Source organism: Burkholderia arboris, from assembly GCF_902499125.1.
In the GTDB taxonomy this organism is placed as follows: domain Bacteria; phylum Pseudomonadota; class Gammaproteobacteria; order Burkholderiales; family Burkholderiaceae; genus Burkholderia; species Burkholderia arboris.
On record NZ_CABVPX010000010.1, the window covers coordinates 113,785 to 229,127 of the forward strand.

Here is a 115,343-nt window from a genome sequence, read left to right on the forward strand (position 1 = left end):
CACTAATCCGCGATTTTAGCGCCTTTTTATATCGCGCTGCAGCGAAAGTCTGCTCTGGATAGTTGCGCGAACAAGAACAAAGGCGGCCCGAAACGTGCTTCGCGAGCGTGGGAATCGCGAAACACTCGGCTTGAGCCGAAACAACGTCAACTCAAGTCATTCTGATAGTAGTACCCGGTTGTGACATACCAGCCGCGACGCACTTCCACCGGCCGGTCTCCGTATGTATAGGACACGCGCTCGACCGACAGCAACGGAAAACCCGCAGGCACATGCAGCAGGTCGGCCACCGACGGCTCGGCCGCGACCGCGCGGATCTTCTCCGTCGCGCGGATCATCCGCGTGCCGAACTCCGTCTCGAACATGGCGTAGAGCGGCCCCTTGTACTCGCTCAGCCGCTCGAACGTGAGCCCGCGGAACATCGCGCCCGGCAGCCAGATCTCGTCCAGCACCGTCACCTCGTTCTCGAACTCCAGCAGGCGGCGCACCTGGACGACCGGATCGGCCGGCTTCAGGTCGAGCTGCCGCGCGATCTCGGCCGGCGCACGCAGGCGGCGGCATTCGAGCAGGCGGCTCACGTGCGGATGCTCGGCACCGTCGTCGGCCAGCAGGCGCAGGAAGCGGAACTGCGCGCGATCCTCGTTGTGCGTTGCAACAAAAGTGCCCTTGCCCTGCCGCCGGACCACGAGGTTTTCGGCGGCCAGTTCGTCGATCGCCTTGCGAACGGTGCCCTGGCTGACCTTGTAGCGGGCCGCGAGCTCCACTTCGCTGGGGATGATCTCGCCCGGCTTCCATTCACCGGTTTCGAGACTTTGCGTGATCAATGACTTAATCTGCTGGTATAACGGGCTGAACGTCGGCGACGGCGGCGCCGCAGGCGAAGGTGCGGGATCGCCCGCGCCCGGCTGCCCTGGGCTGCCTGCGCCGGTCTGATTCGCGGTATTCGCCTGGTTCGATGTCATGGCGCGCATTTCATCACAAACCGCACTTTTTCGTCCACTCAATTTCCGCAAAACATCTGTCTTATATAAGACATATGATACCGTTTGACTTTGCGCGTGACGGCTCCTACACTCCGGGTCGAGCAAGGGTTCGCGGGTGCAACAGCGCGTCCCCGGCTACGTGCCACGGCCGTCTCCAGGTTCACCGCGTCTGCCATCGCGAGTCCTCCGCCCTGCTTCAATGCAACGCTACGCACAACGCGCATAGAATGGCGTTTTCGCTAGCGTCCAACGCTTCACCCGTCCTGGAGATTTTCAATGGCTAAGCCCGCAAAGCGCGTTGCCGTCACCGGCGCCGCAGGTCAAATCGCTTACTCCCTGCTGTTCCGCATCGCGAACGGCGACCTGCTCGGCAAGGACCAGCCGGTCATCCTGCAACTGCTCGACCTCCCGCAAGCCCAAGGTGCCGTCAAAGGCGTCGTGATGGAACTCGACGATTGCGCGTTCCCGCTGCTCGCGGGCGTCGTGATCACTGACGATCCCAAGGTCGCATTCAAGGATGCAGACGTCGCGCTGCTGGTCGGTGCACGTCCGCGCTCGAAGGGCATGGAGCGCAAGGACCTGCTGTCGGCAAACGCTGAAATCTTCACGGTTCAGGGCGCTGCGCTGAACGAAGTCGCCAGCCGCGACGTGAAGGTGCTGGTCGTCGGCAACCCGGCGAACACCAACGCCTACATCGCAATGAAGTCGGCACCGGATCTGCCGAAGAAGAACTTCACGGCCATGCTGCGCCTCGACCACAACCGCGCGCTGTCGCAGCTCGCCGCCAAGTCGGGCAAGCCGGTCGCATCGATCGAAAAGCTCGCCGTGTGGGGCAACCACTCGCCGACGATGTACCCGGACTTCCGCTTCGCGACCGCCGAAGGCGAATCGCTGCTGAAGCTGATCAACGACGACGTGTGGAACCGCGACACGTTCATCCCGACCGTCGGCAAGCGCGGCGCGGCGATCATCGAAGCGCGCGGCCTGTCGTCGGCAGCGTCGGCAGCGAACGCGGCGATCGACCACGTCCGTGACTGGGTGCTCGGCACGAACGGCAAGTGGGTCACGATGGGCATCCCGTCGGACGGCTCGTACGGCATCCCCGAAGACATCATCTACGGTGTGCCGGTCGTGTGCGAAAACGGCGAATACAAGCGCATCGAAGGCCTGGAAATCGACGCGTTCTCGCGCGAGAAGATGGACGGCACGCTGGCCGAGCTGCTCGAAGAGCGCGATGGCGTCGCCCACCTGCTGAAGAACTAAGCATCACCCGCATGACCGGGCGGCCCTCGGGCCACCCGGTTCCGGTCCGGGCCGGCCTGTCGCCGGCCTTGCCGAACGATCCGATTCGCGCACGTTTTGCCGCCCCGCGCCCGCCGCGTACCGGCCCAGAACCTGCCCGAATCCGATTTTCTCCACGCTGACACGCTCCCCTGACGTCGAAGAGATGGCCGCGCTCACTCCTGCACAAGTGCTGTACGACGGGGCGTCCCCGCCCGCGATCCTGCCCTGCTGCGATCATTACGCGGGCAGCGAAAAGCTGATGCGCAAATCGCTCGCGCTACAGGCCGAGCTGGGTCCCGTATTCGACATCACGTTCGACTGCGAGGACGGCGCCGCCGTCGGCCAGGAAGCCGCGCACGCGGCGCTCGTCGCCGACCTGCTCGGCAGCGACGAGAACCGCTTCGGCCGCGTCGGCGTCCGGATCCACGACTTTTCCCACCCGCACTGGCGCGACGATGTCCGCATCGTGCTGCGCGCCGCACGCGCACCGGCCTACATCACGCTCCCGAAGATCGCGAACGCCGCCGATGCCGCGGAAATGACCGCGTTCATCGAAGGTGCGCGCCGCGAGCTCGGTATCGCGCAGCCGATTCCGGTCGACGTGCTGGTCGAGACGCATGGCGCGCTGGCGCAAGCCGCGGCCCTCGCCGCGCTGCCGACGGTCGGCACGCTGAGCTTCGGGCTGATGGATTTCGTCTCCGCGCACCATGGCGCGATTCCCGATTCCGCGATGCGCTCGCCCGGCCAGTTCGAACACCCGCTCGTGCGCCGCGCGAAGCTGGAAATCGCCGCGGCCTGCCACGCGCACGGCAAGACGCCGTCGCACAACGTGACGACCGAAGTGCGCGACATGCGCGTCGTGGCCGGCGATGCACGCCGCGCGCGCGACGAATTCGCGTTCACGCGGATGTGGAGCATCCATCCCGCGCAGATCCGCCCGATCGTCGACGCATTCGCGCCGCGCACCGACGAAGTCGCGCTGGCCGCCGAGATCCTGCTGGCCGCGCAGGCCGCCGACTGGGGCCCGACGCGCCACGGTGATACGCTGCACGATCGCGCGAGTTATCGCTATTACTGGTCGGTGCTGCGCCGTGCGCGGGCCACCGGCCAGCCCGTACCGGCCGAGGCCGCGCCGCTGTTCGGCCCGGCCGCCGCAGGCCCCGCGCCGTAAGTGCGCGCCGCCCGCCGATACACGAGTTTCATGCATTCGCCGGGGCGCAAACCGGTCAGAGGTTTGCGAAACGACAAAAAACGTAACGGAGCCCGAAAACCTGAAATATGCGCGGCCAAATAGGTGAAAATAGCGGCCGCTGCGCGCTTTCGGGGCGCGTGCAGTTTCAAACCGGCCGGCAGCTTCGATTGCCGGCCCTTGTCAACTGATTATCGAAAGGTTCTGACTCCATGAAGAAACTCCTGATCGCTACCGCCATCGGCGCCTTGTCCGCCACGATGCTGGTGTCGGCTCCGAGCGCGTTTGCCCAGGGTACGGCCACGACGACCGCAAAGAAGGCAACGGCCAAGCGCCCGGCGCCGGCCAAGCGCATCATCCCGCGCAGCAAGAAGGCGCAGGCGCGCGCAGCCGCCAAGGTCGATCCGGTACCGGACGGCGCGGTCAAGTGGGCCTGTAAGGAAGGCCTGTCGTTCGACCTCGCCGGCGACATGAAGCGCGACCAGGTCGTCACGGTTCACTGGGCGAAGAAGAACTACAAGCTGCCGCGTCAGGCCACGACGACGGGCGCCGACACGTTCTACGATCCGGCAGCAGGCTTCAAGCTGGTCGTGATCCCGACCAAGGCGATGCTGTTCTCGGACGCAAACGGCGGCGAGCGCCTCGCGGACGAATGCGTGACGCCGGAAATGGCACAAGGCACGGCAGCGCCGACGCAATCGAACGAGCTGAAGCCGGCAACGAACTAAGCGCGTTCCCCTCGGCCCCTCGATGTCCGCCCCGGTCTCCAACGTCCGCCCTGCTCCGGATACGGTACTCGTCGATATCGTCGACTACGTGCTGAACACCGGCATCGACAGCGCGCTCGCGCTGGAGACGGCGCGTCATTGCCTGATCGACACGCTCGGATGTGGACTCGAGGCGCTGTCCTACCCTGCCTGCACCAAGCTGCTCGGCCCCGTCGTGCCCGGCACGATCGTGCCGAACGGCGCGAAGGTGCCCGGCACGTCCTTCCAGCTCGATCCCGTCCAGGCCGCGTTCGGCATCGGCGCGATGATCCGCTGGCTGGACTTCAACGACACCTGGCTCGCTGCCGAATGGGGTCATCCGTCCGACAACCTCGGCGGAATCCTGGCGACGGCCGACTGGCTCTCCCGCACGGCCGTCGCGGCCGGCAGGAAGCCGCTCCTGATGCGCGACGTCCTGGTCGCGATGATCCAGGCCCACGAGATCCAGGGCTGCCTCGCACTCGAGAATTCATTCAACGCGGTCGGGCTCGACCACGTGCTGCTCGTGAAGGTCGCGTCGACCGCCGTCGTCGGCCGGCTGCTCGGGCTCACGCGCGACGAGCTGCTCAACGCGTTGTCCAACGCGTTCGTCGACGGCCACGCGCTGCGCACCTATCGCCACGCACCGAACACCGGTTCGCGCAAGTCGTGGGCGGCCGGCGACGCCACGTCCCGCGCGGTGCGCCTCGCGCTGATCGCGAAAACGGGCGAAATGGGCTACCCGTCGGCACTCACCGCGAAAACCTGGGGCTTCTACGACGTGCTGTTCGACGGCAAGCCGTTCCGCTTCCAGCGCCCGTACGGCACGTACGTGATGGAAAACGTGCTGTTCAAGATCGCATTCCCCGCCGAGTTCCACGCGCAGACGGCCGCCGAATCCGCGCTGCAGCTGCACGCGCAGCTCGCCGCGGCCGGCCGCACGACCGACGACATCGGCAAGATCACGATCCGCACACATGCGGCCGCGATCCGCATCATCGACAAGCAGGGCCCGCTCGCCAATCCGGCCGACCGCGACCACTGCATCCAGTACATGGTCGCCGTGCCGCTGCTGTTCGGCCGGCTGACCGCGGCCGACTACGAAGATTCGGCCGCCGCCGATCCCCGCATCGACGCGCTGCGCGCGAAGACCGTATGCGTCGAGGATCCGCAGTTCACGAAGGATTATCACGATCCGGACAAGCGCTCGATCGCGAATGCGCTGACGATCGAGTTCACGGACGGATCGAAGCTTGCCGAAGTGGCGGTCGAATACCCGCTCGGCCATCGGCGGCGCCGCACCGACGGCATCCCGCTCCTGGTCGACAAGTTCAGGACCAACCTCGCCCGCCGCTTCCCGGCAAAGCAGCAACAAGCGATTCTCGACGTGTCGCTGGACCAGGCAAAGCTCGAAGCGATGCCGGTCAATGAGTACGTCGACTTGTATGTGATATAGCCGTCAGATACAGGACACGTAGTTTCCTAGCCTTAAACCCAGGAAAATCACCATGGCCCACAATCTCCACAAGACCCTCAAGGAATTCGACAGCGGTTCCGGCAAAGGCAAGTTCTACTCGCTGCCGCAGCTCGGCAAGGAGCTGAAGACGAAGATCGAACGCCTGCCGGTGTCGATCCGTATCGTGCTCGAGTCCGTGCTGCGCAACTACGACGGCAAGAAAATCACCGAAGAGCACATCGAGCAGCTCGCGAACTGGAAGCCGACCGCAAAGCGCGTCGACGAGATTCCGTTCGTCGTGTCGCGCGTCGTGCTGCAGGACTTCACGGGCGTGCCGCTGCTCGCCGACATCGCGGCCATGCGCGGCGTCGCCGAGCGTACGGGCAAGAACCCGAAGAAGATCGAGCCGCTGGTCCCGGTCGATCTCGTCGTCGACCACTCGGTCCAGATCGACTACTTCCGCCAGAAGGACGCGCTCGACCTGAACATGAAACTGGAATTCCAGCGCAACAACGAGCGCTACCAGTTCATGAAGTGGGGCATGCAGGCATTCGACACGTTCAAGGTCGTGCCGCCGGGCGTCGGCATCGTCCACCAGGTGAACCTCGAATACCTCGCGCGCGGCGTCCACAAGAAGGCCGAAGGCAGCGACACCGTGTACTACCCGGACACCCTCGTCGGCACGGACAGCCACACGACGATGATCAACGGCATCGGCGTGGTCGGCTGGGGCGTGGGCGGCATCGAGGCGGAAGCCGGCATGCTCGGCCAGCCGGTGTACTTCCTGACGCCGGACGTCGTCGGCGTCGAGCTGAAGGGCAAGCTGCGCGAAGGCGTGACGGCCACCGACCTGGTGCTGACGATCACCGAAATGCTGCGCAAGGAGAAGGTCGTCGGCAAGTTCGTCGAATTCTTCGGCGAAGGCACGAAGTCGCTGTCGCTGCCGGACCGCGCGACGATCGGCAACATGGCGCCGGAATACGGCGCAACGATGGGCTTCTTCCCGGTCGACGAAAAGACGATCGACTACTTCGAAGGCACGGGCCGCACGAAGGCCGAAATCGCTGCGTTCGAAAACTACTTCAAGGCGCAGAAGCTGTTCGGCATCCCGAAGGCCGGCGACATCGACTACACGAAGGTCGTGACGCTGGATCTGACGACGGTCGCCCCGTCGCTGGCCGGCCCGAAGCGCCCGCAGGACCGCATCGAGATCGGTCACGTCAAGTCGACGTTCACCGACCTGTTCTCGAAGCCGGTCGCGGAAAACGGCTTCGCGAAGAAGGCGGACGACCTGGGCGCGCAGTACACGACGAGCAACGGCGTCGACGTGAAGAACGGCGACATCCTGATCGCCGCGATCACGTCGTGCACGAACACGTCGAACCCGAGCGTGCTGCTGGCCGCCGGCCTGCTCGCGAAGAAGGCCGTCGAAGCCGGCCTCACGGTCGATCCGAAGATCAAGACCTCGCTCGCGCCGGGATCGCGCATCGTCACCGAGTACCTGACGAAGACGGGCCTGCTGCCCTACCTGTCGAAGCTCGGCTTCGAAGTCGCGGCCTACGGCTGCACGACCTGTATCGGCAACGCGGGCGACCTCACGCCGGAACTGAACGAAGCGATCACGAAGAACGACATCGTCGCGGCAGCCGTGCTGTCGGGCAACCGCAACTTCGAAGCGCGTATCCACCCGAACATCCGCGCGAACTTCCTCGCGTCGCCGCCGCTGGTCGTCGCGTACGCGATCGCCGGCAACATCACGCGCGACCTGATGACGGAACCGGTCGGCAAGGGCAAGGGCGGCCGCGACATCTACCTCGGCGACATCTGGCCGACGAGCGAGGAAATCCACGCGCTGCTCAAGTTCGCGCTCGATCCGAAGAAGTTCGAGGACAACTACTCGAAGCTGACCAAGAAGGGCGACCTCTGGAGCAAGATCGAGGGCGAATCGGGCCAGGTGTACGACTGGCCGAAGTCGACGTACATCGCCGAGCCGCCGTTCTTCGGCAGCGACTTCTCGATGGAACCGGCTGCGTCGATCCCGACGGTCAAGGGCGCGCGCGCGCTGGGCATCTTCGGCGACTCGGTCACGACCGACCACATCAGCCCGGCAGGCTCGATCAAGGAAGACTCGCCGGCAGGCAAGTGGCTGAAGGAAAACGGCGTGCAGAAGGCCGACTTCAACAGCTACGGCTCGCGCCGCGGCAACCATGACGTGATGATGCGCGGCACGTTCGCGAACGTCCGGATCAAGAACCTGATGATCCCGGCGAAGGCGGACGGCACGCGCGTCGAAGGCGGCCTGACGATCCACCAGCCGAGCGGCGAACAACAGTCGATCTACGACGCGGCGATGCAGTACGTCGGCGCCGACACGCCGACCGTCGTGTTCGCGGGCGAAGAGTACGGCACGGGCTCGTCGCGCGACTGGGCCGCGAAGGGTACGCAGCTGCTCGGCGTGAAGGCCGTGATCGCACGCAGCTTCGAGCGGATCCACCGCTCGAACCTGGTCGGCATGGGCGTGCTGCCGCTGCAGTTCAAGGGCGCGGACAGCATCCAGTCGCTCCGCATCACCGGTGAAGAGACGTACGACATCGAAGGCCTCGGCGACGACTTCAAGCCGCAGCAGGACGTCACGCTCGTGATCAACCGCAAGAACGGCGAAACGCAGCGCGTGCCGGTACTGCTGCGCATCGATACGCCGATCGAAGTCGACTACTACAAGCACGGCGGTATCCTGCCGTTCGTGCTGCGCTCGCTGCTCGCAGCGTAAGCGCCCTGCTTTTGCAGGTGTCGCAACCGCCTCGCGGCGGTTGCGGCCGATTTGGATGCCCGACTTCGGTCGGGCTTTTTTTTGGTCCATCGCGGATGCATCGACGCCCTGCCGACTGGCCGCGCCACGCACACGGACAGCCGCGCTGCAACGCAGGGCACCGTGTCACAATGGCACCACCCTCGACCCCGACCGCGCCCCATGCTCCGTCCCGCCCTGCAACTTGCCGCAGTGCTTCTGTCCTTGATGACCGCCACGACGGCGCTGGCCGACGGTCAGTACTTCCACAAGCGCTTTGCAGGCCGGATCGACGGCCGCCATGCGTTCACGATGGATCTCAAGAATGTCGACGGAAGACTGACGGGAAGCTATCGCTACGCAGGCAAGCGCATCGATCTGTCGCTGAGCGGAAACATCGATGCGGCGGGCGCCTTTACGATGGACGAGACCGGAAGCGACGGCCAGCGCACCGGCACCTTCACGGGCAAGGTGGTCGACGACACGCTCGACGGTACCTGGGCATCGGCCCGTGGCGACCGGCATTTGCCCGTCGACGCGCACCAGACGTCGGAAATCGTCATCGGCTCGAAACGCGAGATTCTCACGCAGGCGATCGGCACGTATGTGCTCGACAGCATCTCCGGCTTCGGCGGAGCCAACGGCATGTGGGATTCATGGCGCGACAAAGGCCGATGGAAATCGAACATTTCGGCCATCGCAATGGCGCGCCGCGAGTTCTCGGACGTGAACCTGACACGCGAGGACCTGCATCGGCTCGACAGCATGACCGTCACCGTGGACCGGGCGCTCGCGACGCACCTGAGCGTCGACGGCAAGGTGCTGCTGTCGATCCCGTACCGCGACGCAGGCATGCAGTACGAGCTTGGCCGGCCCCACGACGACACCGCGGCCCTGTCGCCCGCCACGACGGTGCATGACGAGCATCTCTACCTGCTCGCGCGCGACGAGATCGATTTCGTCCCGGCGATGTCGGGTCGCTTTTTGCCCAACGATCACCTGGACGTCGCGACCATCAGCTATGCCGTCGTCGACAAGACCTTCGACGTCTCCTTGCAGGACAGCAACTGCTGTAGCGGCACCGTGTTCACGTTCCGGCGCAAGGATCGGTAACGGCGCCGCGCCGCGTCACGCCGCATCGCTGCGTCGCGCCTTCGCGCCGGCACCCGCCCGCGCGTTCTTCTTCAGATGCGTGCGGTTGTATTCGATCGCCGCGCGCACCAGCGTCTTCAGCGCCTGCTTGTCGATCCGGTCGCCTTCGAACAGATCGATCGCGCGCCGCGCATTGCCTTCCAGGCCGTCGTTGAACAGCTTCTCGGGATCGGGCAGCTGCGCGCCGTGCATGAAGGTCACTTTCACCTTGCCCTTGTGCGCGTTCGCCACCGCGATCATCCCGTCGCACGACCAGACGGGGCTGCCCATCCATTTCCATTCCTCGACGATGCCCGCTTGCGCGGCGAGAATCGTCTGGCGCAGGTCGGCGAACGTCTTGCCGCGCCAGTCGGCGATGCCTGCAATCAGCGCGTCGATGCGCTCCGACGGCGTGAGGTCGGTTGAGCTCATGCGCGCGCCTCCGTGCCTTCGTCCGGGCGCGCCAGCACCTGTTCGAGCGACTCGAAGAACCGTACCCAGCCGTGCTGCGCACCACGGTACGCCTGCTCCTGATCCGCGCGGAAGCCGACCTGCTCCATGCGCAGGTGCGTACCGGCCGGCGTCGGCGTGAGCGTCCACGTGACGACGCTGTCGAGGCCGTACGCAGCCCACGTGTAGGAGAGCGTGCGCGGCGGCTCGATCGTCAGCACCGTGCAGTCGACCGAGCCCCAGTCCGCGCGAAAGCTGAATGCGCGCCCCGCGACGGGCTCGAAGTCGCTCTTCATCAGCCACGCCTCGATCAGGTGCGGTTGCGTGAGCGCGCGCCAGATCTTCTCCGGCGGATGCGGCAGCTCCCGGTCGACGACGACGGAGCGCGTTTCGGTCGTGGCTTGGTTCATTACTGATCCATCCTTTTGAGCAAATCTTCGAGGGCATCGAACCGGCTCTGCCAGAAGCCTGCCATCTGGCTCGTCCAGTCGATCAACGGGGCCAGCGCCTGCGGCTGCGCGCTGTAGTGCGTCTGCCGGCCTTCGTGACGGTCGTTCACGAGTCCGGCCTGCTTCAGTACGCCGAGGTGCTTCGACACGGCCGGCTGCGAGACGCCCGCATGGGCCGTCAGTGCGGCGACCGTCAGCTCGCCCTCCGCGCACAGCCGCTCGAATAGCGCGCGGCGCGTCGGATCGGCAAGCGTCCTGAAAAGCATGTCGTGAGCGTTCTGCATGTCGTCCAAAATCCATAACCATCCGGTTATGGATTGAAGGATATCCGCTGATCGGCGCACGTCAAGGCGGGATTTCGCGAACGATGTCAATCGATCGCGAGCGGGTGGCGCGGACGTCACGCCGGCTCGCGCGCGTCGGCCAATTCGAGCGTTTCCTCTAATCCGCAATCGCGGCACGCGATCCGAAAGGCGCCTGCAAGACTGCCCGCCGCGCTGTTCCACAGTTCGGGAAACGTTTGCGTGTAGCCGGCCCCGTTTTTGTGCATGCGTGCATCCGTTCCTGACGAGGTGCTTTCGCTTGACCACATAGTGCGACTCGGCGAGTGGCAACGGACACGCAAACGCCACGCATGTGCGCGTCGGTCCGCTCCGCGATCGCGCACGTTCCGATGCCGCGACGAATGACTCGTGCGTGCGAACGTCGCGACTCGTCGTGCCCCCGTGCCGCGAACCGGTTCCGCTCGCCGGACCGGCCATCGCTTGCACGCACGACGCGACAGGCGCGTGCGCACGCAACGATGTCAGAACTACCAGCTATGGAAAATGGCAGCTACCCGAACGGCACCGACGCCCTACGCTCGTCACCGCTCGCGGCCCCACAAGGGCCGGGGGTTCCAGTAACGTCGCCTCTCCTAAAAAAGGACTCCCGATGAAAAGGAACGCCTGGTTTGCCCTTCCCCTTCCGTCGCCCCGCCGCCTCGCGTGCGTGGCACCGCTCGTGTTCGCCGCAGCCGCGGCGCATGCGGCGACGGATTGGGTCGATACTCATACGAAGGCCTTTCTGACCGGCCCGCAGTTGATGGCGCGCAGTGCGGCGCCGTCGCTCGAACTGGCAGCCGGTGAAACGACCAACGTCGTCGTCAGCCTGAAGCTGCGCAACGCCGCGCAGCTCAAGCAACTGGCGCGCGACGTGAACCGGCCCGGCAGCGCGCATTACCGCAAGTACCTGACGCACGAGCAGTTCCTCGCCAACTATGCGCCGACGGATGCGCAGGTGAAGTCGGTCGTCGACTATCTGCACAAGAGCGGCTTCGTGAACGTCGAAGTCGCGCCGAACCGGCTGCTGGTGTCCGCCAGCGGCACGGCCGGCACGGTGAAGACGGCCTTCAATACGTCGCTCGTGCACTTCCAGTACGCGGGCCGTTCGGGCTTCGCCAATGCGTCGACCGCGCAGGTGCCGCGCGCCCTCGCCGACGTCGTCGGCTCGGTGCTCGGGCTGCAGAGCGTCGCGCACGCACGGCCGATGCTGCGCATCGGCAACGTGGCCAAGCCGCAGGCACTCGCGGCAGGCACGGCGACGGGCCACTATCCGAAGGAATTCCCGGGCCTCTACAACGCGACCGGCGTGCCGACCGCGGCCGGCGTGACCGTCGGCATCATCACGATCGGCGGCGTGTCGCAGACGCTGCAGGACCTGAAGCAGTTCACGTCGAGCAACGGCTATGGCGCGGTCGCAACGCAGACCGTCAAGACCAACGGCTCGGGCGGCAGCTACACCGACGACCAGGACGGCCAGGGCGAATGGGATCTCGACAGCCAGTCGATCGTCGGCTCGGCCGGCGGCCAGGTCGGCAAGCTCGTGTTCTACATGGCGGACCTCAACGCCGCCGGCAACACGGGCCTCACGCAGGCGTTCAACCGCGCGGTGTCGGACAACACCGCGAAGGTGATCAACGTGTCGCTCGGCTGGTGCGAAACCGACGCGAACGCGGACGGCACGATCGACGCCGAGGAGCAGATCTTCACGACGGCAGCGGCGCAAGGCCAGACGTTCTCGGTGTCGTCGGGCGACGAAGGCGTGTACGAGTGCAACAACCGCGGCTACCCGGACGGCTCGAACTACACGGTGTCGTGGCCGGCCTCGTCGCCGCACGTCCTCGCGATCGGCGGCACGACGCTCTACACGACGTCGGCAGGCGCGTTCTCGAACGAGACGGTGTGGAACGAAGGGCTCGACGGCAACGGCAAGCTGTGGGCGACGGGCGGCGGCGTCAGCACGATCCTGCCCGCTCCGTCGTGGCAGTCGGGCAGCAACCGCCAGTTGCCGGACGTTTCATTCGACGCCGCGCAAAGCACGGGGGCGTACATCTACAACTACGGCCAGTTGCAGCAGATCGGCGGCACGAGCCTCGCCGCACCGATCTTCACGGGCTTCTGGGCGCGTCTGCTCGCGGCGAACGGCACGGGCCTCGGTTTCCCGGCCGGCAACTTCTATGCGGACGTGCCGTCGCATCCGTCGCTCGTGCGCTATGACGTCGTGTCGGGCAACAACGGCTATCAGGGGTATGGCTATACCGCCGGCACCGGTTGGGATCTGACGACCGGCTTCGGCAGCCTGAACATCGCGAACCTCAACCAGCTGATCAAGTCGGGCGGGTTCTGAGCGATGCATGAAGGCCGGCGCGCGGCGGCGTTTGCCGCGCGCCGGTTTGTGACCGTCCCGCGCCCTACTCCGTCGCCCGCTCCTTCACGCGTGCCGACGTGGCCGGCGCACCGTTGCGATGCGACGGTGCAAACAGCCGCAGCCCGCTCGCGACGCTCGCCGCGCCGGCGAACCCCGCCCCGAGCATCAACGCAAGAGTCGGCCCGTGACGCCCCGCGATCCCGAACGACAATGCGACGAGCGCCGCTCCCGTTGCCTGCCCGATCAGCCGCGCGGTCGCGATGATCCCGCTCGCGCCGCCGCTGCGCTCGGGCGGCGCGCTCGACATCAGCGCCTTCAGGTTCGGCGACTGGAAGAAGCCGAAGCCCGCCCCGCACAGCATCATCCGCCAGCCGATGTCGACGACGCCCGGCGACACCGGCAGCGCGGCGAGCGACACCATGCCGGCGCTCAGCAACGCGAGCCCGATCGCGCCGAGCAGACCGGGCGGATAACGATCCGACAACCGGCCCGCGATCGGCGCGGCGAACGCGACGATCGCCGACCACGGCGTCATCAGGAAGCCCGTCTCGACCGCGCTGCGATGCAGGACGGTTTCGAAATAGAACGGCAGCGACACGAACGCGAGCCCCTGCGCGGCGAACGCGCACACGGCCGTCAGTGCGGACAGCGTGAACACGGGCCGGCGAAACAGGTCGACCGGCAGCATCGGCGCCGGGTGCCCGGCCTGGCGGCGGATCAGCAGCCAGCCGAACGCGAGCGCAACCGTGGCCGACGCGAACACGATCGAAAGCGGCCCGCGCTGCGCGAATTCGCCGAGCGCGAAGATCAGCGACGCAAACGTGATCACGTTGAACAGCGCGGCAACCGGGTCGAACGCATGTTTGCCGCGTGCCGTCTGCGGCAGCGACGGAATCGCCACGGCAAGCGCGAATACGCCGAGCGGCACGTTCACCGCGAACAGCCACGGCCACGCGGCAACCGACAGGATCAGCGACGCGATCGTCGGCCCCACCGCGAACGACACGCCGACGACGAGCGCGTTGAAGCCGACGCCGCGCCCGAGCCGGTGCGCGGGAAACAGCCCGCGGATCAGCGCGACGTTGACGCTCATGATCGCGCTCGCGCCGAAACCCTGCACGATCCGCGCGGCCGTCAGCATCGGCAGCGTCGACGCGAGCGAACAGCCGAGCGATGCGAGCGTGAACACCGCGAGCCCGGCGATGTACACGCGCTTGTGGCCGACGATGTCGCCGAGCGACGCGAACGGCAGCAGCGTCGCGACCATCGCAAGCTGATACGCGTTGATGATCCATACGGAAGCGGCCGGCGACGCATGCAGGTCGGTGGCGATCGCGGGCAGCGCGGTGTTCGCGATCGCGGTGTCGAGCGTCGCGAGCGCGACGGCCAGCAGCACCGCGGACATCGCGCGCCAGTTGACGGCCGGCTCATGGGCGCCGGCGGGGGAAGCGAATTCGGACAAGATCGGGCTCGGCTGACGAGCGGCGCGTGACGCCGCGTCGCGGATTGAACTCGCGGCGGCGTTCCGGCCGGACCGCCCGGAGCGCACGCCACTGCGCCCCGTATTGTTGCAGAGCCGCATCGAACGTGCAGGCGGCCGCGTCGTCAGTCAGCGAAATGAAAGCAAATGCCGTACTCGAAGTGTCAGCTCACCGCGCGCCGTGCATTGCGCCCGCGCAGCCATTCGAGCGCCAGCAGCAGGCTCGTCGAGAAGACGATCAGGATCGTGGCGAGCGCAGCGATCGTCGGGCTGATGTTCTCGCGGATACCCGTGAACATCTGGCGCGGCAACGTCGTCTGGTCCGCGCCCGCGAGGAACAGCGTGACGACCACTTCGTCGAACGACGTCGCGAACGCGAACAGCGCGCCCGACATCACGCCCGGCGCGATCACCGGCAGCGTCACGCGGAAGAAAGTCGACACCGGGTTCGCGCCGAGCGACAGGCTCGCACGCACGAGGTTCTGGTTGAAGCCCTGCAGCGTCGCGGCGACCGTCGTCACGACGAACGGCACGCCGAGCGCCGCGTGCGCGGCAATCAGCCCCGTATAGGTGTTCGCGAGCCCGAGCGGCGCGAAGAACAGGTACATGCCGACGCCCACCACCACGACCGGCACGATCATCGGCGACAGCAGCACGGCCATCAGCAGCCCCTTGCCGCGGAAGTCGGCCTTCGTGAGGCCGATCGCGGCGAGCGTGCCGAGCACGGTCGCGACGACGGTCGCCGACGGCGCGACGATGAAGCTGTTCTTCGCGGCCATCCGCCACTCGTCCGACGCGATCAGGTTCTCGTACCAGCGCATCGAGAAGCCCGGGATCGGATAGACGAGGAACGTGCTCGACGAGAACGACAGCGGCACGATCGCGAGCACCGGCAGGATCAGGTACAGCAGCGTCAGCACGACGAGCACGCGCAATGCGACGTACCACGCGCGCTCGACGAACGACATGTGCGGCGCGAACAGCGGCCTGGCGAGTTTCATGATCGGAATCCCCTTCCCGTTTCGTTGCGTGTGCCGGTCCGGACGCTCAGCCGAGGCTCACGTTGGTGCGCGTGAAGCGCCCGTACACCGCGTACAGCACGAGCGTCGCCGCAAGCAGCAGCCCGCCGAGCGCGCACGCCATGCCCCAGTTGATCGTCACGTTCGTGAAGTACGCGACGTAGTAGCTGACCATCTGGTCATTCGGCCCGCCCAGCAGCGCGGGCGTGATGTAGTAGCCGATCGCGAGGATGAACACGAGCAGCGCGCCCGCGCCGACGCCCGGATAGGTCTGCGGCACGTACACGCGCCAGAACGCGGCGAACGGATGGCTGCCGAGCGACACGGCCGCACGCTGGTAGGTCGGCGGAATCGACTTCATCACGCTGTACAGCGGCAGGATCATGAACGGCAGCAGGATGTGCGTCATCGAGATGTACACGCCGACGCGATTGAACAGCAGCGTCAGCGGCTGCGAGATCAGCCCGCTGCCGATCAGCGCCGTGTTGATCAACCCTTCGCTCTGCAGCAGCACGATCCACGCGGCGACGCGCACGAGCACCGACGTCCAGAACGGAATCAGCACGAGGATCATCACGAGGTTCGCGCGCCGCTCCGACAGCGTCGAGATCCAGTACGCAAGCGGATAACCGAGGAGCAGCGCAAAGAGCGTGACGGCGATGCCGATCACGAACGTGCGACCGAAGATCGCGAGGTAGATCGACTGGTCGGGATCGGCCGGCACGATGTGGCCGAAGCCGTCCTGCTTGTGGTCGAGCGCGGCGAGCAGGTAGAACGGCGACACCTGGCTGCCGTTCTTCGCGATCGCTTGCCAGTACGCGACATCGCCCCAGCGCGAGTCGAGGTCGATGAATTTCGCGCGCGTCTGCGCGGGCGTCGGCGCCGCGTCGTTGTCGCCCTTCAGCGGCATCGCGCGCGCCGTCTTCGCGACGAGCGAGCGATAGCCGGGAATCTCGGTGTTCAGGCGCCGCGCGAGCGCACCCATCGCCTCGCTGTCGGCCACCTTCGTCATGTCGGCCGCGAGCGCGACATACGCGGCGTCGGCCGGCGGCGCCTTGCGGTCCCAGCCCGACAGCGCGGCGACCGTGTTCGGCAATGCGGTCGCGATCTCGGGGTTCTGCACGGCACGCGTGAGCAGCGTGCCGATCGGCACGACGAAAATCAGCAGCAGGAAAATCGCGAGCGGCGCGACCAGCAGCAGCGCCATCGTGCGCTTGCGGGCCTCGGCAGCCTTCAGCTCGCGCTTGAGCGCGGCGTTCGACGGCGAGGAAGGTGCGATCGTCAACGTATTCAACGGTTCTCTCCGGCCGGGCACGCGCCGGCGGAATGCCGCGCGACGCGTTCGACGCGTCGCGCGGCCGGTTGCATCAGGGCACCTGTCAGGATGCCTGACCGGTTACTTCGTTGCCCATGCGGCGAAGCGCTGCTCGAGCTCGTCGCTGTGGTCGGTCCAGAAACCGATGTCCTCCAGCACCGCGTTCTTGCCGTTGGCCGGCGAGTTCGGCAGGTTCGCGAGCGTCTTCGCGTCGAGCGACTTGATCGCCGCGATGTTCGACGGGCCGTACGCGATGTGCTGCGCATACGCCTGCTGCGGCTTCGGCGTCAGCGAATACGCGATGTACTGCTCGGCCAGCGCCTTGTTCGGCGAGCCCTTCGGAATCGCCCAGTAGTCGAGGTCGTAGATGCTGCCGTTCCACACGACCTTGAGGTTCTTGCCTTCCTTCTGCGCGGCATCGATGCGGCCGTTGTACGCGGTCGACATCACGACGTCGCCGGCGACGAGGAACTGCGGCGGCTGTGCGCCCGCTTCCCACCACTGGATGTACGGCTTCAGCTCGTCGAGCTTCTTGAACGCGCGGTCCTGGCCCGCCTTCGTGCCGAGCACCTTGTAGACGTCCTTCGTCGCGACGCCGTCGGCCATCAGCGCGAACTCGAGGTTATAGCGTGCGCCCTTGCGCATCCCGCGCTTGCCCGGGAATTTCTTCACGTTCCAGAAATCGGCCCAGCCGGTCGGCGCCGACTTCAGCTTGTCTGCGTTGTACGACAGCGCCGTCGACCACACGAAGAAGCCCACGCCGCACACTTGCGGCGATTCCGGAATCAGGTCCGACTTCTTCGCGATCTTCGACCAGTCGAGCTTCTCGTAGAGCCCTTCGTCGCAGCCGCGGTTCAGGTCGCCCGATTCGACTTCGACCACGTCCCAGTTGACGTGCTTCGCCTCGACCATCGCCTTCACCTTCGCCTGCTCGCCGTTGTACTCGACGGCGGTGACCTTGTTGCCGGTCGCCTTCTCGAACGGCTGGTTGAACGCGACCTTCTGCGCGTCGCCGTTCGCGCCGCCGAAGTTGACGACCGTGAGTTCCGCAGCCGATGCCGATGCACCGAACGCGATCAGCGCCAGTGCGAGTGCCGTGCGGCGCGCGTTAAAGCTTGCTCGTTTCATGATGGTTCCTCTCCTCTCGTGGTGGAAGTGGGCTTTGTTGTTGACGACGTGCGGCGGAAAAGCAGGGAAACCGGGGTTACGCGAACACACGCAGGTGTTCGGGTGCGAATGCGAGCGAAACGGGCGCGCCGGGCGAGAAAGCGTCGAGCGCACCGGTGCCGAGCGGCACCTTCACGAAGCATTCGTCCTGGCCTGGCAGCGCGCAGCGCATGCGCACGTGATCGCCGAAATAGATGAGGCTGCGTGCTTCGCCGCTCAGGCGGTTGGCGGCGCCGTTCGCGTGGCCGTTGACAGCGAGGCTCATGCGTTCGGGGCGGATGCACGCGACGGCCGCTGCGCCCTCGGCGGCTTCGCCAATATGGCGGCCGACGAGCTTCGTGCCGTCGTCGAGCCGGAACTCGCAGAAATCGCCGTCGACGCGCGCGATGGTGCCGCGCAGCCGGTTGCTGTCGCCGATAAAGTTCGCGACGAATTCGTTGCACGGCGATTCGTACAGGCGATCGACGGTGTCGAGCTGCTGCACGATGCCCTTGTCGAACACGGCGACGCGGTCCGACATCGTCAGCGCCTCGCCCTGGTCGTGCGTCACGTAGACGAAGGTCACGCCGAGCTTTTCGTGCAGCGCCTTCAGTTCGTACTGCATGTGTTCGCGCAACTGTTTGTCGAGCGCGCCGAGCGGCTCGTCCATCAGCACCAGCTTCGGCTCGAACACGAGTGCGCGCGCCAGGGCAATGCGCTGCTGCTGGCCGCCCGACAACTGCGCCGGATAGCGTTTCGCGAAACGCTCCATCTGCACCATCTTCAGCGCATGCGCGACGCGGTCCGCGCGCTCGCCGGCCGGCAGCTTGCGCACGGTCAGCGGATACGCGACGTTCTGTTCGACCGTCAGGTGCGGGAACAGCGCGTAGTTCTGGAACACCATGCCGATGTTGCGCTTGTGCGGCGGCACGTTGTTCAGCAGCTCGCCGTCGAGGCGGATCTCGCCGCCGGTCGGGAATTCGAAGCCGGCGAGCATCATCAGGCAGGTGGTCTTGCCCGAGCCGGACGGCCCGAGCAGCGTCAGGAATTCCCCTCGGTGGATGTCGAGGTCGAGCGATTTGACGACCAGCGTTTCGCCGTCGTAGGTCTTCCGCACGCCGCGAAAGCTGACGATCACATCATCGGACTTCATCGTGGCTGTCCCCTTGCTTCGCGACAATTGATTTTGAGATGCGAGCCACTATACGGCGCGCACGGTTCTACAATAGGGAACCATTTCAATATTCCAAGTAGGACCACTTTGGATACCGTGATCGTCGCCGACTGGCTCTCCGCCCGCCTCGACCGCAGCTCGCCGGAGCCGATGTACCGGCAGTTGCTGCAACTGATGCAGCAGGCCATCCTGACCGGGGAATTGGGGCCAGGGACGAAACTGCCGAGCTCGCGCACGCTCGCGGGCGACCTGTCGATCGCGCGGAATACCGTGCTGCACGTGTACGACCAGCTGACGGCCGAAGGCTACGTGCTGACGACGACCGGCAGCGGCACCTATGTGGCCGACACGCGGCCGGACGCCGCGGCGATCCACGTGCCGGGCACGGCGGCGGCGCCGTCAGCCGCCGGCGATCTGCCGCTGCCGGACGCGCAAGGCAGCCTGTCGGCGCGCGGCCGGCAACTGATCGAACATGCGGGGGTGTCGCGACGCCAGTGGGGCGCGTTCATGCCGGGCGTGCCGGACGTGTCGGAATTCCCGAGCCGCACGTGGAGCCGCCTGCAGGCGCGGCTGTGGAAGGAAGCAAACCCCGAGTTGCTGACCTATGCGCCGGGCGGCGGCTACCGGCCATTGCGGCGTGCGCTCGCCGATTACCTGCGCGTCGCGCGTTCGGTCAAATGCTCGCCGGACCAGGTGATCATCACGACGGGCATTCATCAGTCAATTGATCTCGCGGTGCGGCTGCTGTCAGACATCGGCGATCGCGCGTGGGTCGAGGAGCCGTGCTACTGGGGCGTGCGCAGCGTCCTGCAGGCGGCCGGCCTCACGCTCGCGCCGGTACCGGTCGACCAGGAAGGGCTCGACCCGCGTACCAACGACATGCAGCATCCGCCGCGGCTCGTGCTCGTCACGCCGTCGCACCAGTACCCGCTCGGGATGGTGATGAGCCTCGCGCGGCGCCGGATGCTGCTCGAATATGCGCGCCAGCACCGCTGCTGGATCATCGAAGACGATTACGACAGCGAGTTCCGCTACGGCAGCCGCCCGCTCGCGTCGCTGCAGGGGCTCGACGACGGCGGCCGCGTGATCTACGTCGGCAGTCTCGGCAAGATGCTGTTCCCGGGGCTCCGGATGGGCTACATGGTCGTGCCCGAGCATCTGGTCGATACGTTCCGCACCGGGTTGTCGGAGCTGTACCGCGAAGGCCAGCTGATGCAGCAGGCGGTGCTCGCCGAGTTCATCATGGACGGCCACCTGACTTCGCACGTCCGGCGGATGCGCACGCTGTACGGCGAGCGCCGGCAGCTGATGATCGACGCGATCCGCGCACGCTTCGGCGATGCGCTGCCCGTGATGGGCGACGAGGCCGGCCTGCATCTCGTGCTCGGCCTGCCCGATGCGTGCGACGATCGCGCGGTCACGCAGAGCGCATTCGACGCGGGCGTGATCGTGCGCCCGCTCACCAGCTACTACAGCAACCTCGACACCGCGCGGCAGGGCCTGCTGCTCGGCTATGCGTGCGTCGCGCACGAAGGCATCGGCCCCGCGTTCGACACGCTCGGCGATACCATCGAGCAGCATCTGCCGCGCGACATCACGCGCGCGGCATAAGGCCGGCCCCGCGCGGCAACGCCCGCGTCATTGCGCGCCACCTGCTCCGCGATCGAGCGAAGCCGCGCGCACGGCTTCGCCGGGCTTCGTGAACACACGCTGCCGCAGCGCGGCGATCTGCGCATCGCGATCCTGCGGCGACAGGCCGGCCGATTCGATCTGCGCACGCTGCGCCGCGTAGTCCGCATAACGGCTCTGCCACGATGCATCGTCCTGCTGCAATTGCGCGACGCGCGCGGCGGCCTCGGGGCCGAGTGTCTGCGTCAGTTGCGCGCGCATCGCATCGGGTGTCGCGCCGCTCTTCTGCAATTGCGCGATCTGGTCGATCGCGGCGCGCTGCCGCTCAACCCGCGCCTGCGCAGCGCGTTCGTCGGCCGGCATCTGCTGCTCCAGCGCCGCGAGCCGCTCGGCCTTCTGCGCATCGGTCAATGAGCGATCCTGAGCGATCTTCAGGCGTGCGAGATCGTAACGCTGCCGCCACTGCTCCGCACCGAAGAACGGCTGGCTCCAGTCGCCGAGCGTGCGATACGCGATCGACGCGCGCTGATCGAGCGCAAGCTGCAATGCACCGAGGTCGGACTTGTCGACCGCGCCGGCATCGCGCAATTTCGCGAGCGCGTCGAGATACGCGCGATACCGGTGCCACACGTCGAGCGCCTCGACCTGCGCGACCGTGCCGTCGAGCTGCGCGGCGATCTCGCGCACAACAAATGCATCGAGCGCGGCCGCGCTCAGGTCGCTCTGCGCGGTCAGGCAATAGTCGAAGAAATCGCGCACCGCGCGCGACTTCGCGAGATGGCCACCTGCGTCGAGCGGCAACCGCGGCGCGCTGGAACCGGCCAGCGACGGCGGCAGGCCCGCACTCGCCGGCACGGCGGCCTGCGGCGGTGCCGCCGTCGCGCCACCGACCGTTGCCGCATCCGGCGAATCGCCCGCCGCACCCGAGCCGCGATGCCACGCCGCTCCGCTCCACATCGCGACGCCGGCGACCGCCGCCAGCCCCACGACACCATAGATTGCTGCGCGCCGCGCCAGCGGCGCGCGCCCTTCACGTGCCGTCATCGATTACACGCCCGCGAGCTGCAGCCGGTTCGCATGCGTGCGGATCACCGCGACCGGATCTTCCGCATACGCGCCGCGCACGCCGAGCAGTTGGTTGATCTCGTCGATATGGTTCCACTTGTAGCTCGTGCTCAGCACCTTGCCGTACAGCGCGCTGCACTTCGACACGAGCCCGTCGTTCTGGCCCGAGCCACGGTTGATCATCACCGTGCCGGTGCCGAACAGCGCGAGCGTCGACGGGTCGAGCGCGTTTGCGGGATCGACGAGCGGAATGGTGCTCGTGTCCTGCGCCCCCGTCACGCCGAACAGCGAAAGCGTCGGCTGGATCGCCGTGCCGGCCCACGAATACAGCAGATGCGTGTTGCCGCCGACCGTTTCCGTCGGCGCGCCGGTCTGGCAACTGCCCGGTGCGCCAAGGCCCGCGCTCGGATAGTTCTGGTTGTAGGTCGCCGCCTGCGAAGTCGTCAGCGTCTTCAGCGATGCGAGCGCATCCTGATTCGTGTTGTGACTGCTGCTCGTCAGGATACCGAACACATTGACGAACGCCGCGATCACTGTCGACGACAGCCCGGTCGGATCGTACGCGAGCACGCTCTGCACGAAATCCGCGAACTCGGAGCCGCGATGCGGCGTGCCGATCGTCGTCACCGACGCGACGAGATCGGGCGCGACGGCCGCGACATAGCGCGACGTCAGCCCGCCCTGGCTGTGACCGACGAGATTGACCTTGGCCGCCCCCGTCGCGGCGAGTACCGTCTTCACGTAGGCGAGCAGCTGTTCGCCGCGCCCGTTCGGGCCGTCGTCGCTCTGGAAGCCCGACAGGTTCGCGACGTAGACGGTCGCGCCATGCTGCTGCAGATCCTCCTGGATACCGTACCAGTACTCGAGCACGCCGGCGTACTTGTCGGTGCCCGTGAGCCCGTGCACGAGGATGATCGGATAGCGCGTCGCCGCGTAGTTGTCGGCGGGCGCGGTCGCCGCCATCGCCGCGTGTGTCGTTGCGAGCGTCATCAGCGCGGTCGTCCCCGCGAACGGCGCGACGCTCATCGCGCATGCTACTGCCCCTGCCACCACCCTGGAACGCATCGATCTGGCCATGCATGTTCTCCTGATTATTGTGCTGCCGGTGAGAATGAAACCGGATCGACACGCACAATGCATCGCAACCGTCGCAAGCACCGTGTGCGTCGAATGCGGGAGTGAAGCACGAGTCGCGAACGTTTGCGCCCTGACTAGATACGGTTCTCTAATCGGTTGACGCGCCCCGCCCGTTCGGGCGGGGCCGCGTTCGCGCGTACGCATGCTGCAATGCACACGCGCTGCGGGCTACAGCTTCGCGCTCACGCGTACCCAGGCGGTCCGGCCCGGCTCCATCACCGGCGCATTCGCCGGATAGCCGAAACCTGCGTTGCCGGCGAGGTTCAGATGCTCGGTGTAGGCCTTGTTCAGCACGTTGTCGACGCCGACCGAGATCTGCACGGTCTTGCTCACGTTGTACTGCGTATGCAGCGACAGCACGCCGAAACCGGCGCTCGGGCCGAAGTCCTTGCCGACCACGTTGCCCTCATTCAGTGCATAGCGATGCTGCGGCGCAACGATTCGCCACAGGCCGCCGGCCGACCATGCGCCGCGCGTGTATTCGAGCCCGATGCGCGCCTCGAGCGGCGGCATCTGCGGCAGCGGATCGCCGCTCGCCACGTTGCGCCCCCACGCGTACGCGAGCGATGTCTCGACGCGCAGCGGCGCAACCGGCCGCCACGACACGCCGGCTTCGCCCCCCATGATCTGCGCGTTGACGTTGGTCGCCTGCGTGGTCGGCCCCATCATGCCGGCCGCGTAGTTGAACAGGATGAAGTCCTGAACATAGCCCGCGTACGCCGACACCCAGGCATCGAACCGGTCGCTCTTGTACTGCGCGCCGATGTCGAGCTGCGTGGTCTTCTCCGGCTGCACCGCCGAGAACGCATTGACCGAACCGGCCGGCCCGCGCGTCGCGGAGAACAGCTCCCAGTAGTCGGGATAGCGCTCCGCGTGGCCGATGCCCGCGTACCACGTGACGGGCAGCGACGCGAGATCGCGCTCGTAGCGCACGAAGCCGCTCGGCAACACGCGCGAACGATCGTCGTCGAAGGTCGGGTTCGGCTTGCTCATCATCATCCCGCTCGTCATCGCGCGCTTATCGCGGGCGCTCGCATAGTCGATGCGCGCGCCGCCGATCACGCGCGACACTTCGCTCGCGTACCACGTCAGCTCGCCGAACACGCCGGCATTCCACATCGTCGCCTGCGCATCCCACGGCTGGTCGCGATAGTTCTGCTGCCCCATCGACGAGCGCGAATCGAGCCGGTTCGATTGCGCGTCGACACCCGTGACAAACTTGAAGTCGTCGCCGAAGCGGAAGGTCGCGGCCGCACGCGCGCCGACCGTGCGGCGGCGCACATCGGCGGCCATTCGCATCGGCATGCTGCTGGTCGGGTCGGGTTGCCGCAACGTGTAGTTGTCCATCACGTGATCGGCTTCGTTGTAGTACACGCGTGCCTCGATCCGGTCGAGCACGTCGCCGAGATGCCGCTTGTCGAACGACAGCCCGAACGTCTCGCGGCGGAAATGCGCGCCGTCCATCCCGCGCCCCGCGTAACGCGCATAGCCGTCGCCGGTGCCGGCGGTCAACTCGACGCGCGTGTGGTCGTCAGGCGTCCAGCCGAGCGCCGCGTCAGCGTTCCACTTGTCCCACTGCGACGGCACCGTGTTGCCGTTGCCGTCCTTGTAGTCCTGCGAATGCGCGTGGTTCGCGGTCACGCGGCCATAGACGTCCGGCGTGCCGGCCGTCAGGTCGATGTTCTGGTCATTGCGGCCGAACGACCCGCCGACCAGGCTGCCGTCGAAACGCATGCCGGGGCGCTCGAAACGCGGCGTCACGCGCTCGAACAGCACGGTGCCGGCCGATGCGCCGGGACCGTACAACACGGACTGCGGCCCCTTCACGACGGTGACCTTGTCATAGCTTTCCGGCGCGATGTACGACGTCGGCGCATCCATCCGGTTCGGACACGCGCCGAGCGTCGGCATCCCGTTCGCCAGGATGTTCAGCCGCGAACCGAACATCCCGCGCAGCACGGGGTCGCCGTTCGTGCCGCCGCTACGGATCGACGTGAAGCCGGGGATCGTCTTCAGGTAATCCGCGCCGTCGCTGGCAGGCAGCGGCTGGCGCGGCGCCTTCGGATCCGTGACGACGACGAGCGGCGTCGACAACGGCGATGCGACGACTTCGACGGGCGGCAGCAGCGTGGCCGACTCGTTCACGGGCGTGGCGTCCACGCGCGCCGTTTCGGCCGCCGCGGCACTCGCTGCCAGCGCGCCGGCAGCCAGCGCAGGAACGGTAAGTTTCAACATGCGCGGCACGCGCCGCGCACAGGCATTGCGTGACGCCCGCGGCGCACGCAACTGGAAATTGGTCATGATCGAAAGCCCGAGTAACGCCCTCCACGCGGCCGCGACGGGCCGCACGGATATCGGCGGTGGTATGAACGGATAACAGCGCGTCAGGCGCGCTCGGGCGGTGCGCGTGGATACGCGCGCGGATAGCGGTCGGCGCGCGCCGCGACGACAGGCGGCGCGGCGGCGGCAACGGATACGACGGGAATGGAGCCGAACGACGCGGCGGCGGGCGCGCCGATCGCGGGGCTATGGGCGAAGAAGCCGCAGTAGCCGCACGCGTCGAGATGCAGCGCGTGATCGTGCATGCTGCCCGCATCGACCGACCGATGTGCACCATGCTCTGTACTGCAGACGGTTGCGTCGGGTGTGGCCGCCTGCGCGATGCGCCACTGCGACACCAGCGGCGCCGCGATCGCGATCCAGATCGCGAGCACGCCAAGCCAGGCAGTCAGGTGACGATGTCGGTGCAGCATGCGCGGCGACGAGTAAGCGGAATGTAAAAACAGCCGAGATGTTACAGAATGTTCAGCGCAATGACCAGCACGGCAGACCGTAAACGGACCGGGGGCGCATGGTTGTCAGCACAACCATGCGCCCCCGCCTGCCGGGCGTTTCCGGATCCCGCGATTACGGCGCCATGCGACGCAGCACGTCGTCGCGCCGGATGAAATGGTGATACAGCGCGGCCAGCGCATGCAGGCCGATCACGAAGTAGAACGCGTTGCCGATCAGCTCGTGCGCTTCCTTGATCGTCGGCCGCAGCGCCTTGTCGGGGCCGAACAGCGTGAACGACACGCCGAGCCAGTCGAGCGACACCGGCTTGCCGCCCATGTTGATCATCATGATGCCGAGCAGCGGCTGCGCGATGATGAACACATAGAGCGCGACATGCGCGAGCTTCGACAGCCAGCGCAGCAGCGCCGCCTGCGGAATGGCTTCGGGCACGCGGCTGACGACCCGCCACAACACGCGCAGCACCGACAGCACGAGCACGAACGTGCCTGCGGTGAGGTGCACGTTCATCCAGAACACCCGGCTGTCGCTGCCTTTCGGCCCGCGGATCTCGATGGCCAGGTAGGCCAGCGCCACCAGCAGGAAAATGGCCCAGTGGAAGAAGATCGTGGGCGAGCTGTAGCGCGTCTGTTTCGCGAGAATGTTTCTCATGCTTCGTCTCGTGTTGTATGCGGGGAGGCGCGCAGATGGCAACCAGGCCCTGCGCCTGGCAAAGCTTTCACGATTGTAGCCGCACGGGCGTCCGGTTTTACGCGGCACGGTCAAATATCCGACGAATCGTTGACACGCACCGTGGACATCCCGCATATGGAAAGTCCGCATCGCGCGCGCAAACGGCTGTGGCACGATGAAGTTTTGGTGCGACGGCGCGCGGGCATCATGAGCAAAGCGTTCTTCGTTGCGGCCTACCGGCTGACCGCCGCGTTGCTCGCGGTATCCACCACGCTGCACAGCGTCGCCGACTACTGGCACCTGCCGGACTTCCGTCTCGGCAACTATCTCAGCTACTTCACGCAACTGAGCAGCCTCTACGCGGCCGCGATGCTGGCTGCGGGGCTCTGGCGCATCGCGCGCCCCGGCTCGGCCCGCTACGAATCGATGCGCGGCGCCGCCGTGCTGTACGTGCTGATCACCGCGATCGTCTACGAACTCCTGCTGGCGCGGCTCGATGCGCTGCGCCATGTCACGCCGGCGTTCAACAACTGGGTGCTGCACCGGATCGTGCCGCTCGTGATGCTGTGCGACTGGCTCTACGTCGAGCCGCGCAGGCCGATCGCGCGAAGCAGCGCGTTCGTGTGGCTCGGTTTTCCGGTCGTCTATCTCGGCTATACGCTCGTGCGCGGCGCGCTGGAGAACTGGTATCCCTACCCGTTCGTCGATCCGCGCCCACACGGCTACCTGCCGGTCGCGATCCAGTGTTCGCTGATCGCGCTCGGCGCGGCGGCGCTCGCATTGGGCATCCGCTGGCTCGGCAATCACGCGAGACAGTCCGGTACCGCGACACTCAAGGAGGGATGAAAACGAGAACGTGTGCGCCGCCCGGCGCACACGGGATACTGCAGGCCGTCAGCCGCCGTTGCGCGGCAGGAAATTCATCGGGTCGACGACCTTGCCGTTCTGGCGGACTTCGAACTCGAACGTCGAACGACCGTTCGCGTCGGTGCCCATTTCGGCGACCGGCTGGCCCTGGCGCACCGCATCGCCTTCGTTGACGAGCAGCTTGCCGTTGTGCCCGTAGGCCGTGATGAGCCCGTTGTCGTGCTTCAGGATCACGAGCGGACCGTAAGCCTTGACGCCGGACCCGGCGTAGACCACCCGCCCGTTTGCAGCGGCCCGCACCGAATGGTCGGGCCCGGAGGCGGCGATCACGACGCCGCGCGTCTTGCCGGCCGAGAACGGTGTCGCGACAACACCCGTGGCCGGCCATGCGAGCGAGCCCGGCTGGGCCGCCGCCAGCGGCTGCCCGGGCGAGGTCGCAGCCTGCGGCGGCGCGACGCGCAGCACCTGGCCGGGCGACACGGCGTCGGTAGGCGCCATGTGGTTCCAGCTGGCGACGTCCTGCACGCGCTGCCCGTAAGCGTTCGCGACGCCTGCCAGCGTATCGCCCGGGTTCACGCGGTAATAGCCGGCAATCACGCCCGGCGTCGCAACCGACGTGGGGGTCGACTGGCGTGCCGGCTGCCAGCTGTCGGTCCACGGCGTCATCGTGCAGCCCGTCAGCGCGATGGCCGCGGCAACGAGCGCTGCCTGCGGCAGCCAGCGCGTCAGCGCATCGTGGATGGGAATAGTTTCTCTCAAGGGTCCTCCCGGATTTGCGTCGTTGCGCCGCCCACCGCCCCCCGGCGCGCGACGCACGATGTCCGGCCGAACGGCCGGATCAACCAGTATCCGACCGCTCTCGCGGCCGTCAGTTTCCACAGCGGAACGTCAGCGCGAATGAGCTCACCGGCCCCTTTTTCGCGTCGTCCCGATCGGCAAAGATACCATTTGTCGCGGTCAAGGCCGCGACAGTTGCCCGATCCGGCAACAATCTTGCGGCGTCGCACCGGGGTGCGGGCAAGCTGCGCAGCCCGCCGCGCGGGCCGCCCGGCGGGCTTCCGCCGGCTTTTTCGCCGGCCCGGCCGCCGTCGCGCGCCGTATCGGCCCCGTCATATTCTCCGCTCCGATCGCCGCCTATACTCGGTGATGCAGCGTACAAGCCAACGACAACGAGGAGCATGACAATGAATAATGCGACGTTTCTCTCCGTGCAGCTCGACGCCGACGATTTCGCCGGTTCCAGCAGCCTGGTCGAATTGCTCAACCGGCACTTGCTGTTCGCGACCGACGTCGCCGAAGCTGCGGACGCGCTCGTCCAGCTGGCGAGCGTCACGCACCTGACCGGCGCCACGCGGCACAGCGTCGAGCTGCCGGTCCTCGCGATCGAACGGCTGCGCGATGCGCTCGACACGCTGAGCGGGTACGACGAAACGTGGCTGCAGGTGCTGGAACCGGCCGAAGCGCTGTTCCGCGATATCGGGCGCGGCAAACGCTCGCTGCACTGAGCGCCGGCGCGTTGCGCGCCACCCATGAAAACAGCCCGTCGTTCCGCTATGCGGAACGACGGGCTGTTTGTACTACGGGGGTCGGATCCGGCCGCCAGAGCGGCCGCATCATTAACGACCCTTGTAGACCGGTGCGCCGTCAGCGATACGCTTGACTTGCCAGCCGGTCTTTGCAGCAGCCGGGGCGCCCGATTCTTGCGCACCGGCCGGTTGCGCGCCGTAGCCGGTCGTGTCGGCGGCGGCGACGTTTTGTTGCGGGTTCAGGCGCGCTTCAGCAGCCTGGATGCCTTCCGGGTAGTTCGTGCGGTCGCTGCCCAGCTTGTAGCCGGCTTGCTGGACGGCGACGAGATCGGCCTTCACCTGTGCGCGGGTGACGGGCGCATTCTGTTGAGCGAACGAGACGGCGGGAACGGCGAGGACAGCAGCTGCAGCGAACGTAGCGATCAGCGATTTCATGATTACCTCCGGGATTTTTTTGCTCCGCCGCACACACCATGTCTGCAGCGATGGAACAGAGTTTAGTCCCGGCAGCACCTAGGGAAAACCATGAAAGAACGAAAACACTGTTTCCCCGGAGCCAACAATGTCGGCATCCGGGATAGAGAAACCCTATTCATAGAATAGATTTTCGCAACAATGCTGTCCCCACGAGCCGGTTACGACCAGTTCGCGTGGAAGCTGCCCGGCTTGTCGGTGCGCTCGAACGTGTGCGCGCCGAAGAAGTCGCGCTGCGCCTGCACCAGGTTCGCCGGCAGGCGTTCGGAACGGTAGCTGTCGAAGTACGCGACTGCCGACGCAAACGCCGGTACCGGCACGCCGGCCTTCACCGCGGCGACCACGACATCCCGCAGCGCCGTCTGGTAGTTCGCGGCGATGTCCTTGAAGTACGGGTCGAGCAGCAGGTTCGCGAGCGCCGGATCCTTGGCATAGGCGTCCGTGATCTTCTGCAGGAAGCGCGCGCGGATGATGCAGCCCGCGCGGAAGATCTTCGCGATCGTCCCGAGATCGAGGTTCCAGCCGTACTCTTCCGACGCCGTGCGCAGTTGCGCGAAGCCCTGCGCGTACGAGATCACCTTGCTCAGGTACAGCGCGCGGCGCACCGCTTCGACGAACGCGGCGCGATCGCCGTCGAACGGCGCAGCGGCCGGGCCCGACAGGATCTTGCTGGCCGCGACGCGCTCGGTCTTCAGCGACGACAGCACGCGCGCGAACACCGACTCGGTGATGAGCGGCAGCGGCACGCCGAGATCCAGCGCGTTCTGGCTCGTCCACTTGCCGGTGCCCTTCTGCGCGGCGCGATCGAGGATCACGTCGACGAGATGCTTGCCGGTCTCTTCATCCTTCTTGCCGAAGATCTTCGACGTGATCTCGATCAGGTAGCTGTCGAGCTCGCCCTGGTTCCATTCGGTGTACACCGCGCCGAGTTCGTCGTTGGTCAGGCCCGCGACGTCCTTCAGCACCGAGTAGCTTTCGGCGATCAACTGCATGTCGCCGTATTCGATGCCGTTGTGGACCATCTTCACGTAGTGGCCCGCACCGTCCGGGCCCATGTATGCGACGCACGGCTCGCCGTCCGACGGCGCCTTCGCGGCGATCTGCTTGAGGATCGGCTCGACGAGGTCGTACGCGTCGCGCTGGCCGCCGGGCATGATCGACGGGCCGCGCAGCGCGCCCTCTTCGCCGCCCGACACGCCGGTGCCGATGAAATGCAGGCCCGATTGCGCGAGCTCCTGGTTGCGGCGGATCGTGTCGGTGAAGTGCGTATTGCCGCCGTCGATCAGTACGTCGCCCTTCTCGAGCAGCGGCTTGAGCGATGCGATCGTCGCATCGGTCGCTTCACCGGCCTTCACCATCATCAGGATCCGGCGCGGCGTTTCGAGCGACGCGACGAACGCCTCGAGCGTGTAGGTCGGCACCAGGTTGCGGCCGGGGAATTCGGCGATCAGTTCGTCGGTTTTCTCGCGGCTGCGGTTGTACACCGACACCGCGTAACCGCGGCTCTCGATATTGAGTGCGAGATTGCGGCCCATCACCGCGAGCCCGATCACACCGATTGCTTGTTTGCCCATTAGTCAATTCTCCGGAAAAAACGGGGCGCGACCCGAGCCGGGCCGCGCGCACAGGCGAAAGGATAGTGGAAACCCGGCGGCGATGCGCGCTTGCGTGTCATTGCTCCGCGTGCGGCAGCCGCCGGAACACGACGCTCAGGTTGTTCGCCGGCATCTCGACGACCTCGATGCAGTCGAGCCCGCGATCGAGGCCGAGCGCGACGACGGTCTCGAGATCGCGCACGCCCCACGACGGGTCGCGGCTGCGCAATTGCAGGTCGAAGGCTTCGTTCGACGGCGCCGTATGCCGGCCGTCGCGACGGTACGGGCCGTACAGGAACAGCACGCCGCCCGGTCGCAGCAGGCGCGATGCGCCCGCGAACAGCGCTTCCGTGCAGGCCCACGGCGAGATGTGAATCATGTTGATGCAGACGATCGCGTCGAGCGCCGCGACCGGCCACGATGCGTCGCGCACGTCGAATGCCAGCGGTCCGGCGACGTTCGCGAGGCCCGCATGCGCGATCCACGCGGCGATCGAGTGCCGCGCCTGTTCGTCGGGGTCGCTCGGCTGCCAGCGCAAATCCGGCAATGCGTGTGCGAAATGGACGACATGCTGGCCGGTGCCGCTCGCGATTTCGAGTACGTTGCCGCTCGCCGGCAGCACGCGGCGCAACACGTCGAGGATCGGCTCGCGGTTGCGTTCGGCCGCGGGCGCCAGCAACCGCGCGGCGGGATCGGGCGAAGGTTTTGCGCCAGTCACGATGCCTGCTCCAGTGTGTTGCCGCGCAGACCCAGCCGCGCCGTGAGCGCGTCGAGCGCGGGTGCGCACGGCGCCTCGACCTTCAGCGTCAGTATCGGATCGGCGCGCGTATGGCCGAGATTGAGCGCGGCGACCGGCTTCTGCTGCGCCTGCGCCCATACGCAGAAGCGGTAGCCGGAATACACCATCAGCGACGAACCGACGACGAGCAACGCATCGGCCGCATCGAGCGCCTGCGACGCCAGCGCGACGCGCTCGCGCGGCACGTTCTCGCCGAAAAACACGACCGCCGGCTTCAACAGTCCGCCGCACTCGGGGCACGCCGGAATGCGAAACGAATCGAGCGCAGCCCATTCGAGGTGCGCGTCGCCGTCCGCGGCCGGCTCGGCCTGCGCGCCCAGCAGTTCGGGATTGTCGGCTTCGAGCACGGCCTGGATCGTCGCCCGCGCGTGATGCGCGCCGCATCCAAGGCAGGTCACGCCGTTGATTCCGCCGTGCAGCTCGATCACGTCGCCGCTGCCCGCGCGCTGATGCAGGCCGTCGACGTTCTGCGTGACGAGGCGCTCGATCCGGCCCGCGCCACCGAGCCGCGCCAGCGCGACATGCGACCCGTTCGGCCGCGCGCGGCCGACGACGGGCCAGCCGATCATGCTGCGCGCCCAGTAGCGCCGCCGCGCGGCATCGGAGCCGAGGAATTCGTGGAGCTGGATCGGCGGCGAGCGCATCCATTGGCCGTTGCGGTCGCGATAGCCGGGAATGCCGGAATCGGTGCTGATGCCCGCGCCGGTCAGCACGAGCAGGCGCGGATGACGCTCGACGAACGTGTGCAGCGCATCGAGCGCGGCCGGATCGACGCCAGCGGTTGAGGGGTCGTGCAGGACTTTATCGTTCATGTTGGCAACGCGTGATCGGGTGCGCCGGCAGGCCGTGCGCCCGCACGGGCGGCCAGGCACGCCAGCACATGATACAGAACGCCGCGCGATCGGGCGGGCGCCCCCGCGGCAAACCGGCGCACAAAAAAAGACGCCCATCGCCACTCGGCGACGGGCGCTTCAACAATTGATCCATCGGGGTAGTGGATCAACTGACAGCACAACGTTGCGGCGCCCGCCATGCCGAGCATGAAGGACGCATTCCCCGGACTACGCGTGTTCCGTGATGCCGCGCGCATCGCTGCGTTACCGGCTTGCCGATCCGCCCCGGCGCCTCGAACGCGTCACGCCGATGCCATACACGGCGCGCGAACGCATTCGCCGCGCGACGACTTGCGTTGCGCCATGGCATGACGATCCGGGATCCAGGCCGGGGCCATCCGCCCGCGTTCGCGGTTCATCCCCGACGGCCGACCGGGACCGGTCGGCCTCGTGCGTCACGCATGCACGTCGTCGTTCAGAACGAACCCGATTGCTCGGATGGAACGGAAAGCCGCCCGCTCACGTCGCCGCAATCAACGGCGAAGCGAACACCCTGGCAGGTCGGCGATTCATGTTTGCAACACGACATGTTGCATTTCGGTCTTTTTTCATTCTCTTGTCCCCGTCTTCGATACGTCCGACCCACTGAAGCGATTGCCGGGCCGACTGCGCCCGCGATCGCGCTCACGGCCCCTACAGATATGCAAGGAGCGCACCATGCTTCACGCCGCAAGGCCGCGCGGGCGGATACGCGGCTGCCGGCGCGAATCGCGCACCAGCAGAAAGCGCGAACGTTTCGAAACTGAAACGCGGGGGGGGGGGGGCGTCCGGTCGAGGACGTCCGGTCGCGCCTGCCTGCGCGCCGCTCACTCACGCCCCGGGCCGCGATCGCGGCGTTGCATCCGCGCGCCATCGCCGGCCGGCTTACAATCGCCCCACAATGGCCGCCCGCACATGAGCGCATGTGCGGGCCGGATCTTGCCTCGCGCGCGCGGCGCTTCGCCGCCTGACCGGAGACCCCACCCGACGCATGACCGACGCAAACGACTGGCTGGATATCGACTACCGGACGCTGTTCCGGCTGCGCCCGGATCGCCGAATCGAACGCGAGAACGATCCCGGCTGCTCGCCCGGGCCGCGCTTCTGGCTGGGCCGATGCGCATGCGGCACGCTGGCGGGCGTCCGCGCCGACGTGCCTGCGGACCTTGCGGACGAACTGACGCGCATGGCCGACAGCGAGCCGCCGTTGTCGGACAGCGTTCAGCCTGCGCATCTCGAACGCTATCTCGCGCAGCTCGCGCCTGTTTCGCACTGGAACATCGGCCTCGTGTACGCGCTGCCGAACGCGCTTGAATTCGACACCGGCGCGCACGTCGCGCTGGTCGACGGCAACAGCGACGCAGGCCGGCAATTGCGGCAATCGCTGTCCACGCACGGAATGCCCGGCGGCCTGCGCTCGATGGGCTTGTGCAGCATCGCCGATTTGTGGGCGCCGTGGTGCGCCGCTGTCGTCGACAGCGAAGTCGTGTCGGTCGCGTTTGCCGCGCGGCTGTCCGATACCGGCGCCGAACTCGGTCTCGCAACGGCCCCGGCGTTCCGCGGGCGCGGCCTCGCGGCAGCCGTTACCGCCGCGTGGTCGCGGTTGCCGTCGCTTCGCACGCGCACGCTGTTCTACAGCACTGACCGCGACAACCGCGCGTCGCAACGCGTGGCGTCACGCCTCGGGCTCGTGCTGCGCGGCACGACGCTGCGGGTCACGTAGCACCGGAGGGGACGGCACGGGCCGCCCCGCTCGCGCGTGACACAAACACGCTAGCATTCCGGCACGGCACCCCACACGTGCGCCCTGCCTCGCCCCAAAGGATCCGACATGACCACCCTCGCTCCCGCCCGCCCCGACGTCGCGCATCGCGTGTTTTGCACCGGGCGGCTGTCGATCGGCCTCACGCTTCCGCTGCTGCGCAGCGGCCAGATCGTCGCCGACTTCGACGAACAGCTCGAACTCGCCGCGCTGGCCGATACGCTCGGCTTTCGTGCGCTGTGGATTCGCGACGTGCCGCTGAACAGCGCCGACTATCCCGATCCGGTCGGCCATCTCGACCCGTGGGTGCTGCTCGGCGCACTGGCGGCGCGCACGCGCCGGATCGCGCTCGCCAGCGGCGCGATCGTGCTGCCGCTGCGTCATCCGCTGCATATCGCGAAAGGCGCGCTGTCGGTCGCGACGCTGTCGGGCGGACGCTTCATCCTCGGGCTCGGCTCCGGCGACCGGCCGCCCGAATACGCGGCGTTCGGCGTCGACGCGGAAACGCGGCGCGACCGCTATCGCGCGCACTGGGACGTCGTCGCGGCCGCGCTCGGCCTGCCGTCGCGCGTATTGCCCGACGAAGCGCCGCCCGATGCGCCCGAATTCACGCTGCTGCCGCGTGGCGACGACGCGGTGCCGATGCTTGCCGTCGGCTCGGGCGGACAAAGCGTCGACTGGATCGCACGGCATTCGATCGGCTGGATGACGTATCACCGCGATCCGGAAACGCAGCGCGCACGCTATTCGATGTGGCGCGCGGCGGTCGACCGGCTCGCTTCGCCGGACTTTCGTGCATTCGGCGTGTCGATGCGGCTCGATCTCGCCGCGGACCCCGATGCGCCGGCCACCGCGCTGCCGCTCGGTTACGCAACCGGGCGCCGCGCGTTGGTCGACATCCTGCGGGACATGCGTGCCGCGGGTACGCATCATGTCACGCTGAACCCAGGATCGGACCGGCCCGTACGGGAAGTCATCGAAGAAATCGCGGAGCACGTGCTGCCGTTCTTTCATGACGAAAATGCCTGATTCATCAGGAATCCGAATCCACTTGATGAGATACACAGGCCGATCGTGACCGGACGAACGCTCACGTAACGACGCGCCGCGCGCCGGTGCCGGCGCCTGCCAACACGCGCTACAGGCGCCTAACGACCGGGCACGCAGGCTGCTCCCGCATTCCGGTCGGTCGGTCGCACGCCTGCGTCCGGCACCTGCCTGCGCGAACGCGCCGCCAACGCCCGCGCCGCCTCGCGCATGCCCGATTCGAATAGTCGTCGACGGAACTATTCGGTCCCGATCGCGATCATGTTAACTTCCGTCCATCGTTCAGCCTGGCGGGCCGCGTGCCGATGCGCGCCCGCATGCCCACTCCATGCGACATTTCCTTCTCGGCTGGCTGCTTGCCGCCTTCGTCTCGGCCGCCCATGCGGCCGCCCCCGCCCCGGCCGCGGCGTCGGCCGCCTCCGGCACCGCGCCCGCCCTGACGCCGCAACAGGCCCAGCAGGCACTCAATGTGCTCGAAAACCCGCGCGATCGCGCGCAGGTCGAAACGACGCTGCGCGCGATCGCAGCCGTCGGCGCCTTGAGTGCGCCTGCGGTCGCGGCCAGCGAAGCGGCCGCCGCCAGCGGCGCATCGGCTGCCGCCGCCCCGACCGCACTCACATCGAACGGACTCGCATCGCTGCTCGTCCGCCAGGGATCGCGCTGGACCATCGAAATCGGCGGCGCACTGAAGGAGTCGCTACGCTCGCTGCTCGATATCGGTTCGGTAGGAAGCTGGTGGCATGACAGGCTCGTGCGCGCCGACGAGCGCGCGAATCTCACGCACGCGATCTGGATCATGCTCGCCGTGCTCGCGCCGGCGCTCTTCGTCGAATGGCTCGCGAAGCGGCTGCTGCGACGCGCGCTGGCCGCGGTGGCCGCACGGCGCGGCGACGCATCGCGCCAAACAGCATCCGATCCCGCCGCACCGGACGCGGACGACGCGGAGCCGGCAGACACCGCCCCCCCGCCCGACGCTGCCGGCGCCGACACGCCGGACGCAGCCCCCTCGGCGTCGCCTGGACGAGGCCACGCGCGGCGGCACACCACACTGCTGCACCGGATGCCGCGCGCGCTCGTCAGCCTCGCGCTGCGCGTGGTGCCGCTGCTCGTGTTCGTCGGTGCAGCGAGCCTGACGATGTCGCTGATCGATGACGCAGGCACGCCGGTCGAATCCGCACTCGAAGCATTGATCGACATCTACGTGATCTGCCGGCTCGTCACGATCGTCAGCCGGCTGTTCTTCCAGCCCGATGCGCGGCAGTTGCGGCTGGTGCACATCAGCGACGCATGGGCCGATTTCGCGCAACGCTCGATCGCGCGGATCGCGATCGTGGTCGGCGCGTGCACGGCGGCCGTCGAGATCGCCGCGAACTTCGGCCTCAGCGAAGCCGGCCATGTCGCGCTGCTGAAGGCCGTCGCGCTCGTCGGGCACCTGATGATCTCGGTGCTGATACTCCAGTGCCGCCAGCCGGTCGCGGCACGGATCCGTGCCGCCGGCGCCGACCGGCCGGCCTTCGCGGTCGTCGGCAACGCGCTCGCGGATGCCTGGGCGCCCGTATCGGTCTTCATCGTGATGGCCCTGTGGTTCGTCTGGGCGCTCGACGTCCACAACGGCTACCGCGTGCTGATCACTCTTGGCGGCCGTTCGATCGCCGTGATGATCGCGATGCGAATGGTGTCGATCGTCGTGTTCGGCGCGCTCGCGCGGCTGTTCCAGGGCCGCGACGAAGACCGCACGCTCGTCCATCTGCACGCGTACCGCTATTACCCGCTGCTGCGCCAGATCGTGTCGGGGGCGATCGGCATCGTGACCGTCGTGCTGCTGCTGCAGATCTGGGGCGTACCGGTCTTCCGCGCGTTCGAGACGGGCACGATCGGCCACCGGCTCGCGTCCGCGCTGGTGACGATCGCGATCGCGGCGATCGTCGCGCTCGTCGTGTGGGAAGCGGCCAACATCGCGATCGAACGCCGCCTGCAGCGCTGGACGCGCGAAGGCAACCTGGTGCGCGCGGCGCGGCTGCGCACGCTGCTGCCGATGCTGCGTTCGCTGCTGTTCGTGATGATCGCGCTCGTCGTCGTGCTGACGGGCCTCAGCGAACTCGGCGTGAACGTCGGCCCGCTGCTGGCCGGCGCCAGCATCTTCGGCGTCGCGCTCGGTTTCGGCTCGCAGAAGCTCGTGCAGGACTTCATCACCGGGATCTTCCTGCTGATGGAGAACGCCATGCAGGTCGGCGACTGGGTCACGCTCGCCGGCGTGTCGGGCACGGTCGAATACCTGTCGATCCGTACCGTACGGCTGCGCGCGGGCGACGGATCGCTGTACACGATCCCGTTCAGCTCGGTGACGACCGTCAACAACACGAATCGCGGGCTCGGCAACGCGGCCGTCAAGGTCAGCATCGCGTACGGCGAGGACATCGATCGCGCGATTGCGACGCTCAAGGAAATCGGCGCCGCATTGCGCGACGATCCGAAGTACCACGACGGCATCCTGTCGGACTTCAGCTACTGGGGCATCGACCAGGTCGACGGCGCGGCGCTCGCGCTGGCCGGACAGATGCAGTGCACGGACGCGACGCGCTGGAGCGTGCAGCGCGAATTCAACCGGCGGATCGCGGAGACGTTCCGCGAACGCGGCATCCGGATCGCCAATCCGCAGCGCAGCCTGGTGGCCTATGCGGACGGATCCCGGCCTGCCGGCAATGGTGAAGGCGAGCACGCCACCGACAACGGCAACGCGCCGGCAACGGCAGGCCGGCCGCCGTCGCCCGGCAACGGGGAGCACAAGCCGGGCTGACCATTCAAGGCGCGTGACGCGCCGTGCTCAACGCGCGGCGGGTTTCTTCACGCGCCCCGCGCTGTTCGCCGCGGGCGTTGCCGCCCCCGGTTTCGCCGTGCGTTTCGGCGCGGCGGAACCCTGCCCGCGCTTCGCCACGGTTTCCGAGCCGGCCACCGGCACATCGCGCTGCGCATGCCATTGTTCGAGCAGCACGCGCGTCTGGTCGGTAATCGTCTCGATCAGCAACGCCGCGCGTTCGCCCTCGAAAGCCTCCCAGTCGAGCAACTGCAGCGCCGAACGCTGCGCGATGTGGAACACCGTGAGCTGCCCGAACAGGCTCAGCGCGCGCAACCGCGTGACAGGATCGTCGCCCGGCCGCCCCGAGATGCGGCCGATCAGCTCGGCGCTCACGTCGTTCAGCGGCTTGCGCATGCGCGTCATCAGGATTTCGCTCGCGCTCGCCGGTTCCTGACCGCCCTGCTCGCGCGCGAAGAACATCCGCTGGTTCATCGTCTTCGGCGCGGTAAACATCCGGTCCGACAGCGCGCGCAGCAGCCCGATGAACGCGTCGACCAGCACGTCGACGTCCGCGTCCGCATCGAGCATCGCCCACGCATGGCCGACCGCCGGCGCGAACACTTCCCAGCCGTTCTCGGCAATCGTCTCGACACACGCGCGGTACACGCCTTCCTTGTTCTCGAAGTAGTACTGGAGCGCCGGCGCGTTCACCCCCGCCATCGCGGCGATCTCGCGCGTCGACGCCCCCGCGAACCCGCGTTCGCCGAACAGTTCGATCGCCGCCTCGATGATCCGCTGGCGCGTTTCGTCGCCGCGCGCGTAGCCGCCCGCCGACGTGCGGCGCAGCTTCTTCGCTTCGTTCATGCCTTCCTCGTCATTCGCTCGATCGACATTCTACTTGACACAATTTTATCAACTGGAATAATTCTTCCACTTGGAATAAATTGGACTCAGCATGTCGACGCCGCAAGACCCGCCACAGAAAGCAGATCGTCAGGAAAACGGAACAACGTCGCGCAACGGGAACGGCGGAACAAAGCGGCGCATCCTGCTCATTGCCGCCGTGCTCGCGGCCATCGGCGGCGCCGTCTGGCTCGGCCGCTGGTGGACGGTCGGCCGCTTCATCGAAAGCACCAATGACGCGTACCTGCAGGCGGACAGCATGACTGCCGCGCCGAAAGTCGCCGGCTACGTGACCGATGTCTACGTGCGCGACAACCAGCCCGTGAAGGCCGGCGATCCGCTCGTGCGGCTCGACGTGCGCCAGTACCAGGTTGCGCTCGCGCAATCGCTCGCGACCGTCGACGCCCGCCGCGCGGATATCGCGCGCGCAGAAGCCGACATCAGCCAGCAGCACGCGAATCTCGAACAGGCCGATGCGCAGGCGAAGGTGTCGCGAATCAACGCGCAGCACGCGAGCGACGAATACACGCGCTATGCGCCGCTCGCGGCGACCGGCGCCGAAACGCACGAACGCGTCGCCGACCTGAAGAGCACGCGCGACCAGGCAGCCGCGACGCTGGCCGCGAACAACGCGTCGATCGCCGCCGCGCGCACGCAGATCGCGTCGTTCACCGCGCAGCGCCAGCAGGCGCGCGCACAGCTCGAGGCCGCGCAGGCCAGCGCCGCGCAGGCGCAGCTCGATCTCGACAACACGACCGTACGCAGCACGCTCGCCGGTCGCGTCGGCGATCGCACGGTACGCGTCGGCCAGTACGTGCAGCCCGGCACGCGGCTGCTGACCGTCGTGCCGGTCGACTCGATCTATCTCGTCGCGAACTTCAAGGAAACGCAGATCGGCAACATGCGCATCGGCCAGCCCGTCGAACTGCATGTCGATGCGCTGCCGGACGGCGCACTGTCCGGCGTCGTCGACAGCTTCGCGCCCGGCACCGGCGCGCAGTTCGCGCTGCTGCCGCCCGAGAACGCGACCGGCAACTTCACGAAGATCGTCCAGCGCGTGCCCGTGCGCATCCGCGTTGCCGCCGATGCGCGCACACAACGCATGCTGCTGCCAGGGCTGTCCGTGACGGTCGACGTCGATACCCGTTCGGTCCGCGACGAGAAGCGCCATGGCTGACACCCCCGCCACGATGCCCGCGCCGCCGCACGAAGGCCGCGCGAGCGTGACCGACTGGATCGCGGTTGCTGCCGGCGCGCTCGGCGCACTGATGGCGACGCTCGACATTTCGATCACGAACTCCGCGCTGCCGCAGATCCAGGGCGAAATTGGCGCGACGGGCACCGAAGGCACGTGGATCTCGACCGGCTACCTGATGTCGGAAATCGTGATGATCCCGCTTGCCGCGTGGCTCACGCGCGTGTTCGGGCTGCGCAATTTCCTGCTGACGAACTCCGCGCTGTTCATCGCATTCTCGATGATGTGCGGCTGGTCGCATTCGCTGCCGATGATGATCGCCGGCCGGATCGGCCAGGGCTTCACGGGCGGCGCGCTGATTCCGACCGCGCAGACCATCATCCGCACGCGGCTGCCGCTGTCGCAACTGCCGGTCGGGATGACGCTGTTCGGCCTGATCGTGCTGCTCGGGCCGCTGTTCGGCCCCGTGCTCGGCGGCTGGCTCGCGGAGAACGTGAACTGGAGCTGGTGCTTCTTCCTGAACCTGCCCGTGTGCCTGCTGCTGATGGCGCTGCTGGTGTTCGGGCTGCCGTCGGACCGACCTCAATGGCACTCGTTCTTCAACGCGGACTGGCTCGGCATCCTCGGCCTCGCGATCGGCCTGAGTTCGCTCACCGTCGTGCTCGAGGAAGGCCAGCGCGAACGCTGGTTCGAATCGCAGATGATCGTCACGCTGAGCATCGTGTCGTTTGCCGGGATGGTCCTGATCGCGCTGTCGCAGCGCTTCGCGAAACGGCCGATCATGCGGCTGTCGCTGATGCGCAACCCGCGCTACGCGAGCGTGATCGTGATCGTGTCCGCGGTCGGCGCCGGGCTGTACGGCGTGTCCTACCTGCTGCCTCAGTTTCTCGCGATCGTCGCCGGCTACAACGCGGAACAGGCCGGCGCGATCATGCTGCTATCGGGGCTGCCTGCCTTTCTCGTGATGCCGATCCTGCCGCGCCTGCTCGGCAAGGTCGATTTCCGCATTCTCGTGATCTCGGGGCTGCTGCTGTTCTGCCTGAGCTGCATGCTCGACATCAGCCTGACCGCGCAGAGCGTCGGCCATGACTTCGTGTGGTCGCAGCTGATCCGCGGCGTCGCGCAGATGCTCGCGATGATGCCGCTCAACCAGGCGTCGATGGCGGCCGTCGCACGCGAAGACTCGGGCGATGCGGCCGGGCTCTACAACATGGCGCGCAATCTCGGCGGCTCGATCGGGCTCGCGATCATCGGCACCGTGATCGACCGGCGCACGACCTTCCATACGGCCGCGCTCCGCGAATCGGTGACCGCGAACTCGCTGATCGGGCAGGATCGATTGTCCGCCTATGCGGCCAACTGGTTCGCACACACCGGCGACCTCGCGTATTCGAACATGCGCGCGCTCGGGCAACTGGCGCAGCAGATCCAGATCCAGGCCGTCGTGATGACCTACTCCGAAACCTTCTATCTGCTGGGCCTCGCGCTGCTCGCCTGCGTGCCGCTCGCGCTGCTGCTGAGAACGCCGCGCGGGCCGCAACCGATGTCGTCCGGCCATTGAACCGTCTTACGCGATGAAATCCTTCTCCCTGCCCCGCCACCCTGTGCTCACGTTGTGCGCGGCCGCGTGCCTGCTCGCCGGCTGCACGGTCGGCCCCGACTACCCCGGCGCGCCCGCCGCACCGGATGCGCCGGCCTTCGTGCGCGCGCCGGCTGCCGGCATCGATGCCACCGCGCCCGCGCCGAGCGCGTGGTGGCATGCGTTGAACGATCGCCAGCTCGACGACCTGATCACTGCCGCGCTCGTGTACAACCCCGATCTGCACGCCGCGCAGGCACGCTTGCGCGCCGCGCGCGCGCAGCTCTCGCAACAGCGCGCGGCGCAGTTGCCAAAATCGTCGGCCACCGTCGCGGCCATCCGCATGCGCGAACCGGACGTCAGCGCGCTCGGTTCACTGCTGCCGTCCAACGGCTCGAACCAGTCGGGCGGCACGTCGCCGTCGCTCGGCGGCTCGGGGCCGTTGCAGCTCTATTCGGCGGGCTTCGACGCAACCTGGGAAATCGACCTGTTCGGCGGCACGCGGCGCGCGGTCGAAGCGGCGTCCGCACAGGCCGAAGCGGTCGATGCGGACCTCGCCGATACGCAGGTGTCGATCGCGGCCGAAGTCGCGAATGCGTATGTCGACCTGCGCGACCAGCAGCAACGGCTCGCGCTGTCGCAGCGTACCGCCGGGTTGCAGCAGAAAATGCTCGAACTCACGCAGCAGCGCCGCGCGCGCGGCGTCGCGGCCGATGCGGACCTCGAACGCCTGACGACGCAGGTCGAAAACACGCGTGCGTCGCTGATCCCGCTCGACGCGCAAGTCACCGAATCGCTCGACCGGCTCGCGATCCTGACGGGCCGCGCGCCGGGCGCGCTCGACGCCGCGCTGTCGACACCGGATGCCCCGCTGCCGACGCTGCCCGGCACCGTCGCGATCGGCGATCCGGCCACGCTGCTGAAACAGCGCCCCGACATTCGCGCGGCCGAACGCCGGCTCGCCTCGAGCAATGCGCAGATCGGCGAGCATGTCGCCGACTATTTCCCGAAGGTGACGCTGCTCGGCGATCTCGGCTTCAGCGCGACGGACCCCGGCCATCTGTTCCGCAAGCAGAATTTCACGTGGGTCGGTGCGCCGTACCTGCAATGGAACATCCTCGATTTCGGGCGCACACGCGGCGCAGTGCGGGCAGCCGAAGCATCGCGCGACGAAGCGGAAGCCAACTATCAGAAAGCCGTGCTCGGTGCATTGCAGGACGCCAACACCGCATTGCAGCGTTACGGGCATCAGCGCGAACACGTCGTCGCGTTGACGAAGGTGCAAACGTCGGCCGTGCGTTCGCGCTCGCTGATGGACCAGCGCTATCGCGCGGGCGTCGCGTCGATGATCGACCTGCTCGATACGCAACGCGAAGCGCTGTCCGCGCAACAGAACGTGATTGCGGGGCAAGCCGAGCTGATCAAGGACTACGTGTCGCTGCAAAAGAGCCTCGGGCTCGGCTGGCAGACGAACGCCGGGTGACGGTACCGGCACGCATGATGCACGATCGATGCATCATGCGTGCGCAATGACTCATTGCGCACGCAACAATACTGGTTCGTTTCGTCCGCAACGAACGGGCTCTCGCCGTGTCGATTCCGCCGCTATCGACGACATATCGAATATCAATTAGCCAATCCCCTGACGATCTCTTCTAATTCAGTCGGCTTCCCCACCACCGATCGGATTCAAGGAGTTCCATCGTCATGTCCTCATCCTCCAATCGCGTGCTGCGGCACGCAGTTGCCGCCATCTGCGTTGCCCTCTCCGCTTCTCCGTATGCCGCCGAACTCACGCGCGACACCGGCGCACCCATCGGCGACAACCAGAATTCGCAGACGGCCGGCCCGGCCGGCCCCGTGCTCCTGCAGGACTCCGCGCTCATCGAAAAACTGCAGCGCTTCGACCGCGAGCGCATTCCGGAACGTGTCGTGCATGCGCGCGGCACCGGCGCATTCGGCGAGTTCGTCCCGAGCGCCGACCTCTCCGAGCTGACGAAAGCGAAGGTCTTCACGCCGGGCACCCGCACACCGGTGTTCGTGCGCTTTTCCACCGTGATGGGCTATCGCGGCTCACCCGAGCAGGCACGCGACCCGCGCGGCTTCGCGGTGAAGTTCTATACGCAGCAGGGCAACTGGGACATGGTCGGCATCAACTTGCCCGTGTTCTTCATTCGCGACGGCATCAAGTTCCCCGACTTCGTTCACGCGAACAAGCCAAGCGCCGTGACCGGCGTGCAGGATCCGAACCTCGCGTTCGACTTCTTCGCGCACACGCCCGAAGCGACCCACATGCTGACGATGCTGTACTCGAACGCGGGCATGCCCGATTCGTATCGACACATGGACGGTTTCGCGGTGCATGCGTTCAAGTTCGTCAACGCGCAAGGCGACGTGCACTACGTGAAGTTCCACTGGAAGAGCCAGCAAGGCGTGCATGGCCTGCGTCCGCAGGACATCGCCGCTTCGATCGGGCGCGACTGGAACATGATGACGAACGACCTGTACGGCACGCTCAAACAAGGCGATTTCCCGAAATGGGATCTGTATGTGCAGGTGCTCGCGCCGCAGGACCTGAACCGCTTCGACTTCGACGCACTCGACGACACGAAGGTCTGGGCTGGCGTACCTGAACGCAAGGTCGGCACGATGACGCTCAATCGCGTGCCCGACAACTACTTCCAGTCGACCGAGGAATCCGCGTTCGCACCGTCGCGGCTCGTGCCGGGCATCGAGCCGTCCGAAGATCGGATGCTGCAGGATCGTCTGTTCGCGTATGCCGACACGCAGATGTACCGGCTCGGCGCGAACTTCATGGACCTGCCGGTCAACCGCCCTGTCGTGCCCGTGGTCAACAACAACCAGGACGGCAAGATGAATGCCGGCGACCGCAAGGGCGAAGTGAACTACGAGCCGTCGACACAGCGCGAGCTTGCGCAGGATCCGCAGTACAAGTCCGTGCGCATGGCGCTCAACGGCACGACGCAACAGGAAGCGATCCACAAGAAGCTGCTGTTCCGTCAGGCCGGCGAGTACTACCGCGGCCTGTCGCAGCAGGACAAGGACGATCTCGTCACTGCGTTGTCCGGCGATCTTGGCCAGGTGAAGAACGCGCAAAACCAGTACGCGATGCTGTCGTACTTCTACAAGGCCGATGCGGACTACGGCACGCGTCTCGCGCAAGCCGTTCACGCAAATGTCCAGCAGGTGCAGTCGCTCGCGGCGAAGCTGAGCGAGAACTGATCCCGCGACGCCGGTCGCTGCCGACGTGCGCGGTTGTGCCGCGCACGTCGGCCTGACTTCTTCATCAGGACACCCCCATGCGCTCAGAACGCTTCACACGCGCGATCCGCGCGGCTGCAATGACTGTGGCGCTGGCCGCGATCGCCGGCTGCGCGCACCTGCCCGACCAGCCGACGTACGGCAAGGCCGATCCCGCCGCACTGCGCCGCTACGACGGCGACTGGTTCGACGCTGCGCGCGTCGGACGCGTCGATATCCTGCGCGCGTTGCGCGACGCCGGCTATCCCGTCGACGCCACCGACAGACACGGCTATACGGCCGTGATACTCGCGTCGTACGACGGCCAGCCTGCCGCGCTCGACTACCTGCTGTCGGCCGGCGCCAACGCGTGCATCGGCGATCACCACGGCAATACGGCGCTGATGGGTGCGCTCTTCAGGAACGCGCCCGGCATCGCCCGGCGCCTGCTCGACACGCGTTGCCCGATCGATCAGACGAACGGCGCCGGCGAAACCGCGCTGGGGTTCGCGACGCTCTTCAATCGCTTCGAACTGATTCCGCTGCTCGTTGCGCATGGCGCAAATCCGAACCATGTCGACCGGCGCGGACAGTCGCTGCTGCAGCTCGCGCTGACGCACGACAACACTTACGCCGCGGATGCGCTGCGGCAAGCTGGTGCCAGGCAGTAGCGCGGCCGGCCGGCAGGCAGATCGGCCGGCCACTCGATGGCCTCGTTCCGGACAATGCGGCGCCAACCGAGCCGGCCGCCTATTCACGCTCGTGACCGGCATCGCCGAGGCACTTTTGTCCGGAAATGCCCACGACTCGCTGCATGCATATCTCGTAAAATACGGACCGACGAAGCACGACGATCGTCAACATCACAGTCGACATCGAGGCCAGCCGGCCGAAGCAAGGATCGATTCATGGCGTCGCGTCGGCACACCGATTCATCCCCCACACAGGTTGCAACTTGAAGTCGCATCACCATTCACTCCGTCTCCGCCTGTCGACGCTCGTCGCAGCCTTCGCATCGTGTGTCGCCATGTCGACGGGTCACGCCGCCGCCAGCCCATCGCCCAACGTCCGCGCCGCATCGTGGATCGTCGTCGACGGCGAGTCGGGCCAGACGCTCGTCGAACATGACGCCGACGCCGAACGCCAGCCCGCCTCGCTCACCAAGCTGATGACGGCCTATCTCGTGCTCGACGCGCTCAAGCACGGCACCGTGCGATGGGACGAGAAGCTGGCCGTCGACGCGGCCGACATCGGTTCGGTCGGCAACGATGAAGCACGGATGTATCTCGTGCCCGGCCAGCATGTCCCGGTGAAGGAACTCGTCCTGGGTCTCATTGCGGCGTCCGCGAACGACGCGGCACTGGTGCTCGCGAAGCGCATCGGCGGCTCGCCCGAAGGGTTCGAGCAGAAGATGAACGCGATGGCGCACCAGCTCGGGATGAACCACACGCACTACACGACGCCGTCCGGCATCACGACGCAGGGGAACACCACGACGGCACGCGACCTGTCGGTGCTGGCGTTGCGCCTGACGAACGATTTTCCGGAGTACTACACCTTCTCGTCCGAGCAGAATTTCTCGTACGGCTCGTTCCGCAAGCGCAACAAGAACTGGCTGCTCGGAAAGGATCCTTCCGTCGACGGGATGAAGACCGGCCACACGCAAGCGGCCGGCTACTGCATCGTGGCCACTGCGAAGCGCCGGCAAGCATCTCCGCCGATGACGCGACGCGTATTCGCGGTCGTGCTCGGGGCGCCCACGGCGAACGACCGGATCGTCGGCGCCGGCAAACTGCTGAACTATGGATTCTCGGCATACAACGATCAGCCGGCCGCCGGCAGTTCCGGGACGCACGTGGTTACGCAGAGGGTGCAGTAAGGCGTTCGCTCACCATCGGTGAACACCTGCGCACTCAGAAAAACTCGTCGAGCAGCCGATAGAACGCAATCCGGTCGGGATCGGGGTGTTCGATCCCGTAGCGCGTGAAGAAACGCGCGACCCATTCGCTGCCCAGATCCGCTTCGATATCGCGCGCCGCCAGCGCCAGATCCTGATAACGATCGGCCACCCCCAGTCGTCCGCAGTCGATGAAGCCGGAGAAGCGGCCGTCGTCGGCCATGAGGTTGGGCAGGCACGCGTCGCCGTGCGTGACGACCCTGTCCTCGGTCGACGGCCGGTGCGCGAGAAGCCTCGCGAACAGTGCGTCGAGCGGCACGCCCGCATTCGTGTCGTCGAGGTTGTCCTCGTCGGCGAGCCCCGCATGCATCCGTGCGCGGGCCCGCTCGATGCGATGCGCGGCGCCGTGATCGAACGGGCACGTGGCCGGATCGAGCCGATGCAGCGCACGCAGCGCGTCGGCCATGATCGCCACCTTCTCGGCCGGCGCGAGCTGCGCCGTTTCGAGGTTGTCGCCGCGCACGGCGCTCAGCAGCATCCACTCGCGCCCCGCCGCCGACGCCACGTCGAGCACCTGCGCGCCCGGCAGGCCCGTGCTCGCCAGCCAGCGCAGCCGCGCCGCCTCGTCACGCAATTCGCCCAGCGGCCCCGCGGGCGCCGTCTTCACGAACCGGCGTGAGCCGTCGCGCGCATCGAGCCGGAACACGGCGGCGTCCGACTGACCGTCCGTCTGCCGCGTCCATCGGCAGCCGGCCAGCCTGGCCTGCCACGCCATCGGCACTTCGTTGCCGAGCGGGTCGTTATCGATCACGTCGCGGTCGATCCTCGTTGACTGGGCCGGCAGGCGGAATGCCGACGACCCCGCGCGCATGATACAGCGCCGCGACCATTCGTCCGACCATTCCGGCGTTCGCTGACACCCTCTTTTCGATTCCTTTCGCCGGCTCCATCGAATCTCCATCTTTCCGCATAAAAGCCCCCAACTAATCCACGCAAACTCCGCCTCGTCAAAGCAGGCAGTGGGCTGCCTGCGTTTCCTGGAGTCGCGATGAAAAATCAGAAACGATGCTGCTACAGCGCGGTATGCGCGCTGGTGGCGGCAATGCTGGCGGGTTGCGGGCCCGCCGAACAGCAGGCCGCCGCACCGGCCACCCCGGTTGCGGCCATGACCGTGGCAGCCACGCCCCTCGACGTCACCGAGGATCTGCCGGGCCGCGTCGCGGCCGTGCGGGTGGCCGAGATCCGGCCGCAGGTGAGCGGCATCGTGCAGCGCCGCCTGTTCGAACAAGGCACCGAAGTACGCATGGGCCAGCCGCTGTTCCAGATCAATCCGGCCCCGTTCAAGGCTGAAATGGACACGGCCGCGGCATCGCTGCAGCGTGCGCAGGCCGCGCTCGAACGCGCCAAGGTGCAGACGGCCCGCTTCAAGCCGCTCGTCGAAGCCGACGCGATCAGTCGCCAGGTGTACGACGACGCCGTCTCGCAACGCGACCAGGCCGCTGCCGACGTGGCGCAGGCCCGCGCGACGCTCGCGCGCCGCCAGCTCGACTTGAAGTTCGCGACCGTTGAAGCGCCGATCGCCGGCCGCATCGACCAGGCGCTCGTGACCGAAGGCGCGCTGGTGTCGAGCGGCGACAGCCAGCCGATGGCGCGCATCCAGCAGATCGACCAGGTCTACGTGGACGTGCGCCAGCCCGCCGCGTCGCTCGAATCGTTGCGCGGCGCACTCGCGGCGCAACCGCGAACGTCGGACAGCAACGGCCTGCCGGTCGACGTGCTGCGCGACGACGACACGCGTTACGACGTGAAGGGCCGCATGCTGTTCTCGGGCGTCAACGTCGATCCGGGCACCGGCGACGTGCTGCTGCGCGTGCTGGTCGACAACCCGAAACGCCAGCTGCTGCCGGGCATGTACGTGCGTGCCCGCATTCCGCGCGCGCACTACGCGAACGCGGTGATGGTGCCGCAACAGGCGGTCGTACGCGCCGGCGGCAAGCCGCAGGTATGGGTGCTCGACGCGAAGGGTACCGCGCATCTGAAGGCTGTCGAAGTCGGCGAACTGACGAACCGCAGCTATCGCATCAAGTCGGGCCTGCAGGCCGGCCAGAAGGTCGTCGTCGAAGGCATGGAACGCCTGATCGACGGCGCGCCGGCCGCCGCGACCGACTGGAAGTCGCCTGACGCGGCCGCCACCGCGTCCGCGCACTGAGTCACGAGGAACCTCCAGTCATGGCTGAATTCTTTATCCGACGCCCGGTGTTTGCCTGGGTGATCGCGCTCTTCATCATCCTGACGGGGCTGATCGCGATCCCGCAACTGCCGGTCGCGCGCTACCCGTCAGTCGCGCCGCCGTCCGTCACGATCACCGCGAGCTACCCCGGCGCCACGCCGCAGACGATGAACGACGGCGTGCTGAGCCTCATCGAGCGCGAACTGTCCGGCGTCAAGAACCTGCTGTACTTCGAATCGTCGGCCGATACGTCCGGCTCTGCGCAGATCACCGTGACGTTCAAGCCCGGCACCAATCCGGAGTTGGCGCAGGTCGACGTGCAGAACAAGATCAAGTCGGTCGAGCCGCGCCTGCCCGCGGCCGTGCGCCAGAACGGGCTGATCGTCGAATCCGCTTCGTCCGGCTTTCTGATGATCGTCGGCCTGCGCTCCGACAACGGCCGCTTCGACGAAAGCGCGCTCGCCGACTACATGGCGCGCAGCGTGTCCGAGGAGCTGCGGCGAGTCGACGGCGTCGGGCGTGTGCTGCAGTTCGGCTCCGAACGCGCGATGCGCATCTGGGTCGATCCGCAGAAGCTGATCAATTTCGGCCTGTCGATGAGCGACCTGACGACCGCGATCGGCCAGCAGAACGTCCAGATCGCACCGGGCAGCCTTGGTGCGCTGCCCGCGCTGCCGGGCCAGCGCGTGACCGTGCCGCTCACCGCGCAGGGCCAGCTCACGACGCCGGAAGAGTTCGCGAAGGTCGTGCTGCGCGCGAACGCGGACGGCTCGAAGGTCGTGCTCGGCGACGTCGCGCGCGTCGAGCTCGGCTCGCAGAACTACACGTTCGTGAGCCGCGAGAACAACAAGCCGGCCACCCTCGCCGGCGTGCAGCTCGCGCCGGGCGCCAACGCGGTGAAGACCGCGGACGCGATCCGTGCGCGCATGGCCGAACTGAGCAAGTCGATGCCATCGGGCATGACCTACTCGATCCCGCTCGACACGTCGCCGTTCGTGAAGATCTCGATCGAGAAAGTGCTGCACACGCTGCTCGAAGCGATGGTGCTCGTGTTCCTCGTGATGTACCTGTTCCTGCAGAACGTGCGCTATACGCTGATCCCGGCCATCGTCGCGCCGGTCGCGATGCTCGGTACGTTCACGGTGATGCTGCTGACCGGTTTCTCGATCAACGTGCTGACGATGTTCGGCATGGTGCTCGCGATCGGCATCATCGTCGACGATGCGATCGTCGTCGTCGAGAACGTCGAACGCCTGATGGCCGAGGAAGGACTGTCGCCGAAGGATGCGACGTCGAAGGCGATGAAGGAGATCACCGGCGCGATCGTCGGCGTCACGCTGGTGCTGACCGCGGTGTTCCTGCCGATGGCGATGGCAAGCGGCTCGGTCGGCGTGATCTACAAGCAGTTCACGATGTCGATGGCCGTGTCGATCCTGTTCTCGGCGCTGCTGGCGCTGACGCTCACGCCGGCCCTGTGCGCAACGATGCTCAAGCCGCTCGAACCGGGCCACCACGAAAAGCGCGGCTTCTTCGGCTGGTTCAACCGCCGCTTCGACCGCCTGACGAAATGGTACGAGACGCGCGTCGGCCGCCTGGTCGGCCGCACGGGCCGCGTGATGCTGGTGTTCGTCGCGATTTCGGGCGCGCTGGTGTTCGGTTTCCGCAGCCTGCCATCGTCGTTCCTGCCGGACGAGGACCAGGGCTACTTCATCACCAGCTTTCTGCTGCCCGCAGACGCTACCGCCGAGCGTACGCACGATGTGGTCAAGACGCTGGAGAAGCATCTTGCTTCGCGTCCGGCAATCCAGTCGAGCATTTCCGTGATCGGCTACGGCTTCTCGGGCCAAGGTCCGAACGCGGCGATCAACTGGTCCGTGATGAAGGACTGGAAGAACCGCGGCGGCTCGTCGACGATCGAGGAAGGCATGCTCGCGCAGCAGGCGATGGCCGGCGTAACCGAAGGCACGGTGATGAGCTTGCTGCCGCCGGCGATCGACGAACTCGGCAACAGCTCGGGCTTCTCGATGCGCCTTGAAGACCGCGCCAACCAGGGCACTGCCGCGCTCAAGGCGGCGGAAGCCAAGCTGCTCGAACTCGCCGCGCAAAGCAAGGTCGTGACCGGCGTGTATCCGGACAGCCTGCCGGCCGGCACGAGCATCCGCCTCGAGATCGACCGCGCGAAAGCGCAGGCGCTCGGCGTGTCGTTCACGACGCTCAGCGACACGCTGTCGACCGCAATGGGTTCGACCTACGTGAACGACTTCCCGAACGCAGGCCGCATGCAGCAGGTGATCATCCAGGCCGATGCACCCGCGCGCATGCAGATCGACAACGTGATGAAGCTGTACGTGCGCAACGCAGCCGGCGGCATGGTGCCGATGTCCGAGGTGGTGCGCCCGGTGTGGGCCGAGACGCCGCTGCAGATGGTGCGCTTCAAGGGCTATCCGTCGGCGCGGATCTCGGGCACCGCCGCCCCGGGCCAGTCGAGCGGTGCGGCGATGGCCGAGATGGAACGTCTCGCCGCGCAACTGCCGCCGGGCTTCGCGGTCGAGTGGACCGGCCAGTCGCTGCAGGAACGCCAGTCGGCGTCGCAGGCGCCGATGCTGATGGCGCTGTCGATGATCGTCGTGTTCCTGGTGCTTGCCGCACTGTACGAAAGCTGGTCGATCCCGCTGTCGGTGATGCTGGTGGTGCCGCTCGGCCTGATCGGCGCGATCGGTGCGGTGCTGCTGCGCGGGATGCCGAACGACGTGTTCTTCAAGGTCGGGATGATCACCGTGATCGGCCTGTCCGCGAAGAACGCGATCCTGATCGTCGAGTTCGCGAAGCAGTTGCGCGAGGAAGGCAAGGGGTTGATCGAAGCGGCCGTGCAGGCGTCGAAGCTGCGCCTGCGCCCGATCCTGATGACCTCGCTCGCGTTCGGCCTCGGTGTCGTGCCGCTGATGATCGCGACCGGCGCCAGCGCCGAAACGCAGCACGCGATCGGTACCGGCGTGTTCGGCGGCATGGTGACCGCCACGGTACTGGCCATTTTCTTCGTCCCTGTTTTCTTTGTGTTCGTGATGAGCATCCAGGAGCGCATCGGCGCATGGCGGGCTTCCCGCAAGCAGCCGGCCGCCCCGACTCACGGACAGGAAGGTTGATGCCATGCGATTGCTTATTCTTCCCCTCGTCCTCGCCCTGTCGGCCTGCTCGCTGGCGCCGACGCTGGTCAAACCCTCGATGCCGGTGCCGACGGCCTACACGGCCGCCGCAGCCGCCGACCTCAAGGCCAACGCCGCCGATCTCGGCTGGCGCACGATGTTCGGCGATCGCCGCCTGCAGCGCCTGATCGAGCTGGCGCTCGAGCACAACCGCGACCTGCGCCTGGCGGCGCTGAACGTCGAAGCTGCCGAAGCGCAATACGGCATCCAGCGTTCCGCGCGCCTGCCGTCGATCGGCGCCGGTGCGAACTTCACGCGCCAGCGCACGTCGGACGACACGCAGTCGAGTCCGCCGCTGTTCGGCACGACGCAGAACCAGTACGGCGTGAACCTCGGCATCAGCGCGTTCGAGATCGACCTGTTCGGCCGCGTGAAATCGATGTCGGATGCGGCCTTCGCGCGCTACCTCGCGACCGATCATGGCCGCCGCGCGGTGCAGATCTCGCTGGTCGGCGGCGTCGCGGATGCCTATTTCGCCGAACGCCTCGCGCAGGAGCAACGCCAGTTGTCCGAGCGCACGCTCGCCGACTGGCAGCAGTCGCTCGATCTCGCGCGCCGCCTGAAGGAAGCGCATCAGGCGAGCGGCGTCGACATCGCACAGGCCGAAGGCCAGGTCGCGAGCGCCACGGCCGATCTCGAAGCGCGCACGCGCGCCGTCGAGCAGGCACGCAACGCACTGCGCCTGCTGGTCGGCACCGAGCTGCCGAAGGATCTGCCCGATCCGGTGCCGCTTCAGCAGCAGCCCGTGATGACGCAACTGCCGGCCGGCCTGCCGTCCGAGCTGCTGTTCCGCCGCCCGGATCTCCAGCAGGCCGAACAGAATCTCGTCGCTGCGAATGCCGATATCGGCGCCGCGCGCGCCGCGTTCTTCCCGCGCCTGTCGCTGACGTCGTCGATCGGCTTCCTCAGCCCGGCGATGGGCAGCCTGTTCGACGGCGGACAGCGCACGTGGAGCTTCGCGCCGCAGGTCACGGTGCCGATCTTCCAGGGCGGCCGGCTGCGTTCCGAACTGCGTCTCGCGGAAGTGCGCAAGTCCAGCGCCGTCGCCGAGTACGAACGCTCGATCCAGACCGCGTTCCGCGAAGTGGCCGACGGTCTCGCCGGGCGCGAAACCTTCGGCCGCCAGATCGAAGCGCAGACGCGCGTGGTCGGCTCGGCCGAACGCCGCACCGACCTGTCGAACCTGCGCTATCGCGCGGGCGTCGAAGGACGGCTGGAACTGCTCGATTCGCAGCGGCAGCTCTATTCGGCACGGCAGGCGCTGCTCGACCTGCGCCGCAGCGAGCTCAGCAACGCCGTTGCGCTGTACAAGGCACTCGGCGGCGGCCTGACGGACAAGGACGTTGCGGCGTCGAAGAGCGTGGTGCAGGACTGAACGAACGGCACCGTACCGTCCGGCACGACGGCGGGACGGTACGGTGCAACCCGGCCCGGCAACGGGCTGCCCCGATTGTTCGACATCGCACGGCAAACTCCATGACGAATTCCCTGATACTGATTGCAGAAGACGAGCCCGACATTTCGGACATCCTCGATGCATACCTGAAGCACGACGGCTTTCGCACCTACCGCGTCGCCGACGGTCAAGCGGTGCTCGATGTACAACCGCGCCTGAAGCCCGACCTGATCCTGCTCGACGTGAAGATGCCGCAGAAAAACGGCTGGGCTGTACTCACCGAGCTTCGGCAGCGCGGCAATACGCCCGTCGTCGTCCTCACCGCATTCGACCGCGACCTCGACCGGCTGCAGGCGCTGCATGCCGGCGCAGACGACTACATCGTCAAGCCGTTCAACCCGGCCGAGGTCGTCGCGCGGCTGCGCGCGATCCTGCGCCGGTCGGCCGCGCCACCGCCCACACGCGTGCTGCGCGTCGGCGACCTGGAGATCGACACCGACAGCTATCTGGCCCGCGTGCGGACGCGTTCCGTCGAGGTGCCGATCACGCTGACGCTGACGGAGTTCCGGCTGCTCGCGCACATGGCGCGATCGCCGAGCCGCGTGTTCACGCGCGGCGAACTGCTCGATGCGTGCATGGCCGACGTCAGCGCGCTGGAACGCACGGTCGACAGCCACATCTGCAGGCTGCGCAAGAAGCTCGAACAGGCCGGCGCGCCGGGCATGCCCGAAGTGATGCGCGGCGTCGGCTACCGGCTGCGGGGTTTGCCGTGACGCTGCCGGCGCGGCCCGGCCGGCATATCGGGCAGACGATCGGCACGGGCGCGCTCGTCGTCGTGCTGATCGCCTGCACCGTTGCATTCTTCATCTACGCGCTGCATAAGCCGGCCGCGTTGCCGCACGACGCAACGGCCGACGCGATGATCCACAGCGCGTCCACTTACCTTGTACTCGCGACGGCGCTGCTCGTCTGCCTGCTGACCGCCGCGTTCGACCTCGTCAGGCTGATGCGTCGCACGCTCCGGTCGCTCGACGCGGTTGCGGAATCCGCCGGCCGCATCGCTGCCGGCGATCCGTCGGCGCGCGCAGTTTCCCGCGACGACTGCCCGGCCGACATGTCGCGCTTCATCGAGCACTTCAATGCGATGACTCATCGACTGAAACACGCCCCTTCATCCAATGCGGCCGCCGCCAACGGCACCATCCGCCACGACATGCGCACGCCGCTCGCGGATCTCGAAACCCGCCTCGATGCCATCAAGGCGCTCGCCGCCGGCGCCGATGCGCTTTCACGCGACGCGCTGCTGCATCATGTCGACGGGCTATTCCGGCTCGTCGACGATCTTCAGCTAGCCGAACGACCCGCTGCGCTGATACTCGATCTGCAACCGGCGGCACTCGACCGCGAGATCGAACATGCCATCGATTCCGCACGCGACGCGCTTCGAGAAGCGGGGTTCGTCGTCGATCTGGAGGCCGACACGATCGTCCTGGCCTGCGACGGCGCACGCATCCGGCAGGCCGTGCTCGCGCTGTTCGACGACGTACGGCGCCGCTCCACCCCCGGCAAACTGAAACTCTCCGTCAAAGAACGGCCCGCGGGCGCGATCGTCCGGATCGAAGACCAGGGCACGCGCCGGTTCGACGAAACCGGTCTCGGCGTGTGCGTCGTTCGCACGGTCGTCGAAGCGCACGGCGGACAGGTCCGCCATCTCGCGTCGCTGTGCGGCGATGCCGTCCTCGAATTCGACATCCCGCGACGGGCCCCTGCCATTCGAGCATTTCCTCGATAACGATTGCCCGTTTCAAAACGCCTCGGAAAGGATCGGCGAGTCACGTTCGGCATTACCTGCCTTGCCGGTTTCGAACATTACAAATAGCCGCCGATCTTTTCAAAATCATTGCGCTTTATTCGATTTAATTTTGTTTCATATAATCAAAAAAAGTTTGACACCCCGCTTTCGTTCTTGATACCGTCCGATGCAAGCAATCTGACGAATTGCTCACCACGCAATCGATTCCGCTCCACGTTTTTTCGCTTCCGCTGCACCGACGTGCTCGCCGCCGGATGACACGTTTTCACGCCGGCGCGTGCAACATTCCGATGCATCTCACTGGACGGCTGCCATCCGGCAGCAGGCCGAAGGATCGAATCAAATGAGCAGGACAACGAAGTTGTTGCTCTAGCAATCCCGCCCGCGCCATGTCCGGCACGGCTGCCCCGCAGCGCGGCGCAGCCTCCCCGTTACCGCGTTTTCCGTATTTCGCCCCCGGAGAAAAACCGCTTTCCGGATAGGGCGAAAGGCCCTGCCGCATCCGTGTCATCCGCACGCATGCGGCAGAAAGCGGCGGTGCATCACCCGCACCGTTGTCGACCGTTGTTGTTCGTGCAGTTCGATGTTCAACCGGAGGGGTAATTCAAATGAATCAGGTTGCAAACAAGAAACAAAAGCACATTCGCCTCGTGAAACTCGTATTCGCCGCCGCAGCCGCCGCTTCGTTCGGCATGGCGACCGCCCATGCCGCGCCCGCGGCCGGCTGGACGGAAACGCGCACCAAGGGGTTCCTGCCGCTCGTGCAGCAAAACGAAGCCGGCACCGCCGGCGCGCCCGCCGCGAGCACGGCCGCCGCTGCCGCTGCGGCCATCGAAATGGCGCCCGGCGAATCGGTGGACGTCGTGCTCGGGCTGAACCTGCGCAACGAAGCCCAGCTCGACCAGTACCTGCGCGACCTGCATACGCCCGGCTCGCCGCACTACCGGCAGTTCCTCACGCCTGCGCAGTTCGCCGCGCAATATGCGCCGACCGACCAGCAGGTCGCATCCGTCGTCGCACACCTGCGCAAGGCAGGCTTCGTGAATATCGTGGTCGCGCCGAACCGGCTGCTGGTGTCCGCGTCGGGCACCGCGGCAACCATCAAGTCCGCGTTCCGCACGACCCTCAAGCGCTTCACGCGCAACGGCCGCAGCGTCTATGCGAACACCGATGCCGCGCAAGTGCCGAACGCGATCGGCGGCATCGTCGGTACGGTGCTCGGCCTGCAGAACGTCGAGCTGATGCATACGGGCGCGGGCAGCAAGCCGCAAGGCAACACCAGCAACCTGACGATCCCGGCCGGCGCGTCGGCCGTGCCGCACAACCCGACCGAGTTCTCGTCGATCTACGGCGGCGACGGCACGCCGACCGCCTCGCAGACCACGGTCGGCATCATCTCCGAAGGCGACCTGTCGCAGACGGTGAGCGACCTCAATACGTTCGCTGCGAACAACGGCCTCGGCTCGATCAGCAGCAGCATCGTGAAGACGGGCCCGGCCGGCAGTTCGTACACCGACACCGACGGCACCGTCGAATGGAATCTCGACAGCCAGTCGATCGTCGGCGCGGCCGGCGGCAGCGTGAAGCAGGTCGTGTTCTACGCCGCGCCGTCGATGTCGCTCACGGCGATCACGGCCGCCTACAACAAGGCCGTGACCGACAACGTCGCGAAGGTGATCAACGTGTCGCTCGGCGTGTGCGAATCGTCCGCGAACAGCACCGGCTCGCAGGCCACCGACGACACCATCTTCAAGCAGGCGGTCGCGCAGGGGCAAACCTTCTCCGTTTCCGCCGGCGACCACGGCGCGTACGAATGCGCGAGCGGCACGCCGTCGCGCTCGACCTACACGGTGAGCGAACCGGCCACGTCGCCGTACGTGATCGCGGTGGGCGGCACGACGCTGTTCACCAATTCGTCGACCAACGCGTACAACAGCGAGATCGTCTGGAACGATCCGAGCTGGCAGCCGGGTACCGTGTGGTCGACGGGCGGCGGGTACAGCAAGTACGAGGCCGCGCCGACGTGGCAGTCGTCGAGCCTCACGGGGTCGACCAAGCGCGCACTGCCCGACGTCGGCTTCGACGCCGACCTGCGCACCGGCGCGATTCTCGTCGTGAACGGCCAGACGTCCGACACGCTGTGGGGTTCGGGCTACCTGAACAACGAAGGCGGCACGAGTCTCGCCGCGCCGATCTTCACGGGCATCTGGGCGCGGCTGCAGTCGGCCAACAACAATGCGCTCGGGTTCCCCGCGTCGAGCATCTACAAGTACTTCCCGTCCAACGCGGCGCTGGTGCACGACGTCACGTCCGGCAACAACGGCAGCGGCACCTACGGCTACAAGGCGAAGGCCGGCTGGGACGCGACGACGGGCTTCGGCAGCGTGAACATCTCGAAGCTGAACGCGTTCATCCAGAGCACGTCGGATTTCGCGCGCTGATGGACGGCTGACCGCCCCGGTTCCGGGCGTGCGCCGCTTCGCGCGCCCGGAACCGCATACCCCCGCGTAACAAGAACCCGCGACGGCTGCAAAGCCGTCGCGGGTTTTCTGCATTCCGCGTAATCTCGCGGAGCATGCCACCGGGACGATACGCTCGCCGACCTTGCAATCGTTGCGCAAGCAACTTTCATATCGCTTACCCGACCGGCGCCCACCTGCTTACGGACTGCAAGGTACACACACTGTTACACAACCCGCTGACACCTTCCGTGCGTGTCGTGCGTTTAACTGAATATATCGATTCGTCGCGGGACACCCGCCATGCGGACATGGGCTCGGCACAGTGCTGATGCCGATCGCGCGGCCCGCGTGCCCGACAACGCCGCACCACACCGAACCAACACCATGAAAACCGCACGTGCACATCACCGCCCCGTCAGAACGCTGATCGCGTCGTCCATCATCGTGTCGCTGCTCGGCCTGTCGGCCTGCAACAAGAACAGCGACAGCAACGCCGCCGTACCGGCCAGCGACGCAAACACGGCCTCGGCGGCACTGCCCGCGTCGGCACCGGTCGCGTACACGCCGCCGACGGCCGACCAGCTCTACCAGATGGTCGCGCCGATCGCGCTGTTCCCCGACAAACTCGTCGCACTGGTGCTGGCGGGTGCAACGTATCCGGACCAGGTGACGGGCGCCAATACCTGGGTGACGCAGAATCCGTCGCTGAAGGGGCCGGCGCTCGCGACCGCCGCCGATACGCAGCCGTGGGACCCGTCCGTCAAGGCGTTGACCGCGTTCCCCGCGGTGCTCGCGCAGATGGCGTCGACCCCGGCCTGGACCACGTCGCTCGGCCAGGCGTACTACAACGATCCGACCGACGTGATGAACGCGATTCAGGTGATGCGCCAGCGCGCGCAGACGTCCGGGCATCTCCGCTCCGGCGGCCAGATGCGGGTCACGCAAGTCGCTCAGGCCGCGCCGGCCGGCTATACGCCGGCCACCGACGCGCCCGTGGTCTACGCCGGGCCGGCAATCGTGCCGCCGCCCGAGCAGGCGATCGAGATCGAGTCCGCGCAGCCCGACGTCGTCTACGTCCCGTCGTACAACCCGACCGTCGTCTACGGCGAGCCGGTTTCAGCCTACCCCGGTTATGTGTATCGGCCGCCCGCATACAGCACCGGCGAAATCGTCGCGGCCGGCGTGATCACATTCGGCGTCGGCATCGCCGTCGGCGCCGCGATCTTCGGACACCACGACTGGGGCTGGCATGCATGGGGCATGAACTGGGGCGCGCCGCATCCGGACGGCCCGCGCTGGAACGGCGGCTGGCAACGCCCGGCCGTGGTGTACAACCACACCACGTACGTGACGAAGTCGACCACCGTGATCAACAACATCACCAACATCCGCAACACGCGCATCACGAACAATTACGGCGGCAACGTCACCAACAACACGACGATCGAACGCAATACGATGCAGCCGGGTACGGAGCCGATACGCGGACAGGCGATGGAGCAACGCCCGGGCGCCGCGCCGATGACGATGCCGCATTTCGCCGCGAACGACGCGCGCCCCGGTGCCCGGCCGGCGCCGGAAGCCTTCGCGCAGCACCGCGCGAATGAGCCGCATGCCGACGCACCGGCGCAGCACCCGCCCGGCGCGATGCACGACGAGAGGCAGCAGGCGATGCAGCAGGAGCGCGCCGCGCCGGAAAATCGCGCGGCCGTGCAGCAGCAGCAACTTCAGCAACAGCAGCGCAACGAGGCGCAGCGGCAACACGAAGCGATGCAACAGCACGACGCGGCACGGCAGGAGCAGCAACAACGAGAGGAAATGCAGCAACACAACGCGGCGCAGCAACAACAGCGCGAAGCAATGCAGCAACGTAACGCGGCCGAGCAGCAACAACACAAGGAGGCGCAACCACGCAACGAAGCGCACCCGCAGGAACACGCGGCCGCGCCGCCGCGGCAACCGGCGCCCGAGCACGCGCCCGCTCAGCATCCGCACCCTGCGGAATCGCATCCGCCGCAGCACGAGTCGCGCGAACACCGTCCGGAGTGACAACGCCACACCACGGCAGCACGACACGGATCACGCTGCGGTGCGAAAACGGCGCGGCCTATCGCGCCGCGCACCTTTTGTATCGCACGCGACGCGCGCCGCCTGCTTCGTCAACGCTTCTCGGCCCTGCCGCGCCATTCAATCTGCCCAGTTGCGGACGTAGTCCGGCACGGGCACGTTGCCGTCGGCATGAATGGGCGTGCCGCGCGCCGTCTTCAGCGGCAGGATCCCTGACCAGACAGCGAGTTCCAGATCTTCGTCCTTGTCGGACGGCATCGAGTCGCTGACTTTCACCGCCGCTTCCGCAAGAGCAATCCGCAGCACGCTGGTCGCGTTGAGCTCCTTCGAATTGCCCGGCCGCGCTTCATGCTTGCGACCCGCGGCGATCTTGTCCATGAAGGCATCCAGCGCCTCGAGCTTCTCCGCACTGCCCTCCACCACATCGAACTGCCCGTAGATCACCGCGGATCGATAATTCATCGAATGACTGAAGGCCGACTTGGCCAACACCAGCCCGTCCAGCAACGTGATGGCGACGGAGGCCGGTGCGCCCGCCGACAGCGCCTTGACCATCCTGCTGCCGTTGGACCCGTGGATATAGAGGTCGTCGCCCCGTCTCCAGTGCGCGGTCGGGATGCAATGCGTGTCCTCGCCGGCGCTGAACGCGATGTGGCAAACGTACGCGTCGTCCACGATGCGGTAGAGCATCGCGCGATCGCAATTCGCCAGTTCGGGCAGGCGGCGAATGGTGGTACGGGATGTGGGAGAGAGGACGGCCTGGTCTTTCATGTTTCGTTTTCCTGTTCGCACGACCTTGCGCGCATCGATCGGCCCGCATTTCGGCAAGTCGCGGGTATCCGCTCGAACATATATTTGTACTGCGAATTGCATGAATTCGGGATCGAAGCGGAATCGTGCGGCATCCACGCCTGAGCGACCACTCGATCGGCCTATCGACAGCCGCTCGCCAAATCGATCAAAATACGCGCGGGCCCCGAGCCGAAACGACCACCGGAAATGCCAGCGTACTGGCCTGCACCGCGAGAACGTGAACAGTACGATGCGCGTCGAATCTTAAAAAGAACCAGCTCAAGGATATTTTTTAGAACCAGCCCATGGATCTCGCGCTGCTCATCTCATCGCTTTCCCGACAGGACGGCACGACAACGCACAGCCAGCAGGAAGCCCTCTACCGGAACCTGCGCAACATGCTGCTGGACGGGCACATTCCGCCCGGCACGCGGCTCGCTTCGACGCGCGTGCTCGCAGCGGAGCTGGGTATCGCGCGCAATTCGGCGGTCTATGCGTACGAGCGCCTTGCCGAGGAAGGCTTCGTGGCCGCCACGCGTAACGGCACGATCACGCTATGGGACGGTTGCGGCCGCCCGAGCGCCGCGCACGAAAACGGCCCGGCCCCGGTTCGCCTGTCCGAGCGTGTGCACGGGCTCGAAAACGCCCACCCCGAACCCGAACGCATGCTGCCGTTCGTCCCCGGCCTCCCTTCACTCGACGAATTCCCCGTTGCCCAGTGGCGCCGTTGCATCGAGCGCGCGTGGAAAGTCATCAAGCCCACCCAGCTCGCGTATGGCCCGGTCGAAGGGCTGCCCGAATTGCGGCGCGCCGTGGCCGCGTATATCCGGGTCTCGCGCGGCGTGCGCTGCGAAACCGGGCAGGTCTTCATCACCGACGGCACGCAAAGCAGCCTCGAATTGTGCGCGCGCATGCTGGCGAATCCCGGCGAGTTCGGCTGGCTCGAGAACCCCTGCTACAACGGCGCCCGTACCGCATTCCAGTCGACCGGCCTGAATATCGTGCCGATCGACGTCGATCACGAAGGGATGGCGCCGACCGGCGAACAGTGGCGCACGCAAGCGCCCCGGCTGATCTATACGACGCCCTCGCATCAATACCCGCTCGGCGCGCTGATGAGCCCCCGGCGGCGAGCGGCGCTCGTCGAGCACGCGCGTACGTGCGGCGCGTGGATCATCGAGGACGACTACGACAGCGAGTTCCGCCACGGCGGGCAGCCGCTGCCCGCGATCCAGGGCCTGCATGCCGACGCGCCGGTCTGCTATCTCGGCACGTTCAGCAAGACGATGTTTCCCGCCCTTCGGCTCGGCTTCATGGTGGTGCCGCCGATCCTGGTCGACCGCTTCACCAGCACGCTGCGCGAACTCGTCCATCGCGGTCATTCGGCTGATCAACTCGCGATGGCCGAATTCATCGACACCGGCCTGTTTGCGCGGCACCTGCGCAAGATGAGGGCGCTCTACGCAGACCGGCGGAGCAGTCTCGAAGCGGCACTCGCCCGCCACCTCGGCACCACGCTGAGCATTCGGGCCAGCCCGGGCGGCATGCATCTTTCCGCGGACCTCGCGATTGCGCTGCACGACACCGACATCGCCCGCGCCGCATCCGCGCAGGGCTTGCAGCTTCAGCCGTTGAGCAGCTATGGCGTCGGCGACGGCCGCCGCTACAACGGCTTCGTGCTCGGGTATTCGGGGCTGAACGACGCGACGATCGAGACAGCGGCGATGCAGTTCGCGACCGTCATCGAGCAGCACGCACGCAAGCGGCCCTGAGCGTCACACGACGCATCGCCGCTCACAGTTGCGATTCGATCGGAAACAGCCCGAGAAACCACACCTCCATCCGGCGCGCCGTCGACACTTCGGGGTCATGGTCGAACTCGGTGACCTTCCCGTCCGAATCGGTCTGAATCCACTTGAGCCGCCCTTTCCCTGCCGGATCGGTCCGCGGCTCGACACGCCACGCGATCCGGTCGAGTCGCGATTCCAGATCGTTCGCCACCTGCGCCGCAATCGCCGGGCTCTCGCAGAAAACGCCGATCTCGGTATTGAGGTTCAGCGAGCGCGGATCGAAATTCATCGATCCGATGAAAATGCGCTTGTGGTCGAACACGTAGGTCTTCGCATGCAGCGACGCACGCGACGACCCGATGATGACGTCCTTCGAAATGCTCTTGTCGCCCGACGGCCGCCGTTCGTAAAGCCGCACGCCGGCCGCCACGAGATCGCTCCGGTAGCGCCGATAGCCGGCATGCACGGCCGCCACGTCGGTCGACGCAAGCGAATTGGTGAGCACCGTCACGCGCACGCCGCGCGCCGAATACGCGCGCAGCCGCTCGACGAAGTCCTTGCCCGGCACGAAATACGGCGACACGATCAGCAGGTCATGTTCGGGCTGCAATACGATGGCGCGCAACTGCGGCAACAGGTGCCCGTCGCTGTCCTTCGGCGAATGCGCGATCTTCGACGGATCGTCGTACAGCACCGTCGCGTGCCCCCACGACAGTTCCGTGCCCTGCCCGTGAACGATCCGGTCGAGCCGCTGCCTGGCCTCGATCACGTAAGGATTGTCTTCCATCGTCCTCAGGTAGTCGCGCAACCGTTCGCGCTCGCGATCCAGCCCGCCCGGTGCCGCTGCGTGCCCGACCAGTGCGTCGATCGGATACGCATACGGGGAATTCCAGAACGTGTCGAATTCCGTCGAGATGGCTTTCACGGCCGGACCGTGGACAACGACATCGATATCGCCGAACTCCAGCATCGTCGATGCACCGAAGTATTCGTCGCCGATATTGCGGCCGCCGACGATCGCCGCCTGGTTGTCCGCGATCATCGCCTTGTTGTGCATGCGCCGGTTGACACGCGAGAACTCGAACACCGTGCCGATCTTCTTGAACCGGCGCGTGGCAACCGGATTGAACAGCCGGATCTCGATGTTCGGGTGCGAACTGATCTCGAGCAGCTTGCGGTCGTCCGCGTTCGTGCCGAGATCGTCGAGCAGCACGCGCACGCGAACGCCGCGATCGGCCGCGCGAATGATCGCATCGGCCAGTTCATGCCCGGTCAGGTCGTCGTGCCAGATGTAGTACTGGAGGTCCAGCGAACGGTCGGCGCGGTCGGCAAGCAGCACGCGCGCATCCAGCGCGTCGACCGGATCGGTCAGCACATGAAACGCGTCCTGCCCCGGATGCGTGCTGGCCTGCTGCTGGAACGCGGCGCCTAGCCGCGTGCTTTCCGTGTCGGTGAACGCATGGGTCGGTACACGATCGGCCTGCGGCGGAAGGCTGGCGCACGCAACGAGCACCAGCGACGAAAGAATCGCACCCCACGAACGCAGCATGGTCATGATTGACGCCCCCCACTCGCGGGCGAAGGTTGTTTATTCTGGCCACCGGATGAATCACGGGGCTGGCCGGTTATCCGCCGCGCGCGGCCGATGTCCGGTAGTCGCGCGTATCGGTCGCGCTACAGCATACTTCGATTGCCGACGGCGCGGCACCCTCTCCGTGTTTTCCCGATCCGGACGTACGCTCACGCAAAGAAAAACCCGCGACGCATGAAGCCGTCGCGGGTTTTCGGCATGCCATGACACGACGCGGCATACCTTCCGTTTCTTGCACGAAAGTCGCGCACATTCATTGCCACGCGTGCAGCAGCCGACTACCCGGTAGTGGCGAAACCTCGGACGACTTCGCGAAGCAATCCAGCCGTGCCCAAGCCTCGAGATAGCGATACGTCGGCACGCCTTTCGTGCGCGGCGCGTGGCCTTTACGTTTCTGCTTCCTGATTAACCCATCATCGACACGAGTCGACATTTACCACAACAATTCAATTCAATAATAAACAATCGTCAAATCCACCCCTGGCACAAAAATCAACACATCATTCAATTTTTATTCATCATCATAAAAAAATCATGCGATAGCCTGAAAATCAACAACCACCTCAACAGGAGAACAACTTGTCCAGATATCGCGATTTAATCGAGCAACGAGCCGAGCTGGAAAGGCAGATAAATGCCGTGAAATCGAGCGAACGGGCTGCCGTACTCGACGAAGTAAGGCGGCTCGTGATCGAATTCGAGATCAACGCGCGTGAAATCTTTGGTGCGAATAAATCGAAAAAGGGTATTAAATTAACCCCGAAGTTCCGCGACCCTGAAACAGGCAAAACCTGGTGCGGCCGCGGGAGAACGCCCTTGTGGCTCAAAGACAAGGATCCCAAGAACTATTTAATTGCCCGATAGACTATCGATGCGATATCCGAGCGATGTCGCATTTCGATATCCGGCAAGCGTATTAAGTCGTTGAAGCCCTGCCCCGCCGCGTTGCCTCCCGGTCAGTCCGCTCGCCCCCCTGGGTCGACAGCAAGAACGGCGCGGGCCGAAGTCTTCCGCCCGTCTCCCGATTCGTGCGCATGTAGTCGAATGCGCGTTACGTAACGTCAACCACCCAGGTCCGGGCCATCAGTAACGTACATCGACGATCACGCTGTCCGTGTAGCTACCGACCGGCGGGGTCGACTGATCGGTGTAAATTCGGGCGACATACGGAAATGTCTGCACCGCCGTGCCGTCCGCTGCCCCGCCGCTGCCGACCCGATTCGTTGCCTGCCCCCAGATCGTGCCGCCATTGGCCGCATAGATGTCGTACTGCAAGACGTTCGTGCCGCTCGTCATCTGCCTGCGTCCGTTCGCGGCGGCATGGCTGCCCGGGCTCAGGCCGACGGTATAGGTCATGCCTTTCGTGCAGGTCAACGACAGACTCCCGTTGACCTGCGCGAAACTCGCTACGGTCGGCGCGGATCCGAAGTTCACGTCGGGGGCGGTGATCGTGCAATCGTTGGTCACCGTCAGCGTGACCGGAAACGTCGCCGTGTTCTGTCCGTCGTTCCATCCAAGGCAGAATGATCCGAAACCGGCGCCACTGCAGACATGCCAGTTCCACGCAATCGTTAAGGTATCGGTGTAGGTTCCGGCGGCAACATTGCTTCCCAGTGCGGTTCGGAAAAACAACGGAAGCGCGACGCTCGAACCGCCGCCCAAACCGAGAAAGCTCACGAATTGGGTATCGGCCCAGTTATAGAGCTGCCCGAAGTTCAACGGCTGCGAGTAATTCTTGTCGGCGAACATCGTATAGGCGATTGCATCGCCGGCGGCACCACGCAGCTTGCCGCCGTTGGCCGACGTGATCGTTCCGTTGATCGCATTTCCGCTCACGAGAAAGGCAAAAAGCGCGCCACCGCACGACAGCCCGGCGCTCGGCGACGACGTGGATTGCTGTTGGCTTGACAGGTTCAGCGACGTGACCGAGCCGAACGCCGCCGGCGAAGGATTGGCCGTCGTGCAGTCCGCGTAGGCGGGTATCGGGGCAATCGTCGCGATGAGCGCCACGAATGCCGCACGTCGAATGAATCCGAGAAGCGATCTCATGGGATTGACCTCACAGTGACTCGTTGCATGACAGTGGCCCGATACGGCTCGTCCCGGCGGCGTTCACATCAAGAGGAAACGCCGCGCTGCAATGCTTGCCGTCCGGCAATGCGACGCTCAGATGATTGGTGCTCGAGAGCCCTTCGAAATAGGTTTCCCCGTTCCAGCCGACGAGCGACGTTTGCCCGCTCTCGCGGTGCGTCACCGTTGAGCCGACCTTGACCGGTTTGCCATTCGCGTCGACCAGCAGGATGGTGGCCGACACCACACGTTCGATCGGAAACGTCACAAGCGCGCCGGCACGGTGCCTCACGGCGACGCGCCGTTCGACCATCGACACCCGCATGTCGTCCGGCAGGCCAAGCGGGTCGATCTCGTACTTTGCCCCGTAGTAGGACGGCGCCCACGGCACCAGCAGATGGCCGCCGTTGTCCGTCGTGCCGATGCGCTGATTCTCGTAGCGCACCGGAATACCTTTCTGCCCTTGGGTGTCGACCAGCACGAACGAATCGTCGACGCGATTGGCCGGCAGCACCGCACCGTCCATGACGACCAGCGATCCCTGCATGTCGCCCCAGCGCGTATACCCCTCGCGCGAACCGTATCCGTAGACGCCGCCCTGCACCTGGAAGTAGCGATTGCGCCACGTCATGTCGCCCTGCTGATACCGGGACCCGCCGCCGGCATACGCGAGATTCCAGCCGAAGCCGCCATCGCTCGGCACGCTGCGGCTGTACTGCACGCGCTCGCTCCGGTTGTCGTTGCCGTCTCGCGACGCGCTGACGCTCACCGTGCCCCGGCCACCGAGCGGCACGATCAGCTGAACCTGTGCATCGATGCCGCGGTTGCCCATCGTTCGGTTCAGCGATGCGTAAAGCGTCGCCCGGTCAAAGAGCGGCCGCGTGTACGAGACGTTCGCGATCCGCATGCGCGAGCCGTCGCTGCCGCGTACGTCGAAATAACCCACGCCGATCGCGCCGCCAATCGCACCGAGATTCAGCGCGCCCGTGGCCTGCGTGCTGCTGCGTACCTGTCGGTAAACGAGGCCCGCCGACAGATCGTATGCCGACAGATCCCGGAATTCGCCGGTTCGCTGGATTCGCTGCAATGAGACGCTGAAGCGTTGCGACGAATAGCCGTAACCGAACGCGTATTGCTGCCCCGACGTTCCGCCCATCGTGCTCTGGCTCGCGGCAACACTGGCGACGCCGAGCCGGCCGACGCCGAGACCGAAACCCAGGCCGCCGAGCGCGAAACGTTCGCCGCCTTCCACGTGCCCTTCGATCGTCAGCGCGTTCGTCAGGCCATGACGCACGGTTCCCGACACCGCAGACTTGCCGTACGAAAGCGAGCTGATCCCGTAGTCGCGCCGCATGGCGCCCGCCGACAACGAGAAATCGGACAATCCTTTCTTCAGCAGCGTATTGGCGACGTAGAACGGAATGGTCGTCGCAACCTGACGTCCGAGCGCATCGGTCGTCACGACGGTGGCCTCGCCCGCACCGTTGATGAACGGCACGTTGTTCAGCGTGAAGGGTCCCGGGTTGACCTGGCCGGTCGTCGCCTTGCTGCCGTTGATGAACAGATCGACCGCAGTCGGCACGGCCGCCTGCCCCGAAAACTGCGGCAGCGGATACGTCACGATGTCCGGACGCACGCTGAAGTCGCGTGCCACGGATATGCCGCCGAGACGCACGGCGCTGGTCCACGAAAGAGCCCCGGTGACAAGGTCGCCCGCCGTATACGTCAGCATCCGGTTCTGATCGGAGTAGCTCCAGGTCGTGTCGTAGCGCAGGTAGCGATTGTCGCCGCGCATGCCCGCGCCGCTACCGTACGATCGCCGGTAGACGCCGGTATTGGTCAGGATGCCCCAGCGATCGAACAGGCGCTGCTCGGTCCAGGCCGACGTATAGCCCGTGCCGCGCGTCGGCGAACTGGTGTAGACGTCGTAATTGAGCAGCAGGCCGCGACTCACCGCGGCAGGCGTCCTGTCGTACACCCTCGCCGATCCCACGCTCTGCTCCGGCAGCCAGTCGGATGGCACGGTCAGGTTCAACCGCTGTGCCGCGCCGTCGTATTCGACCTCGACGCCGTCGAGCCTGGCGAGATCGACCATTTCGTCGGCGGACGCTCCCGTACGGACGGAAACCTTCGCAAGGTCTCCGGCCCGGACCGTATAGGTCCCGTCAAGATAGCGCACCGGCACGATCTGTCCGGTTGCCAGATGATTGACCACCAGTTCGAGAAACAGCGTGCCGCTACGAACTAACCGAGTGGGCGGCGGCAGTCCCGTGGCGTAGCTTTCCGCGAGCGTCGCATCGCCCGCATGCGCCGCGCTCGCCGCCGCCGCGAATGCAAGCCCGGTAACCCATACGGTGCCACGCATGCGCGGCATCCGCTCGTTTCCTGCTCGAATATCTCGCACCGGCCCCCCGTCGAGTATCGTGATTGTCCGTTCCGAGCGACCTGTGAAACTACGGATGCATGTCAGCGTCATCCGGACGCATTTCGACGCCTGTCTTGCCGTTGACCGTGGCAACCAGATTCGACTGCGCGGCGAGCTTCAGGTCCTGCGGCAACGGCCAGCGCATCCGAGCACCGGGCAACACGTAGCCCAGCAGCCCCCGCTCGATCTCGGTGCGCTGTTCCCCCGACTCGAACGCAATCTGCGTGATGCGCGCATGCACGACGCCGCGATTCGCCACCACGAGCCAGCGCTTGCCGTCCTCGCGAGCGATATGCCAGCCGAGCACCGGCGCCGAAGCCGTGGCCGGATCGCGGCGTTTGTCCGGGTCTTCCTTGGTCCATACGCCGTTCCCGTCGACGAACAGCGGTATCGAGTAATGCATCTGGAACCGCACGCCGAGCGACGTATTGCCGCCTTCCCCCCCGGAATCCTCGGCCTGGGGAATCTCGTCGATGAGCACCCGATACGCGTCCTCGGCTCCAGGCGCGACATCGACCAGCTTCGTCAAGCGGATCAACTGCCGCTTGCCGGGCAGCACCGTCGCCATCGGCGGGCTGCTCACGACGCGGCGTTGATTCTCCGCATGAAGCTCCTTCCAGTCGGCCTCGCGCCACGCGAGCACGCGAATCTGCAACGTGACCGGCTTGACGTCCTGATTCTCGAGCCACAACGCACTCGCGCGCTGGTCGCTCTCGATCACCGGATCGATCGGCCAGATCATCACCGACGTGGCCGCATGAGCGGCGCCTGTGCATGCGATCGTCGTCGACACCGCCATCGCGGTCGCGCGTCGCATCGTGCGTCCCGGCCGAGCGGTCGCAATCGGATCGTTCATCTCGGATTCCATCCTGATTCAGTAACTGATCGTGACCTGGGCGGTATCTGTATAAGTACCGGCCGGCGTGGAACCGCCCGGCAGACTGAGCGAGCCGTAGATCGGCAAGCTCGCGACGCCCGACACGGGCATCGATACCGGTTGTCCGATGTTGAGCGCTTGCGTGTGGGCGGCATCCGCATAGAGCTGATAACCGATGAGCGTTTCGCCCGGTCCCTGCAGATTCCGTTGCGTATTGCCCGACGAGGGATTGAGTCCACCGTCGACGGCGATCTTCAGCGTCGTGCCGGACGAACACTGGATCTGCAGTGCACTACCGGTCGCGACCGCATTGACCTGCCCGGCCGACACGGCGGGATAGGTGCCGAAATCCAGCAGCCCGAAATTGACGCTGGTACCGCCGCCCGACACACCACACCCCGACACGATCCGCGCGCTGATCGCGAAGGTCTTCGTCGTCGGTATCGGCGTATCCGCCATGCCGGTAACCGGAAACATGACAGCACTCAACAGAAGAGCCCGGGTTTTGCAGAGCCACATAGCGATCCCGTCGTGAGATGCGCGTCTTGCGGCACCGTCGGCCGCCGCAAGACCGGAGAGGGTTGGCGAGTGCGCTTACCAGCCGACCGTGACGTTCAGCACGTCGGTATACGTACCGGCCGCGAGAGCGGACGTGCTGGTCTTGTTCACGACACCGTAGATCGGCAGCGCGAGCGCCGTGCCCGCAGTCAACGGTACGGTCTGCGCGGTACTCGCCACATACTGATTCTTGAACGCGTTATCCGAATAGACTTCGTACGGAACGTAAGACGTACCGTTTGCCAGTGCGCGCGTACCCGTTCCGACGCTGGCCCCCTTCCCCGCGTTCTTGCCGCCGTCGACCGTGACTTTCACCGAGGTCACGTCGGGCGAACAGGTTATCTGAGTCGTGCTCGTTCCGGTCCCGGTCGTTTGCGCATTCAACGACCCGGTAAAGCCGCTCGGCTGCGTGCCGAAGTTGAGCGAACCGAAATTGGTGGTCGTGCTGACCGAACCGCTGCCGGCATTGATCGCGCAACCGCTGGTCAGCACGAGCTGCGCATTGACGGTACCGTTGATCGGATTCGATTGCGCATGCGCAAGCCCGCCGGCCACGGCGAACGAGACGGCAAGCAGAGCTTTCAAGTGAGCCTTCATGTTTTTCCCCGGTTAAGTTGATCACTGCATGGTTGACGACTGGAAGCACAACGCTCGCCTGCACCACCGCCAACCAGGCGACGGGGCCGATTCAGACAATCCGCAAACGAAACCCCGAACCATTCGAGTGCCGTCTGCACCAGAACCTTGAAAGGTTCGTCGACGTCATCAATTTGATTCGCAATACGAATTAATTGATGGACAGCATTGAAAACGATACTTGTTTGAACGCTTCCTTACCGATTTCAGGCTTGTTCCGTTCAATCGGTTCGGACTCGATTAAATCATCCACACCGATTGCTGGAAAGAGCACGAACGGACACGCGAGACGTAGTTCCGGACACCGATATCTCATCGAGATCCGGCGGGCTGTTCGGTAAATACCGGATACTCCACCGCACGGCACAGCATCCTCGTCACGATCAGCGCGCCTTCGATGTCGCGTATCGGATCGGCAAATTGACTCTCGCCTGCGGCAGCAACTTGATCAGCTTCGCCCGTGCCTCGACCGCGTCCTCGAACGATGCGAAGCGCAGCGTGCTGATGCGCACCGGCGCGAAGTAGGCCGTCGCCACCGGTGATTTGCCGAGCTGACCGGCCACCTCGCGCACGCGATCCGGTTCGACTTGCGAGACGACCAGTTCATTGCGGGTCTCGCCCACCACGCCACGCTCGTTGACAAGCAGCGTCGCTCGATCGCCTGCCGAACCGGCACGCATGGATTTGGCAGTTTCGCCCGCATTCAGATGCTTGAAGGTCTGACCATCCAGCCGCACCGACGGCGCATGCGCGTACTGCGCCAGCTCCTGCGGCGACAATTGCTTGCCGGCGATCGATTCAGCCGCGTTCACATGCAGCGTTGCGAGCACCGACAGCATCGCGCCTGAAATCCAGTACCTGATGAAAGATTGATGGCTCATGATCCGGGTCTCTCAACGAGCTGCGATGATGCGGTATTCGACGGACAACGGTTTGCTCAGGCGCGTGAGGTTACCGGGGGAGCTGTTGCATTCGGGCTGCGGCACTACGTTGACCGCGTAGACCTCCCAGGTTCCGGCGGATTGCTCACCGTAGAATGCGTAGCTGCCGAGGCCGTAGTGGCTGACCTCCGAAACATTGTTCGTGTAGTAGCTGTTATACGGCAATGCAAGCGTCGAAATCGTACCGGACGGCGATTTGACGTACACACCCATGCTGCCGATACAGACACTCCCGGTCAGGCGAAGCTGCAACTGATCGACGTTGTCGTTGCCGGATACGCTGAATTGGCCAAGCTTCTGAACGTGCCCGTATCGTATCTGCATGACGTCTGGAAAGGCCCGAGCGAAACCAGGAATCGTCAAATCGGCAGCGGCGTGCGATGTGTAGGATCTCGCCTTCCGGACCGCCGCCGCAGCGTCGATCAGACCGAAGCCGTACCATGTCGAATATGCGTTGCCGGCACCATTTGTCTGCCAGCCATAGTCAAGACGCGCGGTGGTCGCTCCGTCGACGAGGTCCGAGCGGGTGTCGTACGAGGCGCTACCGTCGCCGAGATCGATCCTTGCGTCACGTCCGTCACGCGAACCATAACCAGCATCGATCTTTCGCGCGGTGGTGCGCAGGATGTCCCTGACGTCGCGCCACGTCAGCGTCGGGTTGACCGACAGCATCAACGCCACAATGCCTGACACCATCGGAGTGGCCGCCGATGTGCCATTCATGCTCGAGTACTTGCAGTCGGGATTCTCGCGAAGGTTGACACGCTTGCCGGCGGTGTCGAAGTCGTTCATCGCTTCGTTCTTCGAGTCAGCCGGAGAACGGTAGCGACTGTAACCGCGGTGACAGCCTGTCAAATCCGTCGAGAAAATCTTCGGACCAGGAACTGTCTCGCCGTACGCGCCACTATCCCCGTCTTCGCCTCCCAATGCGGTAATCCAGTTGACCGGGCCGGCATTCGAGTCGCTTGCCTTTCTCCCCATCGCGTTGGCGGAGGCCACCATGATCACGCCCGGTTCGAGTCCTTCCGGATCATTGGCCGGATTCTCGCAGGAAATCATGCCGCGCTTGCCTCCAACCGTCGGGCAATCGCGCGTGGTCCTGGTCGCCTCATCATAAATTCCGGTGTATTCGTTTCCCGTCGCCTTGAGCATGACGAGCCCCTTGCCGTCACGGCGCTCCGGAAAAGACCGGACGGCCTCCGTGCTGGACGTGTCGGTATCGTATTCAATCGGGCTCCGCGGATTGATCCCATACGATGCATTGATGATGTCAGCGTTCTCCGACCACGACACGCCGCCGTAAGCGGCGACCTGATTCGAAACGTCATCGTCGAAGCCGAGAAAGCGCGCACCGCCCAGATTCACATCCGGCGCAACGCCCACGATGCCTTTCCCATTCATTGCCGCTGCGGCTATTCCCGCGACGTGGGTTCCGTGAGCCGATTCGATATCGTCTGGCGTGGGGTCGTTCGTATCGTTGAAGAAGTTATGCATCATCGAGCGTTTGACGTTCGGCGCCAGATCTTCGTGTGCGATGTCGATACCGTCGTCCAGCACCAGCAGATTGACGCCCTGCCCCAAAACCCCATCACGAAATACGCTCTCGATGTCGAGGTCCGTCTCGCCGTCGGCCACGTTCGGGAAGTCCGCGAAATAGCTCCCTGGCTGCTTCAATGCCCATTGATATTTGAAAAGCGGCTCGCACTCGAAAACGAGTGCGCCCTGGAATGGGCAAGCCATTTTCGCCGTGCTGTCGCTTCCGTTGGCGCGGCTGCCCGCGGCGGCACCGGTGCCTGACGCATCGTCGCCGCCGCAGGCAGACAACGCCAGGCTCGCGATCAGCGTCAAGCCGAATGTCTTTCGATAACGATAGAGCATGGAATTTTCAGATCGATGTTGATGGGTATGCGCTGGTCCGCTGCCAGGATCACGCTGCGATGCCGGCGTCGGAATCTTCGCCTCGCGCTCGTACAACGGCGCAACGCGCCTTTTCCTGCCATTGACCTCCTCAAGAAGTGTTCAGGACGTACTCCAATCCAGTTCAACCTCGTCGCATTTACCCGACAACCGGTCTCGACCTGGAATCAATTCAAGTCGATACCCATATCCCCTCACGGCGGTGAGCAGGTAGCCATTCTCCGGCGTCAGGTCGAGCTTCCTCTTCAGATTCGACACGTGCGTCCTTATCTTCCCGCGAGCTTCCCCGGTCGAAACGCCCCAAGTCATTTCCTCGAGATAGTTCAACGAAAGTGACTCGCCGAGATTCCGAAAAAGCGAAAGAGAAATATGGAATTCCATCACGTTGACCGGAATGTTCGTTCTCTGCCGCCGGACCTTCTTGCTGAGCAGGTCGAATTCGTACGCTCCGTGAATTTCCCTGCTAGGACGCGACTTCCTCGCCCTCGCGCGCCTCACGAGCGCATCGACATACGACAGAAAAACGGGACGTGACGCGGTGGTCGCGATATATGCGTCAGCACCCGCGTCCAGCATCGACACGATTTTCCATTTCTCCACACCCGACGTTACGAAAAGAATCGGCGTTTTTTCGAGCGCGCCATTTTTCCGGCGAAGCAAGACCCGTCCCGACACGGAATCCAGATCCTCGAATCTCGTTACAAGGATGCTTAAATCTTCCGGGTTCTCATAACTTAATATATCGTTGAAATTTATAAAAAATATGCAATCGTAATCCGACTCTTTCAGATTATTAATAATCCACGATTCTATTTTCGAATCTCTTGATAAAATTGCCGCCCTCTTCTTCGGCATCGTCAAAATCACGCGGCCACCTCGTTTCGTCCTCGACGCTTCAATTCGACACGCACGGCAGATCGACCGACTATCGCTCGGTTCTGCGCCCCCTCATCCGAATCACGACCCTGACGATCCGCGTAGATACGGAATCACACCCCGCTCCACGGCGATCTGTCGATCGCAAAAACCGTCGACCAGATATCTCGCCGCGCGATCCCGGCGCCACGACCGGCCGATGCGCGGGTACTGCGGACTTCGACTCGCCGAACGCTATACGACGCCGGCATCTCGCCGAAAATCACTCGGGCTACATCCGGTCCACCGGCGGAACGCATTTCTGAAGCTCGACGTATCCGCGTAACCGAGCTTTTCGGCAATGTCGTCCATGCGCAAACGCTTATCCAGCAGCAGGCGCTTGGCCCTTTTTTGTCGCACCATATCCAGGACCTCGCGATAGCTGCAGCCTTCGTCGGTCAATCGCCGGCGCAGCGTTCGCTCGTTGATGCCAAGATGCCGGGCGACATCACTGCTGTCCGGATACTGATCGGGAAGGGATTCAAGCAACGAGAGAATGCGTTCGCGATATCCGCGCACTTCCCGCGAGAGCATCGTATCTAGCGCTTCTCCGCTCATCGCGATGGCTGCCTGAAAGACCGCCCGGTTTGCACTCGGTATCTCCTGATCGAAGCAACCGCCCGGTAACGTGAAAACAATGCTCCGGCCACCGAACCGAACCGGAACACCGAAATGCGCCTCATACGGGCCCGGATCGTCGGCCGCTTCAGGAAGCCGCAGGCGAATCAAATCGATCTTGTCGCGCAGCAAATTCCTGGTGATCGCATATGACGCCGCGGCAACCACATTGGCATTGAAAAGCCTCAGTTCCGGGGGTAAATCCGGGCTGTCGCGCAAATCGATGCTGACATCGACGGTACCGGCATCGGCATCGGACGCGTCGACACGCACACCACGAATGTTCTGGTTAAGCGGCAGCATGTACGTCCTGACGACTTGAAACGCCTCTCCAAAGTTGGCGGCGGTCTTCAGAGCCAATCCGACAACGCCGTAATCCGACAGCCGATAGTGCTCGCCGATGCGAAGCGCTTCCCGCGGCGACATGCTGTTCTGGGCAATCCAGTCGTAAAGCAGCCCGCTAGGCAAGCGCCCCGCCGACCGGGAGTCGCCCCACAGATCGGGAATCGCGACACCCTTCTCCTTCAGATAATTGATGAGAGGCCGCCATTCGATATCGAATCCGATGGTGTCGACGTGATCCATCCACCCTCTCTTTCCGTTCCCGTGCCCTATGCAATGACGCCGTGCACCCGACATTTCATCTTTCATTCACTCGTCGTCCATCGTGTATCTGTCATACGCCGAGTTCATCGCGCCCTTCGGTGACGCGGATCAACACATGCTTCTCCAACGAAATCGATGCCCGACGCCAGCTTCGTGACATCGCAAACCACAACGCTGTCGCAACGCTGCCGTTCACAATCGGCGCATCTTTTGTTTCCTATTAATTCGTTATCCGAATTTTTTAATCGACATTAGAACTCTGACCAATGCGATTGCCCTTCTCAGTCAAGCAAAAAGGCCGACATGCAACGGCTCGAGAACTTCCATGAACCGCATCCGGCCTCCGCGCAATCGATCGCGCGTGTATCGAATGACTACTGCCTGCTCAATGCAAAAATTAGAACATTCGGCCCTGAACCGGGGAAGCGTAACAGCGGACAATGAGCAGGTTTTTTCGGACAACGCAATGCTGCCGTCGTCGCGATGAGAACCATGGCCTGCATCGCCAATGCATGCTGGCGAACTGGTCAGGATCCGGTCGCTGGCCGGAGCCGGCTGCCCCTGAACCGCTGTCGAACCGAAAGTATTCTCCCATGGCACGATCAGCACTCGATACTCTGCAAATGCAGACGCGCATTCCCAGCAGTTGCCCATCGTGCAGAAAACCGGAACGATCGGGGAAATGGTCCGAGCAGGTATGACGCCGGACCGGTAAAGATCCAACCCTTGCCGGAGACGCCAGCGTCATTTTCCGATCGTGACTCGCATACACGAGGGTCGGTTGAGGAACGAGCAATGACCGGCGATCATCCCCGCGTCAGGCGACGCGCCGCGACAGGATTCAGCGGCTTCGGACGCGTCGGCAGGTGACATGCGGGCGGGTACCGCGGTCAGAATGGCTGGGAGCCCTCAACCTGGCCATCTGCCGAATCCGGAGCGAGCACCCTGCCCAACTGGACCTTGTTGCTCACCCCGAGGTGCGCATAGACACGCTGCAAATAGGTTCTGACCGTTGCGGGCGACAGGCCGATCACGCGTGAAATTTCCTTGTACGAGCGACCGGCAGCAAACTGATGCGCAATCGCCCTCTCCTTGGGCGACAGGACGAACCCATGCCCGTCCGGTGCAAGGGATACATGCAGATAAGATCCGAAATAGCCGATCTCGACCGCCCTTCCCCCCAGACGCGTACGGCAGGGCGCGTCGTTGAAGATCTGAACGAACTCTCGCGGCAGCGTTCCGCCACGCCACGTCGGCCAGTTCAAGGAGATGAACTCGCACAGCCCTCCGCCTATGCCGACAATTCTTCCGTCCTTGTCCGCAATCCCGCTCGAGTGCACGTTGTCTGCGGCTGGAACGGAAAGCATGCGTTGAAGATTCTTCCGCCATATCTGCAGTGTGTACTTCATGATCTGCCCGAAATATGCCATGTCGATTTCATCGAACGGCTGCGCATCCTGCCCTCGGTACAGCGTGCAAAAGAAATGATTCCTCGTGAACGGCTCACTCAGCAATACCGATACGCCATGCGCCAGATCGTATTCCCGGCAAAAAGCCCTGACCTCCTCGGTTTTCCCGGGAGCGCTGTAGTTCTCGTCCGTAGAAAAAGCATGAACCTCCCCGATACGGCGTTCGACTTCTATCGCGAATGCGTCCTGTGCCGAGATGAGAAGCCACCTTTCCTCGAAGTCCGCCGGTAGTCCGATCAATTCCTTCTTGTAGACCGTCGGTGTGACTTCATTGGCCCCACGACCAACCAGCCCCCACCACGCGGAACGACAGGATATTGATTGACTGACAAGTGAAACCGCGGAGCCGATGAAGGAAGGGGCGGGAATTTCGCACGAAAGCGCGTGGACCCGCAACAAAACGTCTCCGAGGAAATTGATCGAATCAACCGATTCGCTCCGACTCGCCTGCATCACATATTTCCTAACGAGAAGAATTCAAACGCAATGAATGCAATCGTCGCATCGACGCGAGGTAAGCCGGCATGGAGCGTTGAGTTGTTGCGGGAGGAAGGGCTTGGGGCCAACGCATCGGCTTGATGGAGCCGGGGTCCGGTTGGGCGGAGCCAGTTGGTCGAGTTCGTGAGATTACCGACAGTCGTCGATCTTAAGCGATAGGACCGGACGGCGTGATGCCACACCGGCATGGCCTGATGCGTGAGAGGCATACCGGCTGCCTACGAAACCACCCGGACACCCTGAAAAACAAAAAACCCGTGAAGCCTTGCGGCATCACGGGTTTGGAATTTTCCTCGGCTGACCTTGGAACGGAATATGGTGGGCCCGGCGGGGTTCGAACCCGCGACCAATCGATTATGAGTCGACTGCTCTAACCGCTGAGCTACAAGCCCTGATGAGATACGACGCGTGCTACACGCCGCCCCGGCAACGAAGCCGGGCCGGCATTGTAACAACAAAGGGGACAAACGCCACCGGCATCACGCAGATGCCGGCGGCGTTCGCAGGAGAGACGCTGGAAATCAGTTCCCTTCGAGGAACGACTTCAGCTTGTCGGAGCGGCTCGGGTGACGCAGCTTGCGCAGCGCCTTGGCCTCGATCTGACGGATCCGCTCGCGCGTGACGTCGAACTGCTTGCCGACTTCCTCGAGCGTGTGGTCGGTGCTCATCTCGATACCGAAACGCATCCGCAGCACCTTCGCCTCGCGCGGCGTCAGCGAATCGAGCACGTCCTTCACGACGTCGCGCATGCTGGCATGCAGCGCTGCATCCGCCGGCGCGACCGTGTTGTTGTCCTCGATGAAGTCGCCCAGATGGGAATCGTCGTCGTCACCGATCGGCGTTTCCATCGAGATCGGCTCCTTCGCGATCTTCATGATCTTGCGGATCTTGTCTTCCGGCATCTCCATCTTCTCGGCGAGCGTTGCCGGATCCGGCTCGAGACCGGTTTCCTGCAGGATCTGCCGCGAGATGCGGTTCATCTTGTTGATCGTTTCGATCATGTGAACCGGAATACGGATCGTGCGCGCCTGGTCCGCGATCGAACGCGTGATGGCCTGACGGATCCACCACGTCGCGTAGGTCGAGAACTTGTAGCCACGACGGTATTCGAACTTGTCCACCGCCTTCATCAGGCCGATGTTGCCTTCCTGGATCAGGTCGAGGAACTGCAGGCCGCGGTTCGTGTACTTCTTCGCGATCGAGATCACGAGACGCAGGTTCGCCTCGGTCATTTCGCGCTTCGCCTGGCGTGCCTTCAGTTCGCCGGCCGCCATCTGGCGGTTGGTTTCCTTCAGGTCCTTCAGCGGCAGCACGACACGCGCCTGCAGGTCGAGCAGGCGCTGCTGCTGTTCGCGGATCGCCGGAACGTTACGCGACAGCACCGCGCTGTACGAATGGCCTTCGGCCATGATCTTCTCGGACCAGTCGAGATCCGTCTCGCTGCCCGGGAAGCGCGCGATGAATTCCGAACGCGGCATGCCGCACTTGTCGACGACGATGTGCAGGATCTGGCGCTCGACCTGACGCACTTCGTCCACCTGCGCACGAAGCGTGTCGCACAGGCGTTCGACGGTACGCGCGGTGAAGCGGATCGTCATCAGTTCGGTCTGGATCGTTTCCTGCGCCTTCAGGTAGGCCTTCGACTTGTAGCCTTCCTTCTCGAACGCGCGACGCATCTTGTCGAACCACTCGCTGATCTGCGAGAACTTGTCGAGCGACGCACGCTTGAGGGCTTCGAGCTGGGCGGCGTTCGCCGATGCCTGGGCGGCACCGTCGTCCTCCTCCTCTTCCTCTTCTTCCTCTTCCTCTTCAGCTTCCTCGTTCTCGTTCTCGATGGCTTCCGCTTCCTTCGCGGAGAAGCCGTCGGTGTCGGCCGAGTCCGAAGCATTCGGATCGAGCAGGCCGTCGACGAGCTCGTCGACGCGGATCTCTTCGTTCGCGACGCGTTCGGCCATCGCGAGGATGTCGGCGATCGTCGTCGGGCATGCGGAGATGGCCATCACCATGTGGCGCAGGCCGTCCTCGATCCGCTTCGCGATCTCGATTTCGCCTTCGCGCGTGAGCAGCTCGACCGTGCCCATTTCGCGCATGTACATCCGGACCGGATCGGTCGTGCGGCCGAATTCCGAATCGACGGTGGACAGCGCGACTTCCGCTTCCTCTTCGACTTCATCGTCCGACGACGCGGCGGGCGCGTTGTCGTTCAGGAGCAGCGTTTCCGCGTCCGGAGCCTGCTCGTAAACCGCCACGCCCATGTCGTTGAACGTGCCGATGATGCCTTCGAGGGCTTCGGTCTCGGTGAAGTTGTCCGGCAGGTGGTCGTTGATTTCGGCGTACGTCAGGAAGCCGCGCTCCTTGCCGAGCTTGATCAGCGCGCGCAGTTTCACGCGGCGCTCTTCGAGCTCCTCGGCCGTGCCCGGCGTGCTCGTCGCAAACGCTTCCTTCAGCAGCGCCTTTTCCTTGGCGCGACGATCGCGCACCTTGGATTTGCCCGGTGCAGCCGCGGCTGCGGGCTGCTCGTCGCTCTGATTTGCGTCGTCTTCGACGGATACTTCGTTCAGCTTTTTGGTCATGGAGTTCGCCGTACCGGCTATATCGACTCGCGGCTGCTGGACGACAGCCGGTTGAACCGTGGGTGCATGAGTAGTACGTACTGCCGTTTCGTCCGCGTCGGCAGTCGTGTCCCTTGCGCTTTTCGCACTTGCCCGCTTCGCCGCCGGCTTGGCCGGCCCGGAGTCGGGTCTGGCGGCAGCCCGTGTTCTGGCTGCCGGCGCCGGCGCAGCCTGAGCAGTGCCGGCCGCGGTTTTCTTTCCTGCAGGGGCTGACGTGGCTGAAGACGTTGTCCTGGTGGAAGAAGCAGACTTGGCCGCTGTGACCTTCTTGGTCGGCTCCGTCGAGCCCTTGCCTGTTGCTTTCTTTCCGCCTGTCGTCTTTGCCATCGCGATTCTCGCCTCTGCTTAGAAAACAAACCGCTGGAAACCTTATATTATAGCACGCTGGGGAGCCCTCTCTAAGCGCCCCGGCCGCCTACAGCCCGAGCCGACGTTTCATGTCGGTTCGCTGCTGGTTCAATTCCGTCAATTCGGTCAATTCCTCGGGTGTGAAGGTGGATTGCCGCGCCAGCCGGTCAAGCCGGTCGCAGCAGGCGTCATAGCGCATCTTGAGCACCGCCGCCTGCAGTTCCTCCCCCGCGATCCGTTCCTGTTCACGCTGCCGCTCGGGCACCGTCTCGTCTTCCGGATTCTGTAACAGCAAGTCGCGGACGTTTTCATCATAGTCCAGAATTTCGCGGAAGATTTCCTCGTAAGTCGCCCCGTTCGAGGACGTCCGCAGGACATCCGACAGCAGCCGGAACTCCGCGCCGTCGCCCAGCGCACGCGCGTGGTCGACGACTTCCGCGAACAATTCGCCGATGCGCGGCAACGCCCGCAGGGTCGCAATCTGTTCGTCGTCGAGCTGCGACGCGATGCGCGGATGCATCACCAGCGTACGCAATGCACGCTTTTCGCTGTCCGTCACGCGTCGCCGCTCGCTGCGCGCGGGCGCCTGGCGCGGCGGCGCCGCGATTCGCGTATCGACGTCGGACAGCCCCGCAACCTCTTCGAACGGGATATCGAGACGGTCCGCGAACATGTGCATGATCTGCGCACGCAACGCATTCGCAGGCAGCGCCTGCAGCAGCGGCTTCGCATCGAACAGCGCCTTCGCGCGACCTTCCGGCTGATCGAGCGCCTTGCCGGAAATTGCTTCGTTCAACAGAAATTGCGACAGCGGCATCGCGCGCTCGACCTGCTCGGAGAACGCGTCCGCGCCGAACTCGCGTACATAGCTGTCCGGATCATGCTCGGTCGGCAGAAAAAGGAACCGGATCGTGCGATTGTCGCCCGCGTGCGGCAGGCAGGCCTCGAGCGCGCGCCGCGCCGCCCGCCGCCCGGCCGAATCGCCGTCGAAACTGAAAATGACCGTGTCGGTCTGGCGAAGCAGCTTCTGCACGTGAATCGGCGTGCACGCGGTGCCGAGCGTCGCGACCGCATTCGGAAACCCGAGCTGCGCAAGCGCGACCACGTCCATGTAGCCTTCGACGACCAGCACGTACTTGCGCTCGCGAATCGCGAGCCGCGCCTCGAACAGCCCGTACAGCTCGCTGCCCTTGTTGAACAGCGGCGTTTCGGGCGAGTTCAGGTACTTCGGCTCGCCGCTGCCGAGCACGCGGCCGCCGAACCCGATCACCTGCCCCTTCACATTGCGGATCGGGAACATGATCCGCTCGCGGAACCGGTCATAGCGGCGCGCGACGCCCTGTGCGTCGGTTTTCTCGCTGACGATCACGAGCCCCGACTCGACGAGCGACTCGTCGCGATAGTCCGGGAACGCGGTTTCGAGGTTCTGCCAGCCGTCCGGCGCGTAGCCGAGACCGAAGCGCGCGGCGATCTCGCCGGTCAGGCCCCGGTTCTTCAGGTACTGGATCGCGACGGTCGCGCCGCGCAACTGCTTGCGGTAGTAGTCGCATGCAGCCGTCATCGCGTCGGACAGCGCGGTCGCCACCGATTTCGACACCGGCGCCGGATAATCGCCGCCTCCGCCGCCGCCACCGCGCATCGACGGTTCGTGCGGCACGGTCAGCCCGACGGACTGCGCGAGCTCCTGCACGGCTTCCGGGAATGTGAGCCCCGCGTGTTCCATCAGGAAACCGATCGCCGTACCGTGCGCGCCGCACCCGAAGCAGTGATAGAACTGCTTGGTCGGACTGACGGTAAACGACGGGCTCTTCTCGTTATGGAACGGGCACAGCCCCATGAAGTTGGCGCCGCCCTTCTTGAGCTGCACGTACCGGCCCACCACGTCGACAATATCGACGCGGTTCAGCAAGTCCTGCAGGAACGAATGCGGAATCACCGTGGGATCGAGCGAAAAAAGACGAAACGACGCCCGGCGCGCGCATCGCTGGGCGCGCCGGGAACGGGTTTTACTTCGTGAGCGCGGCCTTGACCTGCGCGGAAACGGCCGTCATGTCGGCACGGCCGGCGAGCTTGCCCTTCAGCACGCCCATCACCTTGCCCATGTCCTGCGGGCCGGCTGCGCCGGTTTGCGCGACCGCTGCCTGGACTTCGGCCGCCACTTCGGCGTCCGACAGTTGCGCGGGCATGTAGCCGCCCAGCACGGTCAGCTCGGCCTGCTCCTTCGCGACGAGATCGTCGCGGCCGGCGGCCTCGAACTGGCTGATCGAATCCTTGCGCTGCTTGATCATCTTGTCGATCACGGCGGTGATGGCCGCGTCGTCGAGCGTGACCCGATCATCGACCTCACGCTGCTTGATCGCGGCCATCAGCAGGCGAATCGTCGCCAGGCGCTCGCTTTCCTTCGCGCGCATTGCGGCCTTCATGTCTTCGCTGATCTGCTCTTTCAAACTCATCTTTCACCCGGAATGGAAACGTGAATCCGACGCCCGCGAATGGGCGTCAACACAAAAACCCGCTTGGGACAGTGTCTCAAGCGGGTTGCTCGAATCCGGCATCGGCGACTCGCCGCCTGATCGGCTGCGCGATCGCACCCGATCGCGCGGAGTCGCCGGTGCGCCGCTCAGCGAACCGCGCGGCGCCCAATCGTTCAGTACAGCTTCTTCGGCAACGTCTGACTGCGAATCCGCTTGTAATGACGCTTCACTGCAGCGGCCTTCTTGCGCTTGCGCTCCGCGGTCGGCTTCTCGTAAAACTCGCGCGCACGAAGTTCGGTCAGCAGACCGTTCTTCTCGATCGTGCGCTTGAAGCGACGCATTGCAACTTCGAACGGCTCGTTCTCTTTAACGCGAATGATCGTCATGATCCGACACGAATAAAGGATTGCAGGGAAAGACTACCGAGTATAGCAGAGCGATTGGATTGTCCAAAGGCACGGGGACTGGTCCCGCTTACAGGGGCCGGCCCGTCAGGCGCCGCGTGCATACTCCGCCGCGGCCTGCCCGGCCGCCGTGCCGGACGCCCACGCCCACTGGAAGTTGTAGCCGCCGAGCCAGCCCGTCACGTCCACCGCCTCGCCGACGAAGAACAGCCCCGGCACGCGTGCGCTCATCATCGTCGCCGACGACAACTCCCGCGTATCGACCCCGCCCTTCGTCACTTCGGCCTTCTTGTAGCCCTCGGTGCCGTTCGGCGTCAGCGTCCAGCCGGACAGCGCGTCGCCGATCTGGCGCAGCGTCTTGTCGGGCAAGTCTGCAAGCCGCGCGTCGGCCGCGACGCGGTGCGTGTCGAGCCACGCATGCGCGAGGCGCGACGGCACCCAGTCGGCGAGCAGCGAACCGATCTGGCGCTTCGACGTGCGCTTCGCGTCGAGCAGGTCGGCCACCGTGTCGCGCTGCGGCAGCAGGTCGACACGGATCGGGTCGCCGGGTTGCCAGTAGCTCGAGATCTGCAGGATGCCGGGCCCGGACAGCCCGCGATGCGTCAGCAGCAGATCCTCGACGAATTCACCGCCGCGCTTCTTGTCGCCGGTCGACACGCGCACTTCGAGCGACACGCCCGACAGCGCCGCGAATGGCTCCCAGTCCTGCTGCGCGAACGTCAGCGGCACGAGCGCGGGCCGCGTATCGATGAGCTTGTGACCGAACTGCTTCGCCAGCCGGTAGCCGAAGTCGGTCGCACCGATTTTGGGGATCGACAATCCGCCCGTCGCGATGACCAGTGCGCGCGCACCGATCGCCCCCGCCTGCTGCGTATCGAGCACGAAGCCGTCGGCCGGCGCATGGCGCACCGCGTCGACGACGACCGGCCGGCGCCACGCGATGCCGCCCGCGTCGCACTCGTGCTTCAGCATGTCGATGATCGCGTCGCTGCCGTGGTCGCAAAAGAGCTGCCCCTTGTGCTTTTCGTGCCAGGTCACGTGATGGCGCTTGAGGAGCCCGAGGAAGTCGCGCGGCGTATAGCGCGCCAGTGCCGAGCGCGCGAAATGCGGGTTCGACGACAGATAGTTGTCGGGGCCGGCGTACAGGTTCGTGAAGTTGCAGCGGCCGCCGCCCGAAATGCGGATCTTCTCGGCGAGCCGCGGCGCGTGATCGATCAGCACGACGCGGCGGCCGAGCTGCCCGGCGACCGCGGCGCTCATCATCCCGGCGGCGCCCGCGCCGATCACGGCGATGTCATAAGTTTCCATGGCGCGGATTGTACCTGCCCGGCATCGGCCCCGGGCCGCCGCCAGCGGCAGCCGGCCCTCGCCTGCTATACTTTCCGGTTACGTCGACCTTCCTGTGGCGCGCCCGAAACGGTGCGCCCTGCCCGTACCCATGCTCGTTCTCGGCATCGAAAGCTCCTGTGACGAAACCGGCCTCGCGCTCTACGACACGCAGCGCGGCCTGCTCGCGCACGCGCTCCATTCGCAGATCGCGATGCACCGCGACTACGGCGGCGTCGTGCCCGAGCTCGCGTCACGCGACCACATCCGCCGCGCACTGCCGCTGCTCGAGGAAGTGATGGCGCAAAGCGGCACGCGCCGCGACGACATCGACGCAATCGCGTTCACGCAAGGCCCCGGTCTCGCCGGCGCGCTGCTCGTCGGCGCGAGCATCGCGAATGCGCTCGCGCTCGCGTGGAACAAGCCGACCGTCGGCATCCACCACCTCGAAGGCCACCTGCTGTCGCCGCTGCTCGTCGACGAACCGCCGCCGTTCCCGTTCGTCGCCCTGCTGGTGTCCGGCGGCCATACGCAACTGATGCGCGTGACCGACGTCGGCGTGTACGAGACGCTCGGCGAAACGCTCGACGACGCGGCCGGTGAAGCGTTCGACAAGACGGCGAAGCTGATCGGCCTCGGCTACCCGGGCGGCCCGGAAGTGTCGAAGCTCGCCGAGACGGGCACGCCGGGCGCGGTCGTGCTGCCGCGCCCGATGCTGCATTCGGGCGATCTCGACTTCAGCTTCAGCGGCCTGAAGACCGCCGTGCTCACGCAGATGAAGAAGTTCGAAGCAGCGAAGCTGGAGGGCGTTGCGCTCGACCGCGCGAAAGCCGACCTCGCGCGCGGCTTCGTCGACGCGGCTGTCGACGTGCTCGTCGCGAAGTCCCTCGCCGCGCTGAAGAAGACGAAGCTCAAGCGCCTCGTGGTCGCAGGCGGCGTCGGTGCGAACCGCCAGTTGCGCGCGGCACTGTCGGCCGCCGCGGCCAAGCGCGGCTTCGACGTGCACTACCCCGATCTCGCGCTCTGCACCGACAACGGCGCGATGATCGCGCTCGCGGGCGCCCTGCGGCTCGGCCGCTGGCCCGAGCAGGCGAATGCGGACTACGCGTTCACGGTGAAGCCGCGCTGGGATCTCGCGTCGCTCGCACGCTGATTCACGCAACGCGGCGCCGCACGCAAGACAACAAAAAGGCCGCTCGTTCGAGCGGCCTTTTTCATTGGCGCGGCAAAAGGACGCAGCGTTATGCCGCCTGGCGCTTGTCCCGCTCGATCAGCGCATATGCGCTGTGATTGTGGATCGACTCGAAATTCTCGGCTTCGAGCACATAGGCGGCCACGCGCTCGTCCGCATCGAGACGCTGCGCGACGTCGCGCACGAGATCCTCGACGAACTTCGGGTTCTCGTATGCACGCTCGGTGACGAACTTCTCGTCCGGACGCTTCAGCAGGCCCCACAGCTCGCACGATGCCTCTTCTTCCGCGATGCGGATCAGCGCCTCGACCGGCAGGTCGGCCGCGAGCTCGGCATCGATCGTCACGTGCGAACGCTGGTTGTGCGCGCCGTACTGCGAGATCTTCTTCGAGCACGGGCACAGGCTCGTCACCGGCACGAGCACCTTCAGGAACAGGCGCGTGTCGCCATTGCGGCTTTCGCCCGCGAGCGTCACCTCATAGTCGAGCAAGCTCTGCACGCCGGACACCGGCGCCGTCTTGTTCACGAAGTACGGGAACGTGACCTCGATGCGGCCGGCTTCGGCTTCGAGCTTCTCGAGCATCGACGCGAGCATCGCGCGGAAGCGCTCGACCGTCAGCGGCGCGCGGTTCTCTTCGAGCAACGCGACGAAACGCGACATGTGCGTGCCCTTCTGGTCGGCGGGCAGGCGGACATCGAGGTTCCAGACGCCGACGGTCGGCTGTACGTCACCGCTTTCGGTACTCACCGTCAACGGATGTCGCACCGCCTTCACGCCCACGCGCTGAATCGGAATCTGACGGGTATCCACCGTGCTCTGCACGTCGGGCATCACGAAGGCGGGATTCATCTGGTTCATCTTGTTCAATCCTTGTAAGCCGCGCGTTCGACGACGCGCACGCCGCATCATGCGGCAGCCGGAAAAGCAACATGGGCCCGCAGGCCCATGTTTTCCGCATCAATGAAGACCGGTTGCGCCAGTCGCACCGGCACCGCCCGCAGGCGGCGCCAGCTTATGCGACGCGCTTTGCCTGACCGGCGACATCGGCCGCCGGGTTCAGAAAGCGTTCGCGAATCGATTTCGCGATGCCCGCGCCGTCGAGGCCGCATTGCGACAGCAGCTTCGCGGGGTCGCCGTGATCGATGAACAGGTCAGGGAGGCCCAATTGTAGTACGGGTCGGATAACCCCACTCTCCATCAGGGCTTCCACGCAGGCCGAGCCCGCGCCACCCATCACGCAGCCTTCCTCGACCGTGACGAGGTAGTCGTGCGTTTCGGCGAGCTCGCGCACGAGCGCCGCATCGACCGGCTTCACGAAACGCATGTTCGCGACCGTGGCGTCGAGCTCCTCGCCCGCAGCCAGCGACGGTGCGACCATCGTGCCGAACGCGAGGATCGCGACGCGCTTGCCTTCCGGCTGCGACGACTGGCGACGCACCTCACCCTTGCCGAGCGGGATCTCGGTGAATTCCTTCACCGTCGCCACGCCCGTGCCCGCGCCGCGCGGATAACGCACCGCGGTCGGGTTCGGCTGTTGCAGTGCCGTGTGCAGCATCTGGCGGCATTCGTTCTCGTCGGATGCGGCCATGATCGTCATGTTCGGGATGCAGCGCATGAACGCGAGATCGTACGCGCCCGCATGCGTCGCGCCGTCCGCGCCGACGAGGCCCGCGCGGTCGATCGCGAACACGACCGGCAGGTTCTGCAGCGCGACGTCGTGGATCAGCTGATCGTAACCACGTTGCAGGAACGTCGAGTAGATCGCGACGACGGGCTTCAGCCCTTCGGTCGCGAGGCCGCCCGCGAACGTCACCGCGTGCTGCTCGGCGATGCCGACGTCGTAGTAACGATCCTTGAAACGCTTCTCGAACTCGACCATGCCCGAGCCTTCGCGCATCGCGGGCGTGATGCCGACGACGCGCGTATCGCGCTCGGCTTCGTCGCACAGCCATTCGCCGAACACCTGCGTGTACGTCTTCTTCGCGGGCGTGGTCGACGGCTTGATGCCTTCGGCCGGATTGAACTTGCCGGGGCCGTGATAGAGCACGGGATCGGCTTCGGCGAGCTTGTAGCCCTGGCCTTTCTTCGTCACCACGTGCAGGAACTGCGGACCGCGCAGTTCGCGGATGTTCTGCAGCGTCGGGATCAGCGAATCGAGATCGTGACCGTCGATCGGGCCGATGTAGTTGAAGCCGAATTCTTCGAACAGCGTGGCCGGCACGACCATGCCCTTCGCGTGCTCCTCGAGCTTGCGCGCGAGTTCGAGCACCGGCGGCGCCACGCTCAGCACGCGCTCGACGCCTGCACGCGCCGCCGCATAGAAGCGGCCCGACATCAGGCGGGCGAGATGGCGATTCAGCGCGCCGACCGGCGGCGAAATCGACATGTCGTTGTCGTTCAGGATCACGAGCACCTTCGCATCTTCCGACACGCCCGCGTTGTTCATCGCCTCGAACGCCATGCCGGCCGTCATCGCGCCGTCGCCGATCACGGCGATCGAGAAGCGGTCGTCGCCGTTCAGCTGGCTGCCGATCGCCATGCCGAGCGCGGCCGAGATCGACGTGCTCGAGTGCGCGGTGCCGAACGTGTCGTATTCGGATTCGCTGCGGCGCGGGAACCCCGAGATGCCGTCGTACTGACGCAGCGAATGCATCTGGTCGCGGCGGCCCGTCAGGATCTTGTGCGGGTAGGTCTGGTGACCCACGTCCCAGACGATGCGATCGTTCGGCGTGTTGAACACGTAGTGCAACGCGATCGTCAGCTCGACCGTCCCGAGGTTGGACGACAAATGGCCGCCCGTCTTCGACACGCTGTCGAGCACGAACGCGCGCAGTTCATCCGCGAGCGGTTGAAGTTGGCGACGATCGAGGCGGCGCAAATCCGCCGGGTCGTCGATGGTTTTCAGCAAGTCGTACATCGTCGTTCCATTGTAGGAAATCAAACGCGCCCGCATTCTGTTGCACGCACCGTAGCATGTGCGCGGCGGCGGGCTTTCGCGTCAGCTGACCCGGTTCACTACCAGGTCGGCAAGTTCGGCGAGACGCTGTGCGCGTGCGCCGAACGGTTTCAGCGCGTCGTGCGCTTCGGTGCGCAACTGCGCTGCCAGCTCGCGCGACGCCTCGAGGCCGAGGATCGATACATAGGTCGGCTTGTCGTTTGCCGCGTCCTTGCCGGCCGTCTTGCCAAGCGTCGCCGAATCGGTCGTGACGTCGAGAATGTCGTCGACGACCTGGAAGGCCAGACCCACGGCCCCCGCGTACACGTCGAGCGCGGCCATCGTTTCCGCCGAAGGCGTCTCGCCGGCCAGCGCGCCCATCCGCACGGCCGCGCGCAGCAATGCGCCCGTCTTCATCCGGTGCATCGTCTCGAGCTGTTCGCGCGTCAGCTTCAGGCCGACGCTCGCCAGATCGATCGCCTGCCCGCCGGCCATGCCGACGGAGCCGCTCGCGAGCGCAAGCTCGCGCACCAGCGCCGCCTGCTGCACCGGCGACAGCGCATCGGCGTCGGTCAGCGCAACGAACGCCTGCGACTGCAGGGCGTCGCCAACCAGCAGTGCCGTCGGCTCGTCGTACTGCACGTGCACGGTCGGCTTGCCGCGACGCAATGCGTCGTCGTCCATGCACGGCATGTCGTCGTGCACGAGCGAGTAGACGTGGATCATCTCCAGCGCCGCCGCTGCCGCGTTGCGCGCCGCTTCCGTCGCACCGGTCAGCTCGCCTGCTGCATGGCACAGCAGCGGGCGAACGCGTTTGCCGCCGCCGAGGACTGCGTAGCGCATCGCCTCGTGAAGTTTCGCGGGCATCGCGGTTTCAGCGGGCAGATAATGGCCGAGTGCGTCTTCGACGCGGTCAAGCACGGACCGCATCCATTGTTCGAATGTCATAGATCGTCGTCTTCGCCGTCCGTGGCGGCCGTTCCGGACGAAAGCGGCTTCAGCGTCGCGCCGTCGAGCACGCGAACCTGCTGCTCCACTTTCTCGAGCTGCTGTTGGCAAAACGCAACGAGGGTCGCACCGCGGCGATACGCCGCCAGTGAATCCTCGAGGCTCAACGCGCCGCCTTCCATCCGGGCAACCAGCGTCTCGAGTTCCGCGAGCGCCGTCTCGTAATTGTCCGGTAACGGTTCGGTACCATTGCCGGGCGGCGTGGCGCCTGGGGATGCGGTTTTCGCCATGGACGAGGGTGTCAAATTTCAAAACAAGTCGGACATTCTACGGCAAAAGAGAATTTTCCGACCTGCCGTCGTGGGCACCCGGACACAATTCCGGCCCCATCTTCGATACACAGTGTGCGCCTTCCGATGGTTGCCCGACAAAAAATTGACACAAATCAGGCACTTAATCCTAGCCTTGCGAGACGAACCGGGTATAATTCCCCGTTTCCCTAAATCGATTTTTCGATGGTTGGGTTGTTCACTGCTTTCACGCTAACACCGGGAGTGGGAATGTCCAATCTGAGCGATGCGCTTCAGTTGAAGTCGGCTCACAGCCAGCTTCCAGTCACTGCATATTTCGATGAGGCGCTACTCGAGCGCGAGATCGAAACCCTCTTCAAGAAAGGACCTCGTTACGTCGGGCACGAGTTGATGGTGCCCGAGGCGGGGGATTATTTTGCGCTGCCGTCCGAGAAGGAAGGCCGCGTGCTGGTCCGCAACCAGACGAACCAGATCGAACTGCTGTCGAACGTCTGCCGTCACCGGCAGGCGATCATGCTCAACGGGCGCGGCCGCACGCAGAACATCGTGTGCCCGCTGCACCGCTGGACGTACGACCTGGAAGGCGAACTGCTGGGTGCGCCGCACTTCCCCGACAAGCCCTGCCTGAACCTCGGCAAGAGCCCGCTGCAAAACTGGCAGGGGCTGCTGTTCGAGGCCGAAGGCCGCCATGTCGCGCGCGATCTCGCCAACCTCGGCACGAAGCATCACTTCGACTTCTCGGAGTACCACTTCGATCACGTCGAAGTGCACGAGTGCGATTACAACTGGAAGACGTTCATCGAGGTCTACCTCGAGGATTACCACGTCGTCCCGTTCCACCCGGGCCTCGGCAGCTTCGTGTCGTGCGACGACCTCAAGTGGGAGTTCGGCGACTGGTACAGCGTGCAGACGGTCGGCGTGCACAACGCCCTCGCGAAACCAGGTAGCGCGACCTACCAGAAATGGCACGAGCAGGTGCTGAAGTTCCGCAACGGCGTGCCGCCGGAGTTCGGCGCGATCTGGATGGTCTACTACCCGGGCCTGATGATCGAGTGGTATCCGCACGTGCTCGTCGTGTCGTGGCTGATCCCGCGCGGGCCGCAAAAGACGACCAACATCGTCGAGTTCTATTACCCCGAGGAAATCGCGCTGTTCGAACGCGAATTCGTCGAGGCCGAGCGTGCCGCCTATATGGAAACGGCCGTCGAGGACGACGAAATCGCGATGCGGATGGACGCAGGCCGCCGTGCGCTGATGGCACGCGGCGAGTCGCAGGTCGGCCCGTACCAGAGCCCGATGGAAGACGGCATGCAGCACTTCCACGAGTTCCTGCGCCGCCACCTCGGCGACCTCTGACAACCGGTGCGGCGCTTTGACGCCGCCCGGCATCCGGCAGACGAAAAGACGGGCTTCGGCCCGTCTTTTTTTGTTTAGACTTGGAGTGTCAGGCCATTTGCACTCCAGGGAGTCGTCATGCCACACACTCATTACACCACGCTCATCTCCGCCGCCAATCTCGCCGAGCGCCTGGCCGCGGCGCCTGGCAGCGTCGCGCTGTTCGATTGCCGCTTCGATCTCGCCGATCCCGGCGCGGGCGAAGCCGCCTACGCGGCCGGCCACATTCCCGGCGCACAATATCTTCATCTCGACCGCGACCTGTCGGGCCGCAAGACGGGCACCAACGGCCGCCATCCGCTGCCGACCCGCGACGCGCTCGCTACGTTGCTCGCCAGCCACGGTCTCAAGCAGGGCCAGCAGGTCGTTGCATACGACGCGCAAGGCGGCGCCTATGCGGCGCGACTGTGGTGGTTGCTGCGCTGGCTCGGCCACGATTCGGTCGCCGTGCTCGACGGCGGCCTGCCGGCCTGGGAAGCGGCCGGCGAGCCGCTGACGACCGACGTGCCGCAACCGGCCGCCGGTGATTTCCGCGCAGCCGCGCCGCTCGAATCGACGGTCGACGCTGCGGCCGTGCTCGCGAACGTGGCATCGCCCACGCGCGTCGTGATCGATGCGCGCGCACCGGACCGCTACCGCGGCGAAAACGAAACGATCGATCGGGTGGGCGGCCATATCCCCGGTGCGCGCAACCGCTTCTTCAAGGACAACCTGACCGCCGACGGCCGTTTCAAGACCGGCCATGAATTGCGCGAAGCGTTCTCCACCGTGCTGGCCGGCACCGAACCGAACCGCGTGATCCTGCAATGCGGCTCCGGCGTCACCGCTTGCCACAACGCGCTGGCGCTGGAAGTGGCGGGCCTGCACGGCGCGTCGCTGTACCCGGGCTCGTGGAGCGAATGGAGCGCGGATCCGTCGCGGCCGATCGCGACCGGCCCGACGCCGTAAGCGCGAGCACCGCGCAGCAGCGATAAAGCGGCGGCATGGGCCGCCGCTTGTCGTTTACATCACGCCGTACTTGTGGAACCACGCGATCGCGCGCTTCCAGCTCTCCTCCGCATCGGCCTTCACATAGCTCGGCCGGTAATCGGCAAAGAATGCGTGACCGGCATCCGGATACACGACGATCTCCGATTCGCGCGCGAGCTTCGAATCGCTCGCCTGGATCGCCTTGCGCATGTCGGCGAGCGACGCCTGCGTGATGTTCGCGTCCTTTTCGCCATAGAGCCCGAGCACGGGCACCTTCAGCGACGATGCATGATCGACCGGGTTGAACGGCGTCATCTCGTCGGTCTTGCCTTCCACGAACCCGTACCACGCCACGGCTGCCCGCACGTGCGGGTTGTGCTCCGCATACAGCCACGCCTGGCGGCCGCCCCAGCAGAACCCGACAACGCCGAGACGCGACAGGTCGCCGCCGTTCTTGCCGGCCCACGCGACCGTCGCATCGAGATCCTCCGTGACCTGCCGGTCCGGCACCTTGCTGACGATGTTGTCGACGACCCCCTGGATCGTCGGGTACTTCGACACGTTGCCCTGCCGCGCGAACAGGTCGGGCGCGATCGCGAGATAACCGAGCTTCGCAAAGCGGCGGCAGATATCGGCGATATGCGCATGCACCGCAAAGATTTCGTGAATCACGATCACGACCGGCAGGTTCGTCTTGTCGACCGGTTGTGCGCGATAGGCCGGCACGCTCGCGTCGCCCGAGCGGATCTCGATGGTGTCGACATCCAGCCCCGCGCTGTCGGTCGTGACCGTCTGCGCGGACACGGGCAGCACGGCCGCCGCGAAGGTGCCGCCCAGCGCGGCCTGCATGAATTTGCGGCGCGAGAACGGGATATGGGGGACCAGGCTGTCGACTTCGGGTTTCAACATGAATGCACTCCTCGATTGGGCGCCGCCGTCACGATTCCGGTTACGTATGACGGGGCATCGCGCCGGCGCGCGGCGCGGATGTCGCGGCGGTTGGCACCCCGCCGCAAGCGGAAACCCGGACACGATGCCCAATAATCCGTTGTCGCGTCAACTGTCAGATGTGTAAGACTCGATTACGGCGCGTTGCGCCGGTCGCTTCGATCCCGACGCAAAAGCCCGCCGGCGGCCCGTCGAAACACGGCGCGACAGCCCATGCCGATCGTCGTGGCGCGACCGGATACTTGCGAATCGAAAAGGAAAACGCGGGGTCAGCGCACGCGCTACCGCCCCGCCAACCGCGAAAGACAACCGGCGCAGCACACGCACGACGTGCGCCTTCCCCGCCCGCTCGACGCGCGAACGCGCGGTCAGTGCAGTTTGACGCGCGGCAGCGTCGTGCGCCGCAGCCAGTGCGCGACCGTATCGAGCATCATCCGCGGATAGCCGTGCAGCGCGGCGATGTGCATCCGGTACAGCGACATGTACATGAAGCGTGCGAACAACCCTTCGATCAGCATGTTGCCGCCGATCAGCCCGCCCATCAGGTTGCCGACCGCGCTGAAATGGCCGAGCGACACGAGCGAGCCCAGGTCGCGATACGTGAATTCGGGCAGCGGACGCCCTTCGAGCCGGCAGCCGATCGCCTTCAGCAGGAAGCTCGCCTGCTGGTGCGCGGCCTGCGCGCGCGGCGGCACGTTGCGCTCGTTGCCGGGCCATGCGCATGCCGCACAATCGCCGAGCGCGAAGATGTTGTCGTCGGTGAAGGTCTGCAGCGTGCGGCGCACGTCGAGCTGGCCAAGCTTGTTGACCTGGAGCCCATCGAGATTCGCGAGCACGGCCGGCGCCTTGATGCCGGCGGCCCAAACCGTCAGGTCGGCACGCACCGTCTTGCCGCTCGCCGTGTGGACGGCCCCGGGCGCCACCTCCGTCACGCGCTCGGCGAGCATCAGCCGCACGCCGATCTTTTCGAGCAGTTCGGCCGTCGCAGACGACACGCGCTCCGGCAACGCCGGGAGGATCCGCGGCCCCGATTCGATCAGCACGATGCCGACGTCGTGGCGCGGATCGAGCTTGTGCAGCCCGTAGGCCGACAACACCTGCGCGGTGTTGCGCAGCTCCGCGGACAGCTCGACGCCGGTGGCGCCGCCACCGACGATCGCAACCTGGATGCGCGGCTCTGCCGCTTCACCCGGCGCGGCCGGCGCCGGGCTCTGGTGCTCGGCGCGCATGCACGCGGCGATCAGCCGCTTGCGGAAGCGCTCGGCCTCGCCCACCGTATCGAGCGCGATCGCGTTTTCCGCCGCGCCCTGCACGCCGAAGAAGTGGGTCGTGCTGCCGATCGCGATCACGAGCGTGTCGTATTCCAGCTCGCGCGCCGGCAGCAGTTCCTCGCCGTCGCTGTCGTTGACCGGTGCGAGCGCGATGCGTTTCGCCGTGCGGTCGAGCCCGTTCAGCCCGCCCTGCTGGAACTCGAAGCCATGCCAGCGCGCCTGCGCCGCATATTCGAGCTCCTGCGTGAACGGATCCATGCTGCCGGCCGCGACTTCGTGCAGCAGCGGTTTCCAGATGTGGGTCGGATTGCGGTCGACGAGCGTGACGAGCGCACGCGCGGGACGCTTGCCGCGCGCGCCGTATTGGTCGCCGAGCCGCGTCGCCAGTTCCAGGCCGCCCGCGCCTCCGCCTACGATGATGATCCGATGCATCTGATTCCCCTTTGCGATTCGAAACTGCTGCCGCCGGACGAAGCAAACGCGATGCATTCTCGTCGCCCGGTGGATTAACCGGTTCGGACATCATCGATGTGCAGTTCGAAGCACTTCGATGCGTCCTGTCCCGGAACGCGGGGCGCGCCGCCCCGCGTCAATGACATGACTGACATGCATTGTCCGGGAGCTTGCGCGTTGACCACAAGCAAACCATCTCGATATTCAGCATCCCTGCAACAATATGCCGCGGGAAACGCGAACCGCACGGGGGTGCGTCAGTGTGCCTCTTCCCAGTTCGCGCCGGCGCCCACTTCGGCGACCAGCGGCACCTTCAGCTTCGCGACGCCGCACATCATTTCCGGCAGTTTCTCGCGCACCAGCGACAGTTCCTCGTCGGGCACCTCGAGCACCAGTTCATCGTGCACCTGCATGATCATGCGCGACGCGAGCTTGTCGCGCGTGAGCCAGTCGTCCACCGCGATCATCGACAGCTTGATCAGGTCGGCCGCCGTGCCCTGCATCGGCGCGTTGATGGCCGCGCGCTCGGCCGCCTGGCGGCGCGGGCCGTTGCCGCCGTTGATCTCCGGCAGCCACAGGCGGCGGCCGAAAACGGTTTCGACGTAGCCCTTCTCCTTTGCCACCGAACGCGTGTCTTCCATGTACTGCGCGACGCCCGGATAGCGGGCGAAATAACGGTCGATATAGAGCTTCGCCGCGTCGCGCGTGATGCCGAGGTTCGACGCGAGGCCGAACGCGCTCATCCCGTAGATGAGCCCGAAGTTGATCACCTTCGCGATCCGGCGCTGGTCGGAATTGACCTCCAGCGGCGTCACGCCGAACACCTCGGCGGCCGTCGCGCGGTGGATGTCCTCGCCCTGCGAGAACGCGCGCAGCAGCGACGCGTCGCCCGAGATGTGCGCCATGATCCGCAGTTCGATCTGCGAATAATCGGCCGACACGATCCGGTGGCCCGGCGACGCGATGAACGCCTCGCGGATGCGCCGGCCTTCGGCCGTGCGCACCGGAATGTTCTGAAGATTCGGATCGTTCGATGCGAGGCGGCCCGTCACCGCGACGGCCTGCGCATAGTTCGTGTGCACGCGGCCCGTCGACGGGTTCACCATGCGCGGCAGCTTGTCGGTATAGGTCGACTTCAGCTTCGACAGCCCCCGATGCTCGAGGAGCAGCTTCGGCAGCGGGTAGTCCTCCGCCAGCTTCTGCAGCACCTCTTCGTCGGTGGACGGCGCGCCGCTCGGCGTCTTCTTCACGACCGGCAACTGCAGCTTCTCGAAGAAGATCTGCCCGATCTGCTTCGGCGAGCCAAGATTGAATTCGCCGCCGGCCAGTTCGTACGCCTGTGCCTCGAGCTCGATCAGGCGCGTCGCGATTTCGGTGCTCTGCGCCTGCAGGCGCACATCGTCGATCAGCACGCCCGTGCGTTCCATCTTGCGCAGCACGAGCGACACCGGCATTTCGATCTCGCGGTACACGCGTTCGAGGCCCGGTTCGCGCGCCACTTGCGGATACAACGCGTGATGAAGCTGCAACGTGACGTCCGCGTCCTCGGCCGCGTATTCGGCGGCCTGCGTGAGCGCCACTTCGTCGAAACCGATCTGCTTCGCGCCCTTGCCCGCGACGTCTTCGTACTTGATCGTCTTGACGCCCAGATGACGCAGCGCGAGGCTGTCCATGTCGTGCGTGCGGTGCGATTCGACCACGTACGATTCGAGCAGCGTGTCGTGCTCGATGCCGTTCAGCGCGATGTCGTAGTTCGCGAGCACCTGCGCGTCGTACTTCAGGTGCTGGCCGACCTTCTTGCGATCGGCCGATTCGAGCCACGGTTTCAGGCGCGCGAGCACCTCGTCGATCGGCAGCTGCTCCGGCATGTCGGGGCCGCGGTGCGCGACCGGCAGGTAGGCCGCCTTGCCCGGCTCGACCGAGAACGACAGGCCAACGAGCCGCGCGAGCATCGGGTCGAGCGCGGTGGTTTCCGTGTCGAACGCGGTCAGTGCGGCCGCATCGATCTTCGCGAACCACGCGTCGAACTGCTCCCAGGTCTGGATCGTGTCGTATTCGCGCACGATGTCGGCCGCCACCACCGGTGCCGGCTCGCCTTCCGGCGCATCGGCGCCGCCGCCTTCCGCGGGTGCGCTGTCGACTTCGCGCAGCCAGGTCTTGAAGCCGTAGCGCGCGAAGATGTCGCGCATCAGGTCGCGCGCTTCGCCGTCGCTCTTCAGCGACGCTTCGATCGATTCGAGATGCGGGGTGAGGTCGCAGGCCGTCTCGACCGTCACGAGCGTGCGGCCGAGCGGCAGGAAGTCGAGCGCGCGGCGCAGGTTGTCGCCGACCACGCCCTTGATCTCGCCCGCGTGCTCGATCACGCCGTCGAGGCTGTCGTATTGCGCGAGCCATTTCACGGCCGTCTTCGGCCCGCACTTCTCGACGCCCGGCACGTTGTCGACGGTGTCGCCGATCAGTGCGAGGTAGTCGATGATGCGCTCGGGCGGCACGCCGAACTTCGCGATCACGCCGTCGCGGTCGAGCGTCTCGTTGGTCATCGTGTTGACGAGCGTGACGTGGTCGGTCACGAGCTGCGCGAGATCCTTGTCGCCGGTCGACACGATCACGTTCATCCCGTGCCGTTCGGCTTCGCGCGCGAGCGTGCCGATCACGTCGTCGGCCTCGACGCCTTCGACCATCAGCAACGGCCAGCCGAGTGCGCGCACGGCGCCGTGGATCGGTTCGACCTGCAAGGCAAGGTCGGGCGGCATCGACGGACGGTTTGCCTTATAGTCGGCATAAAGGTCGTCACGGAACGTCTTGCCCTTTGCATCGAACACGCAAGCGCTATACTCTGCACTGACTTCCTTGCGCATACGGCGCAGCATGTTGATGATTCCGTAGAGCGCTCCGGTCGGCTCCCCGCCAGGGCCACGCAAATCAGGCATCGCATGGTAAGCCCGATAGAGATAGCTCGAACCATCAACCAATAGCAGGGTCTTACCTTCCAGATTTCGTTCTTCAGGCATTATGAACAAGAGAAAAGTGATTCCGAGTCTGCGTTCGCTCGCAGATCAAGAACGCGCGACGGCCAAGAAGGCGCGCGCATCGTGGCAGATGTTCACGATTATGGCAGAGTTTATCGAGGCGACCGAGTACCTGTCGGAGATCCGCCCGGCTGTCAGCATCTACGGTTCTGCCCGCCTCAAACCCGATACGCCGCACTACAAGCTCGCCGCGCAGATCGCACGCAAGCTGTCCGACGCCGGCTTCGCCGTGATCTCCGGCGGCGGCCCCGGCATCATGGAAGCCGCGAACAAGGGTGCGCACGCCGGCAAGGCGCCGTCGGTCGGCCTGAACATCGAGCTGCCGCACGAGCAGGCCGGCAACCACTACCAGGACATCTCGCTGCGCTTCCGCCACTTCTTCACGCGCAAGGTCACGTTCGTGAAGAACTCGGATGCCGTGATCGTGATGCCGGGCGGCTTCGGCACGCTCGACGAACTGTCGGAAGTGCTCACGCTGATCCAGACGAAGAAGTCGCGCCTCGTGCCGATCATCCTCGTCGGCAGCGAGTTCTGGCAGGGGCTGCTGCAATGGTTCCGCGACCAGTTGATTCCGATGGGCCTGATCAATCCGGAAGACATGGACCTGATGCAGGTGATCGACGATCCCGACCAGGTGCTCGACGCCGTGCTCGCGTTCTACGAGGACAGCGGCGAAGAGGAAGGTTCGGACGATGACGATCATCCGCCGCGGCCCGAAGAAGACCGGATGTTCTATCTGTAACGCATCCGTGGCGAGCGCCGGCCCGACGGCCGGCGAGCTGCCTGACGTGCGGCAGGTATCGCTTCGGCGGCCTGCCACGCGTCATTTTGTAACGCACCGTTAATCCGGCTTCGCGGCCGCGCGCCGCCGAATGTCAAATCCGCGCAGCCCGCACTGTGCGATGCGGAGTGTCCTTCCGAACCTGCGGTCCACCATTGTCAAATGGCGCTGGCGCATACCCGCAGCCTGCCTCTGTCGGCCGGCAACCCTCCGTAATAAACTCGTCTCGCCTTTTCCGTCATGTGCCCGCACACTGATTGTGTCGGCGCGGCGTTCCCCCGGTGGAACGGCCCCCTCGCTTCCATCGCGTCGTGCCGGCCTCTTCACAACGACATCACGGAAAAGAACATGCAACGCTCGCTGATCGCCCTCGCCTTCGCCGGCCTCGGCCTCTCGCTGTCCGGCCTCGCTCACGCCGTCAACGTCGACGTCAACATCGGCACGCCCGCGCCGGTCGTCGTTGCGCCTGCGCCCGTCATGGTCGCCCCCGCGCCGGCAGTCATCGTCGGCTGGCACGGCGACCGCTACTGGGACGGCCACCGCTACTGGCAGCGCCGCGAATGGGAAGATCACCAGCGCTATCGTGGTCATGGCGGCTATCACTGCCCGCCGGGACACGCGAAGAAAGGCGAGTGCTGAGCGACACCGCGCCTTCACCCGCGACGCAAGGCCGTCCGCGCGCTTCGGCGCCGGGCGGCCTTTTGATTTCCGGCCGCCGATATCGTGGATGAACGGCAGGCCTGACCGCACGGCGCCGGGTGGTAGGATCGCCCTTGTCCAATGCCAATCCCGCCATCCATGCCGCTCGTCCGAATCTGGGCCGTCGACCACGCCCTCGCGTCCGGTATCGCCGCACCGACCGACATCCTCACGGCGGCCAATCATCTCGCGTCAGCAGCGCCGCAAGGCCGGATGACAACGCCGTTCCGCTGGCGTGTCGAATCAATCGGCGGACGCCCGGTGCGCACGGCCGCCGGCCAGCTCATTCCTGTCGACGGCGCGATCGACGGCGGCAGTGCCGCCGACGCAATCTGGCTCACGGGCCCGTTCGTCGCCGACCTCGACCGTCTGCTCGACCGGCCCGCGGTGCTCGCCCCGCTGTTCGACGCATTGCGCCGACAACACGCGCGCGGCACGCTGATCGCGACGTACTGCACCGGCGCGTTCCTGCTTGCGGAAGCCGGGTTGCTCGACGGTCGCGTCGCCACGACGCACTGGTCGAAAGCGTCGAGCTTTCGTGCCCGCTATCCGGACGTGGCGCTGCGCGCGTCGGACGTGCTGACCGAACAGGACGGCATTCTGTGCGGCGGCGCCGTCACGTCGTACCAGAATCTCGCGCTGCGGGTCGTCGACAAGCTGGCGAATGCGCGCGTGGCCACGTCCGTCGCGAGACTCATGCTGATCGACATGAACCGCGATTCGCAGGATTCGTTCATCGACCTCGACCGGATGGGCCACCGCGGACACGACGATCCCGCCATCGCGCGTGCGCAACGCTGGATGGAAAAGCACCTGCGCGAACCGTTCAGCCTCGCGCGGCTGAGCGACCATGTCGCGATGAGCGAACGCACGCTGCATCGCCGCTTCCGGGATGCGGTCGGCGCCCCGCCGCTCAGGTATCTGCAGACGCTCAGGATCGAAGTTGCGAAACGGCTGCTCGCGGAAACGAAGCTCGCGATCGATGCGGTGTGCGAACGCGTCGGCTACGCGGACATCAGCGGTTTCCGGCAACTGTTCAAACGCGAGACCGGCATCTCGCCGGGCGAATATCGCCGTCGATTCGCGCGTTAGCCGTCCGGAACGGGCGCGGGACGCGATGTCGGGAATGGCATCGTCGAATGGCAGTTTCGCCACTTCGTGCATCGGCATGCGGTTCATACACTGGATTCACGTCGCCGGAACCGGAGCGACGCCGTCTCCACCGAACCAGGACACCGTCATGCCGATGATCGACATCACTATCCCCGAAGGCGCGCTCGCGCCGCACGCCGAAGCGCAACTGATGAACGCGCTGACCGGAATGCTGATCCGCCACGAGGGACTCGATCCCGACAATCCGCGCGCGTGCGACGTGACCTGGATCTTCGTCCACCGGCCGGCGGCCGTGTATCGCGCCGGTGCCATTGCGCCCGAGCCGATCTACCGGATCGTGCCGACCGTGCCGGAAGGACAGTACACGGACGCCGCGCGCGCCGCGCTGATCGCCGACGTGACCGCCGCCGTCGCACGCGCGGAAGGCGTGCCGGTCGACGCCGTCGCGACGCGCGTGTGGGTCTTTCCGACGGAAATCGACGATGGCTGCTGGGGGAGTCGCGGCACGGTGCGCCGCCTGCCGGACATCATGGAATATTTCGGCGGCGCGACGCTGCGTGCGCTCGGGGAACGGCGGCTGGCGACCAAGCGGCGCACGGATGCGATCCGGGTCGTCGATGCAGTGCGCGAGTCGATGCGGGACACGGAGCGGAACGGGTCGCGAGAACCCGTTGCCGGGGAGGTGCGCTGACGCCGGTTCGCAACCGGACGCGGCCGGCCGCGGGTGGCAGGAACAAGACAAGCGCGCCCCAGCTGGCCGCACATCGCACATCGCGATGCGCCGCCAGCCGGGGCGGCGTTCACATCACTGAAACGCCACTTCCGCAAAACTCCGCAGCTTGCAGATGGAAAATCACATTAAATCAATGCGTTGCGTGAGTTCCTCTAACTTACGACGGAAATACCGATCGAGATTCCGCTGGGATTTCCGCAGCGATTTGGGAACAAGTTAGACAACTTTTTCGGGCAATTCAGGCCATTCCAGTTCATCCACGCTGAAATTTAGCCGCACACGGTAGAGCAGCCGGTCATTGCATTTGCGGCGCGAGAGACCGGTTATTCCTCTTGTGCTTGCGCGCTCCGCTCTCGCTGCCACTCATCAAATTCAAAATTGTCATGGTGGACAAACAATGCGCGCACGGTGTCGGAAGTCATTCGTTCAAGGTCGTCAATCACATCACCGCCCACTAGAACCCCTACGATGGTGCCGCCAGTTCCCGGTCCGTTTGGTTCGTGCTTTGCCCAATGAAATTGAAATCGATCGCGAATGTAGTTGCGGATGTAGCTTCGAGGGCCTCGAAGGCCAAAGTGACCTACAGGATAGAACTCCGCCAATCTCAGCCAGGCATATTCGAGGAAGTCGATGACGTCATAGCTTGCTTGGCGCATCTCGACAGTAATCCCCGTGTCCCATCCCTCGCGGGCGCTGTCGTATACAACACGCCGCAGCTTTGGAAGGGCCTTGATGAATCGGATGTCAGACGCTTGGCCGGTGTATCTGCGTGCAAATTCTTCCACAGGCGACGCGACTGCGTCAGCTTTGTCCTTACGTCTATGGAGGTAGATTGCAGCACCGGCGAATATCAGCGCTACGACTGTGGCATACGCAGCGTCGCTGTATTGCTTGAGCGAAAGAAAATACCAGACTGCGCCTGTCGCAAAGACGCTACATATCGCCCATGCAAGTTGGATAGTCCATTCCGGAATTTTTCGCATTGTTGTCCGTCTTGCCTTCACCTGAACCTATGCATGATGATAGCGAAGCACTACACGGCTGAGGGTATCGTTGTGACGCCCTGCTGATCCACCACACGAGGCCACTTTCGCGACATGCCGCCCGTAGAACAAAAAGCTAGCGCAAACATCACCTTCATCGAACAAAGCGCCCCAATCGACGAGTACGGTCGCGCTCTTTATGCCGTGTCGCGGTCGATCCTACGGGCACACATCGACTCTCTATCGAACGAGGACCTGCGCGATCTCAATACGCCGTTGAAAGAAGTCAGGATGCGCCAGTTGGCGAAAGTCGCTCGCATCGAACGCGACAAAGGTGTGCGCGGCGACGGGTTCGAGTGGGCGGTTCACGAGGCCATCCTAGGCCGAGAACCGTCTGTCACCAATCCCGTCGCAGAAGCACTGCGCCGCGCATCGAAATACGTGAAGGACGCCGAGCCGCGCTCCATGCTCTTCGGTCAGGAGCGGGCGAAATATCTCGGTTTCACCGATGCCATGATCGATGAAGCCGGTACCGACGCCTACTTACTGCCCCAAGGCACTGGGAGGCCCTTTCGCTTCGGGCCTTGGGTGCAGGTGGCCGCTCAAGGCCATGCAGCAGAGCACGCGCTGAACGAGCGAATTAAGAAAATTTGGAAGACCGACCTGTTCCTTTCGGCTGAAGATGATCCGCGCTACTTCGCAGCGACGGTAAAATCGAACTTCGGGCTACTCGAAGGTGGTAAGGGACTGCGTGTCGGTATCGTTCCCGAATCTACCGACCGTCGTAACCGTCAAGGCGTCTCGTTCAGCCAAGAACACGGGTTGTGGGTCGTGACGCTCGCGGATCCGAATGGCTTCATGGGGCTGTTCAATGACGCATATCACGCCGTCGCGCGTGCAATCTGCACGCTCGGCAGGCAGCCGACCCCGCCCTACTACACAAAGCCTTCCGCCAAAGCTCAACTCGTCCAGCAGCAGCTCGAGAAATATCCCGATGCCTTGGCGGTTGAGATCGAAGATGCTCTCAACGAGGCTGCGCAGCAGGACCTGGTCGAAAGCAATCATCGTCTCGTCAGCGTCAACGCCCCCGACTGGCTGCACGTCAAGGCTATGGCGCCGAAGATCATTTCGCCGAAACCCAAGTTTGTGAAATTGGATTAGCGAAAGGGAAACGGACAAAGCGTCGAGACAGTGAAACCATGCTGCAGTTTCGCTTTTCGGCGCTTTACAAGCGCGGTACGCGGCCAGCCATTCCACCGTGCTGAATTTTGTCCTGCCGCCAACGCGTCACGCGGGCAGGAACGTAGCGCTGCAACGCGCCGAGCGCATATAACACGCCCCGCTTTAAGGGCCCCGTGGTGGGCTTCTCAACCGCAACGTGCAACAGCAATGCAGCCCCGATCGCCGTGGCGACATCGGTACACGCTTTGGGAAACGCGCAAATTCCGCCCTTCAACGCCACTCTTCAAAATTCAGGTACTCGCCGAACCGTACCCTAACGCCGTTCAACGCCTCGCCAGTAAACCATCTCATCAGCTCAAGGTGCTCTTGAACGTGCTCCTCCGGCATTACGTCGTTGTTTCGCGCGACGGCATTTTTAATCGCCCACAAGGAAGCGTGCCGTGAATTGAGTTCTTGCACGTATTCCGCAAGGTCATTCCCGAACAAGAACTCCATCTTGGGTAAGAGGTTAATCATCGCGATCCTCTCCGGCGAGTTGAACCGTCGCTCCGAGCCCTGCACAACGCCAGATACAAACGTCCAGACGACCATAAACAGGTCGTAGCGCTTTTCGAACAGGTCGAGGTTCAGTTTCGCCCGCGCGACGCGGTATTGCCGCCACGCAATCAGGCCGCCGACGATTCCGACCACAAGCGCTACGACCGCCGCCGGCACGCCCTTCACCAATTCAAACCAGATGGATTGCGCCCCAGACATTCCCGACGATGTCGATGCGCTGACATCGATGTGGCCGATTGGAAATGTGATCGCCGAAACAGGCGCACGCCCCGTCAGTGCAAAGTAAATGGCTTTCGCCTCGCACGCTGCCAACATATTCCCCCCGGCTCATAATTGAATGGCCGGAGCGTACATGAAATTGGCAAACGCGCGCGACTGCATAATCACGGTGCATAAAGGCGCATAGAAGCATCGGGCCGCCGACCGCCGCGCGGCCCGCGCCGGCCGGCCCCGAGCCGCCAGTGCATGCGTGCATAAAAACCACTCGATTTTGCGGGCAGGTGGGGCGGGGTCACAACTGCGCGCGCCGGGCCTGCGTGAGCCTCATCAGGGCCCGACCCGCCACGTCGAGGCGGCCCCTGGCGCGCGTGAGCAGCCTCTCCATGGGCACACCGCATGTCGGCGAACCTGCGGCGCGCATCCGCGCGGTAGGCCGCTCTGAGGGCGCGTGAACCTGCTACGGCCATACGCGGGCATAGGCAAAAAAAAAACCGCCAGCACCGAAGTGCCTGGCGGCCTTTTGCTACCGACCGACTGCTCATTTCCGCAGCGGGCGCGGGCGCTTCGGAAACAGATATTCCGGCTGGTATCGCTGCACAAACGCGTCGCATTGCGCGTCCGTCAGTTCATCCAGCCTGATCGCCCGGACCCAGAATGCGCAGCCAGATACCGCAATCGCGCGCACGTGCTCGGCGCCCGGCTGGAAGCACACGGCCGTCCTGTCGCTACCCGCGACGTATCCGCTCCAGTGCTCGCAAGTCCAACACGGGTGGCCGTCGAGCTTCGGGATGAATAGGCCATAGCCTGATCGTACGTTACCCATCACAAACACCTGTATATTTATACAGTGTAGCTGCACGCACCGATTCCCGATACGGTGCAATTGACAGCGCCAGGGCGACATAATGGGGACAGCAAATTCACGTCCCCCATGCGCTGGATGTGCGTGATCGCGTCGTGAATGCGATGAGTCAGCGGCAGACGGGGTGAACATGAAAAAGCCAATTCTTGCCGTGGTGGTTGCTACGGCGTCGGTCTCGGCGTCGGCGTTTGACGTTGACGGTTTCCGAACCGGAATGAGCGTGAACGAGGTAGTTACTGTCGTCCGTAGGCAGGGCTGGGAGCTTGCCCCAAGCAACTCGGTAGCCGGAGTCTATATGGAAGCCCGCTACGGTCAGGACGACAAGTTAACGGAGCTGGGTCCTGCGAACTTCTCGTTCTGCAAAGGACGGCTTGTCGCGTACACCAGGGGACTGGACTTCGACACTGAGTATGTGCCCCAACTGCGCGAGATGGTTGGAAGATACGGAAGTCAACCGACTATCGAGGTCAGGCAACAGCCGTGGAGCGGCCCAGGCGGCGGCTACATCTCGATCGTTGCGACCAGGTGGTCTGTTGGTCGAGAACGCATCGAAATTGATTTTGAGCCGGAAGGGCGTACCGGAAACGGATCGCTGAAGAACAGCCGAGGTGCAAACCTATCGTACGTTTTCCCCGCACAGTGCCCCGCGCCTTGATTGATGCGACAACGTAAAGGGAGCAGACCGTGTGCACAAACTACAAAGCACCGAACGAAGATCCGGGCATCAACGAGCTGAAGATCGGCATCAGCGACTTGTTCCGCCGCGATCCCTGGGATGTCGACGTATGGCCCGGCGTATGCGCCGAAGACTCGCAGCAACTACGTCAAGATGATTGGCCTCATTCGGAAAGAGTTTGGCCCCCAGTGGCTAGTCGAGGACGTCAGGCCGGCCGACGTCGCTCGGTTTCTGGACAAGCATTTCCACGACAAGCCGAGCAGCAGCAACAAACACAAGGCATTGCTGTCGCTGATCTTCATGCATGCTGTTCGGCGCGGACTTTGCGACCGCAATCCCGCGCGCGAGATCAGCGCGGCCAGGGAAAAGAAGCGGGATCGCTACATTACGGACGACGAGCTGGACGCAGTACGGGCGGCCATCGTTTCCGGTGCCGGCTACAAGACATCGTCCGCACGGTCGATCCTCTGCCTGATCGACCTGGCGTACCAGACCGCTCAACGTATCGGCGATCTTCTCGCGCTCAACTGGCAGAACGTGTCCGACGAGGGAATTTCGTTTCACCCGAGCAAGACGGTCAACAGCAGCGGCGTGCGCCTGTTGATCGAGATGACGCCCGAGCTGCGAGAAACACTCGACCTGGCGCGCGGCGGGAAGATTACCGCCATCGGGCCAGTGATCTGCACGCATGCCGGCGGCCGCTTCACGTACATCGGCGCGTACTCAGGATGGAAGCGCGCGTGCCAGCGCGCACGATCGGCCTACGAGAAAGACTGCGACGAGAGGGGGATCACCCCGAACCCGCTGCACCTGATTGGCATGCACTTCCACGATCTGCGGGCGAAGGCGCTGACCGATCTAAAGCGGCAGCGGGGAGCCGCGGCAGCGCAATCACTGGCAGGCCACACGACCGAAAGCATGACGGCGCACTACACGAAGTCGCGCGAAGTAGAACGTGTCCAACCAGTCCCATTGACGCGCGCAAGTTTGACACTGGCGCTCATGTTAGACACGAAGGCTCCCCAGATTGTCCGGGGAGCCTTATACCGCAATGGCTTGTTACTGAAACGCCACTTCCGCAAAACTCCGCAGCTTGCGGCTATGCAGTTTGTCGAGCCCGTTCGTGCGCAGGATTTCCATCGCCTTCACGCCGATCTGCAGATGCTGGTCGACCTGCCCGCGATAGAACGTGTCGGCCATGCCCGGCAGCTTCAGCTCGCCGTGCAGCGGCTTGTCCGATACGCACAGCAGCGTGCCGTACGGCACGCGGAAGCGGAAGCCGTTCGCGGCGATCGTCGCGCTTTCCATGTCGAGCGCGATCGCGCGGCTCTGCGACAGCCGCTGCACGGGCTCGCGATGGTCGCGCAGCTCCCAGTTGCGATTGTCGACGCTCGCGACCGTGCCCGTACGCATCACGCGCTTCAGTTCGACCCCCTCCAGCCGCGTGACGTCGGCCACGCCGCGCTCGAGCGCAAGCTGCACTTCGGCCAGCGCCGGGATCGGCACCCACAGCGGCAGGTCGGCGTCGAGCACGTGATCCTCACGCACGTAACCGTGTGCGAGCACGTAGTCGCCCAGGCGCTGCGTATTGCGCAGCCCCGCGCAGTGGCCGAGCATCACCCACGCATGCGGGCGCAGCACCGCGATGTGATCGGTGATCGTCTTCGCGTTCGACGGACCGACGCCGATGTTGACCATCGTGATCCCGCTGCCGTCCGCGCGCTTCAGGTGATACGCGGGCATCTGCGGCAGGCGCGGCGGCGCGGCGCCCTCTGCCGGCTCGCTGCCGAGGTTCGCGTTGTACGTGACGACATCGCCCGGCTCGACAAACGAGCTGTACTGGCTGCGGTATGCGCGCACCTCGGGGTCGTCGCTCTCCGTCATCACCGTGCGGCCGAGCTTCACGAACTCGTCGATGTAGAACTGGTAGTTCGTGTAGAGCACATAGTTCTGGAAGTGCGTGGGCGACGTCGCCGTGTAGTGACGCAGCCGGTGCAGCGAGAAGTCGACGCGCGCGGCCGTAAACAGCGCGAGCGGATGCGGCTCGCCCGGCGCCGGCTCGAACGTGCCGTTGACGATGCGGTCGTCGAGGTACGACAGGTCGGGCGTATCGAAGATGTCGCGCATCGCGAGCAGGCGGTCGCGGTCGAGCTCGCCCTCGAGATGGATGCCTTCCGGAAACGCGAAATGAATCGGAATCGGTTGCGACGACACGCCGATCTCGATCTTGACATGATGGTTCTTCGACAGCAGGCGCAGCTGCTCGCGGTAGTAGTTCGCGAAGAGATCGGGGCGCGTGACCGTCGTCTCGAATACGCCGGGGCCTGCGACGAAACCGTACGAACGGCGCGAATCGACGTGCGTGTTCACGTCGGTGCGGATCCGCACGAACGGATAGCACGCGCGCACGTGCTCGGTGATCGGTTCGTGGCGGCGATAGCGCGCGAAGGCGTCGCGCAGGAACCCCGTATTCGTGTCGTAAATGGCGGACAGCCGCGCAACGGCGGCGATCGGATCGTCGAAAGCCTCGACCGACGGGCTTTCGGGCGACAGCACTCGGTGCCGGCGGCTCAAATCGTTCTTCATTTTCATCACCTCGTCTGATCGGACGACATTACCACGGAACCCGGTCGCCCTCATGGCCGCCCCTGCGCACGCCAGGGCCGGATGGCGCGCAGTATTTGCTAAAATCGCTAGGTTCACTGGAGACTCATCATGAAGCCGCTCATTCTCGTCGTCGCTGCCGCCGCGTTTGCCGCCGCCAGCGCCGCTTACGCCGCCGGCGGCACGCCCGACGCCGACGCGCAGGCCCGGGCCGAGGCCAACGAGGCCGCCGGCCTGCCCGATCTCCGCAAGATCAACCGGCCGGGCGCCGAAGTCACGTCGAAAGTGGACTTCGCCGACATCCGCCGCACGCCGAGCTTCCACGAAAAGAGCAAGAACGGCACCGAAGTCACCGAGTATCGCGACCGCGGCAAACCGGTCGAGATCGACGTGAAGTCGAACTTCGGCACGCGCTACCAGATGAGCTCGACGCCCGACACGTCGCCGAAGCCGCACGACGCGGGCATCCCGATCACGCGCCTGCCGTCGCTGAACCTGCGCTACTGATTCCGTGGCGCGCCGCGCCGATCGCGCCGCGCCGCCCCTTCACCTGCTGTCGCGATGCACGCCGCCCGCGTGCCGACACCCTGACCTGACGCATTCCGCATGGCCGTTTTCACTGCTGTTTCCGACTCCGATCTCGCGCAATGGATGCGCCACTACGAACTGGGCGACGTGCTTGCGTTCCGCGGCATTCCGTCCGGTATCGAAAACAGCAATTTCTTCCTGACGACGACGCGCGGCGAATACGTCCTCACGATCTTCGAAAAGCTCTCGGCGCAACAGCTGCCGTTCTACCTCGACCTGATGCGCCACCTGGCCGGCCACGGCGTACCCGTGCCGGATCCGATTCCGCGTGACGACGGCGCGCTGTTCGGCGAGCTGCACGGCAAGCCGGCCGCGATCGTCACGAAGCTCGACGGCGCGGCCGAACTCGCGCCGGGGGTCGAACACTGCATCGAGGTCGGGCAGATGCTCGCGCGCCTGCACCTCGCGGGGCGCGACTATCCGAACAACCAGCCGAACCTGCGCAGCCTGCCGTGGTGGCAGGAGAACGTGCCGGCGATCGTGCCGTTCATCACCGACACGCAACGCACGCTGCTCGAAGGCGAACTCGCGCACCAGGCGGCCTTCTTCGCGTCGGACGACTACGCCGCGCTGCCGGCCGGTCCGTGCCATTGCGACCTGTTCCGCGACAACGTGCTGTTCGCGCACGCGGCACCCGGCACCGGCCACGCGGTGCGGCTCGGCGGCTTCTTCGACTTCTATTTCGCGGGCTGCGACAAGTGGCTGTTCGACGTCGCTGTGACCGTCAACGACTGGTGCGTCGACCTCGCGACCGGCGTGCTCGACGTCGCCCGCGCCGATGCGCTGCTGCGCGCGTACCAGACGGTCCGGCCGTTCACGGCCGAGGAACGCCGCCACTGGAGCGACATGCTGCGCGCGGGCGCGTACCGTTTCTGGGTGTCGCGCCTGTACGACTTCTACCTGCCGCGCGCGGCCGAGATGCTCAAGCCGCACGACCCCGGCCATTTCGAACGCATCCTGCGTGAGCGTATCGCGCATACGCCCGCGCTTCCCGAGATCCACACCGCATGCAACTGATCGAAGTGCCCGCGAAAACGGGCTATGTCTGGTTCCGTCAAGGCATCTGGCTGTTCCGCCGGAATCCGCTCGCGTTCATCACGCTGTTCTTCACGTACCTGCTCGCCATTACGCTGGTGTCGATGGTGCCCGTGATCGGCTCGGCGCTGCCGCTGGTGTTCATTCCCGGCATCGCGGTCGGCTTCATGGCCGCGTGCCGCGACACGGTGGCCGGCAAGACCGTGATGCCGACGATCCTCGTCGACGGCTTCCGCTCGTACGGCACCGTCGCGACCCAGCGGCTGCTCGTGCTCGGCGTGATCTACGTCGCATCGATGGTGCTGGTGTTCGCGGCTTCGTCGTTCGTCGACGGCGGCGCGCTGTTCCACGTGATGATGGGCGCGGCCGACGAAGCGAACGCGACGCCGGAGACGCTTGCCGCGCAAGGCACGCTCGGCGCGCTGTTCTTCGCGACGCTGCTCTATCTGCCGGTCGCGATGCTGTTCTGGTTCGCACCGGTGCTGGTCGCGTGGCATGACGTCCCGCCCGCGAAGGCGCTGTTCTTCAGCGTCGTCAGCTGCTGGCGCAATCGCGGCGCGTTCGTCGTGTACGGCGTGCTGTGGTTCGCCGTCGCGCTCGGCACATCGCTCGCGCTGTCGCTGCTGCTGCAGGCGCTCGGCGCCGGCGCGTATGCGCTGACGATCATGATGCCGGTGACGATCATCATCGTCACGATGCTGTACTGCTCGTTCTACGCGACCTATCGCGGCTGCTTCGGCATACAGGAACCGGGCGCGACGACCACCACGTCGGGCCGCTGACGCCTCTCCGGCCGGCGCGCGTCGCCGGCCGTCATGTCGTTCACCGCGCCGGGTCGTCTCCCGGCGCGCTTCCGGCCTCTCCCCTTTTCCCGTATCGATCACCGGCTGCCCCGTCGCCGGGCGCCCCTGTTCAACCCGATCTTTTGCGCGCAAAATAATTTGCGTACAAATCGTTCGCGCGTCCGTCGCGCCTCCGGAATCATGGACCGCCCACCCGCACTGCCCCAGACGCTCGACGAGCAACTGTGCTTCGCGCTCTACTCGACTTCGCACGCGATGACGAAGGCGTACAAGCCGCTGCTCGACAAGCTGTCGCTGACCTATCCCCAATATCTCGCGATGCTCGTGCTGTGGGAGCGCGACGACATCGCCGTGAAGGACATCGCCGCGCGGCTCGATCTCGATCCGGCCACCGTCACGCCGCTGCTCAAGCGGCTGGAGGCGCTCGGATACGTCGAACGCGTGCGCAGCGCGGCCGACGAACGCGTCGTGAACGTGCGCGTGACGCCGGAAGGCCGTGCGCTGAAGGAGCGCGCGCGCTCGGTGCCCGCCGATCTCTTTTGCGCGATGCAGCAGACACCCGAATTCCTGGTCAGGCTGCGCGCCGATCTCCAGCAGTTGCGCGACGCGCTGTCGGCCGCCAACGAACGCTGAGCCCGTGCGCCGACCGATCGGCCCGGCATCGCCGGGCTTTTTCTTCAAAATTTCATTTGCACACTAATGATTTGTGTTCTATATTTTCTTCGTGGCCGGCGACATCCCGTTTGACCGGACCGCTTTTCCCCTTTTCCCGACAGGAGCTGCACGATGAACATTCTGTACAAGACCAGCGCCACGAGCACGGGCGGCCGCGACGGCCGCGCAGTATCCGCCGACAACAAGCTGGAAGTGAAGCTGGCCGCGCCGCGTGAACTCGGCGGCACGGGCGCGGAAGGCACGAATCCGGAGCAGCTGTTTGCCGCAGGTTACTCGGCCTGTTTCCTGAGCGCGATGAAATTCGTCGCCGGCCAGAACAAGCAGGCACTGCCGGCCGATACGCAGGTCACGGCGGAAGTGGGCATCGGCCCGAACGACGCAGGCGGCTTCGGGCTCGACGTCGAGCTGCGTGTATCGCTGCCGGGGCTCGACAAGGCCGACGCGCAGGCGCTGGTCGAAAAAGCCCACCACGTGTGCCCGTATTCGAACGCGACGCGCAACAACGTGCCGGTCCGCCTGACGGTCATCTGACGCGACGCAGGACCACGCATGCAAAAAGGGCGCGTGCGGCTACATGCCGCACGCGCCCTTTTGCGCGATTCGTCGAAGCGGCGGGCTAGCGCGCCCGCCTGCGCTGCTTAGCGCGAGCCGATCGAGTACGGGCGGTTCATCGCCGCTTCGCGATCGATCTTGCGCATGCGGAATTCGAGATCGTAGATGTCGGTGGCATCGGCCAGGTACGCTTCGGCGCGCTCTTTCGAGGCCTTTTCAGCGTTTTTGGTCAGCATCAGGAAGAGGTGGCTCAGCAGGTACATGGTCGATCTCGCAATCCAAAGGTTCTTTGACTAGGGTATTCCCGAATTATAGGGAAAACCCTAGGCTTTGGCCAGCTCGATCAGCCGATGCGTCGTTCGGTCGCCACAGTGCGTTGATTCGCCTCGAAAAAAGCCCAGATCATCGCGCTTGCATCGGGGCCGACCGCCGCATGAAACGGCACGGCTTCGTCGCCGCCGGCCCACGCGTGATCGAGCCCTTTCACATGACAGAGCCGTACGACCGGCTCGCCGTCGCGGCAGACGTCGGTGATCTGCGCACCGGCTTCGCGCGTCTCGACGCGCTCGCCGCCGCGCAATGCGCCGCGGGCGTCGGCCAGCCCGTTCAGGCGCATGAACTGCACGGTCAGCTGGTCGGCATTCTTCGGCGCGACGACATGGTCGCCGTCACCCTGGACGATCAGCGCAGGCATGCCCGGATACGCAGCCGCATCGACCAGCGCATCGACCACCGCGGCCGGATTCTGCCGCAGGCCGCGTCGCATCACGTCCATCGCGGCGATGCCGGAATTCGCCTCGCCGAACGCGGGACCCGAGTGCAGTGCCACGGCTGCGAAGCGGTCCGGATGGTGCAGTGCAAGAAGCGACGCCAGACCCGCGCCGGCCGACAGCCCCGCGACGTAGACACGCGACGCGTCGAAACCATGCGCGTCGACGAGCGCGTCGACCAGCGACGCCACCGTGTTCGCTTCGCCGCGGCCCGCGCGGTCGGTATCTTCATACCAGTGCCAGCAGCCATGTGCGTGTGCGCGCAGCGACTGCTCCGGATACAGCACCGCGAAACCATGTTTGTCGGCCAGCAGATTCATCCGCGTGCCCTGCACGAATTCGTCGACGGACTGCTGGCAGCCGTGCAGCATCACGACGAGCGGCATCGCGCCGCGCCGGCGGCCCGGCGGCACATACAGGCCGTATGCGAGATTCTGGACGAGACGCCCGAGCGCGGGCGCCATCGGATGTTCTCCGCGCGTCCACTCGCCCGCCGCCCACGCGGCGGCACGCGGCCGCACGCGCGATTCGCGTGGCGGGGACAGATCGGATACGGCCGGAGAGGCCGCAACCTCGAGTGCGTCGCGTGTGATGCGCTGCGCATCGCGCGCCGCGCGCTTCGCGGCCGGAGACAGCATGCGTTTCATGCCGCCCAGCCACACCTTGGTCAGACTTTTGGTCATCGATCGGGCTCGCAGTCAGGAAAAATAGGGGCGCCATGAAGGCGCCGCAATGGATGCATCGTTCGACTTTGTGCAATGCACCATAACATTGTTTCTGGGATTTTTCCTGCATGCGGATAGTTCCCGGCGGCGCAAAAAACGGGCCTCATGCATACGCGGCGCTATACTGGTGTTTCGCCGCTTGTATCCGTTGTAGTCGTTCTTTCCGGCTCGCGCGTTGATTTAAGCATTCTCCCCGCCTTCGTTCGTCCCCTTCCCGATGTTCGACCTGTCGTCTCACCTGTGGATCATGATCACCGCGTTCGGCGGCGCCGGCCTGACCCTGCCGCTCGCGATCACGATCGCCATCTGGCTTGCACTCGGCTACTCGTGGCAGCGCGCGGCCGCATGGCTCGGCGTGCTGGCGGCGGCGATCGGTGTGGTGGCGCTCACGAAGATCGCGTTCCTCGGCTGGGGCATCGGCATCCGCGCGTGGGATTTCACCGGGTTCAGCGGCCATGCGATGCTGTCGACGTCGGTGTATCCGGTCGCGATCTTCCTCGCGCTGATCCGCACGCGCACGCCGGTGCGCATCGCCGGGATCGCGCTTGGGCTCGCGGCCGGCATCGCGGTTGGCGTGTCGCGCGTCGCGCTCGACGCGCATTCGCCGTCCGAATCGATCACCGGCTGCATCGTCGGCGCGATCGCCGCACTCGCGTTCATCGCCGGCTCGTGGCGCGCGGTGCCCCACCGCTGGTCGGTGCCGGCGGTCGTCGCGAGCCTCGCGATCGTCACCGTCGCGCTGCACGGCATCACCGTGCCGTCGCATCGCTGGGTCACCAAGGTCGCGCTGCAACTGTCGGGCCACGAGCGCCCGTTCGTCCGCGCGCGCTGGAAAGCCAACCCGAACTACCATCCCGCATCGCAGCCGTCGTCGCTGCAGCGCACCGAATCGTCGACGCACACGCTCCGTACGTGACGGGCCGCCCGGCCGCACCTTTTCAGGTCTGACCATTTCATGCGCGCCGTCGCATGAACGGTATGTCGAGCGTTATAACCCGCCCTATATTACGATTACGGTTTCCACCCATTCAAAAACGAATCCACCATGCGCTCAACCGTCCGTCCGCTTCGCCGCACCCTGCTCCGCCTGCTGCCGATCGCCACGCTTGCCGCTGCCGGTATCGCAT

General features: G+C 65.3%; 96 protein-coding genes, 1 tRNA gene and 2 pseudogenes (1 of these 99 running past the window's edge). 46 read left to right on the forward strand and 53 right to left on the reverse strand.

Translation table 11 applies throughout. From position 1 onward, the window contains the following. Positions 1-146: 146 nt before the first annotated feature. The gene (locus BLA15945_RS14615) at positions 147-971 is read right to left on the reverse strand and encodes a GntR family transcriptional regulator (protein ID WP_081051930.1); all 825 of its coding nucleotides are present in this window, start codon (positions 969-971) and stop codon (positions 147-149) included. A gap of 288 nt (positions 972-1,259) precedes the next feature. Here BLA15945_RS14615 and BLA15945_RS14620 point away from each other — a divergent pair, with 288 nt between their 5' ends. The 6 genes from BLA15945_RS14620 (at position 1,260) to BLA15945_RS14645 (ending at position 9,559) form a co-directional block, all read left to right on the forward strand. Further along, the gene (locus BLA15945_RS14620) at positions 1,260-2,246 is read left to right on the forward strand and encodes a malate dehydrogenase (RefSeq protein ID WP_059237257.1); all 987 of its coding nucleotides are present in this window, start codon (positions 1,260-1,262) and stop codon (positions 2,244-2,246) included. 184 nt (positions 2,247-2,430) lie between these two features. Continuing rightward, complete coding sequence (locus BLA15945_RS14625; RefSeq protein ID WP_174992734.1) at positions 2,431-3,438, forward strand: HpcH/HpaI aldolase/citrate lyase family protein; 1,008 nt, start codon at positions 2,431-2,433, stop codon at positions 3,436-3,438. A 230-nt stretch (positions 3,439-3,668) separates the two neighbouring features. Continuing rightward, positions 3,669-4,184: a hypothetical protein gene (locus BLA15945_RS14630; RefSeq protein WP_059237259.1), complete on the forward strand. Its 516-nt coding sequence runs from the start codon at positions 3,669-3,671 to the stop codon at positions 4,182-4,184. A gap of 22 nt (positions 4,185-4,206) precedes the next feature. Beyond that, a complete protein-coding gene (locus BLA15945_RS14635) occupies positions 4,207-5,658 on the forward strand; it encodes a bifunctional 2-methylcitrate dehydratase/aconitate hydratase (protein ID WP_174992735.1) in 1,452 nt (483 codons plus the stop codon). 52 nt (positions 5,659-5,710) lie between these two features. Further along, on the forward strand, positions 5,711-8,428 hold the full coding sequence (gene acnA, locus BLA15945_RS14640) for an aconitate hydratase AcnA (RefSeq protein WP_174992736.1): 2,718 nt from the start codon (positions 5,711-5,713) through the stop codon (positions 8,426-8,428). Between the two features lie 51 nt (positions 8,429-8,479). After that, positions 8,480-9,559 carry a DUF4847 domain-containing protein gene (locus BLA15945_RS14645; protein ID WP_233464223.1) on the forward strand — a complete coding sequence of 360 codons (1,080 nt, stop codon included), beginning with the start codon at positions 8,480-8,482 and terminating at the stop codon, positions 9,557-9,559. Positions 9,560-9,574: 15 nt separating this feature from the next. Here the strand turns inward: BLA15945_RS14645 and BLA15945_RS14650 are convergent, their stop codons facing one another. The 4 genes from BLA15945_RS14650 to BLA15945_RS14665 form a co-directional block, all read right to left on the reverse strand. Further along, positions 9,575-10,009, reverse strand: a complete 435-nt coding sequence (locus BLA15945_RS14650) for a DUF1801 domain-containing protein (protein WP_059237263.1) — start codon at positions 10,007-10,009, stop codon at positions 9,575-9,577. Then, positions 10,006-10,437 carry an SRPBCC family protein gene (locus tag BLA15945_RS14655; protein WP_059237264.1) on the reverse strand — a complete coding sequence of 144 codons (432 nt, stop codon included), beginning with the start codon at positions 10,435-10,437 and terminating at the stop codon, positions 10,006-10,008. The genes BLA15945_RS14650 and BLA15945_RS14655 overlap by 4 nt, the downstream gene beginning before the upstream one ends. Continuing rightward, complete coding sequence (locus tag BLA15945_RS14660; protein ID WP_059240764.1) at positions 10,437-10,760, reverse strand: ArsR/SmtB family transcription factor; 324 nt, start codon at positions 10,758-10,760, stop codon at positions 10,437-10,439. Before BLA15945_RS14660 ends, BLA15945_RS14655 begins: the two co-directional genes overlap by 1 nt. A 116-nt stretch (positions 10,761-10,876) precedes the next feature. Further along, positions 10,877-11,068 (reverse strand): hypothetical protein, encoded by a 192-nt coding sequence (locus BLA15945_RS14665; RefSeq protein WP_174992737.1) that lies wholly within the window; start codon positions 11,066-11,068, stop codon positions 10,877-10,879. Positions 11,069-11,409: 341 nt separating this feature from the next. On the opposite strand from BLA15945_RS14665, the gene BLA15945_RS14670 reads away from it, so the two are divergent. After that, positions 11,410-13,143, forward strand: a complete 1,734-nt coding sequence (locus tag BLA15945_RS14670) for a S53 family peptidase (RefSeq protein WP_059237265.1) — start codon at positions 11,410-11,412, stop codon at positions 13,141-13,143. Positions 13,144-13,207: 64 nt separating this feature from the next. Here the strand turns inward: BLA15945_RS14670 and BLA15945_RS14675 are convergent, their stop codons facing one another. The 5 genes from BLA15945_RS14675 to BLA15945_RS14695 all read right to left on the reverse strand — a co-directional run bounded on the left by BLA15945_RS14675 (position 13,208) and on the right by BLA15945_RS14695 (position 19,277). Next, positions 13,208-14,626 carry an MFS transporter gene (locus tag BLA15945_RS14675; protein WP_174992738.1) on the reverse strand — a complete coding sequence of 473 codons (1,419 nt, stop codon included), beginning with the start codon at positions 14,624-14,626 and terminating at the stop codon, positions 13,208-13,210. Between the two features lie 182 nt (positions 14,627-14,808). After that, positions 14,809-15,645 carry an ABC transporter permease gene (locus BLA15945_RS14680; protein ID WP_059237266.1) on the reverse strand — a complete coding sequence of 279 codons (837 nt, stop codon included), beginning with the start codon at positions 15,643-15,645 and terminating at the stop codon, positions 14,809-14,811. A gap of 46 nt (positions 15,646-15,691) precedes the next feature. Next, entirely contained in the window at positions 15,692-16,948 is a 1,257-nt protein-coding gene (locus tag BLA15945_RS14685) for an ABC transporter permease (RefSeq protein WP_174992791.1), read from the reverse strand. Positions 16,949-17,059: 111 nt separating this feature from the next. Beyond that, complete coding sequence (locus tag BLA15945_RS14690; protein WP_059237268.1) at positions 17,060-18,106, reverse strand: ABC transporter substrate-binding protein; 1,047 nt, start codon at positions 18,104-18,106, stop codon at positions 17,060-17,062. A 76-nt stretch (positions 18,107-18,182) separates the two neighbouring features. Beyond that, positions 18,183-19,277 carry an ABC transporter ATP-binding protein gene (locus tag BLA15945_RS14695; RefSeq protein ID WP_059237269.1) on the reverse strand — a complete coding sequence of 365 codons (1,095 nt, stop codon included), beginning with the start codon at positions 19,275-19,277 and terminating at the stop codon, positions 18,183-18,185. Positions 19,278-19,385: 108 nt separating this feature from the next. Here BLA15945_RS14695 and pdxR (BLA15945_RS14700) point away from each other — a divergent pair, with 108 nt between their 5' ends. After that, positions 19,386-20,909, forward strand: coding sequence for a MocR-like pyridoxine biosynthesis transcription factor PdxR (pdxR, locus tag BLA15945_RS14700; RefSeq protein WP_174992739.1), 1,524 nt, complete (start codon positions 19,386-19,388; stop codon positions 20,907-20,909). Positions 20,910-20,936: 27 nt separating this feature from the next. Here the strand turns inward: pdxR (BLA15945_RS14700) and BLA15945_RS14705 are convergent, their stop codons facing one another. The 5 genes from BLA15945_RS14705 to BLA15945_RS14725 all read right to left on the reverse strand — a co-directional run bounded on the left by BLA15945_RS14705 (position 20,937) and on the right by BLA15945_RS14725 (position 26,573). Beyond that, positions 20,937-21,971, reverse strand: a complete 1,035-nt coding sequence (locus tag BLA15945_RS14705) for a lipase secretion chaperone (RefSeq protein ID WP_059237271.1) — start codon at positions 21,969-21,971, stop codon at positions 20,937-20,939. 3 nt (positions 21,972-21,974) lie between these two features. Then, positions 21,975-23,069 carry a triacylglycerol lipase gene (locus BLA15945_RS14710; RefSeq protein ID WP_174992740.1) on the reverse strand — a complete coding sequence of 365 codons (1,095 nt, stop codon included), beginning with the start codon at positions 23,067-23,069 and terminating at the stop codon, positions 21,975-21,977. Positions 23,070-23,297: 228 nt separating this feature from the next. After that, a complete protein-coding gene (locus BLA15945_RS14715) occupies positions 23,298-25,430 on the reverse strand; it encodes a TonB-dependent copper receptor (RefSeq protein ID WP_174992741.1) in 2,133 nt (710 codons plus the stop codon). A gap of 83 nt (positions 25,431-25,513) precedes the next feature. Then, complete coding sequence (locus BLA15945_RS14720; RefSeq protein WP_174992742.1) at positions 25,514-25,882, reverse strand: DUF2946 domain-containing protein; 369 nt, start codon at positions 25,880-25,882, stop codon at positions 25,514-25,516. 154 nt (positions 25,883-26,036) lie between these two features. Further along, positions 26,037-26,573, reverse strand: coding sequence for a cytochrome b (locus BLA15945_RS14725; RefSeq protein WP_174992743.1), 537 nt, complete (start codon positions 26,571-26,573; stop codon positions 26,037-26,039). Between the two features lie 228 nt (positions 26,574-26,801). Here BLA15945_RS14725 and BLA15945_RS14730 point away from each other — a divergent pair, with 228 nt between their 5' ends. After that, positions 26,802-27,440, forward strand: a complete 639-nt coding sequence (locus tag BLA15945_RS14730; RefSeq protein ID WP_059240766.1) for a Pr6Pr family membrane protein — start codon at positions 26,802-26,804, stop codon at positions 27,438-27,440. Positions 27,441-27,488: 48 nt separating this feature from the next. Here BLA15945_RS14730 and BLA15945_RS14735 read toward each other — a convergent pair whose 3' ends face one another. Continuing rightward, positions 27,489-28,220 (reverse strand): peptidoglycan DD-metalloendopeptidase family protein, encoded by a 732-nt coding sequence (locus BLA15945_RS14735; RefSeq protein ID WP_059237276.1) that lies wholly within the window; start codon positions 28,218-28,220, stop codon positions 27,489-27,491. 425 nt (positions 28,221-28,645) lie between these two features. Here BLA15945_RS14735 and BLA15945_RS14740 point away from each other — a divergent pair, with 425 nt between their 5' ends. Further along, positions 28,646-28,966: a hypothetical protein gene (locus tag BLA15945_RS14740; RefSeq protein WP_059237277.1), complete on the forward strand. Its 321-nt coding sequence runs from the start codon at positions 28,646-28,648 to the stop codon at positions 28,964-28,966. A 111-nt stretch (positions 28,967-29,077) separates the two neighbouring features. Here BLA15945_RS14740 and BLA15945_RS14745 read toward each other — a convergent pair whose 3' ends face one another. The 4 genes from BLA15945_RS14745 to BLA15945_RS14760 form a co-directional block, all read right to left on the reverse strand. After that, positions 29,078-29,422 (reverse strand): DUF4148 domain-containing protein, encoded by a 345-nt coding sequence (locus tag BLA15945_RS14745; protein WP_174992744.1) that lies wholly within the window; start codon positions 29,420-29,422, stop codon positions 29,078-29,080. Positions 29,423-29,622: 200 nt separating this feature from the next. Further along, positions 29,623-31,035 (reverse strand): NADP-dependent phosphogluconate dehydrogenase, encoded by a 1,413-nt coding sequence (gndA, locus tag BLA15945_RS14750; RefSeq protein WP_059237279.1) that lies wholly within the window; start codon positions 31,033-31,035, stop codon positions 29,623-29,625. A gap of 97 nt (positions 31,036-31,132) precedes the next feature. Then, positions 31,133-31,774, reverse strand: a complete 642-nt coding sequence (locus tag BLA15945_RS14755; RefSeq protein ID WP_174992745.1) for a DUF938 domain-containing protein — start codon at positions 31,772-31,774, stop codon at positions 31,133-31,135. Further along, positions 31,771-32,667, reverse strand: coding sequence for an NAD-dependent protein deacetylase (locus tag BLA15945_RS14760; RefSeq protein ID WP_174992746.1), 897 nt, complete (start codon positions 32,665-32,667; stop codon positions 31,771-31,773). The genes BLA15945_RS14755 and BLA15945_RS14760 overlap by 4 nt, the downstream gene beginning before the upstream one ends. 1,051 nt (positions 32,668-33,718) lie before the next feature. Here BLA15945_RS14760 and BLA15945_RS14765 point away from each other — a divergent pair. The 3 genes from BLA15945_RS14765 to BLA15945_RS14775 all read left to right on the forward strand — a co-directional run bounded on the left by BLA15945_RS14765 (position 33,719) and on the right by BLA15945_RS14775 (position 38,333). Beyond that, on the forward strand, positions 33,719-34,450 hold the full coding sequence (locus BLA15945_RS14765; RefSeq protein WP_174992747.1) for a GNAT family N-acetyltransferase: 732 nt from the start codon (positions 33,719-33,721) through the stop codon (positions 34,448-34,450). Between the two features lie 108 nt (positions 34,451-34,558). Beyond that, the gene (locus BLA15945_RS14770; protein WP_174992748.1) at positions 34,559-35,518 is read left to right on the forward strand and encodes an LLM class oxidoreductase; all 960 of its coding nucleotides are present in this window, start codon (positions 34,559-34,561) and stop codon (positions 35,516-35,518) included. 346 nt (positions 35,519-35,864) lie between these two features. Further along, on the forward strand, positions 35,865-38,333 hold the full coding sequence (locus BLA15945_RS14775) for a mechanosensitive ion channel family protein (RefSeq protein ID WP_174992749.1): 2,469 nt from the start codon (positions 35,865-35,867) through the stop codon (positions 38,331-38,333). Between the two features lie 27 nt (positions 38,334-38,360). Here BLA15945_RS14775 and BLA15945_RS14780 read toward each other — a convergent pair whose 3' ends face one another. Continuing rightward, positions 38,361-39,197, reverse strand: coding sequence for a CerR family C-terminal domain-containing protein (locus tag BLA15945_RS14780; RefSeq protein WP_174992750.1), 837 nt, complete (start codon positions 39,195-39,197; stop codon positions 38,361-38,363). Positions 39,198-39,288: 91 nt separating this feature from the next. Between BLA15945_RS14780 and BLA15945_RS14785 the strand changes: the two genes are divergently transcribed. The 6 genes from BLA15945_RS14785 to BLA15945_RS14810 all read left to right on the forward strand — a co-directional run bounded on the left by BLA15945_RS14785 (position 39,289) and on the right by BLA15945_RS14810 (position 47,150). Beyond that, positions 39,289-40,413: an HlyD family secretion protein gene (locus BLA15945_RS14785; protein ID WP_174992751.1), complete on the forward strand. Its 1,125-nt coding sequence runs from the start codon at positions 39,289-39,291 to the stop codon at positions 40,411-40,413. After that, positions 40,406-41,992, forward strand: a complete 1,587-nt coding sequence (locus BLA15945_RS14790) for an MDR family MFS transporter (protein ID WP_059237287.1) — start codon at positions 40,406-40,408, stop codon at positions 41,990-41,992. The genes BLA15945_RS14785 and BLA15945_RS14790 overlap by 8 nt, the downstream gene beginning before the upstream one ends. A 13-nt stretch (positions 41,993-42,005) precedes the next feature. Continuing rightward, positions 42,006-43,493: an efflux transporter outer membrane subunit gene (locus BLA15945_RS14795; protein ID WP_174992752.1), complete on the forward strand. Its 1,488-nt coding sequence runs from the start codon at positions 42,006-42,008 to the stop codon at positions 43,491-43,493. A gap of 224 nt (positions 43,494-43,717) precedes the next feature. After that, positions 43,718-45,253: a catalase gene (locus tag BLA15945_RS14800; RefSeq protein WP_174992753.1), complete on the forward strand. Its 1,536-nt coding sequence runs from the start codon at positions 43,718-43,720 to the stop codon at positions 45,251-45,253. A 77-nt stretch (positions 45,254-45,330) separates the two neighbouring features. Further along, a complete protein-coding gene (locus tag BLA15945_RS14805; RefSeq protein ID WP_174992754.1) occupies positions 45,331-45,942 on the forward strand; it encodes an ankyrin repeat domain-containing protein in 612 nt (203 codons plus the stop codon). Between the two features lie 356 nt (positions 45,943-46,298). Next, positions 46,299-47,150, forward strand: coding sequence for a D-alanyl-D-alanine carboxypeptidase family protein (locus tag BLA15945_RS14810; protein ID WP_174992755.1), 852 nt, complete (start codon positions 46,299-46,301; stop codon positions 47,148-47,150). A gap of 34 nt (positions 47,151-47,184) precedes the next feature. Here BLA15945_RS14810 and BLA15945_RS14815 read toward each other — a convergent pair whose 3' ends face one another. Beyond that, positions 47,185-47,979 carry an APH(3')-II family aminoglycoside O-phosphotransferase gene (locus BLA15945_RS14815; protein WP_407045103.1) on the reverse strand — a complete coding sequence of 265 codons (795 nt, stop codon included), beginning with the start codon at positions 47,977-47,979 and terminating at the stop codon, positions 47,185-47,187. 237 nt (positions 47,980-48,216) lie between these two features. Between BLA15945_RS14815 and BLA15945_RS14820 the strand changes: the two genes are divergently transcribed. The 4 genes from BLA15945_RS14820 to BLA15945_RS14835 all read left to right on the forward strand — a co-directional run bounded on the left by BLA15945_RS14820 (position 48,217) and on the right by BLA15945_RS14835 (position 54,770). Further along, positions 48,217-49,377 (forward strand): efflux RND transporter periplasmic adaptor subunit, encoded by a 1,161-nt coding sequence (locus BLA15945_RS14820; protein WP_174992757.1) that lies wholly within the window; start codon positions 48,217-48,219, stop codon positions 49,375-49,377. A 20-nt stretch (positions 49,378-49,397) separates the two neighbouring features. Then, positions 49,398-52,541 carry a multidrug efflux RND transporter permease subunit gene (locus BLA15945_RS14825; RefSeq protein ID WP_059237292.1) on the forward strand — a complete coding sequence of 1,048 codons (3,144 nt, stop codon included), beginning with the start codon at positions 49,398-49,400 and terminating at the stop codon, positions 52,539-52,541. Positions 52,542-52,545: 4 nt separating this feature from the next. Next, positions 52,546-53,976 (forward strand): efflux transporter outer membrane subunit, encoded by a 1,431-nt coding sequence (locus BLA15945_RS14830; protein ID WP_174992758.1) that lies wholly within the window; start codon positions 52,546-52,548, stop codon positions 53,974-53,976. Between the two features lie 101 nt (positions 53,977-54,077). After that, positions 54,078-54,770 (forward strand): response regulator, encoded by a 693-nt coding sequence (locus BLA15945_RS14835; RefSeq protein WP_174992759.1) that lies wholly within the window; start codon positions 54,078-54,080, stop codon positions 54,768-54,770. On the opposite strand, the gene BLA15945_RS37660 is transcribed toward BLA15945_RS14835, so the two are convergent. Next, on the reverse strand, positions 54,746-55,150 hold the full coding sequence (locus BLA15945_RS37660; RefSeq protein ID WP_233464225.1) for a hypothetical protein: 405 nt from the start codon (positions 55,148-55,150) through the stop codon (positions 54,746-54,748). The genes BLA15945_RS14835 and BLA15945_RS37660 overlap by 25 nt on opposite strands. Between BLA15945_RS37660 and BLA15945_RS37665 the strand changes: the two genes are divergently transcribed. The 3 genes from BLA15945_RS37665 to BLA15945_RS14850 all read left to right on the forward strand — a co-directional run bounded on the left by BLA15945_RS37665 (position 55,112) and on the right by BLA15945_RS14850 (position 60,321). Next, the gene (locus BLA15945_RS37665; RefSeq protein WP_233464226.1) at positions 55,112-55,789 is read left to right on the forward strand and encodes a sensor histidine kinase; all 678 of its coding nucleotides are present in this window, start codon (positions 55,112-55,114) and stop codon (positions 55,787-55,789) included. The genes BLA15945_RS37660 and BLA15945_RS37665 overlap by 39 nt on opposite strands. 629 nt (positions 55,790-56,418) lie before the next feature. Continuing rightward, complete coding sequence (locus BLA15945_RS14845; RefSeq protein ID WP_174992760.1) at positions 56,419-58,251, forward strand: S53 family peptidase; 1,833 nt, start codon at positions 56,419-56,421, stop codon at positions 58,249-58,251. Between the two features lie 405 nt (positions 58,252-58,656). Beyond that, complete coding sequence (locus BLA15945_RS14850; RefSeq protein ID WP_174992761.1) at positions 58,657-60,321, forward strand: DUF3300 domain-containing protein; 1,665 nt, start codon at positions 58,657-58,659, stop codon at positions 60,319-60,321. 138 nt (positions 60,322-60,459) lie between these two features. Here the strand turns inward: BLA15945_RS14850 and BLA15945_RS14855 are convergent, their stop codons facing one another. Beyond that, positions 60,460-61,110: a pyridoxamine 5'-phosphate oxidase family protein gene (locus BLA15945_RS14855; protein WP_174992762.1), complete on the reverse strand. Its 651-nt coding sequence runs from the start codon at positions 61,108-61,110 to the stop codon at positions 60,460-60,462. 326 nt (positions 61,111-61,436) lie between these two features. On the opposite strand from BLA15945_RS14855, the gene pdxR (BLA15945_RS14860) reads away from it, so the two are divergent. Beyond that, complete coding sequence (pdxR, locus tag BLA15945_RS14860; RefSeq protein ID WP_174992763.1) at positions 61,437-62,903, forward strand: MocR-like pyridoxine biosynthesis transcription factor PdxR; 1,467 nt, start codon at positions 61,437-61,439, stop codon at positions 62,901-62,903. Positions 62,904-62,925: 22 nt separating this feature from the next. Here the strand turns inward: pdxR (BLA15945_RS14860) and BLA15945_RS14865 are convergent, their stop codons facing one another. Beyond that, entirely contained in the window at positions 62,926-64,476 is a 1,551-nt protein-coding gene (locus tag BLA15945_RS14865; protein ID WP_174992764.1) for a phospholipase D family protein, read from the reverse strand. 615 nt (positions 64,477-65,091) lie between these two features. Between BLA15945_RS14865 and BLA15945_RS14870 the strand changes: the two genes are divergently transcribed. Next, a complete protein-coding gene (locus BLA15945_RS14870) occupies positions 65,092-65,376 on the forward strand; it encodes an H-NS histone family protein (protein ID WP_174992765.1) in 285 nt (94 codons plus the stop codon). Between the two features lie 219 nt (positions 65,377-65,595). Here the strand turns inward: BLA15945_RS14870 and BLA15945_RS14875 are convergent, their stop codons facing one another. The 16 genes from BLA15945_RS14875 to BLA15945_RS14950 all read right to left on the reverse strand — a co-directional run bounded on the left by BLA15945_RS14875 (position 65,596) and on the right by BLA15945_RS14950 (position 85,188). Then, the gene (locus BLA15945_RS14875; RefSeq protein WP_174992766.1) at positions 65,596-66,561 is read right to left on the reverse strand and encodes a Csu type fimbrial protein; all 966 of its coding nucleotides are present in this window, start codon (positions 66,559-66,561) and stop codon (positions 65,596-65,598) included. A 10-nt stretch (positions 66,562-66,571) separates the two neighbouring features. Continuing rightward, a complete protein-coding gene (locus BLA15945_RS14880) occupies positions 66,572-68,956 on the reverse strand; it encodes a fimbria/pilus outer membrane usher protein (protein WP_174992767.1) in 2,385 nt (794 codons plus the stop codon). A gap of 79 nt (positions 68,957-69,035) precedes the next feature. Then, a complete protein-coding gene (locus BLA15945_RS14885) occupies positions 69,036-69,863 on the reverse strand; it encodes a fimbrial biogenesis chaperone (protein WP_059240769.1) in 828 nt (275 codons plus the stop codon). Between the two features lie 18 nt (positions 69,864-69,881). Further along, positions 69,882-70,403, reverse strand: a complete 522-nt coding sequence (locus BLA15945_RS14890) for a Csu type fimbrial protein (protein WP_059237302.1) — start codon at positions 70,401-70,403, stop codon at positions 69,882-69,884. A 75-nt stretch (positions 70,404-70,478) separates the two neighbouring features. Beyond that, on the reverse strand, positions 70,479-71,039 hold the full coding sequence (locus BLA15945_RS14895) for a spore coat protein U domain-containing protein (RefSeq protein WP_059237303.1): 561 nt from the start codon (positions 71,037-71,039) through the stop codon (positions 70,479-70,481). Positions 71,040-71,461: 422 nt separating this feature from the next. Next, the gene (locus BLA15945_RS14900) at positions 71,462-71,917 is read right to left on the reverse strand and encodes a hypothetical protein (protein WP_174992768.1); all 456 of its coding nucleotides are present in this window, start codon (positions 71,915-71,917) and stop codon (positions 71,462-71,464) included. 54 nt (positions 71,918-71,971) lie between these two features. After that, on the reverse strand, positions 71,972-73,897 hold the full coding sequence (locus BLA15945_RS14905) for a S8 family serine peptidase (RefSeq protein ID WP_174992769.1): 1,926 nt from the start codon (positions 73,895-73,897) through the stop codon (positions 71,972-71,974). A 141-nt stretch (positions 73,898-74,038) separates the two neighbouring features. Further along, positions 74,039-74,803, reverse strand: a complete 765-nt coding sequence (locus BLA15945_RS14910; RefSeq protein WP_081051932.1) for a response regulator transcription factor — start codon at positions 74,801-74,803, stop codon at positions 74,039-74,041. A gap of 243 nt (positions 74,804-75,046) precedes the next feature. After that, the gene (locus BLA15945_RS14915; protein WP_174992770.1) at positions 75,047-76,054 is read right to left on the reverse strand and encodes an AraC family transcriptional regulator; all 1,008 of its coding nucleotides are present in this window, start codon (positions 76,052-76,054) and stop codon (positions 75,047-75,049) included. Between the two features lie 911 nt (positions 76,055-76,965). After that, positions 76,966-77,997, reverse strand: a complete 1,032-nt coding sequence (locus BLA15945_RS14920) for a response regulator transcription factor (RefSeq protein WP_174992771.1) — start codon at positions 77,995-77,997, stop codon at positions 76,966-76,968. Between the two features lie 361 nt (positions 77,998-78,358). Next, positions 78,359-78,434: transfer RNA gene (locus BLA15945_RS14925), tRNA-Ile, on the reverse strand. A 129-nt stretch (positions 78,435-78,563) separates the two neighbouring features. Next, complete coding sequence (gene rpoD / locus BLA15945_RS14930) at positions 78,564-80,981, reverse strand: RNA polymerase sigma factor RpoD (protein ID WP_081051933.1); 2,418 nt, start codon at positions 80,979-80,981, stop codon at positions 78,564-78,566. A gap of 88 nt (positions 80,982-81,069) precedes the next feature. Then, on the reverse strand, positions 81,070-82,938 hold the full coding sequence (gene dnaG, locus BLA15945_RS14935) for a DNA primase (protein WP_059237310.1): 1,869 nt from the start codon (positions 82,936-82,938) through the stop codon (positions 81,070-81,072). Positions 82,939-83,008: 70 nt separating this feature from the next. Continuing rightward, positions 83,009-83,455, reverse strand: coding sequence for a GatB/YqeY domain-containing protein (locus BLA15945_RS14940; protein ID WP_059237311.1), 447 nt, complete (start codon positions 83,453-83,455; stop codon positions 83,009-83,011). A 194-nt stretch (positions 83,456-83,649) separates the two neighbouring features. Beyond that, a complete protein-coding gene (rpsU, locus tag BLA15945_RS14945; RefSeq protein WP_006479415.1) occupies positions 83,650-83,862 on the reverse strand; it encodes a 30S ribosomal protein S21 in 213 nt (70 codons plus the stop codon). Between the two features lie 105 nt (positions 83,863-83,967). Then, positions 83,968-85,188: a BaiN/RdsA family NAD(P)/FAD-dependent oxidoreductase gene (locus BLA15945_RS14950; RefSeq protein WP_059237312.1), complete on the reverse strand. Its 1,221-nt coding sequence runs from the start codon at positions 85,186-85,188 to the stop codon at positions 83,968-83,970. A 130-nt stretch (positions 85,189-85,318) separates the two neighbouring features. On the opposite strand from BLA15945_RS14950, the gene tsaD reads away from it, so the two are divergent. Then, entirely contained in the window at positions 85,319-86,359 is a 1,041-nt protein-coding gene (gene tsaD / locus BLA15945_RS14955) for a tRNA (adenosine(37)-N6)-threonylcarbamoyltransferase complex transferase subunit TsaD (RefSeq protein ID WP_174992772.1), read from the forward strand. 88 nt (positions 86,360-86,447) lie between these two features. Here the strand turns inward: tsaD and folE2 are convergent, their stop codons facing one another. The 4 genes from folE2 to BLA15945_RS14975 all read right to left on the reverse strand — a co-directional run bounded on the left by folE2 (position 86,448) and on the right by BLA15945_RS14975 (position 90,572). Continuing rightward, a complete protein-coding gene (gene folE2, locus BLA15945_RS14960; RefSeq protein ID WP_174992773.1) occupies positions 86,448-87,257 on the reverse strand; it encodes a GTP cyclohydrolase FolE2 in 810 nt (269 codons plus the stop codon). A 154-nt stretch (positions 87,258-87,411) separates the two neighbouring features. Further along, the gene (gene dxs / locus BLA15945_RS14965; RefSeq protein WP_174992774.1) at positions 87,412-89,316 is read right to left on the reverse strand and encodes a 1-deoxy-D-xylulose-5-phosphate synthase; all 1,905 of its coding nucleotides are present in this window, start codon (positions 89,314-89,316) and stop codon (positions 87,412-87,414) included. An 81-nt stretch (positions 89,317-89,397) separates the two neighbouring features. Continuing rightward, positions 89,398-90,282, reverse strand: coding sequence for a polyprenyl synthetase family protein (locus tag BLA15945_RS14970; RefSeq protein WP_059237316.1), 885 nt, complete (start codon positions 90,280-90,282; stop codon positions 89,398-89,400). Further along, on the reverse strand, positions 90,279-90,572 hold the full coding sequence (locus tag BLA15945_RS14975) for an exodeoxyribonuclease VII small subunit (protein WP_040139363.1): 294 nt from the start codon (positions 90,570-90,572) through the stop codon (positions 90,279-90,281). Before BLA15945_RS14975 ends, BLA15945_RS14970 begins: the two co-directional genes overlap by 4 nt. 270 nt (positions 90,573-90,842) lie before the next feature. Between BLA15945_RS14975 and BLA15945_RS14980 the strand changes: the two genes are divergently transcribed. Beyond that, the gene (locus tag BLA15945_RS14980; protein ID WP_174992775.1) at positions 90,843-91,949 is read left to right on the forward strand and encodes an aromatic ring-hydroxylating oxygenase subunit alpha; all 1,107 of its coding nucleotides are present in this window, start codon (positions 90,843-90,845) and stop codon (positions 91,947-91,949) included. A gap of 117 nt (positions 91,950-92,066) precedes the next feature. Next, positions 92,067-92,936 carry a sulfurtransferase gene (locus BLA15945_RS14985; protein ID WP_059237318.1) on the forward strand — a complete coding sequence of 290 codons (870 nt, stop codon included), beginning with the start codon at positions 92,067-92,069 and terminating at the stop codon, positions 92,934-92,936. A 54-nt stretch (positions 92,937-92,990) separates the two neighbouring features. Here the strand turns inward: BLA15945_RS14985 and BLA15945_RS14990 are convergent, their stop codons facing one another. The 3 genes from BLA15945_RS14990 to polA all read right to left on the reverse strand — a co-directional run bounded on the left by BLA15945_RS14990 (position 92,991) and on the right by polA (position 98,640). Continuing rightward, positions 92,991-93,866: a dienelactone hydrolase family protein gene (locus BLA15945_RS14990; protein ID WP_174992776.1), complete on the reverse strand. Its 876-nt coding sequence runs from the start codon at positions 93,864-93,866 to the stop codon at positions 92,991-92,993. Positions 93,867-94,273: 407 nt separating this feature from the next. Beyond that, entirely contained in the window at positions 94,274-95,608 is a 1,335-nt protein-coding gene (locus BLA15945_RS14995; RefSeq protein ID WP_059237320.1) for an NAD(P)/FAD-dependent oxidoreductase, read from the reverse strand. 278 nt (positions 95,609-95,886) lie between these two features. After that, positions 95,887-98,640, reverse strand: coding sequence for a DNA polymerase I (gene polA / locus BLA15945_RS15000; protein WP_059237321.1), 2,754 nt, complete (start codon positions 98,638-98,640; stop codon positions 95,887-95,889). Between the two features lies 1 nt (position 98,641). Here polA and BLA15945_RS15005 point away from each other — a divergent pair, with 1 nt between their 5' ends. The 4 genes from BLA15945_RS15005 to BLA15945_RS15020 all read left to right on the forward strand — a co-directional run bounded on the left by BLA15945_RS15005 (position 98,642) and on the right by BLA15945_RS15020 (position 101,942). Next, entirely contained in the window at positions 98,642-99,400 is a 759-nt protein-coding gene (locus tag BLA15945_RS15005) for an LOG family protein (protein WP_059237322.1), read from the forward strand. A 387-nt stretch (positions 99,401-99,787) separates the two neighbouring features. Further along, complete coding sequence (locus BLA15945_RS15010) at positions 99,788-100,078, forward strand: hypothetical protein (protein WP_059237323.1); 291 nt, start codon at positions 99,788-99,790, stop codon at positions 100,076-100,078. Positions 100,079-100,237: 159 nt separating this feature from the next. Further along, the gene (locus BLA15945_RS15015; protein WP_174992777.1) at positions 100,238-101,230 is read left to right on the forward strand and encodes a GlxA family transcriptional regulator; all 993 of its coding nucleotides are present in this window, start codon (positions 100,238-100,240) and stop codon (positions 101,228-101,230) included. A gap of 148 nt (positions 101,231-101,378) precedes the next feature. Then, complete coding sequence (locus tag BLA15945_RS15020; RefSeq protein WP_174992778.1) at positions 101,379-101,942, forward strand: tautomerase family protein; 564 nt, start codon at positions 101,379-101,381, stop codon at positions 101,940-101,942. A 365-nt stretch (positions 101,943-102,307) separates the two neighbouring features. Here BLA15945_RS15020 and BLA15945_RS15025 read toward each other — a convergent pair whose 3' ends face one another. Continuing rightward, positions 102,308-102,967, reverse strand: a complete 660-nt coding sequence (locus tag BLA15945_RS15025; RefSeq protein ID WP_174992779.1) for a hypothetical protein — start codon at positions 102,965-102,967, stop codon at positions 102,308-102,310. Positions 102,968-103,081: 114 nt separating this feature from the next. Between BLA15945_RS15025 and BLA15945_RS15030 the strand changes: the two genes are divergently transcribed. Continuing rightward, a complete protein-coding gene (locus tag BLA15945_RS15030) occupies positions 103,082-104,128 on the forward strand; it encodes a hypothetical protein (RefSeq protein ID WP_174992780.1) in 1,047 nt (348 codons plus the stop codon). 291 nt (positions 104,129-104,419) lie between these two features. Here the strand turns inward: BLA15945_RS15030 and BLA15945_RS15035 are convergent, their stop codons facing one another. Then, positions 104,420-105,022, reverse strand: coding sequence for a hypothetical protein (locus tag BLA15945_RS15035; RefSeq protein WP_174992781.1), 603 nt, complete (start codon positions 105,020-105,022; stop codon positions 104,420-104,422). Between the two features lie 896 nt (positions 105,023-105,918). Between BLA15945_RS15035 and BLA15945_RS15040 the strand changes: the two genes are divergently transcribed. The 3 genes and pseudogenes from BLA15945_RS15040 to BLA15945_RS15045 form a co-directional block, all read left to right on the forward strand. Further along, positions 105,919-106,443, forward strand: a complete 525-nt coding sequence (locus BLA15945_RS15040; RefSeq protein ID WP_174992782.1) for a hypothetical protein — start codon at positions 105,919-105,921, stop codon at positions 106,441-106,443. Positions 106,444-106,472: 29 nt separating this feature from the next. Then, a pseudogene (locus BLA15945_RS37670) lies at positions 106,473-106,592 on the forward strand (DUF159 family protein); the annotation flags it as partial. A gap of 172 nt (positions 106,593-106,764) precedes the next feature. Beyond that, positions 106,765-107,349 (forward strand): annotated as a pseudogene (locus BLA15945_RS15045) (tyrosine-type recombinase/integrase); the annotation flags it as partial. Positions 107,350-107,523: 174 nt separating this feature from the next. Here BLA15945_RS15045 and BLA15945_RS15050 read toward each other — a convergent pair. Next, entirely contained in the window at positions 107,524-109,050 is a 1,527-nt protein-coding gene (locus tag BLA15945_RS15050; protein WP_059240771.1) for an AMP nucleosidase, read from the reverse strand. Between the two features lie 129 nt (positions 109,051-109,179). Between BLA15945_RS15050 and BLA15945_RS15055 the strand changes: the two genes are divergently transcribed. The 5 genes from BLA15945_RS15055 (at position 109,180) to BLA15945_RS15075 (ending at position 112,700) form a co-directional block, all read left to right on the forward strand. Further along, on the forward strand, positions 109,180-109,575 hold the full coding sequence (locus tag BLA15945_RS15055) for a hypothetical protein (protein WP_021160838.1): 396 nt from the start codon (positions 109,180-109,182) through the stop codon (positions 109,573-109,575). Between the two features lie 99 nt (positions 109,576-109,674). Next, positions 109,675-110,673, forward strand: a complete 999-nt coding sequence (locus BLA15945_RS15060) for a homoserine kinase (protein ID WP_174992783.1) — start codon at positions 109,675-109,677, stop codon at positions 110,671-110,673. Continuing rightward, positions 110,664-111,473: a BPSS1780 family membrane protein gene (locus BLA15945_RS15065; protein ID WP_059237326.1), complete on the forward strand. Its 810-nt coding sequence runs from the start codon at positions 110,664-110,666 to the stop codon at positions 111,471-111,473. The genes BLA15945_RS15060 and BLA15945_RS15065 overlap by 10 nt, the downstream gene beginning before the upstream one ends. A 201-nt stretch (positions 111,474-111,674) precedes the next feature. Further along, a complete protein-coding gene (locus tag BLA15945_RS15070; protein ID WP_174992784.1) occupies positions 111,675-112,127 on the forward strand; it encodes a MarR family winged helix-turn-helix transcriptional regulator in 453 nt (150 codons plus the stop codon). A gap of 153 nt (positions 112,128-112,280) precedes the next feature. Beyond that, positions 112,281-112,700: an organic hydroperoxide resistance protein gene (locus BLA15945_RS15075; RefSeq protein WP_059237328.1), complete on the forward strand. Its 420-nt coding sequence runs from the start codon at positions 112,281-112,283 to the stop codon at positions 112,698-112,700. 107 nt (positions 112,701-112,807) lie between these two features. Here BLA15945_RS15075 and BLA15945_RS15080 read toward each other — a convergent pair whose 3' ends face one another. Both BLA15945_RS15080 and BLA15945_RS15085 read right to left on the reverse strand, forming a co-directional pair. After that, entirely contained in the window at positions 112,808-112,984 is a 177-nt protein-coding gene (locus tag BLA15945_RS15080; protein WP_081051934.1) for a DUF3563 family protein, read from the reverse strand. An 80-nt stretch (positions 112,985-113,064) separates the two neighbouring features. Continuing rightward, entirely contained in the window at positions 113,065-114,174 is a 1,110-nt protein-coding gene (locus BLA15945_RS15085) for an extracellular catalytic domain type 1 short-chain-length polyhydroxyalkanoate depolymerase (protein ID WP_059237329.1), read from the reverse strand. A 259-nt stretch (positions 114,175-114,433) separates the two neighbouring features. Between BLA15945_RS15085 and BLA15945_RS15090 the strand changes: the two genes are divergently transcribed. Further along, entirely contained in the window at positions 114,434-115,132 is a 699-nt protein-coding gene (locus tag BLA15945_RS15090; RefSeq protein ID WP_059237330.1) for a phosphatase PAP2 family protein, read from the forward strand. A 129-nt stretch (positions 115,133-115,261) separates the two neighbouring features. Continuing rightward, positions 115,262-115,343, forward strand: the 5' portion of a protein-coding gene (modA, locus tag BLA15945_RS15095) for a molybdate ABC transporter substrate-binding protein (RefSeq protein ID WP_059237331.1). Its footprint extends 719 nt past the window's final position; the window shows 82 of its 801 coding nt (coding positions 1-82); it begins with the start codon at positions 115,262-115,264; the stop codon falls past the right edge of the window.

Excerpts from the sequence above, each read along its gene's own strand:
- BLA15945_RS14615 (WP_081051930.1), bottom strand. The coding sequence starts at position 971 with ATGCGCGCCATGACATCGAACCAGGCGAATACCGCGAATCAGACCGGC.
- BLA15945_RS14620 (WP_059237257.1), top strand. The coding sequence starts at position 1,260 with ATGGCTAAGCCCGCAAAGCGCGTTGCCGTCACCGGCGCCGCAGGTCAA.
- BLA15945_RS14625 (WP_174992734.1), top strand. The coding sequence starts at position 2,431 with ATGGCCGCGCTCACTCCTGCACAAGTGCTGTACGACGGGGCGTCCCCG.
- BLA15945_RS14630 (WP_059237259.1), top strand. The coding sequence starts at position 3,669 with ATGAAGAAACTCCTGATCGCTACCGCCATCGGCGCCTTGTCCGCCACG.
- BLA15945_RS14635 (WP_174992735.1), top strand. The coding sequence starts at position 4,207 with ATGTCCGCCCCGGTCTCCAACGTCCGCCCTGCTCCGGATACGGTACTC.
- acnA (WP_174992736.1), top strand. The coding sequence starts at position 5,711 with ATGGCCCACAATCTCCACAAGACCCTCAAGGAATTCGACAGCGGTTCC.
- BLA15945_RS14650 (WP_059237263.1), bottom strand. The coding sequence starts at position 10,009 with ATGAGCTCAACCGACCTCACGCCGTCGGAGCGCATCGACGCGCTGATT.
- BLA15945_RS14655 (WP_059237264.1), bottom strand. The coding sequence starts at position 10,437 with ATGAACCAAGCCACGACCGAAACGCGCTCCGTCGTCGTCGACCGGGAG.
- BLA15945_RS14660 (WP_059240764.1), bottom strand. The coding sequence starts at position 10,760 with ATGCAGAACGCTCACGACATGCTTTTCAGGACGCTTGCCGATCCGACG.
- BLA15945_RS14665 (WP_174992737.1), bottom strand. The coding sequence starts at position 11,068 with ATGTGGTCAAGCGAAAGCACCTCGTCAGGAACGGATGCACGCATGCAC.
- BLA15945_RS14670 (WP_059237265.1), top strand. The coding sequence starts at position 11,410 with ATGAAAAGGAACGCCTGGTTTGCCCTTCCCCTTCCGTCGCCCCGCCGC.
- BLA15945_RS14680 (WP_059237266.1), bottom strand. The coding sequence starts at position 15,645 with ATGAAACTCGCCAGGCCGCTGTTCGCGCCGCACATGTCGTTCGTCGAG.
- BLA15945_RS14690 (WP_059237268.1), bottom strand. The coding sequence starts at position 18,106 with ATGAAACGAGCAAGCTTTAACGCGCGCCGCACGGCACTCGCACTGGCG.
- BLA15945_RS14695 (WP_059237269.1), bottom strand. The coding sequence starts at position 19,277 with ATGAAGTCCGATGATGTGATCGTCAGCTTTCGCGGCGTGCGGAAGACC.
- BLA15945_RS14705 (WP_059237271.1), bottom strand. The coding sequence starts at position 21,971 with ATGACGGCACGTGAAGGGCGCGCGCCGCTGGCGCGGCGCGCAGCAATC.
- BLA15945_RS14710 (WP_174992740.1), bottom strand. The coding sequence starts at position 23,069 with ATGGCCAGATCGATGCGTTCCAGGGTGGTGGCAGGGGCAGTAGCATGC.
- BLA15945_RS14715 (WP_174992741.1), bottom strand. The coding sequence starts at position 25,430 with ATGACCAATTTCCAGTTGCGTGCGCCGCGGGCGTCACGCAATGCCTGT.
- BLA15945_RS14720 (WP_174992742.1), bottom strand. The coding sequence starts at position 25,882 with ATGCTGCACCGACATCGTCACCTGACTGCCTGGCTTGGCGTGCTCGCG.
- BLA15945_RS14725 (WP_174992743.1), bottom strand. The coding sequence starts at position 26,573 with ATGAGAAACATTCTCGCGAAACAGACGCGCTACAGCTCGCCCACGATC.
- BLA15945_RS14730 (WP_059240766.1), top strand. The coding sequence starts at position 26,802 with ATGAGCAAAGCGTTCTTCGTTGCGGCCTACCGGCTGACCGCCGCGTTG.
- BLA15945_RS14740 (WP_059237277.1), top strand. The coding sequence starts at position 28,646 with ATGAATAATGCGACGTTTCTCTCCGTGCAGCTCGACGCCGACGATTTC.
- BLA15945_RS14745 (WP_174992744.1), bottom strand. The coding sequence starts at position 29,422 with ATGAAATCGCTGATCGCTACGTTCGCTGCAGCTGCTGTCCTCGCCGTT.
- gndA (WP_059237279.1), bottom strand. The coding sequence starts at position 31,035 with ATGGGCAAACAAGCAATCGGTGTGATCGGGCTCGCGGTGATGGGCCGC.
- BLA15945_RS14760 (WP_174992746.1), bottom strand. The coding sequence starts at position 32,667 with ATGAACGATAAAGTCCTGCACGACCCCTCAACCGCTGGCGTCGATCCG.
- BLA15945_RS14765 (WP_174992747.1), top strand. The coding sequence starts at position 33,719 with ATGACCGACGCAAACGACTGGCTGGATATCGACTACCGGACGCTGTTC.
- BLA15945_RS14770 (WP_174992748.1), top strand. The coding sequence starts at position 34,559 with ATGACCACCCTCGCTCCCGCCCGCCCCGACGTCGCGCATCGCGTGTTT.
- BLA15945_RS14775 (WP_174992749.1), top strand. The coding sequence starts at position 35,865 with ATGCGACATTTCCTTCTCGGCTGGCTGCTTGCCGCCTTCGTCTCGGCC.
- BLA15945_RS14780 (WP_174992750.1), bottom strand. The coding sequence starts at position 39,197 with ATGAACGAAGCGAAGAAGCTGCGCCGCACGTCGGCGGGCGGCTACGCG.
- BLA15945_RS14785 (WP_174992751.1), top strand. The coding sequence starts at position 39,289 with ATGTCGACGCCGCAAGACCCGCCACAGAAAGCAGATCGTCAGGAAAAC.
- BLA15945_RS14790 (WP_059237287.1), top strand. The coding sequence starts at position 40,406 with ATGGCTGACACCCCCGCCACGATGCCCGCGCCGCCGCACGAAGGCCGC.
- BLA15945_RS14795 (WP_174992752.1), top strand. The coding sequence starts at position 42,006 with ATGAAATCCTTCTCCCTGCCCCGCCACCCTGTGCTCACGTTGTGCGCG.
- BLA15945_RS14800 (WP_174992753.1), top strand. The coding sequence starts at position 43,718 with ATGTCCTCATCCTCCAATCGCGTGCTGCGGCACGCAGTTGCCGCCATC.
- BLA15945_RS14805 (WP_174992754.1), top strand. The coding sequence starts at position 45,331 with ATGCGCTCAGAACGCTTCACACGCGCGATCCGCGCGGCTGCAATGACT.
- BLA15945_RS14810 (WP_174992755.1), top strand. The coding sequence starts at position 46,299 with ATGTCGACGGGTCACGCCGCCGCCAGCCCATCGCCCAACGTCCGCGCC.
- BLA15945_RS14820 (WP_174992757.1), top strand. The coding sequence starts at position 48,217 with ATGAAAAATCAGAAACGATGCTGCTACAGCGCGGTATGCGCGCTGGTG.
- BLA15945_RS14825 (WP_059237292.1), top strand. The coding sequence starts at position 49,398 with ATGGCTGAATTCTTTATCCGACGCCCGGTGTTTGCCTGGGTGATCGCG.
- BLA15945_RS14830 (WP_174992758.1), top strand. The coding sequence starts at position 52,546 with ATGCGATTGCTTATTCTTCCCCTCGTCCTCGCCCTGTCGGCCTGCTCG.
- BLA15945_RS14835 (WP_174992759.1), top strand. The coding sequence starts at position 54,078 with ATGACGAATTCCCTGATACTGATTGCAGAAGACGAGCCCGACATTTCG.
- BLA15945_RS37665 (WP_233464226.1), top strand. The coding sequence starts at position 55,112 with ATGTCGCGCTTCATCGAGCACTTCAATGCGATGACTCATCGACTGAAA.
- BLA15945_RS37660 (WP_233464225.1), bottom strand. The coding sequence starts at position 55,150 with ATGAGTCATCGCATTGAAGTGCTCGATGAAGCGCGACATGTCGGCCGG.
- BLA15945_RS14845 (WP_174992760.1), top strand. The coding sequence starts at position 56,419 with ATGAATCAGGTTGCAAACAAGAAACAAAAGCACATTCGCCTCGTGAAA.
- BLA15945_RS14850 (WP_174992761.1), top strand. The coding sequence starts at position 58,657 with ATGAAAACCGCACGTGCACATCACCGCCCCGTCAGAACGCTGATCGCG.
- BLA15945_RS14855 (WP_174992762.1), bottom strand. The coding sequence starts at position 61,110 with ATGAAAGACCAGGCCGTCCTCTCTCCCACATCCCGTACCACCATTCGC.
- pdxR (WP_174992763.1), top strand. The coding sequence starts at position 61,437 with ATGGATCTCGCGCTGCTCATCTCATCGCTTTCCCGACAGGACGGCACG.
- BLA15945_RS14865 (WP_174992764.1), bottom strand. The coding sequence starts at position 64,476 with ATGACCATGCTGCGTTCGTGGGGTGCGATTCTTTCGTCGCTGGTGCTC.
- BLA15945_RS14875 (WP_174992766.1), bottom strand. The coding sequence starts at position 66,561 with ATGAGATCGCTTCTCGGATTCATTCGACGTGCGGCATTCGTGGCGCTC.
- BLA15945_RS14880 (WP_174992767.1), bottom strand. The coding sequence starts at position 68,956 with ATGCCGCGCATGCGTGGCACCGTATGGGTTACCGGGCTTGCATTCGCG.
- BLA15945_RS14885 (WP_059240769.1), bottom strand. The coding sequence starts at position 69,863 with ATGAACGATCCGATTGCGACCGCTCGGCCGGGACGCACGATGCGACGC.
- BLA15945_RS14890 (WP_059237302.1), bottom strand. The coding sequence starts at position 70,403 with ATGTGGCTCTGCAAAACCCGGGCTCTTCTGTTGAGTGCTGTCATGTTT.
- BLA15945_RS14895 (WP_059237303.1), bottom strand. The coding sequence starts at position 71,039 with ATGAAGGCTCACTTGAAAGCTCTGCTTGCCGTCTCGTTCGCCGTGGCC.
- BLA15945_RS14900 (WP_174992768.1), bottom strand. The coding sequence starts at position 71,917 with ATGCTGTCGGTGCTCGCAACGCTGCATGTGAACGCGGCTGAATCGATC.
- BLA15945_RS14905 (WP_174992769.1), bottom strand. The coding sequence starts at position 73,897 with ATGCTCTATCGTTATCGAAAGACATTCGGCTTGACGCTGATCGCGAGC.
- BLA15945_RS14915 (WP_174992770.1), bottom strand. The coding sequence starts at position 76,054 with ATGGATCACGTCGACACCATCGGATTCGATATCGAATGGCGGCCTCTC.
- BLA15945_RS14920 (WP_174992771.1), bottom strand. The coding sequence starts at position 77,997 with ATGCAGGCGAGTCGGAGCGAATCGGTTGATTCGATCAATTTCCTCGGA.
- rpoD (WP_081051933.1), bottom strand. The coding sequence starts at position 80,981 with ATGGCAAAGACGACAGGCGGAAAGAAAGCAACAGGCAAGGGCTCGACG.
- BLA15945_RS14940 (WP_059237311.1), bottom strand. The coding sequence starts at position 83,455 with ATGAGTTTGAAAGAGCAGATCAGCGAAGACATGAAGGCCGCAATGCGC.
- rpsU (WP_006479415.1), bottom strand. The coding sequence starts at position 83,862 with ATGACGATCATTCGCGTTAAAGAGAACGAGCCGTTCGAAGTTGCAATG.
- BLA15945_RS14950 (WP_059237312.1), bottom strand. The coding sequence starts at position 85,188 with ATGGAAACTTATGACATCGCCGTGATCGGCGCGGGCGCCGCCGGGATG.
- tsaD (WP_174992772.1), top strand. The coding sequence starts at position 85,319 with ATGCTCGTTCTCGGCATCGAAAGCTCCTGTGACGAAACCGGCCTCGCG.
- folE2 (WP_174992773.1), bottom strand. The coding sequence starts at position 87,257 with ATGAACCAGATGAATCCCGCCTTCGTGATGCCCGACGTGCAGAGCACG.
- dxs (WP_174992774.1), bottom strand. The coding sequence starts at position 89,316 with ATGTACGACTTGCTGAAAACCATCGACGACCCGGCGGATTTGCGCCGC.
- BLA15945_RS14970 (WP_059237316.1), bottom strand. The coding sequence starts at position 90,282 with ATGACATTCGAACAATGGATGCGGTCCGTGCTTGACCGCGTCGAAGAC.
- BLA15945_RS14975 (WP_040139363.1), bottom strand. The coding sequence starts at position 90,572 with ATGGCGAAAACCGCATCCCCAGGCGCCACGCCGCCCGGCAATGGTACC.
- BLA15945_RS14980 (WP_174992775.1), top strand. The coding sequence starts at position 90,843 with ATGTCCAATCTGAGCGATGCGCTTCAGTTGAAGTCGGCTCACAGCCAG.
- BLA15945_RS14985 (WP_059237318.1), top strand. The coding sequence starts at position 92,067 with ATGCCACACACTCATTACACCACGCTCATCTCCGCCGCCAATCTCGCC.
- BLA15945_RS14990 (WP_174992776.1), bottom strand. The coding sequence starts at position 93,866 with ATGTTGAAACCCGAAGTCGACAGCCTGGTCCCCCATATCCCGTTCTCG.
- BLA15945_RS14995 (WP_059237320.1), bottom strand. The coding sequence starts at position 95,608 with ATGCATCGGATCATCATCGTAGGCGGAGGCGCGGGCGGCCTGGAACTG.
- polA (WP_059237321.1), bottom strand. The coding sequence starts at position 98,640 with ATGCCTGAAGAACGAAATCTGGAAGGTAAGACCCTGCTATTGGTTGAT.
- BLA15945_RS15005 (WP_059237322.1), top strand. The coding sequence starts at position 98,642 with ATGAACAAGAGAAAAGTGATTCCGAGTCTGCGTTCGCTCGCAGATCAA.
- BLA15945_RS15010 (WP_059237323.1), top strand. The coding sequence starts at position 99,788 with ATGCAACGCTCGCTGATCGCCCTCGCCTTCGCCGGCCTCGGCCTCTCG.
- BLA15945_RS15015 (WP_174992777.1), top strand. The coding sequence starts at position 100,238 with ATGCCGCTCGTCCGAATCTGGGCCGTCGACCACGCCCTCGCGTCCGGT.
- BLA15945_RS15020 (WP_174992778.1), top strand. The coding sequence starts at position 101,379 with ATGCCGATGATCGACATCACTATCCCCGAAGGCGCGCTCGCGCCGCAC.
- BLA15945_RS15025 (WP_174992779.1), bottom strand. The coding sequence starts at position 102,967 with ATGCGAAAAATTCCGGAATGGACTATCCAACTTGCATGGGCGATATGT.
- BLA15945_RS15030 (WP_174992780.1), top strand. The coding sequence starts at position 103,082 with ATGCCGCCCGTAGAACAAAAAGCTAGCGCAAACATCACCTTCATCGAA.
- BLA15945_RS15035 (WP_174992781.1), bottom strand. The coding sequence starts at position 105,022 with ATGTTGGCAGCGTGCGAGGCGAAAGCCATTTACTTTGCACTGACGGGG.
- BLA15945_RS15040 (WP_174992782.1), top strand. The coding sequence starts at position 105,919 with ATGAAAAAGCCAATTCTTGCCGTGGTGGTTGCTACGGCGTCGGTCTCG.
- BLA15945_RS15050 (WP_059240771.1), bottom strand. The coding sequence starts at position 109,050 with ATGAAGAACGATTTGAGCCGCCGGCACCGAGTGCTGTCGCCCGAAAGC.
- BLA15945_RS15055 (WP_021160838.1), top strand. The coding sequence starts at position 109,180 with ATGAAGCCGCTCATTCTCGTCGTCGCTGCCGCCGCGTTTGCCGCCGCC.
- BLA15945_RS15060 (WP_174992783.1), top strand. The coding sequence starts at position 109,675 with ATGGCCGTTTTCACTGCTGTTTCCGACTCCGATCTCGCGCAATGGATG.
- BLA15945_RS15065 (WP_059237326.1), top strand. The coding sequence starts at position 110,664 with ATGCAACTGATCGAAGTGCCCGCGAAAACGGGCTATGTCTGGTTCCGT.
- BLA15945_RS15070 (WP_174992784.1), top strand. The coding sequence starts at position 111,675 with ATGGACCGCCCACCCGCACTGCCCCAGACGCTCGACGAGCAACTGTGC.
- BLA15945_RS15075 (WP_059237328.1), top strand. The coding sequence starts at position 112,281 with ATGAACATTCTGTACAAGACCAGCGCCACGAGCACGGGCGGCCGCGAC.
- BLA15945_RS15080 (WP_081051934.1), bottom strand. The coding sequence starts at position 112,984 with ATGTACCTGCTGAGCCACCTCTTCCTGATGCTGACCAAAAACGCTGAA.
- BLA15945_RS15085 (WP_059237329.1), bottom strand. The coding sequence starts at position 114,174 with ATGACCAAAAGTCTGACCAAGGTGTGGCTGGGCGGCATGAAACGCATG.
- BLA15945_RS15090 (WP_059237330.1), top strand. The coding sequence starts at position 114,434 with ATGTTCGACCTGTCGTCTCACCTGTGGATCATGATCACCGCGTTCGGC.